The organism is Tritonibacter scottomollicae (assembly GCF_003003215.1).
GTDB classification, from domain to species: domain Bacteria; phylum Pseudomonadota; class Alphaproteobacteria; order Rhodobacterales; family Rhodobacteraceae; genus Epibacterium; species Epibacterium scottomollicae.
Map to the genome: position 1 here is coordinate 57,365 of NZ_PVUF01000011.1, position 102,983 is coordinate 160,347.

The window sequence follows — 102,983 nt, forward strand, 5'->3', positions numbered from 1 at the left end:
ACACCGCGTCGCCGGTCAGCGCGCCGGAATAGGCAAAGCCCTCACCGGCCACGCCAGAGCCGACAGCCAGCGTATGGCCCGCAAGCGCAACTGTTCCGCCGCCCGCAAGCGTCGCAATCGTCTCGTCGCCCGCAAGGGTGAAGGTCCCGTCCACGTCAAGCGCCGTCGCATCCGTCAGCGCACCGCCCGCAGTCGACAGGCTGGCCGCATTTGCAATTGTCACCGCCGCATCGCCCAGGGTCGCGCCAGATTGCAGATCCAACGCCACCGTGCCCGCGTCAATCGACAGGGTCGCGCCCGCGCCGCTTGTCACATTCCCCGACGCCAGCGTCAGAACACCGGAGCTTGCCGACAGCGACAGATCGCCGTCCAGCGCCAGATCGCCAGTCAGCTGTGTCGTGCCGTCGCTGCTGATCTGCGCACTCACGCCCGTCGCAACCGAGAGATCATTGCTCAGCACCGCAACATCCGCGAGGCTCAGCACAGGTGCCGCATTCGCCACGCCTGCATCCGCCACAAAGGCAATGCCGCCAGATGACAGCGTGGTCGTTTGCGTCAGCCCAAGCGTGCCATGGGCGATCTCCAACCTGCCGTCAAAGCCGCTGAGGTCGCCGCTCAGGATCAAGGCATCGCCCGAGGTTTCCGTGCGCAGCACCGACACCGCGTCGCCGGTCAGCGCGCCGGAATAGGCAAAGCCCTCACCGGCCACGCCAGAGCCGACAGCCAGCGTATGGCCCGCAAGCGCAACCGTCCCTTCGCCCGCAAGCGTCGCAATCGTCTCGTCGCCCGCAAGGGTGAAGGTCCCGTCCACATCAAGCGCCGTCGCATCCGTCAGCGCACCGCCCGCCGTCGACAGGCTGGCATTGCCACCAATTGCAATCTCCGTACTGGCCAGGCTTGCCCCCGCTTGCAGGTCAAGCACACCTGTCCCGGTCAGGTTTGTGGCACCGGTATAGCTCAGCTGATTGGCACCGGTCAGGCTGCCGTCTGCGATCACCAGCGCGCCATCACCTGAAATATCCCCAGTGAAGGCGGTTGTTGTCCCGGTCAGCGTCAGACTTGCATCAGACGCGTCCAGCGCGACGGTTCCGGCACCGCTCAATTGACCCGCAGACAGGCCCTGCCCGGTCAGGGACAATGTGCTGTTGGCCGCAAGGGAAACCGTTTCGGAAACCGTAGAATTGTCCGACGCGAGGGTCAGGGCTCCGGCATTTAGCGTCAGATTTGAGAGGGTTACATCCCCATTCAGCAGCTGGTCGCCCCCGGCAACGGCCAGAGTGCCTGCCGGCCCGTTGATGGTTCCGTCAAAACCGGCAAGTGGCGTGGTCGCCCCCGCAAGCAGCGTCAGTGTGGTGTCACCATCCAACACAACGGCGCCGGTCCCGCTCAGGGTGTCGAGAGAGACATCCTCGTCAAGGTGCAGCGTGCCGTTGTCGCGAATCGTCGCGCCAAAAGTCGGGTCGCTGGTTGCGGCAAATGTCGCGGTGACACTGCCAATGCCGCCGGTTTCGCCGATGTCGATGGCCCCACCAAAATCGCCCTCCACCAAGAGAGCCCCCGAGACAACCCGCAGCGCGCCCACACCGACATTGCCCAAAAGCGCGACATCGGCACCATTGATCGCCAGGGTGCCATTTGCACCTTCGATGGCGCCGCTTACGGTCTGCAGACCAAGCGCCGCAGCCGTCGTTCCCTGGGCAACGGTCAGGGTTTGCCCATCCGCGATGGTGAGAAGGGTTGACGCGTCAGCCAAGGCGAGCCCCCCCACGGTCTCGCTTGCACTGACCAGAACACCGGCGCCCGTCTCGACCGCCAACTGCCCGGCATCGGACAGCGCATCCCCGCCCGTCACCTCCAACGTGCCGCTCAGGACGCTTGTGTCCGCGCTGCGACTGTCGGTCCCAGAGAGCGTCAGCGTGTTTCCTGCGCCTGCATCAATTTCCAGGTCGCCGGTGCCAGTCAGATCCGCAGTGATTTCAGATCCGTCTATCTCATTAGTGACACGCAGAGTGGAGACAAGATCGAAGGTAAGATCGCCATCATCATTCTCACCGTCAAAATCGCTCGCGACAGACCCGGTCAGAGTCAACTCCGCAGGGAGACCGGGGTCAGTACTCTCGAAACGAAGTGTTGCACCGCCGTTTGGCGTGGAGAACACGAAAGCGTTACTCTCACTGTTGATGCTGAGAGAGTTCACAACATAAGTGTCGCCCTCAAGCGAGGACGCAAACTGCCCAGGCGACAGCGCGTCATCGAAGATCAGATCATAAGGCGTATCGCCGGGCGCCGTATTCCCCACAGGCAACGACACGTCCAAATCGTTGATATCAAGCCAGTTTTGGCTGCTCCAATCAGAACTTCCGACAGCATCACCCTGCCATGAGAACGTATCCGCAGTGCCGGAGTGCGGCAAAGACGCAAAGATCAGTGCCAGCGCGGTGCTTCGCAACGAAAGGCCAATGCTCGGCATGCGACGCGCCGGCTCACGCAAGAAAAATACAAGCTCGCGATAAATCAAAACAGTCTCCGGCAAAAATCAGAATAAAAGAAACACCGAAATTTCGGTCAGTCCTAAGGGCGGCATCAACACGCGGCAAAAATCAGAAATACATTCCAAATTATAGATGCGTGAACACCAATACCGCTAGCAGTCTAAATTTCGAGTGCAACCTAGAGGCGTGACGTTGGAGAGGCAAGCTTACTTTAACAAATGCTGAACGCTGCGATTGCACCGAGCGCCGTCCTCTAGCCGCCACAGGATCGACATCAAGAAGTCAGGCCGCTCTACCACGTGGGTTCTGTCGCTAAGGTCCAGACTTTCGCACTGGCTTGGCCGATCTTACACCTCGTCACCCGACACGCATGATCCGGCGGACGCTGTGATCGTCTTCAAGCTCACCCAGCTTCCAAATGACGTGATTTTGTCTGCCGCCTGATCTTACGTGCCTTTCGGGCATCCTATCGCGATCCCGAAGCAAACATGGATGATGAGAAAAAAGCCTGTGCCATGGTGCCGATCTGTTCGCGGGCCTATGAGGCATCCATGAAGAGCGAGACAGGTGCCCCGATGGCGGGCCGATCACCGGCGCACCGAGCCAATCGCCCGGAATGTGATCCGCCTTAGTGCTTGTTGCAGCGGCCACGAGGCCGCTGCAACAAGGCGAGGTCGTGAATAACGTTAAATCTCTCAGTTCGACAGGCACTCCACAAAGCGTGCGCCGGTGTCCGCCAGAAGGTCTGTGTAAAAGGACGCCCCCGCTTCAATCTTTGTTCCAAGCGGGTCGATGACCACAGACGCGACCTCTGCGCCTTCGGTAACAGTGCGCACCAAACCTGGGTTGAATTGAGGCTCGGAGAAAACGCAGGAGACTTCCGCCGCAAGAATTGCATCGCGGATTTCTGCGACACGCGCAACACTGGGGTCCGAAGCATCACCAAGAGAAATCGCGCCCAGAGACTTCAGTCCAAAGCTGGTTTCAAAATACTGATATGCGTCGTGAAATACCACGAACTGCCCATCTGTTTGCTCCAGCTCCGCCCCCAAGCTCTGGACCAATTCATCAATTTCCGTCTGACCAGCAAGCGCATTGCTCTGATAGATCTCGGCATTGGCCGGATCGATCTTTGCCAGCTCTGCGGCGATCAACGCGAGCCACTGTTTGCCATTCTGGGGCGAAAGCCAGGCATGCGGGTCCAGGCCTTCGTGACTGTGCCCACTATGATCATGGCCGTGATCTCCGTGATCGTGACCATCGTGGTCGTGGCCATGATCCTCGTGAGCATGCTCATCTTCGTCGTGATGCGCGTCGGCGTGATAGTGGTCATGACCGTCCTCGTGATCGTGGTCGTGGTCATCCTCATGGTCGTGGTCGTGGTCGTGGTCGCTTTGAGCGAACACGACGCCCTCGCGAAAGTCCAGCCGGGTTGTGCCCGGTGCGTCGAGCAACGAAACGATCGTTGCCTCTGCCGCCAATTCGCTGAGGGAATCAGCAAGCCAAGGCTCCAGCTCGTCACCAATCCAAAACACCGCATCAGACGAAGACAACGCGCGCGCATCCGACGGGCGCAGACTGTACCCATGCGGCGAGGCACCCGGCGGCACCAAAACGTCGGGTTCTCCAACACCCGCCATGACACGCGCCACCAGCCCCTGCACCGGAGCGATGTCAGTCACAACACGCGGCGCGTCGGCAAAGGTTGGCAATGCAGAAACGCCCAGCAGGACGGCGGGCAAGAGGGATCGAGTGAACATGTGAGCTCCAGAATGGGTTGTTATATCATAACGTTCATTTGGCTTGATAAACGTCATGTTGTAACATATCAATCCAAAATCACGCCAACCCCGAGGAGCTCTCATGGACAGTATTGGCTTTGCCTCTCACGACCATACCCGCTGCATTTCGGGAGGGCTGGAAACGGTTGAGACCTTCTGCAAGGCCAACCGCCTGCAGTTCACGCCGGTTCGCCGCCGGGTTCTGGAGATTTTGCTTCAGCAACATCGCGCACTCGGCGCATATGAAATCCTCGATTATCTTCGACGCGAAGGCCTTGGCTCACAGCCCCCAGTCGCCTATCGCGCATTGGATTTTCTGGTGAAACATGGGTTCGTCCACAAGATCGAACGCCTCAATGCGTTCATTGCATGTATGCATCCCGGCGAAACCCATACCCCGGTTTTCATGATCTGCCGCGAATGCGACAGCGTCGCCGAAGCACACCGCGAGCCGATGCAGGGGCAGTTGGGCGATGCTGCGCGGGCCGCCGGGTTCCTGATCGAACGCACCGTGGTCGAAGCGGAAGGGCTATGTCCCAAATGCCAGGGCTGAGCGATATGCGACTGGTCACTCTGAAGAACGCGACAATCCGACATAGCGGCACACCGGCGCTCGACAATATCGCCTTTCACATCGACAAGGGTGAGATCGTCACCATTCTGGGGCCCAATGGATCGGGGAAGTCGACCTTGCTGCGCGCCATCATTGGCGCTCTTCCCCTGAGCGACGGCACCCTTGAGCGGGCCGAGGGCCTCCGTATTGGCTACGTGCCGCAAAAGTTGCATATCGACCCCACCTTGCCGTTGACGGTAAAACGCTTTCTCAACCTGCCCGTGCGGATCAGCGATAGCGCCGCAAAGGCCGCCCTCACAGACGCCGGCGTTCCGGGGCTGATCAATCGCCAGATGACCGGGCTTTCGGGAGGTCAGATGCAACGCGTTCTGCTCGCGCGCGCATTGCTATCCAAACCAGACCTGCTCATCCTGGACGAGGCAACGCAGGGGCTGGACCAACCCGGCTCCGCTGCCTTCTACCAAAAGATCGAAACCGTACGCACAGAACTCGGGTGCGCGATATTGATGGTCAGCCACGAATTGCATGTGGTCATGGCGGCCTCGGATCGTGTGATCTGTCTGAATGGGCATATCTGCTGTGAAGGGGAGCCCGCACAGGTCGCCAGCGCGCCCGAATACCAGGCGCTGTTCGGGACCGGAACCCATGGCACTTTGGCGCTTTATCGACACGAGCATGACCATAGCCACGATTGCGCGCATGATCATGCTGAACCGGAACACAGGCACTGATATTCATGACTATTCTGGACGACTTCATGGTGCGTGCCGCGCTGGCCGGTATTGGTGTTGCACTTGCGGCCGCGCCTCTGGGCTGCTTCGTCGTCTGGCGGCGCATGGCCTATTTCGGCGACGCGACCGCGCATGCCTCCATTCTCGGCGTCGCTCTCGCCCTGAGCTTTGATGTTTCGATCTTCGGGGGCGTTCTGGTCACGGCCCTGCTGATGGCCGGAACGATCTCAGTTCTCAGCGGACGCGGCTATGCCATGGATACGTTGCTGGGTGTTCTCGCCCACAGCGCGCTGGCCTTTGGCCTGGTGGCCGTGTCTTTCTTGCAGGGCGTCCGCGTGGACCTGATGGGCTATCTGTTTGGAGACATCCTCGCCGTGTCGCGGGGGGATCTTGCCGTTGTGTGGTCGGGCGCCGTTTTGGTGCTGGTTTTGCTGTGGTGGCGTTGGTCATCGCTGCTGACTGCAACACTGAACCCCGAACTTGCACGCGCGTCAGGCATTTCACCGCAGCGGGAACAGCTGGTACTGACTCTTGCTCTTGCCATTGTAGTTGCCGTCGCCATCAAAGTTGTGGGCGTGCTGTTGATTGCGGCGATGTTGCTTATACCAGCGGCGACCGCACGCGCCTTTTCGACAACCCCGGAGCGCATGGCCTTCCTCGCGACGCTGATCGGATGCGCGTCAGTGATCGCAGGTATGTATCTTTCGTTCAACATGGACACCCCAACCGGTCCGACCATCGTCAGCACGGGCACGGGGTTTTTCATTGGTGCAAGCCTCCTCGCGCTCCTCGCCAAGGTGTGGCGTAGCTGACAGGCGTAGGAGGCCTCAGGCGTTCTTCTGTTTGGGCGACGTATCAGTCGCGACCAGATCCTCGTCCGCCCATTTATGCAACGCCTCCAGCAACGCATGCTTACGGATGGGTTTGCTCAGGAAGTCATCCATACCAACCTCCAGGCATGCCGTCTCATGGCTCTGCAGTGCATTTGCCGTCAAGGCAACAATGGGCACTCTTTTCAACTGGTTATCAGCTTCGTGGCGCCGGATTTCCAGGGTCGCCTCAAGTCCATCCTTCACTGGCATCATCATGTCCATAAGAACAAGGTCGGGCCCGGTTTCACGATATAGGTCTACCGCTTCTTGGCCATTCACAGCGATGATGATTTCAACATTCTCAGCTCTCAGCATCCGACTGACAACCACTTGATTGATACGGTTGTCCTCAGCCATCAGAAGCTTCAGTCTCCGCCGGAAGGCAACAGCATCATCCTTGCGCGGCGCGTGGATGCTGTCGGCCTCCTCCGCACCGAGCGCTCCGCTTACAACGGTCCGCAACTGATCCGCGCGTACAGGTTTCAGCACCTGCCAGCATGACCCGATATCCGCCAACATCGCTTGCGACAATGCCGGGTCGACCGAGGAAATGACGATAATCGGCACCTGACTGAAGTGAGGCAGGTCCCGAATGCGCAGGGCAAGCTCGTACCCATCGCTGTCCGGCATATTGAAATCGAGGAATATAAGATCGCAGGTTTCCGCCGCATCGCGCATGTCGTCGAGACGTAGCATCGTCTCCATAGCAGAAGCCGCTTCGGTCACCCGCATCCCCCAGGACCGTAGCCGTTCCCCCAGAATTCTGCGGTTCAATTCAAGGTCATCAACAACAAGGGCCTGCAGTCCGGACACCGGCTGTTCCGAAAGGAATGCAACCGGAGCGTCGTCACTGGTTGGCAGGCGAATATCGATGGCGAACACCGAGCCCCGGCCCTCGCTCGACGTGACATGGATACGCCCCTGCATGAGTTGTAGCAGGCGCGTGGAAATCGCAAGGCCCAGACCCGTGCCCTCGAAATTCCGCGTGGCGGCACCGTCAGCTTGCTCAAAGGCATGGAAAATCCGGTCAAGCTTTTCCGCAGGAATGCCAATTCCGGTGTCCACGACAGAAATACGCAGGTCCATGTCCTGCTCCCGCATCGTGCCCGTCACATCTATATGTACGGTTCCTTGGGATGTGAACTTTACGGCATTGCCAACCACATTTGTGATGATCTGACGAATGCGCCCTGCATCTCCTTCATAGAACTCAGCAAGATCGGGATCAAACCGCAGGGTAAGTTGAACCCATTTTTCCGCAGCTTTCGGCGCGAGCAACGTCACGACGTCTTCAATCACGGTTCGCAAGTTAAAGGTGGCTGTGTTCAGTTCCAGCTTGCCCGCCTCAATTTTAGAAAAATTGAGGATATCATTGATGATCGTCAGAAGCGCGTTGCCCGACTTCACGATCGTATCGGTATACATCTCCTGATCCGGCGTCAGATCCGTCTCTCGCAGGACCTCGGCCATGCCGATCACGCCATTCATCGGGGTCCGGATCTCATGGCTCATATTAGCAAGGAATTCTGACTTGGCCCGGCTGGCAATCTCGGCCTCTTCACGCGCCACTTCAAGTGCCTCTTCCCGTTCATCGCGTTCGGCAAAACTGTCTTCCAAGACCGCGACAGAGACATTCAACGCCTGAAATTCCCGGCTTGCGTACCACGGCAATAGCACATGCCCCGTCTTCGCCCCGGCAACCGCGTTCGACATCCGCGCATGCACCACATGCAAAGGATTAAGCGCAAGCCGGTACACCAAATAGAGCATCAGCATGGACATCGTGACAACGGCCAGAACGGTCCAGGTAATCGTCTGGCGCACCTTGTCCAACACGATTTCCTGCCCCTCTTCGGTCGACCACTGAACAATCATGGTGCCAAATACGAAGCCCTCGAACTCCACCGGGCGCCGATACATCACGTAGTCTTCGGCGCGGTCCACGACGCCATTCGAGGCCTCTGCAATGGTCTCCCCTTCGCCATTCTCGATCCGGATCGACATGATCTTGGGGTAGCGCGTGATCGCTTCGACCAGCCCGGTTTCCAACACCGGCACATCCTCGACGATGATCGCTTCGAGCATCAAACCACTCAGCAAAGACACGGTCAGATTGGCTTGATCGCCCAATTGCTCGCTGACGCGCTGCACCTCATAGCGACGGGCCACCCCGCCCACCGCCACCACAACAAGCAGCGCGGCGAGAGCCATGGACACGACGATCTGGGACAGAATTCCGGTCCGTTGCAGGAGTTTTCGAAGGGCTGCCTTCAAAAGTCACGACTCCGCTTCATGGCGCGCCGCACAAAATCGTAGTCCGCATCGACGCCCGCCAAAAATCCGTTCTTCGCCACACGCTTTACAATTTCCTCGTTGTCCGCCGAAAGCATGACACGCTGCATTGCCTCAAACACCCGCGGGTCCAGGTCAGACCGCGCGAGCCAAGGCTTGGTCACATTATCAAAAGACGCGAGCGCGCGAATGGGGACACCCTTGGCCACCAGCTCCTTGAAAGTGCTTTCCTTAAGAGCACCGGCACTGAACTTCCCGGCACCCACAGCTTCGCCGACCAAGTCATGACGGCCCAAATAGGCGTAGCCGTGCAGATCATTGGCCGAAATACCCGCGTCCAGCAGATAGGACTGAGACAGGTATCGACCAATCGTCGACAGCTCATCCCCGAACGCAAAAGACAGTCCAACCAAATCTTCGACGTTCTCGATTGCGCTATCCTTGTGGACCGCGATGACACCCTTGAAGCGTTTTTCGCCCTTCTTTGACTCCATTGCGATGATCGAGATGCCAGAGTTGCGATCCATCGCGTGGACATAAGAGGCGGGCCCGAACCGGGCAAAGTCCACGCGGCCGCTCGCCAGATCATCAATGCTGGCCTCGTAGTCCTTCGATATCCGCAGATTGATCGTCACCTCTTCGTCGAGCAAAGCCTCCATCCGCGTTTCCAGAAACGTCAGGAAGGGGCGGTATTTCCGCACCGTCGCAGAGGGTTTGTCCGCCGCATAGGTTCCGAACACCAGCTCAATTCCCGCGCGAGCAGGCACAGCGGTCATGATCCCGGTCACCAAGGCAACCATGATGACCAGCAGCAGCTTTACCAAACCGCAACGGGCAGGCGCACCAGTCGGGAACGGTCTGCCGATTGTGTCTACGGAAGGCATGCAATTCTCCTTTTTCAGCGCATTGAATCTCATCTCAAGCTCAATACGCCCGCTTCCCACCAACTCTATGACAAAGTTACGCCGAAAACTTATTGAAAATTAACCGTTAATTGCCCTCAGCGCGCAAAAATTAACCATCTGGAAAGGAATGCGACGTTTCTATGACGCATCTCAAAACCGCTAGAGGGTTCCCGTTCCGTTCAGAAGGATTACTCGTGACTACACCAAACTCGCAACCTTGTATCGCCCGGTCGCTTAAAATTTGTTTTTGTTTATCTGTAATCACGGTGATTTATATCATCAGCGCCCGTGCCGCCCATGCGATCCCCTCCCCCGAGCTTGTCTTGGGGTCCGTCTCTTCGCTGTCGCAAATTCTTGCCGTGGTTGTGGCCACAGTCTCGGGTTTCGGGGCGATTATCGCCTCTCGACTTGGTTTGAAATCGCGAAACGGCAACCGGAGATATCCCGCCAAAACGATCACGGCGCTCGTCCTGGTGGCCGCCGGGCTTGGATTTGCCAATCACTGGCAATGGCAACAGCACAAATCCGACGAGCTGCAGCGCTTGCAGGCGACACTTGTCCGCCCCGCGCAATTTGATGGCACGGAGATCAAGGACGCAACCCTCAAAGAAACCAGCTACACCGCGCAGGAAACCCATCCGCAGGGTATCACCACAACAGATGCGGCCAGACTTCTGGGTCAAGGGCGCGTAAAATTCTACGACATCCGCGAAACGGCTGAAAATGCCATGGGCACCCTGCCCGGGGCAACGCATGTGCGCTTTCCAGATTTCCGCCAATCACCACCAGTCGCGCCCGGAGATCAGGTGGTTTTGTTTTGCCACAATGGCAACCGAAGCTCAGAGACATGCGCTGAACTCGCCAAGCTGGGCATAGATTGCCGCTTCATTTCCGGTGGCATCGAAAAGTGGATCGTCGAGGGGCGCCCCTTCTCTGACAGTCGCGTCCAAAGCCTGTCGGATCTGCGTGCAATTCCGGAATACCCGAACAAATCGCGACTGCTCAGCACGGCTGACTTCACATCGCTCATCAACGCTGATGCGCTTCAGATCGTGGACACGCGCTATCCCGGTGACTTCGAAACGGGTCACTTGCCGGGGGCAATCAATATCCCCCTCCGCGCGCTGACAACCGAGGATCTGGAACACCGCATTGCCCAATTGCGCGACGTGCCGACGGTTGCGGCATGCTATGATCGACGCAGCTGCTTCATGAGCCAGGTTCTGGGGCTAGAGCTCACCCAGGCCGGGATCCCCTTTGAAGGTCGCTATACCGTGCCGTGGGAGTATTTCGTCGCCCCTGCCCCCAAACCCCATGTGGCAAACTGGCTATCCGAACAGCAAACCGGCCTCTGGGATCGGGCGGTTCAGGCCCTTAGCGATGCGCTTCTGTGGGGGCATAACAGGGCGCATTTCCTTGTGAGCCTTTTGGTTCTGGCACTGATGTCGCGGGTTCTGGTCCTTCCCATCGCGCTCAAATCCGAACGGGATCAAATCACGCTTCGCGCCCATAAGCCCGCGCTAGAAGACCTCAAATCGAGGCTTGCCCATGATCCAATGCGCAAGGCACGCGCCATTCGGGCGTTTTATGCAGACCTCGGCCTGACGCCTATGCGCAATATGGCGGCCCTGCTCTTCCTGCCGGTGATGATGCTGGGGCTGCAAGCGGCGGAACATGCATCCGGTGGCATCAAAGAAGGTTTCCTCTGGATCAGCGACCTTGGTGCGCCAGACCCGACATGGATCGCACCAGTGCTGACCTGTCTTCTGGCTGGTGTCTACCTGCTGCTTGCGATCGCAAAATCCCGCCGCAGCGGCATCTTGTGGGTTTGCCTTGGTGTTCCGGCGCTGTTTGTCCTGACCATGGGGCTGTCGGCGGCTGGCAACCTGTATCTCTGCATCAGTCTGCTCGGCCTTCTGGCGCAGTATCTTTATGTGTCTGGCACATGGGCGCGCAGTAAAAACACGTTAGGAGCACTGTCCCGCCTGCCCACTGGTGTTGTCAAACTGTCCAACACGCCAAAGCTCAGCACCGCCGGGAACAAGGCCTACCGCCTTTCGCAACTGGCGCAAGCCGGGTTTCCGGTCCCCAAGGCCGTTGTGCTGACAACCATGTTCCTAACCCGTTTTCAGAACGCCAATGCGCGTGGACGCGACGGGTTGGCACGCCGCATCTGGACGTACATCGAACCATCGCCCTGTGCCGTTCGCTCTTCGGCGAGCAATGAGGACGGCGCGGATCAGAGTTTTGCCGGGGTGTTCGACTCCGTTCTGGATGTCAGGCAGGACACACTGCGCGCCGCGATTGACACGGTGCTTGCGTCCTTCACCTCCGAGCGCGCGGGCAGCTATCAGGCCACAACTGCGGGTCATGCCAATATTCTGGTGCAGGAAATGATCAACGCCACATATGCCGGTGTCCTGTTCACACAGGACCCGCAGGCCCCCGGCATGATGCTGATAGAGTGGGTTGAAGGATGTGGTGAGGATCTGGTGTCAGGGCGCAAGACACCCGGGACGGCCCGGTTTGGCCGCATCAGCGGACATGCTGCGCCGGAGGTTCAGGAGCCGCCGTTTGATGTGCAGGCGCTGCTCAAGATGGGCCGATCCATCGAGGCGCTCTTTGAACAGCCACAGGACGTGGAATGGGCTTGGGCCGATGGCGAATTCTACATTCTGCAATCGCGCGACATCACAACCGTTTCCGTCGGCAGCTCGTCAGATCAAGCCAGCGCAGAAGAATGGCGGCGTCTGTTTGCCACTGAACCGACTACAGATCCGGAGGCCATAATCCTGGAACAGGATGAGATGAGCGAGGTATTGCCGCGTCCCACTCCCTTGTCGTTCTCGCTGATGGGGCGGCTCTGGGCTCCCGGCGGCAGCCTTGACCTTGCGTCCCGCGCGCTTGGGCTACCGTACCAGCTCCCGGAAGGCGAAAACGCGCATCTCGTGCGGCTCTTTGGCAAGACCTATGTCGACACGCGGCTGAAGAAAAAACTGGTGATGGATCTAGGCGGAAATCGTGCCACTCGCCTGCGCAAGCAGCTTCGCCCCACCCTGGACGGGTTTGAGCGACAGGTCCTGCCGGCCTTGCGCGACCGGGTCGAAAATTGGCAGGCCATCCGCTTCGATGCGCTTTCGCAGCCAAAATTGCTCGCCGCGATCACAGAGCTGCAGGCCTATTTCGTCACCGACATCTACGTCGAGGCGGAAAAGATCAACCTTCTGGCGGCCTTCGCCATGCAGGAAGCCACCGCAGCGGCCCAGGGCGACCCGGCGTTGCGCAGCCACCTGATGCAGGCAGATCTGACCTATTCACCGGCCAGCCTACTGGCCCAATGCACCGGCAGTGAAGACGAGGCGCAAGCCCGCGCCTTGGACCTGATGGGGCATCGCGCGATGTTCGACTACGAATTGTCCACCCCCCGCTATCTTGAGGCACCGGGGTTGCTGTTCTCACTACTCGACGCGTCTGCGGCGCCCCTCACGCCAGAGCAGCTGCCCGACAATGTGCCAACAGAGCTCAAACAGACCATTGAGATGGCCATTGCCTTTCAGGATCTGAAGGAACGGGCCAAGCATGAATCGCTTCGGGTGCTCGCTGAACTGCGGCGGGCATTGCTCGCACTGGGCGCAAAGAGCAAGCTGGGGGCATTGGTCTTCCACCTCACCCTTGATGAAGTGCTGCAGGGCGACTGGGACAGCCCGGAGGCGCTCCACGACATCGCCCAAGCCCGTAAGACCCACGACAAGCTGTGTCACGATCAGGCGCCGACGGCCGTTCAGCTAAGCCTGCTGGATTGCGAACAGCTGAGCGCCGGAGCACCACAAATCCTCGAGGACGGCGCATTGGGCGGGACCTGTGTGGCGGGGTCAGGCACCGTGACCGGGCAGGTGTTCCGAGTCACCGACGAGACCGCCTATGGCGACGCCGCGTTTGAAGGGTTTACACCCGGTGACATCCTGGTCTGTCACATGCTCAACCCCGCGTGGCTGCCACAGGTTCAACAAGCCGGTGCGGTGGTGAGCGTCGTCGGAGGCTGGCTCAGTCACATGGCCATCGTGGCGCGAGAGAAGAACATTCTCATGCTAGTGGGCGCGCAGGGCGTGGACGGGCTGTCACAGGGACAGACGATCACGGTCACGGATGCGGGCGTCATCTCGACTGAGGAAGATCAGGCGCGCGAACGGAGCGCCTGACCGCAGCTTCACGCAGACCATATGTTTTGGCTTTCCCATTTCCAGAACATATGGTCTGTTTGCCCCATGACAGCGCCCATTGATCCACGGCAGGCCAACCGCTTGCTCGACACCCTCAAATCCCGCATTGAAACGCTGCCGGCAAAGCTGAAGACCGCTGCCAAATACGTCATCGACGCGCCGGGGGACTTCGGTCTTGACCCAATCCGTGTCACCGCCGCCAAGGCGGGCGTCAGCCCCAACACGTTGACGCGCCTTGCAGAAGCCTTCGGCTATTCCGGCTTTGAGAGCTTTCGCGCCCCCTTCCGCGCCGCGCTTGTAACCGCACGGGAGGCCGACCTTGGTGCGGATTGGCTCGATCAATTGGCAGCAGGGTCACAAACCGGAGTGCTGCAGGCAAAAGCCGCACGCAACGCGCTCAATATCACGGCGCGCTCACTCCGGCTCATGACGGCAGAGCGCGTGGAAGCCATCATCGCTGCCATGACCTCCGCCCGGCACTGCTATGTCACGGCAAGCCGTTCCAGCCATGCGCTGGCGTATTACTTTCACTATGTTGGGCGCATGGCACTGCCATCACTGGAGCTCGTGCCCAGACACATGGGCGATGCGGCCGACGACCTGTTGGACATCGGACCAGAGGATTGCCTGTTCGTCATCACCTTCGCACCCTACTCGACCAGCACGATACGCGCCCTGCGAATGGCACGGGACGCCGGGGCAACCATCGTCCTGCTGTCCGACAGCGACACGATCGCGCCTGGCGTACACGCCGATCATCAAGTGCTGTTCTCTGCGCAGTCACCGCACAGTTTTGGCTGCCTGTCCGGCGCCATGGTGACGTTGGAGTGCCTGCTGTCGCATCTCATCGACGCGGGTGGCACCGCCGCCCAAGCCCGGATCGAACGCTATGAAGCGATGCGTCAGGACAGTGGCGCCTACTGGAGCGGTCGGCAGCTGCCACGCACCTCCAGCCGAACGTAAATAGGCCGCCCACTGACGGGCGGCCTATCGCATGTCATACCTTCAAAAGATCAGCGACGCTTCGGCCACGCTTTGGGATCAAGGTCGAGGTCGGCAAAATCCTCGATATGCAGGATCGGACGCTCCACCCCGGCTTTCAGCTGCTTGCGGAAATCCTGCAGGACGCGAAGCGCGATCGGGAACAGCATCATCAGCGCAAGCAGGTTGACCAGCGCCAGAACACCCATCATCGGATCAGAGAAGAAGAACACCGATGTGGCATTTGGTGCCACCGCGCCGACAAATACGATCGCAACCACCACGAGCTTTAGCACAATCGTTGCAACCGGCGCCTTCGTCAGGACCGTGATGGCGTTTTCACCCAGATAATAGTTGTAGATCACCGACGAGAAGGCGAACAGCAGGATTGCCAACGTCATGAAATACTGCGTCCATTCGCCCAGGTGAGACACCATAGCGGTCTGGGTGAGCTCAATCCCGTCAATCCCCGTCGCCCCGGGCACATAGACATCGCTGAGCAGGATCACAAACGCTGTACAGCTACAGATCAGGATGGTGTCGATGAACACTGAGAACGCTTGGGTGATGCCCTGGCTGATGGGGTGATTGACTTCTGCGGTCGCCGCCACGTTGGGTGCAGACCCCAAACCCGCCTCATTCGAGAACAGTCCACGCCGCAAACCCTGTGCGATCGCGGCACCCATGCCACCGCTGACGGCCTCTTCGAAGCCGAACGCGTTGGAGACGATGGTCGTCAGGACGCTGGGCACCTCACTCAAGTTGGTCAAAATCACGATCAGCGCCATCAGGATGTAGCCCACCGCCATGACAGGGACCACAACCTCAGAGGCCTTGGCAATGCGCCGAATACCGCCAAAAACAATGAAGCCGGTCACGATCGCCAGGAAAACACCGGACCACATACGATCAATCCCGAGAGAGGCTTCGGCTGCACCGGCAACCGTGTTGCCCTGGAACGCATTAAAGCCAAGCGCAAAGGCCGCGATCAGAGAGATTGCGTAAAGTACCGCCAGCCAACGATAGTTTTCACCCAGACCGTGCAAGATGGCCCGTGCCGGTCCACCGCGATACTGACCCGTCAGAGGGTCCGCGCGCTTGAACAGCTGTGCGAGAGAGCATTCGACGAGGCTGGTGGCCATGCCGATAAGCGCAATGGCCCACATCCAGAAGACGGCACCCGGCCCACCCAGAGTGATCGCAACCGCAACACCGGCAATATTGCCGCCGCCAACACGCCCGCCGACCGACACCAGAAGCGCCTCGCGGGCCGAGATTTTACCGGACTCGGTGCGACCACGGCCCAGAACGCGGAACATTCTTCCAAAAAACTGAAACTGCACAAAGCCGGTAGCGATCGTGATAAATGATCCGAATATCACCAAAATTGGGACCAAGGACCATCCCCAGGTCAGATCTCCGATCACACCGAAGACCTCTTGAAGCGCTTGCATGGCGTCTCTCTCCACTCACATTGAAAACCGCAGGTCGAATACGTGCGTGATCTTAGGGATGCAACGGCCCAATTGCTACGGCAGACATTGAATCGCCTGTGTCAGAGCGCCCACTCTCCGCAAATTCGGGTTTCCAGAAGTGTCCGACGCTCTGCCGGGTCGTCACTCACGGCCAAAACATGGAGGAGCTTGGCGTAGGCGGCCTCCACCGTCATGTCGCGCCCGTCGACCGCGCCTGTTTCCGCCAGCAATGACCCTGCGGAGTAGGTGCCGAGCGATATGCCACCTTCTGCGCATTGACTGACCGCAATCACGGCGATCCCGTTGTCTTGTGCCCTGCGCAGCGCTTTGCGCAGGCCGCGTCCTTCGGGAACCGTTCCAGACCCGTAGCATCGCAACACGATACCGTCCGCGTGATCTGCCGCAAGATCCACAAGCTCTGCATTCATACCGGGTGCGACAGCCGCGATCAGCGCCGTCGCATCGCCATAGCTTTGCACGGAGATCTCTGCCCCCGCGCGCTGTGGCGCGGCGTCCGTGTAGGAGGCGTTGAACGCATCAAACGCCACCGAATGCGACTTTCGCACCCGTGCCCCATGCAGCAACTTGCCGGCAAACTGCACCCAAACCCCGGCTGGCGTGGTCTCTGCGGCGGCAAAAGCATCCCGTAGATTTGCCCCGCCATCGCTGCCGGTCTCGCTGAGGGGCAACATCGCCCCGGTCAGGATCACGGGCTTGCGCAGCCCATGCAGGCCGAAACACAGCGCCGCCGCAGTGAAGGCCAGCGTATCCGTGCCATGGGTCACGACAAATCCGTCGCAATCCGCATGGTTTTCAGCGATTTGCGACATGATCCAGTTCCAATCCGCAGGCGCGGCGTTGGCACTGTCGATCAGCGGCGATGCGGTCACCACGCGAAAATCGGAGCGAATGTCACCGACAGCCCGCAACCGATCCAGCTCCGCCTCGACCACACCGTCTTGCGGTGCAAATCCAGTCGCCGTGGCGACCATTCCGATCGTTCCACCTGTGTGGATCACGCAAATTGTCATTCAAGCCTCTCCCGCTCCGGCTACACCGTCAGACCTGCATTTCTGCAGGACACGACACAGCACATGCCCCGCGCGAGACATGTCCGCACGGATCAGGAGGCTATAAGCCCCCTGCCCCGTTGCCGCAATCACTACAGGTTGCTTTGTATCTGCCAGATCGCAGGCCGGGCGTTACTCTGCCGCAGCGGAGCGTGTGCGGGCGAACTCCGAAATACGATCAACCGCTTGCGTCATTTCCGCGTCATCAATGGTCAGGGCCAGACGCACCCAGTCGCGCATACAGTCGCCGAAGGACGAGCCGGGCATGACCGCAACGCCGCCCTGTTCCAACAGCGCCCAGGCAAAGGTATCGCAATCCATGCCAAGCGGGCTGACATCCACAAGCGCGAACATGCCCGCCTCTGGGCGGTGAACACGCAGGGCAGTCTCCGCTTCGAGCCTGTCTGCAAGGTAGTGCGCCCGTCTGGCAAAGCGTTCGCGCATCCCCTGTGCCACGGGCGAGCCCTGCCGCACGGCCTGTTCCGTCATATCCGCGATGAACGGTTGGTTGCCGAAGAGCATGGTTTCCGACACCGGCAGCAGCGCCTCCATGAAGGCTTTCGGCCCAATTGCCCAACCGCTGCGCATACCCGGTGCCGCATGAGATTTCGAGATCGACGACACCGCAATGCTGCGATCGGCTATCTCCGGCAGCGACAGGGGCGACAAGAACGCGTGACCCTCAAAGACCAGATCTTCATAGACCTCATCCGAAATGATCCAGATGTCATGCTTCAGCGCCAATTCGGCAATCGCCTTCACATCCTGCGGCTGCAGGATGGCACCGGTGGGATTATGCGGCGTGTTGAGCAGGATCGCGCGGGTCTTGTCGGTAATCCGCGCGGCAATATCCTCCGCCTGAATGCGAAATCCATGCTTGGGCCGCAGCGGTACGGGCACCATCGTCGCACCAGTGGCGCGGATGACCCCCTCGTAGGTTGCGTAAAGCGGATCACCGACGAGCACCTCATCACCCGCTTCGGCCACCCCTTGCATGACCGCGTAGAGCGCCGTCTGAGTGCCCGGAAAACACAGGACGTGATCACCATTGAACTCACGCCCGCGTCTCGCGGTGTAGTGTTCGGCCAAGGCGCGACGCAAACCGTTTTCACCGCGACCGTCGGAATACTGCGTACGCCCGGCCTCCAGCGCGCGGGTTGCGGCCTCGGCCATCACGCCCGGCAAGGGCACATCCGGTTCTCCGATCGTCATCTCGATGATCTGTTCGCCGCGCTCCAGCCGTTCGCGGGCCGCCAGATGCAGATCCCATTTGGCGCCACCAAGGCCCGCCAGACGTTGGGTGATGGATGTGGTCCTCATGTGAACAACCTTTTCGTAATCCAGATTTCGCAGACCGGAGCACCGCTGCATGAAACCTTATTATACAACTGTGCGACAAAAGGGAAGCGGCCAGACGCCTTGCGCTCACTGCCCGGCGACCAAGGGCGCGCACAGTGAAAAGACTCAAATGCTGGCAACTCCGCGCCGATGCCTTCGACCTGCTCGCGCACCCCGGCTTGCACCGCTTGCAGCTTCGACGTAACTGCTGCGCATGACTTCAAAGATCCTTGTTCTGACCACGCGCGAAGATGGCAGCGGGCGGTTTTCACTGACGCATAAGGCGGATGGCACAACGGGCATCAGCCGGATGTCGTGCGATCTGTCAGCGGCGGATATGCGGCAATTGGTGCTGTTCTGCGAAGGGTGCGATCTTCGGCGGACCTACGGCGATCCCATCGCCGTTGAACTGCAGCTCGACGGGTTGCTGCTTACCGAGACTCCAGCCAAAGGCGAAATTCACGTCCTGCGCCAAATCGGCTATAGCGAGAAAGCCGCGCTGGTCGAGCGCGAGATCTTTTGCGCCGAAATGGCCGGCGTTGTGGAAACCGCCCTCAATCACGCGGAGCAGTCGAAACACGGTCCTCTCTTGAAATCCATGCTGGCTGAAACGCAGCTCCCGGCCTCGTTGGTTCAGGGCCTGACGGATGATGAAAGCGCGCAGGTGCTGCATCGCCTGCAAGAGATGGCGCTTCTGATCCTGAGCGATCTTTCACTGGAAAAAGGCGGCCGCTTTGCAAAGCTATTGCGCGGTAAAAAATCGCGACCAGAGGCGGAGGCCTACGCCCGTGACTTGGTGCACAGCCTCGCCGAAAGCCTCGTGGTGCCTAAGACATCCGAGCTTGGCTCTCAGATGGGCGCGTCCTGAAACCCGGCCACTGTGCCTCTCAGATGGCAGACCCGAAGCGGCGCAAAATGACAAAGGGCCCCGACATGATCGGAGCCCTCTTTCATAACTGCAGGCCGGCGCCCGTCAGAGGATCTTCTTGCGCAGATACGACGACACCACCTCGCCAAAAACAACCAACGCCAGAATGGTCAGCAAAACCATCGACACTTCGGGCCAGTTGAAGGTGTCGATCGCCCCCTGCAGGATCATCCCAATACCGCCCGCACCAACAAGGCCGAGAACGGTGGATTCCCGCAGGTTGATATCCCAGCGCAGGATCGCCACGGCAAAGAACGCGGGCATCACCTGAGGCACGATCCCATAGAGCACCACCTTGAAGCGCGACGCGCCGCAGGCCTCCAGCGCCTCTACCGGCTTGCGATCAATCTCTTCGATCGCCTCGCCCAGCAGTTTGCCCAGAAACCCGATCGACCGGAACATGATCGCGACGATACCGGCCACGATACCGGGGCCGAAAATCGCCACGAACAATAGCGCCCAGATGATGGTGTTCACGGACCGGGATGACACCAGGATGAAACGCCCCACCCACAGTGCTGCCTTGTTTGGCGTGGTGTTCTGCGCGGCGATATAGGCCACCGGCAAGGACACCACCACCGCGATCATCGTCGCCAGCGTGGCAATATTGACGGTCTGCCAGATCGCCTCGAGGATCGACGGCAGGTTCGAGGGATCCGGCGGCATCATGCGGCCAAACAGGTCGCCCATCTGCGACGGCGCATCCCAGACCCAGGCCCAGATCACGTCGATGCTGCTGAGCGCCCAGCTGACAACCAACAGGGTCAGGGCCAGGCCGCCATAGCGCATCAGGCGCTGACGCAAGGTGAATCGAGACCAGTGGTCAAGCGTGTTTTGCAAAGGTTGAGTGCTCATCATGCGATCCGCTTCCTGACAAATCCGCTCACTGCCTCGGACACGAGGATCACGCCCACGATGACCATGGTGATGGCGAGTGCAAAGTCATAGTCATAGCGACCAAAGGCATTCGCCAATGTCGCACCAATCCCGCCCGCGCCGACAATTCCGACCACGGCAGATGCGCGCAAGTTGCTGTCCAGCTGATAGATCCCAAGACCGACCAGACGGGGCATGATCTGCGGCATCACCGCGTAGGCCAGCGTCGGGATGAAACCGGCCCCCGCGGCACGCATCGCCTCGACCTGACCAAAATCGATCTCTTCAATCCGCTCGGCCAGAAGCTTGGCGACAAATCCGATGGAATAAACCACCAAGGTCAACGCCCCGGCAAACGGGCCAAAGCCAACGGCCTTCACAAAGATGATCGCCACGATCACCGGGTGAAAGCTGCGGGCAACGATGATGATGCCACGACCCAGAAAGTAGATCGGCTTTATCGAGATGTTGCTTGCAGCCATGAACGCCAGTGGCACCGACAGGGCAATGCCGCCAACGGTTGCCAGAATGGCGATCTTCAGGCTCTCCAGAAAGCCGTCAATCAGTAGGCCGGAGCGTTCAAAACTCGGCGGGAAGGCACCGCTGAAAATGCGCTGCGCCCGGGTCATGCCGTCGGCCACCCGGTCCCAGTCGATCGGCAGCGTGACCAACGTGAAGACGAAGTAGATCGCCACGGCAGCATAAAGCCCATACCGCAACAGCGGGCTGGCGATGAAGGGCGGTTTGCGCCAGGTATCTCTGACCTCGCTCATGCCGCCGCCCCGACCTGCGCGCGATCCTCTGCCGGAACCCCGGCGTAGATCTCGTCCATCTCCGCCTTGCCCAGCTGTGCCGGCAGATCGTCAAAGATGATCCGCCCGTAGCGCATGCCCACGATACGGTCGCTGTATTCCTTGGCCTCGGTCACGTTGTGGATGTTGATGATGACCGGCAGTTTCAGTTCGCTTGCCAGATCGCGCAGCAGCGACATGATCTGTTCCGAGGTTTTCGGGTCAAGCGACGCGGTCGGCTCATCCGCCAGCAGGATTTCGGGGCGCTGCATCAAGGCGCGCACCACGCCGACCCGCTGACGCTCACCGCCCGACAGTTCATCGGCGCGTTTGTTGGCATAATGTGCGATGCCAACCCGCTCCATCAGCTCGTAGGCGTGGCGGATGTCATCACGGGGATAGCGCCGCGTCAGCGCCGCCCAGGTCGAGATGTAGCCAAGCCGCCCGGACTGCACATTCTCCATCACCGTCAGACGGTCGATCAGGTTGAAGCTCTGAAACACCATGCCGATACGACGGCGGGCGGCGCGCAGCTCGCGACGGTTCAAAGTGGTGAACTCCGTGCCATTCAGATCAACGGAGCCGGAGGTGGGTTCGACCAGGCGGTTGATACAGCGCAACAGCGTGCTCTTGCCCGCACCGGATGACCCGATGACGGACGTCAGCTGATCGCCCTCGACGGTCAGGTCCAGCTCTTTCAACACCGGATCACCGGATCCGTAGCGTTTGGTCAATTTGGAGATTTTAAGCATAGCGGCCTCTCGGACAATGCGCGGCCCCGCCTCTGCCACGCGGTCCGACAGGCGAACACACGCGGGAAGCCGCGAAAAGCCCCGGTCGGCTGCTGCGCCGACCGGGACGGGATGTGTGGATCAGTTTCCGGCCAGGCCCTGCGGTGTGTATTCCACGCCGTTGGACTTCTGGATCTGACGGATGACCGCCCATTGATCCTTGTAGGTGATCGGAATGAACTTGCTGACGCCGTCGAACTCATCGCCCAGCTTGGTGCCGGCAAAGTCGAAGGAGAAGAAGGCGTCCTTGATCTTGTCAGCCAGTGCCGGATCAAGATCATGTGCCAACGTGAAGGAGGTGGTCGGGAACGGATCGCTCTCCCAGATCTTGCGCACGTCAGCGGTGTCATAAAGACCGCGTTCTGCCATACGGTCGACCACTTCGGACGCCACCGGCGCCGCGTCATAGTCGCCCGTGACCACACCCAGCATCGACTGGTCATGCGATCCGGAATAGACCACCTCGTAATCCTTGTCCGGCTCTACGCCCAGATCCGGGAACAGCGCGCGCGGCGCCTGGTTGCCCGAGTTCGAGGTCGGCGAGGTATGCGCAACACGACGGCCCGCCAGATCCTTCACTTCCTTGATGTCACTGTCGGCCTGCGTGAAGACCTGCAGCTTGTAGCCGAACTGGCCATCTGCCGCGCCCATGATCGCAAAGGGCACCGCACCGGCAAGGTTCACCGCAAACGGTGTCGGCCCGGTGGAGAAGCCTGCCACATGCAAACGACCGGAGCGCATCGCCTCAACCTCGGCAGAGTTCGACTGCACGGCAAAGAACTGCACGTCCTTGCCTGTCGCCTCTTCCAGATGGGTGATGAAGGGCTCCCAGATGTCGGCATAGACCGCGGGATCTTCGACCGGCGTATAGGCAAACACCAGCGTGTCGGGGTTGCTCAGTTCTGCCGGATCGGTGGGCGTATCGGCCACCAGGTCGCCGTTTGCATCGCAGTAGAGCACATCCAACGCGCCACGCTCAGCGCAATCTTCTGCCGCAGTTGCAGCCACGGCGCTCATCGACAGAACGCCCAGTGCCGTCGTGGCACGGGTCCAGAATTTTACCATGTTTTCCTCCCTTTAACGCCAGTGGTGGAACGGTCTCCCACCCGTCACGGCGCTGGTGAAGAAAGGATAGTGACCACCTGCCATCCGAAGCGAGGCAGGTTATGTTAATGAAACAGCCGGAACCCGGCTTTCATGTTAACAATGTTTCAAATGCCGTTGCAGGCCTTTTGAGCTGCTAGCGTTTTTTGACATCTGTGCCACAACAGCAGGCGCGCACCCCCGGTCAGAGCAGGAGGAGGAGGCAGGAATGCAGTCAGGCAAGTCAGAGCCACTCATCGCGATCGTGGACGATGATCCGAACGTGCGCGAGACCCTGTCCGCCCTGATGCGCGACAGCGGTTTCGCTCCGGTCTGCTGTCCTGATATCGCGGCCTTTCTTGCGCTTGGCGACCCGCCGCCGGTGGATTTGGCCTTGATTGACCTGCGGCTTCAGGGTGAATCCGGTCTGACCCTGGCGATCCACATCCGGGAGCGCTACGAGATTCCGATCGTCATGCTGACGGGCGTTGGTGATGAGATCGACAAGATCATCGGGCTGGAAACCGGCGCGGATGATTATCTGATCAAACCGTTCAACCCGCGTGAGCTGGTCGCCCGCATCCGTGCGGTGCTGCGGCGCTATGGCTTGGGCAGCCAGCGGGTGCCCGCCCCTGCCCCGGGTCAGGAAATCGCCTTTGGCAGCCTGCGCATCGACCTGCAATCGCGCCGGTTGCTGGATCAGTCGGGCGATGAAATACCGCTGACCAATGCGGAATACCGTCTGCTGGAGTATTTTGCACGCAACCCGGAACGCACCATTCCCCGCCCGGAGTTGCTGGAGGAGCTGGGGTCCGACATGCAGCGCTATGTGGATCGCACCATCGACGTGCTGATCCTGCGATTGCGTCGCAAGATCGAAGCGGTGCCATCAAAGCCGGTGCATTTGCTCACGCGCAGGTCACAGGGCTATGTGTTCCACCTGTCACCGAACTGAGCCCTGCATCCGATGTCCATCCTCTCTCGTCTCAGCATTCGCTTTCGCCTGTCCGCCGCCATCGCCGTGCTGTTTGGCTTGATCCTGCTGGTCAGCCTCATCGGGATGCGCGTGCTGAACCGGACCGAACTGTGGATGAACGTCCTGCATCAGGACACGCTGACCGAAGTCTCCGACGCGCTGGAACTGTCGCGGCGCTCCGCGGATCTCGCAACCTCCGCGCCCTTTCTCTACGCGCTGTTTCCGCCCTTCCAGCTGGAGCAAGAGGCACAGAGCGTCTTGCAGAACCTCCGCAGCATCGAGGAACAGGCGGCCAATGACCCCGCACTCGACCTGCCGCTGGCGCGGCTGCGGCTGGCAATTGACGATTTGACCTCAGCGCTGGTGCCGCAAACCGCACGCATCGCCGCCCTCACCGCCATAGACCGCGACATGTTGCGATTGAACCAGCGCGTACGGCGCCTGTCCGGAGATACCTCCCTGCCACTGCCGGAACGCGAGGTCTGGGCCGAACTTCAACAGCTGACCGCCAGTGCCATCGGTGCGGGTCGTGCAAACGCGCTGATCGAACTGGGGGAATTCACCCGCCGCTACACAACCACCCGAGACAGGATCGAACCCGCCTTGATGCCGGCTCACCAGGCGACTTTTGCGGAAATTCAGGCCGCCGTCCGCCGCAGCGAGGGGCTGTTTGCCCTTAAACATCGAAAAATCGCAGCCCAGCTTGATGCAGAGAACGCCCTGTTTCGCATTCGCCAGCAGGCAGGCCGCATCACCACCTATGCCGAGGAAAAAGTCGCCCAAGCCGAGGCCCGTCTGTCACAGGCCCGAACCGAGACGTCAAACAACCTCGGCATCGCAAAGAACTCTTTTCTCGCGCTGACATTGGTCAGCCTTCTGGTTGCCGTGACCTCAGCGCTTTATGTGTCGCGCTATGTCGCACGTAACCTGCGCCGCATCGCCGATGCGATGCGCACGCTGGCGGCAGGGGACCACCGCAGCGACCTGCCCCGTGCCCGCGTGTCGGATGATGAGATCGGCCAGCTCTATGCCGCGTTTCAGGTGTTTCGCGACAACGCCCGCAAACTGGACCGCCGCACCGGAGAAATCCGGCGTCAGAATGCGCTGTTTTCCCGTGTCTTTCGCAACATCAAGGACGGTGTCGCAATTTCCGCCGCCAGTGGGCAGATCGAGGCGGAAAACGACAATCTGCGCAGCCTTCTACGGCTGCCAACAGAGGACCAGCCCAACGCGCCAGCCGACATGCAGGACCTCATTGCGCGCTCTGCCTTTACCCGTCAGGCCAGCGCGGGCGAGCGGGGTGGCTTTGAAGAATACGTCGATGCCTCCGGCCATGTGCTGGAGCTGCGCCATTCCCCCCTGCCCGATGGCGGCGCGGTTTGGCTTCTGTCGGAAACCACTGAACGCAAGCGCATTGACGAACGGCTGGAAGAGATCCGCCGCGTGGAAACGCTCGGGAAAGTTACCGGTGAGGTTGCCCATGATTTCGGCAATATCCTGTCGAGCATCTCCGGCAACATGCATCTGATGTCCGCGGCCTCGAACGAGGACGCAGAGCGCATCCGCGATCGCATTGGCGCAGCGCTGGATCTGGGCGTATCGCTGACCGAACGCCTGTTGGCATTTGCCCGCAAACAACATCTGGAGCCACAGGTGACAGATGTCGGTCTATTGGTGGAGGGCATGGCAGATCTGCTCGAAATCGCGCTGCCCGAAACCGTCGAGCTGGCGTTCGATTTGGCGGCAGAACCGGTGCTGGCGCGGGTCGACCCCGGCCAGTTGGAAAGCGCGATCCTCAACCTGTGCGTCAACGCGGGTCAGGCCATTGATGGCGCCGGGCAGATCCATGTGACCGTGACGGAAAATCCCGATGGCGGCGCATGCTTGCGCATCCGCGACGATGGCTGCGGCATGTCGCCCGAGGTGCTGCAACATGCCACCGAACCGTTTTTCACCCATCGCAGCGATGGCAGCGGCACTGGTCTCGGCCTGTCGATGGTGGATGGTTTCGTCCATCAGTCCGGTGGGCGGCTGTCCTTGTCCTCCACCGTAGATGAAGGCACCGAGGTCCACCTCAGCTTTCCGCCCCTGGAGCAGCCCGTGGACCTCTCTGCCAGCACCTTGGTCAGTGGCACGGCGGTGGTGGTGGACGATGATCCGGCTTATCTCTCATCGGCGGCACAGGTCCTGGAAGGTTTGGGTTTTACCGTACTGCGCGCAGAAACCTTTGCCGAGGGGGCAGCTGCAATCACCCGCCTGAGCGCCGTTGATCTGGTGTTGAGCGACCTCAACCTCGACCATGGCGCCTCAGGCTGGGATCTCTTGCATCTTGCCCGCACGCAGCACCCGACCTGTCGGTTGATCGTCATGTCAACGCGCAGCATCGCCGGGATGCCTGCCGCCCTGCGCACGGCAACCGGGCCCGGACGATTGGAAAAACCAGTGACGGAATCCGCCCTACGCGATCTGTTGCGGCACGGCGCACCACCAAAACCCTAGACGTCAGCCGGGAATACCGCTCGCGGTGTCGAGCAAGGCTGGCAGCAACTCCTCCCTCACCCGCTCGATATCAAAACTGTGGCTGGAGACGGCAACTTGCAGTGCCGCATTGGCCCGACCGTCGATGCCGACAATCGGGACCGCCAGGCTGATTTCGTTCAGCATCATCTGACCCTGCGTGATCGAATAGCCGTCCTGCGACGCGCAGGCGATACCGTCGGCAATGGCCCCGCGGTCGGTGATGGTCTTTGGTGTCGCCGCCCGGATCGGCCAGGTTTCCAACGCATGTGCAACTTCATCGTCAGACCAGGTTGCCAGTATCACCCGCCCGGACGCTGTACCAAGCGCTGGCACGCGACGCCCGACGATACTGGCCGCGAACTGGGTCCTTTGGTTGGGCAGGCGCAGCGAGTAGATGATGTGATCGCCGGAAATCTGCGCCAGGTTCACGGTCTCGCCATGAACACGGCTGAACTCCACCAGCTTTGGAAGCACCCGGGAAATAAGCGGATCCGACCAGTAGTAGGCATAGGCCAGCTCCAGCCAGGCATGGCTGGGCCGATAGCGACGTGTGCCCGGATCCCGTTCCAGCATCCCCTCTTGATGAAGCGTATGCGCCATGCGCTGTACCGCACTTTTCTCCAGACCGGTGAGGGTGACCAATTCAGCCAGAGACAGGGAAACATGTGATTCGTCAAACGCTCGCAGCAGACGCAACCCTTTGGCCAAGGTGCCGACGAACAGCGGATTCTGCTTCTTTTCCAACATCTTTTTCCATTTCTGCCGGGTCCCGAAAACACGGATGTAACAAAGACTTGACGGATACCGTCAGCATCTGAGTATGATAGTTAAATAGCGATCATAAGTATCAAATAATGATACTGCAACTATTCCAACGTATAGTACAGGGAAATGAAATGACTGATCTCTCCTTTACCCGCTCCGCGCTCGTCGCGCTCACGCTGGCCTCCACCACCGCCATGCCCGCCCTTGCGGACAAGGCGTCTGGCACCCTGAACGTGGCGTTCACCAAAGAGCTGGAAAACGTCGACAGCTACTTCAACTCCTCCCGCGAAGGGGTCGTGATGCAGCGCGCCGTTTGGGACGGTCTGATCTACCGCGACCCGAAGACCAACGAATACATCGGCAACCTGGCCACCAGCTGGGAATGGATCGACGACACCACGCTGGAGCTGAAGCTGCGCGAGGGGGTCACGTTCCACAATGGCGAACCCTTCAACGCCGATGACGTGGTCTACACCGTCAACTACGTCGCCAAGGAAGAAAACGGCGTGAAGACGCAGCGCAACGTAAACTGGATGAAGTCGGCAGAGAAAGTCGACGACTATACCGTGCGCATCCTGCTGAAGGACAAATTCCCGGCGGCGATCGAATTCCTCTCCGGCCCCGTGTCCATGTACCCGAATGAATACTATGCCGAGGCTGGCCCCTCCGGCATGGGTCTGAAACCCGTTGGCACCGGCCCCTACAAAGTGACCGACGTGGTTCCGGGACAGCATTTCGTGCTGGAAAAGAATGAAAACTACCACGACAGCCCCAAGGGTCAGCCGGAAATCGACAAAATCGACATCCGCACCATTCCTGACGTCAACACCCAGATGGCAGAGCTGTTCTCCGGCTCACTGGATCTGATCTGGCAGGTGCCTGCGGATCAGGCCGAGAAGCTGGCCGAGATGGGTCAGTTCACCGTTGCCAATGAATCCACCATGCGCGTGGGCTATCTGCAAATGGACTCCGCGGGTCGCTCCGGCGAGGACAACCCTTTCACCAATGCCAAGGTGCGCGAGGCGGTCAACTACGCGATCAACCGCGAAGAACTGGTCGAAGCGCTGCTGCAAGGGTCGAGCCAAGTCATCAACACCCCCTGTTTCCCCAGCCAGTTCGGCTGCGTGCAGGATGTGACCACCTATGACTACAACCCTGAAAAGGCTAAGGAACTGCTGACCGAAGCTGGCTATCCGGATGGGTTCAGCACGCCGTTCTATGCGTATCGCGACCGTCAGTACGCCGAGGCGATCTCGTCCTACCTCAACGCGGTCGGCATCGACACCGACTTCAAGATGCTTCAGTACTCCGCCCTGCGCGAGCTGAACATGAAAGGCGAAGTGCCGCTGTCGTTCCAGACCTGGGGCAGCTATTCGATCAACGACGCCTCCGCCATGGTCAGCCAGTTCTTCAAGCACGGCTCGCTCGACAGCACCCGTGACGATGAAGTGCTGGAGTGGCTGGACGTGGCCGACAGCTCCACCAACCCGGACGAGCGGATCGAGAATTACACCAAGGCGCTGAAGAAGATCACCAAGGAAGCCTATTGGGCACCGATGTTCAGCTACAACACCAACTACGTCTTCACCGGCGGCGTGAGCTACACGCCGACTGCCGACGAGGTGCTGCGGTTCGTGGACATGTCCTGGAACTGATCTGCCTCTGGTGAGGGGCCCCGCGCCCCTCACCCTCCTCCCGACACGCTCCTCACACGACACATCCCCAGATGCGCGGGCCTATAGTGCCTGACGCCCGAGGTACCTCATGCTTCCATTCATCCTGAAGAGACTGGGCCTGGCTTTGCTAGTGGCTTTGACCGTCAGCTTCATCAGTTTTTCCTTGCTGTTCTTGTCCGGAGATCCTGCAGCCGCCCTGGCTGGCGAAACCGCCAGCGGCGAAGATGTCGAGGCCATCCGCCGCCTCTATGGTTTTGACCGCCCCATGTTGGTGCAATACGGCGAATGGCTGTTCTCGGCCGTGCAGGGCGATTTTGGCGAGAGCTATTATTTCAAACTGCCCGTCGCCAGCCTGATCGCAGAGCGTCTGCAAGTGACCATGCTGCTGGGGGTCTGTGGTATCCTGTTTGCCCTCCTCACCGCCGTTCCTCTTGGCGTGGCTGCTGCGATCCGTCCCAACTCCCTCATCGACCGCGTCGCGCTGTTCCTGTCCGTTGCCGGTCAGGCGATGCCGTCGTTCTGGTTTGGCCTCATTCTGATCGTTGTGTTTGCCATTCAGCTCGGCTGGCTGCCGCCTTCTGGCGCGGCGACCTGGCGGCATTTCATCATGCCGACCATCGTGCTTGGCTACTACGCGATGCCCGCCATCATGCGATTGACGCGGGCCGGCATGCTGGACGTGCTGAATTCGGACTTCATCCGCACCGCACGCGCAAAAGGCGCCGGCGAAGGCCGGGTGCTGTTCAAACACGCCCTGCGCAATGCGATCATCCCGGTGGTCAGCTTGGCTGCGGTCCAGATGGGCTTCATGCTCGGCGGCTCCATCGTGGTGGAATCGGTCTTTGCCCTGCATGGCGCAGGCTTCCTCGCCTGGGAGAGCATTGCCCGCAACGACCTGCCCACCGTGCAAGCGCTGATCCTCGTTTTCTCGATGTTCTACATCGTCTTCACCTTTCTCGCAGACGTTCTGAACGCCTGGCTTGACCCCAGAATGCGGAGTTCCTGACGTGACCGACTCCACTGATCCTCTCTACCAAGAAATCCAAGGCCCCTCTCCACGCCAGATGCTCAAGCTGCGCGCATTTGGGCACAAGGGGCTGCTCTTCGGCATGGGCGTTGTCGGCCTGCTGGTACTGATCGCCATTCTGGCACCGGTGCTCGCCCCGCATGACCCCTATGCGCAAAGCCTGATGAACCGCATGGTTCCGCCTGTCTTCATGGGCGGCACCTGGGAACATCCGCTGGGCACCGACCATCTGGGCCGGGACTACCTGTCGCGCCTGATCTACGGCGCCCGCGTGTCGCTGTTGATCGGTGCGGTGGCTGCGCTGATTTCCGGCGTGATCGGCACCGCGATGGGTGTCGCGGCCGGCTACTTCGGCGGCAAGGTCGACGCGGTTGTCACCTTCCTCATCAACGTGCGTCTCGCGATGCCGGTGGTGCTGGTGGCCCTTGCGGTGGTTGCCATCCTCGGCGGCTCGCTCACCGTGGTGGTCTGCGTGCTGGGCCTGTTGCTGTGGGACCGCTTTGCCGTGGTCATGCGCGCCTCCACCCTGCAGGTCAGCCGCCGCGATTATGTGGCCGCTGCGCAGGTGATCGGCGCTTCCACCCCGCGCATTCTGCTGACCGAGATCATGCCGAATATCTTCAACAACCTGATCGTCGTGATCACGCTGGAGATGGCGCACGCCATCCTGCTCGAAGCGGCGCTGAGCTTTCTCGGCCTTGGTGTGCAGCCCCCTACCCCCTCCTGGGGCCTGATGGTGAGCGAAGGCAAGAACATGATGCTGTTCGAGCCATGGCTCGTTCTCATTCCCGGTGCCGTGCTGTTTGTGCTGGTGCTGGCGATCAATCTGATGGGCGACGGTCTGCGTGACGTCACCGCCCCCGAAGGACGGAGCTGAGCCATGACTGATACGCTTCTTTCCGTAAAGAACCTGACCCTCAACATCCCCACCGGCAGCGGCACGCTGAAAGCGGTGCGCGGCATCGACTTTGACCTCAAACGCGGCGAGACCCTGTCGATCGTCGGTGAAAGCGGGTCGGGCAAATCCCTGACCTCGCTGGCGGTGATGGGGCTTCTGGGCAAGTCCATCAAACGCCAGGCCGACGAGATGCGGTTTGACGATATCGACCTGCAAAAGGCCAACCGCAGGGTGATGCGCGATCTGCGCGGCAACCGGATCGCGATGATCTTTCAGGAGCCTATGACCTCGCTCAACCCGGCCTATACCATCGGCGATCAGCTGACCGAGACGCTTTTGCTGCACCGCAAGGTCAGCAAGGCGGCGGCCCGCGCCCGCGCGGTGGAGCTGTTGGAAAAGGTCGGCATCACTGCCGCCGAAAGCCGCCTGTCGCAATACCCCCACCAGCTGTCCGGTGGTCTGCGTCAGCGGGTGATGATCGCGCTGGCGCTGATGTGCGAGCCGGATCTGTTGATCGCGGACGAGCCGACAACCGCCCTTGATGTAACCATTCAGGCGCAGATCCTGCGGCTCCTGGTGGATCTGACCCGCGAGATGAACATGGCGATGATCCTCATCACCCATGATCTGGGCGTCGTGGCCCGTGTCGCCGACAAGGTTGCGGTGATGTATGCGGGTGAGCTGGTCGAGACAGGCCCTGCATCAGAGGTCTTTGCCGCACCAAGCCACCCTTACACGCGCGGTCTGCTGCGCTGCATCCCGCAGCCGGGCAAAACCGAACGCGGCGCGCCCCTTGGCACCATTCCCGGCATTGTGCCGTCGCTGATCGGCGATGTCAGCGGCTGCGTGTTCCGCACCCGCTGTGCCCATGCCCGCCCCGAATGTCGCGAAGCAATCCCGCTCAGAGGCGACGCCAGCCATGAGTTCAAATGCGTCCACCCCGACGGCGCGTTGTCCGAAGAAGGAGAGGTCGCATGAGTGATGTTCTGACCCTGGACGGAGTAAAGAAAACCTACAGCGTCAAGCAAGGCATGTTTGGCCCGCGCAAGCCGCTGACAGCCGTCAACGATGTCACGCTCTCGCTCGGCAAGGGCGAGGTGCTGGGGCTGGTTGGGGAATCCGGATGTGGCAAGTCCACATTGGCCAAACTATTGCTGGGACTGGAAAAACCCACGTCCGGCGATGTGCTTGTTGAGGGGGAGTCGATGGCAACCCTTGATCGGCGCGGTCTGGCCGGACGCCTGCAGCCGATCTTTCAGGATCCCTATTCCTCACTCAATCCACGCAAGTCGATCTACGATATTATCTCCCTGCCGCTGCGGGTGCACAAGATCGGCAATACCGCCAGCCAGACCAAGGCGGTGAAGGACATCCTCGACATCGTCGGTCTGCCGCAGCGGGTGATGAACACCTACCCCAGCCAGATGTCCGGCGGTCAGCGTCAGCGGGTCGCCATTGCGCGCGCGCTGGTGATGAAGCCCGAGATCGTCATCTGCGATGAGCCAACCTCGGCGCTGGATGTGTCTGTCCAAAGCCAGATCCTCAACCTGCTGGGCGAGCTGCGCCGCGAGTTTGGCCTGACCTATCTGTTCATCAGCCACGACCTCGCGGTGGTGGAGCATCTGGCGACACGGGTGGCGGTCATGTATCTTGGCCGGATCGTCGAAGAGGCGCCTGTGGCAGAGCTGTTTGAGGCCCCCAAGCACCCCTACACCAAGGCTCTGCTGAGTTCGGTCCTGACCCCGGAGCCGGGGCTGGGCGTGCCGGAAACCGCCCTTGGCACCGCCTATCCGAACCCGATCAACCCGCCCTCGGGCTGCGCCTTTCACCCGCGCTGCCCACTGGCGACGGAGCACTGCAAAACAGTCGCCCCCCGTCCGATCCAGACCGAACATGGCCGGGTGGAATGCCACCTCCACGACCCGGAGAGCCCGATGACACGTCAGGATGCCGCATGAGCGCACTGTCGAGAACACAGCACACCCGCAAGCATGTCATCGAAACCGCGGGCGGCGTCGTCGCCTCCCAGCACCGTCAGGCTGCCGAAGCGGGTGCCGCAGTCTTGCGCGCTGGCGGGGATGCCGTTGATGCCGCCGTCGCGACCTCCTTTGTCGTCGGGGTTCTGGAACCCTGGATGAGCGGCCCAGCCGGTGGTGGCGCCGCGATCCACTGGCGCGCGGACACTGGCGAGGCGGTGGCGATCAACTTCGGCATGAGGTCGCCGAAGGGGTTGAATATAAACGACTATCCCCTGTCTGGCGATGGCAAGGCCGGGGATCTCTTCCCCTGGGAACGCGTGGTCGAGGATCGCAACGTCGAGGGCGCGACGGCAATCGCCGTGCCCGGCACCGTGGACGGTCTTGGCCAGGCGCACGCTCGCTGGGGCCGTATGCCATGGGCGGAGCTTCTGGCACCCGCTGTCAGTCATGCCCGCGAGGGAATGCTTGTCGACTGGTATGCAGCGCTGCTGATCGCCTCGACCGCGCGCAATCTGGCCAAGGATCCCGACGCGGCTGCGATGTTCCTTGACGATGGCACATGGCCCAAGGGCTCTGGCTGGACCGCGATCCCCGATAATCGGCTCGACCAGAGCCGCGTGGCCGCCTCGCTGGCGCATATGGCCGAGGCTGGCCCGCGTAGTTTCTACGAGGGCGATCTGGCGCAGGCGATGGCGCAGGATGTTCAGGACAAGGGCGGTTGCCTCGCCGCAGAAGATCTCGCCGGATACTCCGCCTGGATGGGCGCGGCCCGCCCTGTCGATTACCGCGACGCGCGCTTTCACGTGATGCCGGGCCTGACGGCGGGCCCGACCTTCGCCCGCGTGATGGAACAGCTTGAAACCGCGGATCTTTCGACGCCTGCCGCAACCTATGTGGCCTACGCCCGCGCTCTCGACCAAGCCTATGCAGAGCGGCTCGGCAAGATGGGCGATGACGGGGAAGTGCCAGAGGCCCCCGGCTGCACCACGCATTTCTCCGTCGTGGACCGGGACGGCAACATGGTCACTCACACCCAGACGTTGCTGTCGATCTTTGGCAGCCGGGTTGTGTCGCCCTCAACCGGGTTCCTGATGAACAACGGCATCATGTGGTTTGACCCCGAACAGGGCCGCCCGAACTCCCTCGCGCCGAACAAGGCCTGCCTGATGAACGTCTGCCCGGTGTTGGGTGAACGCGGCGACACGCGCTTTGCCTTTGGCGCGTCTGGCGGGCGCAAGATCGTCTCGGCCGTGTCGCAGCTGGCGTCTTTTGTCGTCGATGGCGAAATGGATGTGGAACAGGCCTTTCACACGCCGCGCATCGACATGTCAGGCGGCGCGCAGATCATCGCGGACGAAACGCTGCCGACAGAGGTGATTTCAGCCCTATCGGACGAAAAACCAACGCAGACCACCCGGCGGACCGTCTCCCCCTATGCCTTCGCCTGCCCCGCAGGCGTGATGCGCAAGGATGGCGCCAACAGCGGCTGCACCGAAATCATGTCACCCTGGGGTGACGCAATATCCGAGGACGACCTATGACCCGCGACGCCGCCATTTCCCGCGTGACTGACTATTACGAGGCCGGAACATTCCAATCTGACCTTGCGGATCTCGTGACCTATCGCAGCGAGAGCCAGAATGACGCGCCCGACGCCCGCAGCGAATGCCTGCGCTACCTGAAGGAAGCAATGCTGCCGCGCCTGATCGCCTTGGGCTTTGCCTGCGAGATCATCGACAATCCCGATCCGCGCGGCGGGCCGCTCCTGATCGGGGAGCGGGTCGAAGGGGATGACCTTCCGACCGTGCTCACCTATGGCCATGGCGACGCTGTATTGGGCCAGGAGGGCATGTGGCGCGAGGGGCTTTCGCCTTGGGAAATCGTCGAAGAAGGCGACCGGCTCTATGGACGCGGAACGGCGGACAACAAGGGCCAGCATCTGATCAATATCGCAGCTCTTGAGGCGGTGGTCGCAGAGCGGGGTCACCTCGGTTTCAACACGCGTATCGTGTTGGAGATGAGCGAAGAAGTTGGCTCTGTTGGCCTGCCGGAGGTGTTCAAGACCTACAAGGACCGGCTGACGGCGGACGTGTTGATCGCCTCAGACGGCCCCCGCCTGCAACCCGAGGTCCCCACCATGTTCATGGGCTCGCGCGGGGGGACGACGTTCGATTTGGTGGTGGAAACCCATGAGGGCGCGCATCACTCCGGCAACTGGGGCGGCCTGCTGTCCGACCCGGCGATGATCCTGGCCCATGCGCTGGCTTCGATCACCGATGTGCGTGGCCAGATCAAGGTTCCGGAATGGCGCCCCGACAGCCTGACAGACAGCGTGCGCGCCGCGTTGAAGGATCTGCCCGTTTCAGGCGGACAAGGCCCGGATGTGAACCCCGACTGGGGCGAAGAAGACCTGACCCCGGCGGAACGTGTGTTCGGCTGGAACAGCTTTACCGTGCTGGCGATGGTCTCCGGCGTGCCGGACGCCCCGGTCAACGCGATTTCCGGCTGGGCGCGCGCGACCTGTCAGCTGCGCTATGTGGTCGGCACTGAGCCTGAGGACGTGGTCCCTGCCCTCCGCCGTCATCTGGACGCGCATGGGTTCCAGAACGTGGAAATCCGCTGCCATGATCGCGGGTTCTTTGCCGCCACACGGCTCGACCCCGAGCATCCTTGGGCACAGTTCGTGGGCAATTCGATCCGCGAAACCTCGGGCGATCTGCATGTGCTGCCGAACCTTGCCGGGTCGCTGCCCAACGACAGTTTCACCGACATTCTTGAGGTTCCGACCATCTGGGTGCCGCACTCCTATCGCGGCTGCTCGCAGCATGCGCCGAACGAGCATGTTCTGAAGCCAGTCTGCCGCGATGCACTGCGGGTCATGGCGGGCGTGTTCTGGGATGTTGGCGAAAAGGGCGGACCCTCCGCCTAAGCAGAACCGCAGATCACAGTTGACAGAGGAAGGCCGCCCTTGTTTCAAAGGGCGGCCTTCTTGCATTGAGGTGCGATGACCTCAGCGCGACCGAGGCCCCTACCCCACAATCAACTGTTTCAGCTGCAGCGCCTCGTACTCCAGCGCAGTCAGACGGAAGTTCACGACGTCGCCGATGGTGATCATGCCAACAAGCTGCTCCTGCTCGAGCACCGGCATGTGGCGGAACCGGCCATCTGTCATGAGGCGCAGCACCTCAACCACCGATTGATCCGGTGTCGCCGTGATCACATCAGTGGACATCAGCTCCTCTACCGTCTGTGGCAGCGTCTTGCCCGGAGTATCCGCCAGACGACGCACAATATCCCGCTCTGACAGGATCCCGACCAGATCCCCTTGCGGGTTCTTGACCAGTAGCGCACCGATTCCCTTATCGCGCAGAACCTCCACGGCCTTGGCCACGGTATCCTGCGGGTTGATCCAGAACAGATCACCACGCTTGTTGGCGAGGACATCGCCAACCGTTGCCCGTGCGGCAGACATGTTGGTGTCCAGCGTCTGGCTGCTGGTCTTCTTGTCCAGCGTTTCGTCGCCCCGTGTTTTCGGAGTATATGAAGCAGGCATGGCGTTCCCTCTCTTTATCACCTTATACGGTATTACAAATCTCGCCCGAGTAAATGTGTTCCGACAAGGGAGACCAAATTGTCTGATCTTACGCTGACGCCAGCCGGCGCAACCGTGTTATTCGTGATCGCCTGCCTGGCCGGATATCGCTATCGCACGGTCTGGAAGATGGAAGGCCCACGCAGCCATCTTTGGCTGTTCGGCCTTGTCGCTGCGGGCTGTCTTCTGGTGCTGGGGTTTGTGCCGCTGCGGACCAGCTGATCGCGTCCCGACTGGCGCGGGCGGCCTCAGACCGCCCTGCCCCGTTCCGATCAGTCCTCCGCCTAGGTATCGGACTGCAAATGCGCCTCGATCAGCTGCAGCAAGGCATCCACGCTCTGCGTATCCAGTGAACGCCCTTTAAGGTCGATGCGGACCGCCGAGGGCGACACCTCTGCCGACAGATCGCCACCGCCCGCCAGAGTGCGGGCCTTCAGCCGGGTCACCTGTCGCGGACGTCCACCGCGCGCCTTGTCCTTGGGCGTTGCGTCCAGATCTGCCAAGGCCGCTTCGACCACCCGCCATTCGGCCCGGTCACTGTCCGGCTGCGCACTGCCAAGCGCCTTGCGCAGGGCGCCCTGCCCGCCAGCCCGCAACGCAGCGGCCAGTTTCAGCCCCGCCTTTTCCGACATGGCATTTGGGAACCGCAACAGATCCCCCAGCCCCTCGTGAACCGCGGCGAAACTGCGCACCTTTGAACGCTTGGCCTTCGAGGCGGCAGCAAAGAGCGTGTCCACGGCCTCCTCGATCGAGGCGAAGACCCCCTGCCCCGTCACCAGAACTGCAATCCGGCCCCGCTCATAGGGCGTCAGATTGGCGCGCAGCTCATTTTCCTCGATCATCGAGACATAGGCGTCGGCGCTGTCAGTACCCTGGCGCAGGAAGGCCGGGATCGCATCGAACCCGTCTTCGCTACGGTTCAGTCGCGCAAAAGCCTCCAGTCGCCGGAAGCCGGACACAAGACCATAGCGCCCCTCGTCAAGAGCCACCACTTCGACCGGGCTGCGCAATCCGTTGGTGCGGATGGAGGCGATCAGCTCTTGCAGCTCGTCCTCATCCAACTGCATCCGATCTCGCCGCAAATAGTCGCGGTCGATGTCCTCCAGCTGGATCTGATGCACGGCCTGCCCGGCCCCTTCGGCGTCACGCCATTTGTTGGCGTCGGCCTTGTCGCGGGCCATTTCAACCCGATCCGTAACAGCCGCCATTCCCCGCAGCTTTGCGGTTTCTGCCGAGACCTTGGCAATGGGTGGCGCGTTATTCTGGCTGTTGTCGAACGGATTCACGCTCGGTTTCGCGGCGAAACCCTCGTCCAACGCTTCGATTTCGGCAGCATCCGGTGCGGTCAGTCGTCTGCGTTTGGCCATCTTACTCTGCCCCTTCCATCTGGGCGTCGCGCCACCAGCTGCCGATGAGAAGCTCCTTGAACTCGGCATAGGTCCGGTCAAAGGTTTCCCGCCCACGTACATAGGTATCGCGGTTGAAGTCGCGATAATCCGCTTCATAGATCCCATTCACTTGCTCTCCCGCCTGGCCCACGAGGGCCGTGACATCCTGACGGTAGGCATTCATGAAATCGCCGAAGTAAGCTTGGATCACGTTTGCCATGTCCGTCTGCTGACTGGCGTCAAAGCGCGTGATCAGCGCCCTTACTACATCCCATTCGAACTTAATTTCAGGCAAACCGGCCGCACGTTGCGCAACGTTCTCTCCCTCCTCGATCGAGGCAAAGGTCGAATAGAGCATGTCAAAGAACCGACCCGTACTGTCAAACTCCAGAAAGGACGCACCAAGAGGCACCAGCAGAATATCAGCCGCGGCAAGGGCGTTGATGGTCAGATACCCAAGGGCCGGAGGCGTGTCGAGAAAGACGATATCGTAGTCGTCCAGAATGCCTTCGTCCTGCAAGAAGTTGTTCAGCGCATCCCACAGCGGCCAACTGCGCAACCCCATGCGCCAGACGGGGATTTGAAACTCCGCCCAGTAAAGGTTCAGCTGCGCACCGATCAGATCGATGTTTGGCCAATGGGTTTTTTGAATGACGTTTCGCGGCGAAACCGTCAGCGCTTCATTCAGCGTTTCATCCAATGGCAGTTCAGGCTCACCTGCCGCGGCACGCACGGCGTTTTCCTCGACCATGGATTTCGCATAATCCTTGGCAATGAGCGGGAACACAGTCGACCACTCATCCTCAATCTTGCCACCGAGGATGGACGTCATGGAGCCTTGGCTGTCCAGGTCGATCACCAGAACCTTGTAGCCATCGAGCGCGGCGGACATTGCCAGATGCGCGGCAGTAGAGGTTTTGCCCACGCCCCCTTTGAAGTTGGCAACAGCTGTCACTTTCGCCGGCAAGCCTTTGGGTCGGTAGGGCAGGTATTCCTTCGTGGAAATTCCCTCGCTGGCAAAATACTGACGAAGGGCAAGCACTTCTTCCAGCGTAAACCATTTTGAGCCACCTTCACCTTCGCCTTGCGGCAGGTCCGGATGCGCTTTCAAGACACGTCGCAAATGCTGCGGTGCCACCGGGATCAGATAGCGGGTGATTTCCCAGACCGAGAACTTTCGCAGCCGCTTCTCCCCGTCGGGCGCATATCCACGACGGGCCAGGTCCTCTCGGCCTTTGCCACAGAGTGCGGCGGCCTTGGCAAATCGGGCGGTCTGGATCGGATCAGGGAGCTTGCCTGCGGCTTTCTCCGGGTCCAAATTGAAATACGGCGGCAAAGATGGGGTACTCATGAGGTTGCTCGATCTCGATGAATGTATGTTGATTATGGTTATATGCCCAAGAATAGAGAACATCTTTGGCGGTGCATAGGCCTGAAGGGGCGTGTCGGCGGGTTTTTCTGGGTGCCTTTCACTGGTTTCGTGACGAAACGTTGCTGTTTTCTCTTGGGAACCATAAAAATACGGCCAACAAAGCGTTTAATTATTTAGAGTCTTTAGATTCTTTGCTGCTGAATAACGCAATGAATTCAGACTACTAAATCATCTTGGGGACCTGCTTTCAGGTCGAGTGGTACCTATGTACAGGATCAAAGGTACCCGTATACGGGCGGAAAGGGACCTCAAAGCAGGTCTAAGGGTTCCGATTCTCAGGGGCGGGACGCTGCCGCACAGCCGCTCTCGATGCGCGCCTCCGTCGCGCTTACGTGTGGCAGAGCGTTGATTTCGACACTGAACTCCCAAATTAGAGCCTAGCACAGAACGTGCGCTGTGGCGCCATACGGGCCATGGGGCAGGCGGGGCCGATTCGCTCTCTGACGGGATGCGCAGGTTCTGGTCCTGTGCATGGGTACCTTTGAAGTGCCGCTGTCTGAGTTTAGCGAGATCACCAAAGGAACCCGTGTCGGATTGTCTGGCAGGTTCCTTATGTGGCAGTCTGCGAAAAAACAAGAGGCAGATGATTCCATGGCAGAGCGGAGCTTTGACGACGACCGATTGACCGGCGCCCTGACGCGAGAAACGGTCAAGAAAAACGTCGCCGCGATTCACATCAGCGGCAAACTGACGCTGCTGCAGCGCAAACTGTCAAATGTCTTGCTGCTGAACGCGTATGACACATTGACCACGGCGCGCAGTCACACGATCGACGCGCGGACGCTTGCGATGATGGTGGGGTATAATTCCAACGACGTCGACAGTCTGCGGGCCAGTCTGCGCGCTCTGGCCGAAACTGTTGCGGAATGGGATATGCTCGATGAGCAGGGGCATCAGGAGTGGGGCGTCTCTGCGCTGCTGAGTTTCGCCAAGTTGAAGAACGGCGTCTGCGAATACGCCTACTCGCCAGCCTTGGCGCAAAAACTGCATGACCCAAAGATCTATGCACTGATCAACGTCAAGATCCAACGCAACTTCAGTTCGGGCCACGGGCTGGCTCTGTATGAGAACTGCTATCGGTTCGTGCGCACCGGCTCGACTGGATGGTGGAGCCTTGAGATCTTTCGCAAGCTGATGGGCGTGGACGGGTCCGCCTATTATGAGAGCTTCAAGCATCTGAACGCAAAGATCATCAAACCGGCAGTGGCTGAGGTCAACAAGAGCTCTGACATCATCATTGAACCGCAAACCCGCAAGAAGGGCAGGGCGGTCAGCGAGATCCGGTTCCTGATCCGCGAGAACCCGCAGATGGCAATGTTCCAGATTGATGATAGCGACGGTTTGCGCAATTTGCCCGTCTACAAAGCACTGCGGGGGCAGGGGGTTTCTGATCGGCTTGCGCGTCAATGGATCACGGAGCACGGCCCGGACTACGTGCAGGAAAAGCTCAACTATGTCGCGGGGCAGGGGGACGTGAAATCCAGCGTGGGCTATCTGCGTGCGGCAATCATGGGCGATTACAGCCCGTCTGAGGGCGGAGGCGGTGGTGCGCGCCAGGCTCCTGTCGATCCAGAAACCCAAGCACGTCTGGAGGAGAAACGTGCGGAGCAGGCCGCCGCACAAGCCGCCGAGGACGCCGCGTTTCAGGCCCGCGCAGCAGCGCGGCGCGATCGGGCCCGGCATCTTGATATCGTCGAAACTCTGGTTTCGCGGCGAAACCCCACGCAGCGAGATGCGGACAAGCGCTTGTTTCAGTCCCGCCTGGAGAGCGAACTCGACCGGGAACACTTTCGCCAGCATGGATGGAGATCGGCGCTGAATGCAGCGAGCATCATCGCCTTCTGGCAAGAGCTGGAGCCAGATGCATTCGCTGAGGATGAGGGGTGATTTGCGTGTCACACGGCGCGGACGGCCGGTGATCCGTTGGCAAGGTTTGCTCTCCCAATGACCGCTGCGGAGTGGTCACCGGAAGAGCGTGCAGCAGTGGCTGCCAAGGGTCTTTGTGTTGAGGGTTAGCGCCGCTGGAACAGTATCATGGCCAGCGCCAGCAGGGATGATCCCAGCATCAACAGCAGCGACACGGCATTGAGGAGCGGGGTCGAACCTTCCTTGAGCCTGTCGAACATGGCGATCGTGAGCGGCGCATCAGAGCCGACCAACATCAGCGTGGTGTTGAAGTTCTCAAAGCTCATCAGAAACGCCACGACCACCGCACCGATGATTGCGGGCATCAGAAACGGAATGGTGATGGTGCGCACTGCCGTGAGGCGGGTTGCACCGAGGTTGAGGGCGGCCTCTTCCAGCGTGCGGTCGAATTTTTGCAACCGGGCGCTGATGACCAGCGTTGCAATGGTGGTGATGAACGAGAACTGCCCCAGAACCACCAGCAGCAACCCAGGGCGCAGCGCCTGAATGTCCATTTGCGCCACGTCCCAGATGCCGTTGGCGAGCGTCGAGGAAAACACCAGAATGGAAATGCCAAGCACGATCCCCGGGATCACCAGTGGTAGCAACATCAGCACGTAAAGCACTGTCTTTCCACGGAAATCATAGCGGTTGAACAGGAAGGCATTGGTCGTTCCGACGCTGACCGACAACACCGCGACACAGGCCGCAACAAAGACCGAGGTGCCGACCGCGCGGAGAATGCCACGCTCATGAAATACGCCGATCTGGGGCGCCTCGGCGCCAAAGAACCAGTTCCAGGTGAACCCCTCCCATGGCAGGGACGGGAATTGGCTGTCGTTGAAGGCAAAGACCGCAACCACCGTAAGCGGGAGCGCGAGGTAGAGGAAGAACATCAGCACATAGCCGCCATAGATCAGGCGAAAGCTGCGGGATTGGGGAATGGTGGGAATCATGGTTTACCCCATTGTTTCTTGCAAGGTACGTCCCGTCAGGCGCAGCATGCCCCAGACGATCACCGAAGACAGGAGCAGCAGCATGAAGCCGAATGTGGCGCCAAGCTCCCAGTTCGAGCGCACGATGAACTGGTTATAGATCATCTCGGTGAACCACAGGCTGTCCTTGCCACCCAGCATCGTCGGGGTCAGGTAGTTGCCGAGGCTCAGCATGAAGACCACGATCGATCCGGACACAATGCCCGGCATGGCGTGGGGGATGATGATCTCGCGCAGGACCGACAGACCGTTGCCGCCCAGATCATAGCCCGCCTCGATCACGCTGTCGTCGAGGCTTTCAAGCGTGGTGACGAGTGGCACCACCATGAACAACATCGACGTATAGACCAGCCCGACCATCATGGCGGAGTCATTGTAGAGCATTTCGACAGGCTGATCCGCCAGACCCACCCATTGCAGGAGGTTCGAAATCAGGCCGGTTTCCCGCAACAGGATCATCCAGCCGAATGTGCGTACAAGCTCTGACACGTAAAACGGGATGAGGCAGAGCAGGAATAGCACCTGTTGCAGTCGCCCCTTGGCCATTTTGGCGATGTAATAGGCGACCGGAAAGGCGATCAGCAGTGTGATGCCGGTGGCAAGGATCGACATGATGGCGGTGCGCCAGAAGGTGCGCAGGTAAAGCGGTTCGGTCAGCGCCTTCTCATACTGCGCCAGGCTGGTGTCATAGACGCCAAAGCTGATGCGTTCGCGCAGCGAAATCAGCAGCATGTCGATATGAGGGATGATAATCAGCAGGCTGAGCCACAGAACAAGTGGCGTCAGCAGAAGGACAAATCCGATACGGGCATGGTTGCGCATCAGACACTCTCCCTGAAACAGGTGGCCTGTGCGGCACCCCAGCCGATATGGACCGTGTCGCCGCGTTTGAGCGCGGCGAATTCGCCGGATTGGGGCAGGGTGACCTCTAGCGTTTCGCCGACATTATCCTGGACCAGCACGCGCGAGGCGGCACCGTTGAACAGAATGCTGGTGACGGTGCAGCGCAGCTGGTTGTCAAACGTGGCCAGTGCCGTGGGGGCGGCGGCCAGGCGGATGGTTTCAGGGCGCACAAAGATCTCGGCCGTGTCGCCTGTGGACAGCTCATTCACGGCGGTGGCGCGCATGGCCAGTCCACTGTCGGTACGCAGCTGAAGCGCATCACCCTCGACCCGCTCGATCCGGCCTTTCCAGCGATTGGCCTCGCCAATGAAGCCAGCGACAAAGGGTGTGTCGGGTCTGTAATAGAGATCCTGCGCCGTGCCGACCTGTTCAAACCGCCCCTGGTTCATGACGGCGATCTGGTCGGACATCACCAGCGCCTCGGACTGGTCGTGGGTGATGTAGACAAACGTGGTGTCAAATGCGGCCTGAAGCGCCTTCAGCTCAACCTTCATATGTTCGCGCAGTTTGAGATCGAGCGCGCCCAACGGTTCATCCAGCAGCAGCACATCCGGTTCCAGCACCATGCAACGGGCGATCGCGACACGCTGTTTTTGTCCCCCGGACAGCTCATCGACCTTGCGGTGCCCAATGCCGGGCAGGCCGATGCGCTCCAAGGCCTCGTCGACTTTGTGGGCGATCTGATCCTTTGGCACCTTGTTGCGGCGCAGGCCGTAGCCGATGTTCTCGGCGATCGTCATCATCGGAAACAGCGCCAGATGCTGGAACACCATGTTCACCGGGCGTTTGTTCGGAGGGGTGTTCAGGACGGAGCCGCCCTTGATCCGGATGTCGCCTGAGGTGGGCTCGAGAAAACCGGCAATCATCCGCATGATTGTGGTTTTGCCGCAGCCGGAAGGGCCGAGGATTGAGAAGAAGCTGCCTGGCGGCACCGAAAAGGACACATTATCGACAGCGGTGGTGGTGCCGAAGCGTTTCGCAAGCTCAGCGCATTCAAGATCAGGGGTCATGCAGGGGTCCGTTGTAGACGGTTCGGGTCAACACTTGAAAAAGGAAAGATCGCGGCATGCGCCCCCCGACAGGGAGAGCGCATACCGCGTTTCAGGTCTTTTCCAAAACGAGTAGGGCGGCATCCGTAGATCAGATGCCGCCCATGTCAGAAGAAATCAGTTGGCTGCCTGAACGCGGTCCAGAACATCACCTTCGATGGATTCCAGACCGGCCGGAACCGGCGGGTACCACTTGATGTTGTCGATCGCCTCTTGCGGGAAGCTGGCCTGATACTTGGCTTTCAGGCTGTCTTCGGCAAATTGATCGGCACCTGCGGAGGCGGTGAAGTTCCCTGCAGACGCCGTGATCTTGGCGGCGACTTCCGGCTGCATCACAAAGTTGATCCAGTCATATGCCGCATCATCCGCCTGACCCTTGGCGGGCAGAACAAAGGTGTCGATCCAGCCCAAGGCGCCCGACGCAGGCGCAACAAAAGTGATATCTGCGTTGTCGTCGTTTAGCTTCCAGCCGCCGGTGTCCCATGCCATGGAGGCCGTGACCTCGCCGGAGCGCAGCAGGTTCATCAGCTCGTCGCCGCCGCCCCAGTAGGTTTTGACGTTGGATTTGCACTCGGTCAGTTTGGTTTCGACCTTCTGCATGATCTCGGCATATTTCTCTTCGTCGCCGTAGGCCGCAAACGGATCTTCACCCAACGCGAAGGCAAAGCCGATCAGGGTCGGGCGCTTGAGCCGGTAGGAGACGTTGCCCGCCACTTCCGGTGCGCAGAGGTCGGTGTAGTCCTTGACCACGTCTCCGGCTTCGGCAGTGTTGATCACCAGGCCCGAAGTGCCCCAGACATGCGGCACGCCATAGACGTCACCGCCGACGGTGGTGTTGCCCATGGTGGCCTTCAGCATCGAGGGAATGAATAGCGACTCGTCCAGTTTCGACACGTCGATGGGCTTGTAGATGCCAAATTCCATCTGCGGGCCCATGATCCGGTCCTGCGAGGGCTGTGCCAGGTCAAAACCGCCACCGCCGGTTGCGCGCAGCTTGGCGATCATTTCCTCATTGTTGGATTTTGTCACCTCAACGGTATGGCCGGTTTCTTCCTCGAACATTTCGATAACCTCGTCGGGCGCATATCCACCCCAGGTCAGCAGGCGCAGCGTGTCCGCCGAAGCTGTCTGGCTCAGGGCCAGCACGGTCAGGCAGGTTGTGGTCAGCAGTGTCTTGGTCATGGTCTTCCCCTCTAGGTGTCGGATCGAGTTCGGGCACAGGATGCGCGGGGTTGACCGAACGGTCAAACTTTTTAATGGGTTGGCGCCGCTTAGGATGCAAATTTTGCCGCATAATCATTATTTTCGCGACTTTTGCGATTGGATGAGAGGCTGAGTGGTGCCGCGGTAACGCAAGCGCACGGCGGACACCCACAGCAGGCGGCTGCTCTTTACAGAGGCCTTTCACAAGGGGGCCTTCACCGGCGATCAAGCGGCAAACATGTCCTTATACGCCTCGCGCAGAATGTTCTTCTGCACCTTGCCCATGGTGTTGCGCGGCAGCTCGTCGATGAGGATCAGCTGCCGGGGATGTTTGAACCGCGCCAGCTGGGACTGCACGGCCTCCATCATCGCTTCGGTGTCGGGTGTTTCACCCGGAGCGGCAACGAGAATGCCCAACACCGTTTCGCCGAAGTCCGGGTGCGGCACGCCGATGACCGCGCTTTCCAGCACGCCGGGCTGGTCATCAAGCACCAGTTCGATCTCCTTGGGGTAGATGTTGTAGCCGCCCGAGATGATCAGATCCTTGTTGCGGCCAACGATGTGGACATATGCGTCCGCATCCACCTTGCCGAGGTCGCCGGTGATAAAGAACCCGTCTTCGCGCAGTTCGGCGGCGGTTTTCTCGGGCATTTGCCAATAGCCTTTGAACACATTGGCACCGCGCACTTCGATCTGGCCGACCTCGCCCTGGGGCAGGCTGGCGCCGCTGGCGGGATCGGTCACTTTCAGTTCCACTCCGGGCAGGGGGAAGCCGACGGTGCCGGCGCGGCGCTCACCTTCGTAGGGGTTGGAGGTGTTCATGTTGGTCTCGGTCATGCCGTAACGTTCCAGGATCCGATGCCCTGTGCGGGTCTCGAATTGCACATGTGTCTCTGCCAACAGCGGCGCGGAGCCGGAGATGAACAACCGCATGTGCGAGGTCAGCGCGCCCGTAAAGCGATCATCACTCAGCAAGCGGGTGTAGAAGGTCGGAACCCCCATCAGCGTGGTGGCCTGCGGCAGTTTTCCAATCACGACGTCGAGATCGAACTTTGGCAGAAAGATCAGGCTGCCCCCCGCGAGAAGGGTCACGTTGCTGGCGACGAACAGACCATGGGTATGGAAGATCGGCAGCGCGTGCAGCAGTACGTCATCGGCCGTGAAGCGCCATTCCTTGACCAGCGTCTCGGCATTGGACAGCAGGTTGTTCTGCGTCAGCATTGCGCCTTTGGAACGGCCCGTCGTGCCGGAGGTGTACAGGAACGCGGCGAGATCCTCAGCGTCGCGCGCGACGGTGTCAAACGTTTCGGGCATCGCTGCTGCCTGGTCGGTCAGCGTGCCACTGCCATCCGCATTCAGCGTTTCCAGCCTGGCCCCAAGCTGCGTGGTGATCGGCGTTAGCGTGTCTTCCATCCGTGCGTCGCAGACCACGACGGAGGCGCCGCTGTTTTCAATGAAATAGGACAGCTCATCCGCTGTGTAGGCGGTGTTCAGCGGCAGGAAGATCAGCCCGGCCTGCGTGCAGGCCGCATAGAGCGCCAGTGCTTCGGGGGATTTCTCAACCTGTGCGGCCACGCGATCACCGGGCGTGAGACCGAGGTGCGTCAGCACATGGGCGATTTGGGCGGTGATGCCGAGAAAGTCCTGATGGCTCAGAACCTTGCCATCCGGCAGATGCAGAAACGGGGTCGATTTGCCAGCATGGGTGCCAAACAGGCGATCATACAATGGGTTTGCCATGGGCGGGGCCTTTCTTCTTAAGCTGGAACACTGCGCGCCGTGGCGGCGAGGCTCTTGACCTCGGGGGCGCAGGCCACCTCTTGCGTGGTCGCGAAACGTTCGTGGTTCTGTGCAATATTTTCGAGATCGTAAAGGTAGTTCACCATGGTTCCGGCAGACTGCGCGCGTCCCTTGTCGGAGGTGTCAGCCTCCGCGTGCACGGCATGGACAATCGCGCCATTGCCGAGGTGGAAGCGCGCGACCGGGTCCAGCGGCAAGCCTCCGGGCCGTTTGGCGTTCAACAGGTAATCCGCCGCCAGGGCACGCAGCCTTTCGGGATCCGAGTCTGTGGTCGCGATGTCCTCTGCCTCAAGCCAGCGGGTGAAGCCGGGAATGGGGGAGAGTGTGACAAAGGTGGACAGGCCGGACAGCTCCGTCGCCAGATCCGAAGCCACCTGTTTGATCAGCGAGTTGCCGAACGAAATGCTGGCCAGACCTGCCTGACAGTTGGAAATCGAATAGAAGGTGGCCGTGTCCGCTTCGGTGGCGGGGATTTCCGCGTGATCTTCGCTGAGCAGGGTTTGCACCGAGTCGGGAATGCCCTTGGTCAGCGCCACTTCGACGAAGATCAGCGGCTCGTCCGGCATCGAGGGGTGGAAAAACGCAAAACAGCGACGATCCGCAGGTGCCAGACGGCGGCGCAGATCGTCCCAGCTGTCAATCGCGTGCACCGCCTCGTAGGCGATGATCTTTTCAAGGATATGCGCTGGGCTTTCCCAATTGATCGGACGCAGCACCAGAAAGCCCCGGTTGAACCAGCTGAGGAACAGGTGGCGAAAATCTATGTCCAGCGCCTCCAGCTCCGGCTCGCCGCGCCCCAGCCGCAACAGATCCGCGCGCATCCGCACCAAGGCCCCGGTGGCGTTGGGCAGCCGGTTTAAGCGGCGGATCAACTCCTGACGTCGGGGTTCGGAGGCCGCCATAAATGCGCGATAGGATGCCTTGGAAGGATCTCTCTCGTAGGTCGCCAGCGTGGCGCGAACCGAATCTGGTGCGATGTTCATCGCCGAGGCCAGATGACGAAAGAAGACAAGCTTGCCGTCATCATCGAGGGGCTCGAACCGGGACAGGATCTCTTCGGCCAGGGCCAGGCCGGAGGTCTCCCCGGCGGAGCCAACCAAGGCATCGGCCAGCTCCTGCAGCGGTCGTCCGTCCGAAGGCACGGGTTGTACCGACCGCTGGCGGCGTTCAAAAACGGTCGACAGCAGCTCTGCAAGGATGCTCATGGCGCAGCTCCATCATCAGGTTTAGCCCTCAGGTCCGCAGCCCCGGTAACAGACAGGGCAGCAAGATCACGTTGGTCATGCCACAAGGGTAGTCGCTTTATGTTTTTTCAGTCAACCATATTGTATACAAGAATTAGATTCTTGAATTTGGTTGGAGCGTTGGTCATGATCTGCCTATGGAAAAACGCCGCGCAGATACGATTGCCGAACAGCTCGAAGCACTGATTTTCAACGGGACATATGCCGATGGGGATCGCCTGGACGAGGTGCGCCTTGCGGAGCAGTTCGGGGTGTCGCGCACGCCGCTGCGCGAAGCGTTTCAACGGCTTGCCTTGTCTGGCTTGCTCGAACTGATCCCGCGACGCGGTGCCTTCGTGCGCCAACCGGGCCCGGTGGAACTGTTGGAGATGTTCGAGGTGATGGCGGAGCTTGAAGCGGTGTGCGGTCGGCTTGCAGCGTTGCGGATCTCAGAGGCCGCGCTTGCCGAATTGCGCGAGGCGAACAGCAGCTGTCAGACAGCTGTCACCGCCGGTGACGTGGAGGCCTACTACTCTGAAAACGAGCGGTTCCACAGCATCATCTATCAGCAATCTGGCAACAGTTTTTTGGCGCAGGAGGCCGCGAAGCTGCACAAGCGGTTGCAACCCTTTCGCCGCCAACAGCTTCGGTTCCGGGGGCGGATGGGCCAGTCCATGTCCGAGCATGAGCAGATCGTGCGCGCGCTAGAGGCCAGCAAGGCCGAGGCCGCGGCGGATGCCCTGCGCAACCACGTTGCGGTGCAGGGCGAGAAATTCCACCAGTTGATGGCGACGTTGAAGAACACGGCTTAGCCCGCATACGGTTTGTGGCGCGATGTGATGCGCAACGTGCGACAGGGCAGGGGGCAGATACGAAAAAGGAGGCCACCGGCCCCCTTTTCCTTTCTCTGATGTTGAGATCTGCGGGTCAGCCGCCGAAATCGTCGAGCATGATGTCCTCGCGATCCACGCCCAGCTCCAGCAGCATGTTGATCACCGACTGGTTCATGATCGGCGGACCACACATGTAGAACTCACAGTCCTCCGGCGCCGGGTGGTTCTTGAGGTATTCCTCGAAGAGCACATTGTGGATGAAGCCGGTGTAGCCTTTCCAATCGTCCTCGGGCAGAGCGTCCGACAGGGCTACGTGCCATTCGAAGTTGTCGAACTCTTCGGCCAGCTGGTCAAAGTCCTCGACAAAGAACATCTCGCGCTTGGAGCGGGCACCATACCAGAAGGTGATCTTGCGGTCGCGGTTTTCCAGACGCTTGAGCTGGTCAAAGATGTGCGACCGCATCGGCGCCATGCCGGCACCCCCACCGATGAAGACCATTTCCTTTTGCGTGTCGCGGGCGAAGAATTCACCAAACGGCCCGGAAATGGTGACCTTGTCACCGGGTTTGAGGTTGAAGATATAGGACGACATCTGGCCCGGCGGAATACCGGCAGAGCCCGGCGGCGGCGAGGCAACGCGGACGTTGAGCATGATGAGGCCCTTTTCGTCCGGGTAGTTCGCCATCGAGTAGGCCCGCTCGATCGGTTCCGAGACTTTGGATTCATACTGCCACAGATTGAACTTGTCCCAATCCGGGCGGTACTCTTCTTCGATCTCGAAGTCCTTGTAGGACAGCGCGTGGCTGGGCGCTTCGATCTGGATATAGCCACCGGCGCGGAAGTTGACATCCTCGCCCTCGGGGAGTTCCAGCACCAGGTTCTTGATGAAGGTCGCGACGTTCTCATTGGAGCGCACGGTGCACTCCCACTTTTTCACGCCGAAGACCTCTTCTGGCACTTCGATATCCATGTCCTGCTTGACCGCCACCTGACAGGACAAACGGTCACCACAGGAGGCTTCGCGCTTGGTGATATGGCTTTCTTCGGTGGGCAGGATGGAGCCGCCACCGGAATGCACGCGCACGCGGCATTGCGCGCAGGTGCCACCGCCGCCACAGGCAGAGGGGACGAACATCTTTTCCGCCGCCAGCGTCTGCAAAAGCTTGCCGCCTGCGGGAACCGAGATGGTTTTCTCGCCGTTGATGGTGATGTTCACATCGCCCGAGCTGACGAGTTTCGAGCGGGCTGCCAGAATGATCGTCACCAAGGCGACAACGATCAGGGTGAACAGGAGAACGCCTAGTCCGAATGTAGTCACGTCTGGCCTCCGATCAAAGTTTCACGCCGCTGAAGGACATGAAGGCCATCGCCATCAGACCCGCGGTGATGAAGGTAATGCCAAGTCCCTGAAGACCATCCGGAATGTCGGAATACTTCAGTTTCTCGCGCACGCCGGCCATGGCGGTGATCGCCAGCGCCCAGCCAAAGCCGGAGGAAAGACCATAGGTGGTTGCCTCGGCAAAATTGTAGCTGCGTTCCACCATGAAGAGGGAGCCACCAAGGATGGCGCAGTTCACGGTGATGAGCGGCAGAAAGACCCCAAGCGCGTTGTAAAGCGGTGGGAAATACTTATCGAGTAGCATTTCGAGGATCTGCACCATGGCCGCGATCACGCCGATATAGGAAATGAGACCAAGGAAGGTCAGATCCACGTCCGGGAAACCGGCCCAGGCCAGCGCGCCGGGGGCCAGCAGGTAGGTCAGCAGCAGGTTGTTGGCGGGCACGGTGATGGCCTGCACCACCATGACCGAGATACCAAGACCGATCGCTGTCGAGATCTTTTTCGACACCGCGAGGAAGGTACACATGCCGAGGAAGAACGACAGCGCGAGGTTCTCAACGAATACGGCCTTGACCGCGAGGGAAAGCAATCCTTCCATCAGTGCGCCTCCACCGTCTGGATTTTATATTCACGTTCTTCGACCTGTGCCGGCTTCCAGGTGCGAATGCCCCAGATCAGCAGACCAATGACGAAGAAGGCGGAGGGCGGCAGGAGCAGCATGCCGTTTGGCACATACCAGCCGCCATTGTTCACGGTCTCAAGCACGGTGACGCCAAACAGCGAGCCTGCGCCAAAGAGTTCGCGGAAGAAGGCAACGATCATCAGCAAGAGCCCGTAGCCAAGGCCGTTACCAGCGCCGTCGATGAAGCTCGCGACGGGCGGGTTCTTCATTGCAAAGGCTTCGGCACGGCCCATCACGATACAGTTGGTGATGATCAGACCGACAAAGACCGAGAGCGTTTTTGAGATCTCATAGGCGAAGGCCTTGAGCACCTGATCCACGAGGATCACCAGAGAGGCGATGATCACCATCTGCACGATGATCCGGATCGAGGAGGGGATCTGGTTGCGCAGCATCGAGATGAACATCGACGAAAACGCTGTTACCAGTGTCACGGCGATGGACATCACGAAGGCCACCTGCATCGAGGAGGTCACCGCAAGTGCAGAGCAGATGCCCAGAACCTGCAGGGTGATCGGGTTGTTGTCGACCAGCGGATCGACGAGTTGCGAACGATAGGTTTGTGCCATCAGTCGATCTCTCCTGCTTGGAGCCGTTCAAGGAAGGTGCCGTAACCGGCCTGTCCCATCCAGAACTTCACCAGATTGTCCACGCCGACAGAGGTCAGCGTTGCACCGGCCAGCGCATCGACGTGGTAGTCCTGACCGGCGGGCGGAGCAGCTTTTGCCACGGTGATGGCCAGCTGACCCTCTTCGGTAAAGAGTTTCTTGCCGTTCCACAGCGATTTCCAGCGCGGGTTGTCCACCTCGGCGCCGAGGCCGGGGGTTTCGCCATGCTGATAGAACTGTAGGCCAAAGATGTCGTTGCCGTTCTCTTCCAGCGCGATGAAGCCATAGAGCGTCGACCACAGGCCGTAGCCTTCGATCGGCAGCACCACCTTGTCGAGGTCGCCCGCTTCATCACGCAGCAGGTAGATCATCCGGTAGGCCTGCATCTGGCCACCCAGACCTGCGGGATCCTCGTCCAGCGCCCGCACGATCGCCGGGTCATCAGAGGCCGCCAGCGCATCAAAGGTCTCGATCTCGAACTGGTCGCTGTACGCGCCGCTGGAGAGGTCCAGCACATGCGGTTCAAAGTCGGCAAAAGCCTCGGCCACGGGCACGTTTTCGTCATAGACGCCAGCGACCTGCAGCACGTTGATGCGCTTGTCGCGCAGCTTGTTCTCTTCCTGGATCGGGCGCAGGGCCACGGCGGCGGCGGACACGACCATCGAGGCCACGAGGCAGAGCGCCACGGCGACGAATACTGTCTTGCCGACGGAATCGGGCGGCGCGTCGAGGAAGCGACGGATCATGCCCTTTTGCTCGTTTGTGTCAGACATTGCGCTTCGCCCTCCGTTTGATGTTGGCCTGTACGACGAAGTGGTCGATCAGCGGGGCAAAGACGTTGCCGAACAGGATCGCCAGCATCATGCCTTCGGGGAAGGCCGGGTTGATGACACGGATCATGACGACCATGAAGCCGATCAAGGCACCATAGATGTAGCGGCCCATGTTGGTGTGCGAGGCCGAGACCGGCTCGGTCACCATGAAGGCCAGACCAAAGGCATAGCCGCCCACGACCAGATGCCAGTACCAGGGCATCGCGAACATCGGGTTGGTGTCGGAGCCGATCCAGTTCAGCAGCGTCGAGAAGGCGATCATGCCACCAAGGCAGCCGACGATCAGTCGCCAGTTGGCGATCTTGACGATCAGCAGGAAGGCCAGGCCGATCAGGATTGCCAGCGTCGAGGTTTCGCCAAACGATCCCTGAATGGTGCCGACAAAGGCGTCCATCCACTCGATGCCGCGCTCCGGGAAGGCGGCAACGCCATCAGACGCGCCGATCGCCAGTGCGGTGGCACCGGAGAACCCGTCCACCGGGGTCCAGATCGAGTCGCCGGACATATAGGCGGGATATGCGAAATAGAGGAAGGCACGACCCACCAGCGCCGGGTTCAGGAAGTTTTTGCCGGTGCCGCCAAAGACTTCCTTGCCGATCACCACGCCAAAGATGATGCCAAGCGCCACTTGCCACAGGGGCGTCGTGGCGGGCAGGATCAGCGTGTAGAGCATGGAGGTCACGAGGAAGCCTTCGTTGACCTCATGGCCGCGCACTACGGCAAAGATCACCTCGAAGATGCCGCCCGCAACCAGCGTCACGACGTAGATTGGCAGGAAATACAGCAACCCGTGCATGATGTTGGCAAAGGGGTTGTTGGGATCAAAGCCGATACCCAGCGTCTCGATAATGGCGGCGCGCCAGCCGGAGGCGCCATATTCGGCAATCGCCATATTGGTCTGCAGGCCGGTGTTGTACATGCCAAACAGGATGCAGGGGATGGTCGCCAGCACCACATAGGTCATGATCCGTTTCATATCGATATAGGAACGGGCATGGGGCGCGGCGGTGGTCACCGTCTTGGGCGTGTAGATGAAGCTCTCCACCATCTCGTAGACAGGGAAGAATTTTTCGTATCGGCCACCCTTCAGGAATTGCGGCTCGATCCGATCAAAGAAACTGCGAAGACCCAAAGTCTTATCCCTCTCTTTCGATCTTGCTGAGGCTGTCGCGCAGGGCGAGGCCATATTCATATTTGGCCGGGCAGGCAAAACCGCAGAGGCCCAGATCTTCTTCGTCCAGCTCCAGCGCGCCCAAGGCCTGTGCCTGGTCGGTGTCCATCACCAGCAGCGCCCGCAACAGCTGCGTTGGCAGGAAATCCTGCGGCATCAGCTGTTCAAATGTGCCGATCGGCACCATGGCGCGGCGGCCGCCGTTAAGGTTAGACGTCAGCGCGTGCAGCTTTTTCGAGAAGGCAGAGCCCAGCACCGGCTGCACCGCGTATTTCGACGCCATCGGGCGAATCCAGCCCAGCGGGATCTGCTCGCGGTCTTCCTTGATCAGCGTGATCTGGCGCGCATAGCGACCGAGATATGCGGTTGGACCCTCTCCGGCGCGCCCGGACAGGATGGAGCCGGAGATAACGCGGATTGGCGTGTCGCGGCCAAGATCCTCGGCGCAAAGATCGGTCATCGACGCGCCCACGCGGGTGCGGACCAGACGCGGACGGCTGCATTCGGGGCCCGAAAGGGCAATGGTGCGGAACGGATCCAGCCGCCCGGTCAGCAGCAACTGACCAATGGCGATGATGTCATGATAGCCGATGGTCCAGACGGTTTTCTCGCCGCTGGGGGGCTCCAGGAAATGCATGTGGGTGCCCGCCAGACCCGCCGGATGTGGGCCGGAAAACCCGACAGCAGTCACGCTGGCCAGATCGGCGCCGGGAATACTGGCGCCGCTGTCCTGACACAGGTAGGTCTTGCCGTCAGTGAGCACTGTCACGGCGGACAGGCCGCGCGCAAAGGCTTCGGCGTGTTCGTTGATGATGGTGGCCGCATCGCCCGACAGCGGTTCGCTGTCCATCGCCGTTACATAGATGGCCGCAGGGGCGGCATCCGATGCCGGCACCTTTGAATAGGGGCGCGTGCGGAAAGACGTCCATAGCCCCGAAGCGCAGAGCCGCTCACGCAGGCCTTCGGCGGTGCTCTCATCGCCAATGGCGGAGAAATCCACCGGCTCGGCGGCAGAATCATCCACTTCGATCTCGACGCTGACCAGCACACGGCGCGCGCCGCGGTTGATCGCTTTTACGCGTCCTGAAACCGGTGCGGTGACCCGAACCTCTGGCGTGTCCTTATGCGCAAACACCGGAGCGCCTGCCGCAATCACGTCGCCTTCCTGAACTGAAAGCCGAGGCTTCAGGCCAATATAGTCCTGCCCGAGGATGGCGACGGTCCGGACTTCTGCTGCGTCTTCGATTCTGGTGTCAGGTGCCCCCAGCACCGGAACATCGAGACCTTTTTTCAACGTATGTTGCTGCACGTCTTCATGTCCTGTCCATTTTCCGGCGCTCTTATGCGTTACTGCGACGCGGTTTGAAAGTTCTTTAGAGCGAAAAAATCCGATTTACTGTTGAACCCGCGTTCTTTCTGTCCCAGAAGCTCTGGGAACCTCGCGTCCCTTAACAGAAGCACTAGCGGAGTAGGCCCTTTGACGAACCCTCTTCTCCTTTCTCGCCGTAGTTTCATGGTCATGCCACTTGCACTGATGGCTTGCAAGAAAGGATGGTCCCTGCTGGAACTTAGTGGGCTGACGATGGGCACCAACTACTCGATCGTCGCCATTGACCACAGCAAGTCCATCGACCAGGCTGAACTTCAGTCCGCAGTCGACCAGGCACTGGGTCAGGTCAACGTGCAGATGTCCAACTGGGATGCGTCTTCCGAGATTTCGCGCTTCAACGCGGCCGCGGCAGGCGAGAGCCTGTCCGTGTCCGGCGAACTGCATCACGTGATGCAGACCGCGCAGGACGTGCATGTGGCAAGTGATGGCGCATTTGACGTCACCGTTGGTGCGTTGATCGACCTCTGGGGCTTTGGCGCCGGGCAAACCCGCAGCGACATGCCGTCCGACGCTGAGATTGCACAGGCCATGGCCTGCTGTGGTCAGGCTCAGTCGGTTGAGCTGGAGGCCGGTGGCCTCAAGAAGCTGAACAGCGGTGCCGAAGTCTATCTGTCGTCGATCGGCAAAGGCTTTGGTGTCGATCAGGTGGCTGCTGTGCTCAAGGGCTATGGTATCACCGACTATATGGTTGAAATCGGCGGTGACCTTTATACTGCAGGTCGCAACCCCGAGGGTCAGCCCTGGCAGATCGGCATCGAGACGCCGCAGGCATTTGATCGTGGCGTGACGCAGGTTGTTGGCCTGTCCGACATGGGGATGGCGACCTCCGGCGACTATCGCAACTTCTTTGACTACGACGGTACCCGGTACTCGCACATCATCGACGCCACCACTGGCCGTCCGGTGACGCATGACACCGCCTCTGTCACTGTTCTGACCGACAATGCGATGCTGGCGGATGCTTGGGCGACCGCAATGCTGGTCATGGGCCGCGAGCGCGGTCTTGAGATCGCAAATGATCGTGATATGGCGGTTCTGTTCATTGACCGTGCGGCTGCAAACGGCGAAACCGGGTTCAAATCCACGGCGTCTGATCGCTTTGCTGCGCTGACCGCCTGAACCGATTGTCCGGCGTTTCGCTGGAAAAGGGGAGCATGACATGTCGACGTTCATCCTGACCTTCGGACTGTTCCTGATCGTGATGCTGGGCATGGCCTTCGGCGTTCTGTTCAGTGGCCGCACCATCAAAGGCAGCTGCGGCGGATTGAACGCGATTTCAGATGCGGATCAATGCGTGGTCTGCAAAAAGGACATCGACCCCGACAGCCCCTTGCGCGAACGTCTGGCGTGCCCGCGTGCGCGTAAGATGCTCGAAGACATGGAGCGCGAGGAGGGCTGACGCCTCTATCGCATGACGTTGTTTTGACATGAACCTGCTGCCTCCGTGGTGGCAGGTTTTTTGTATTTTTCCATAGGGTTGTCGTCTCAGTCGGCCAAATTGGACCAAAGATATCCGGTGCCACGAGGCCGGCCTGGGTGGTGCTGAATCTGACGTGAACCATGCGTTCACGCGGGATCAGTTGCATCCGCTGATGCGAGGGTGTTGGGACGACGGTGCGGCACCCGGCAGCCTGCCTCCAAGAGGCCGTGCGGAGGCCGCGCACGCACGCGCACCACCCACCAATCCCTGCAAAAATCGGAACAACGCGCGGTCGTGATGGTTATCCAAGTGTCCCGCGTCGAAACGGCGCACTCTCAACCGGAGGCCCAATCATGGATCTTGTCCGCATCATTCTATCTATTCTTCTGCCCCCTCTGGGTGTCTTTTTGCAAGTTGGCCTGAAGGGGCACTTCTGGCTCAACATCCTGCTGACCTTGCTGGGCTACATCCCGGGCGTCGTGCATGCCGTCTGGATCATCGCGCGGAGATAATTCGATGGCGAGCCTGGATCATTCCCATCCGACCAAGCCCATGCGCCGCCGTCGCACCGATGCTGAAATCACCGCCGAAGTGGCGCGGCTCGAAAACTTGGCCAAGACGCTGGATGCGCGGTTTCGTATTCCCCTGACGGGGTTTCGGGTCGGGCTCGACGGCCTGATCGGGTTGATCCCGGGCGTTGGTGACACGCTGGCGGCTCTGCCGTCGGCCTATCTGATTACGCGAGGATGGCAGCTGGGGGCGAAGAAGCGCACACTTGCCCGGATGAGCGTAAACACCGGGCTGGACTGGATGCTCGGCAGCATTCCGATCGTCGGCGATCTGTTCGATATCGGTTTCAAGGGCAATCTGCGCAATGTGCGTCTCTTGCAGAGCGACTTGCGGAAGGGACAAACAGCCCACGCCGCGCAGGGCGGCATCGCAGCCGAAACGCATCGAGACTAGTTTTCGGTCCCAAATCGAAAAGAAATGAACCAACCTGAGTTTCGAGCGTTGCTGCTCCATGTTTGTTGATCTTTCCACTCCGCTCCTGCTTGTGCTTTTTGCTGCGGCGGCACTCTGCATCCTTGCGGGCGGTGTGAAAATGACAGGTCAGGCCGATGTCATTGCCGACCGCACCGGGCTGGGCGAAGCGCTTATCGGTGGCGTACTGCTGGGCGCGGCGACATCTTTATCCGGCACGATCGTGTCGCTGACCTCGGCGCTCGACGGGCGCGCGTCACTGGCGTTTTCCAATGGCATCGGGGGCATCGCCGCGCAAACCGCCTTTCTTGCGCTGGCCGACATTCTGCATCGCAAGGTCAACCTCGAGCACGCCGCCGCCGACCTCGTCAATGTGTTTCAGGGCGCGCTTTTGATGTTCATGCTGGCGATACCGCTTGCTGCGTGGCTGGGCCCCGATGTTGCAATTCTTGGCATCCACCCGGCCTCCTTCCTGCTTCTGGCGATCTACATCATGGGTATCTACGCCTCTGGTCAGGTGCGAAATGATCCAATGTGGACGGCGGTCGACACCGAAGAAACAGCGCCGGACGAGCCGGATGAGGAGGCGGATGAATTCCCTTCAACACCGAGACTCGCCGCAGCTTTCGGCGGGCTGATGCTGGTCATGGGGGGCGCTGGCTGGGTGATCGCGGGCACCGCGGGCGTGCTGACCGACAGGTTGGAGATGTCGGCCTCAGTCGTCGGTGCGCTGGTGACCGCTGTGGTGACCTCCTTGCCCGAACTCGTCACGACGCTCGCGGCTGTCCGGCGCGGTGCGCTGCAACTGGCGGTGGGCGGGATCATCGGCGGAAATATCTTCGACACGCTCTTTCTGGTGCTGGGCGACGCGGGCTATCGCGCCGGGTCCATCTACCATGCGATCGGCAAGGACGACGTCTTCTGGCTTGCTGTCGGGTTGATGATGACCGCCATTCTCACTCTGGGGCAGCTCTATCGCCAACGGCAGGGGCCGGCGAATATCGGTCTGGAAAGCATGGGTATTCTGGCGACATACGGCGCCGCGATTGCGATCCAGACCCTGCTCTGAGTGAGAGCCGCGCATTCGGAGTGCCGTCAGGCTGGCTTCACCAGGCACGCGCAATGGAACGTGATGCAGAGCAGGGCGTTGGATAGATAGCCAACAGCACAAGGAACCGTTCAATGTCCGACCCCGCGCAGACCACCAGTGTCAATCAGATCGTTGATCGTCTTGCCCGCCTTGCGGATCAGGATCGGGTTGCGGTGGCCAAGATCATCGAAGTGTTTGGCACGCAGTCCTTTCTGCCTGTCTTGATGGTGCCCGCGCTGTTGGTCGTGTCACCCCTAAGTGGTATTCCGCTTTTCTCGTCCCTCTGCGGGATCACCATCGCTGCGATCTCGTTGCAGATGGTGGCGGGTCGAGAACATCTCTGGCTGCCGCAGTTCGTGGTCAAACGGTCACTGGAAGGCAAGCGTGCCCGTGAAGCGATCGACAAGCTCCAGGGAGTTGCCAGTTGGCTCGACAATCACTCTCGTGACCGGTTCCAGCCCTTGCTGCGCTGGCCGGGGCGTAAGCTCATTCAAACGCTGTGTCTGTTTTGCGGTGCCGCGATGCCATTTCTGGAAATTGTGCCCTTCTCATCGTCGATCCTTGGCACTGCGGTCTTGCTGTTTGCGACGTCTTTGCTGCTGAAAGACGGTCTTTTTGCGGTGTTTGGATTGGTCGCGATGTCGTCCGCGGCAGCTGTCCTGCTGACGGTCGCTGGATCCATCCAAGGCGCCATATAGCGCGCTCGTCAGACTTCGCACCCTGCCTCCAGAGTATCAGCTGGAACCTATGCGCGCGCCACGCGTTCTCCTTCTGAACGATCTTTTGCAAACACAAAGGAGGGTGTCTGAATGAAATATGGTTGGAGATTTGTTTTTATACCGCTTTGGGTTCTTTGTATTTCAGGTGCCGCTTTGACGGCATTTCTGATTGCAGATTGGCTTGCATGGCAAGCGTTTGCGGTCGCCATTGCTATCGGCCTGATCGTTGGCGTGCCTGCGGGGCTATGGACCACTTTCAAGGTCCGACGTAATGATCCGGCTTGGTCGTGAGTGAGCGAAGCACCTGAGACAATAGCGCCCGTCGTTGAACAGCGACGGGCGCTTGTTGCATTGTAGGCTGCTTTGGCAGTGCGGCCATGTTTGGCCAGAACTAGACATGCCTCGTAGTCGAACTGGTGGCCGTTTTTCAGGGCTGCGCACGATCAGAACTTACTTCACATGGTCAGGTTTCTGCTCGCGATCACCGCTGGCAAACTCCTCCAGCTGTTCTTCCGACATCGATTCATACATGTCACGAGCGGCGCCCTTCAGATCGTTCTTAGCCGTTTCTCCACGTTTGGCAGAGAGCGCAGCGCCGGCTGCCTTTTGTTGTGCTTTGGATTTTGCAGGCATGTCTGATCCTCCGATTTTGGTATTGGGTTGAGATCCTAAGTTGGGTTTCAAGGCGCGATGGACACTCTGCGTGTCTTGCCTATGGCGTGGCCTGAGTGCGCGCGAGACCTGCATGTAGAGAGAGGGGGTGCGCCGTAGCGCACCCCCCTTCAGCATATTCTGAAATGATTCACCGGTCATGCCGGCGACTTAGCTCTCATCCCAGGCCGGCATTGCCTCCAGCTGTTCTTCTGTGGCCTGTACATGCGCGCGCAGGTCGTCGCCTCCGACGCGGGTGATCTCAACTTGATCCACTTCCAGCGCGACTGCCTTTTCGCCGATGCCAAGGAACCCGCCCACGTCGAGAATGATCGCGTCCAATTTCCCTTCATCCGTCAGGGTGAGCTCGCTGACCTCGCCGACCCATTCGTCATTGGAGCCGTAGGCTGCGGCGCCCAGAAGCTCATCCGTGGTCATCTGCGCCAACTCTACATCGCGGGTCTGGCTTTCACGCTCTTGCTCCCACATGCGGGCGTCTTCGGTTTCGCTCGCTCGGTACCAACCTTGGTCTTCGGCGCGGGTTTCGTCAAAGTCCTCAGTTTGGTCGAACGTGGATTTCCCACCGGAATAGACCATGAAGAACGCGCCCTCATCGTCAGCATCCTCGACAAACTGGATTTGGTTCAGCGAGATGTGCTTTTCTGTCTCGCCCACGCCCAGAAAGCCGCCTGCATCGACGATCAGACCCTGAACCTCGCCATCGCGGCGCATCAGAACGTCTTCTACTTCGCCAACCATCTGCCAGTTGTTTTGAACATCGGACACGGCCCTCATATGGCCCGCAAACGACGTGTCATGGCTCTTGGTCTGCATGGGTTGCTCACCGGTTGCGGTGTTTGTGGCAGTGTCACTGGGCATCTTGGCGCCCGTCTCGGCGTCGCCCGAGCCCGACACTGCGTCCCCTGTTTCATCAGTGGGCATATAGATTTGGTGATCCAGCAGGTTGCTTACCTTGATCTCCATGCTTTGCATCTGATCATAGCCGTTGGTCTCTGCTTTGGACATCGTGTCCTCAGCCGCCACGGGCAGTGCGATCATGGTGGCGAGAGCGGTGGTTGTGAAAAGATGTTTCATAATTGGCTCCTCGTATCGTGTTACTCGGATACAGGGTGTTAGCCTGTCGATCAGTCAACGCATCGCGGGGGCCAGTGTTTCATTGTCACAGAATTTTTTTGCAGTACCTTCAAATAGTATGTTCTAACAAAAGGATAGCGCGGTTCATCCGACCTGCTCTTCACCTCTGGCCTGAACCGTGCGGGTTGATCGTCATCGCCTGCGCTTCATCAGTGCGTCAGCCAGGCAGTGACCGACAAGCGCTGCGACGAAAACTCTCTCAAGATCGCGGGTTTGTTATGGAACGTTCAAAAGGGCACAGCGTTGGAACCTGTAAACAATTGCGCGGGTTTGAATGAACTAACCCCGTGTCAAAGGGCCCATCACCAAGAGGAGTAGACCCAAATGATGGCGCAAGACCAGCCGGGATTGTTCGCATGGCAGTCCCGCCATTGCTCTGTCGCAGAGTGTTTTGACTGCGCCATTCACCCGATTTTTCTCACCCCTAAGTCAGTCTGCGAGCTGCGCAAGAAAAAGGACCTGTCATGACGTGTTCCGAGGATGCAGCGCGAGTTCCGAGCGAAGGGGTGGAGATGCTGATGACCGCCGCCGAGGCCTTTCCGGAAATGGAGCGCGCCTTTCTCAACTCCCGGACCGAAGTATGGGCCAGTTTACGGGTGTTTGACCTGCAGACCCGCTTGCGCAGTGAGGTCGGTCAACGGATCGGCTCGACGTGGGAGGATCTGATCATCTATGTCCTGCGCCGGGGCGTCACACTCAATATTATTGTGTCCGATTTCGATGCGGTGATGGCAAATCCGCTTCATGTTGGCACATGGCAGACGATGCGCCACCTGCGCGCCGCAGCTCTCCGTGCAGGTCCGGACGCGAAACTGAACCTCACCGCGGCGGCGCATCCTGCGCGGGTTGGGGGAATGTGGTGCGCGTTGTTCTGGCCTGCGGTACGCAGTCGTCTGAACGGCGTGCTGGAGGACCTCAACCAGCTTGAACCTGCCGAGCAGGACCAGCGTCTGGCCGAAATGCCGGGTCTGGATGGCTATGTGCGACGCGACGGCAACGGGCGGCTTTGTGCGCGGCTCTTGCCGGTGCGTCCGCTCTTGCCTGCAACACACCACCAGAAAATCGCCGTTTTTGATCGCCAACGCCTATATATTGGCGGGTTGGATCTGGACGAGCGCCGGTTTGACGACACGGGACATCACCGGCGCCGTGATGAGACCTGGCAGGATGTGCAGCTGATGCTGGATGATCCCGAAATCGTGGCAGAGGGACAGGCGCATCTGGAGAGCTTCCTCGACATCTGCGCTGGCACCAAAGAGCCGCCAAAGCGCAAACACCTGCTGACCACCCTGTCGCGACCGCGCGACTGGCCGAACCATGTGCCGGGGCCGCGTCAGGTCGATGCGACCCTGAAGGAGACGCATCTGCGTCGAATCAGGGAGGCCAAGCATCTGATCTATCTTGAATCGCAGTTCTTTCGGGACACGGAGCTTGCTGACGCTCTGGCAGAGGCCGCACGGGAGAAGCCCGACCTTGGCTTGGTCATGGTGCTTCCTGCCGCTCCCGAGGATGTGGCTTTTGACGGCAACACCGGATCAGACGCGCGATACGGCGAATATCTTCAGGCGCAATGCATCGCCAAGGTTCAGGATGCCTTTGGCGCACGGGCGGTGATCATGTCGCCGGTTCAGCCCGTGGCAATGGCCGGTGATGGACGTGACACGCTTGCGGGATCGCCGATCATCTATGTTCATACCAAGTTTTCCGTCTTTGATGATTGCCGCGCAATCCTGTCTTCTGCCAACCTGAACGGCCGGTCGATGACCTGGGATACCGAGGTGGGGGTGGAGCTGCGCCAAGCGGATACGGTGGCCGCCATGCGCGAGCAGGTCTACGGACACTGGCTGCAGATGGCCCCTCCGTCGCGGTTCCTGGACCCTGAACGCGCAGTCGAGGCTTGGCGCGCGCAGGCCGATGCGAACCTGGCCGCCTCCCCGGAAGAGCGCACAGGGTTTCTAGTGCCCTACGATCCTGCCCCGGCTGCAGAATTCGGACGCCGGCTGCCTTTGGTGTCGCAAGCCATGGTGTGACGCTTCGGTAGGTGCCGGGGGCGGCGCCGCGTGGAACGGTTGCGTTGAGCGTCAGCGTGCATGACCCCACGCGGCAGCAGGTCAGGCCATGCCATTGGTCTCAGCCGTCCTGTCCTCCATCGCCAGACCCGGCCCCGTGGCGGACCTCATCATAGACCTGTCCCCAGGCAAGGATCGCAAAGATCGCGGTGCCGCCGATGATATTGCCCAGCAGGACAGGGAAGAAGTAGCCGAAGGCGGCAGCAGCGGGTGTCATCGTGCCTGCAAGAAGCATGATCCACATCTCTACGGAGCCGGCGATGACATGTGTGAAATCTCCCGCAGCAATCAGCCAGGTAAAGGTCAAGATGACGAAGAATGCATTGCCTTCAGCCGAAGGCATCATCCAGACGATCGCCGCGACCAGAACACCGGCGGGAATGGCGCGAATGAAACTGTCGCCCGCGCCCATGGTGACGGCGTGATCGGACAAGGCAATGACGGCCTCGGCCAGCTCCGCACTCAACATATTGGTTTTCGACATCATCAAGGCCGCCAGTAGGGCTCCGACAACATTCGCGGTCAACACAACCGCCCAGAGCCGCAGCATAGCAGACAGCGCCTTGCGGGACTGACGTGCGAGAACCGGAAGCACCGTGGTGATGGTGTTCTCTGTAAACAACTGCATCCGGCCAAAGATTACGACCAGAAAGCCGAATGAGTAGCCGAAATTCTCGATCAGGTAGCGGCCCGCCATATCCTGCGGCAGATGCTGACGCAAAATCCCTTCGCCAAGCACGGAGAGGCTGATCAATATTCCGGCTGCCAGCCCGGACCAGATCAGGGATGGCATCGGTCGTTCCAGCTCCTCCTCGCCGTCGCGGCGGATGACCTCGTAGATCAAGCGGGATGACAGGCGTGTCGCTTTTGTAACCGATTCCTCTTCCGCCTCATGCTGGATGGCGTCTTTTTCCAGGTTGTCGGTTTCGCGGTGGGCGCTCTTGTGACCGGCTTTTTGGTCTTTCATGATATCCGTCCGTTGCGGCCACAGAGGGCCAAGGCGCGCGCTTTTGGCCTGAGAGGAGATGCATGGTTTCTTGCGGATCGGGCCACCATGTGCGTCGCGCGCGGCGCTAGGGCCGTGTCGGGTTGGCGGGTATCCATCGGTTGCCCCATCTCACACGCATCCTTTCTCATCACTCGGCGCTACCGAAAGAACACGCAATGGCGTTGGTTTGTTCCGCGTGTCTGGCGTGGCTGTCGTGCAGCCGCACATTGGCTTCGGTCAGGAAAAGGCAATTTTTTCGGAACAGCCACGCGGTGCCGGGGGTTCTGTCATCAAAGTACAGCGCGCTTTCCGACTGATCCGCATCGAAACAGGGCGAACTGTCGGTTTGGGGCGGCGCTGTTGCTATCGCCACTTGAGGGACGGAACGCAGTGAGCCACGATGATGCAACATCGCCTTGATATATATCGCAGTCTTGCATTTGGTGCCTGCGCCATTGTGATCCTGTGCCTCGCCGCGGTTGCAGGGCGGGCGCAGGACACGCGCGGATTCTGGTACGAGACAGGCTCCATCAATCAAGGGCTGGCGGCGGTGGAAAACGACCTGTTGGAGCGGTCGACCCCAAGACAGACGATCCGCGCATTTCTGGCTCAGACAGAAGCGGGCGAATTCGAACGCGCCGCCCACTACCTCAATCTGGCGCGGACAGATCCGGCACAACAAACCACCTTGGGTGCGGAAAAAGCGCAAAAACTCAAGGCGATCATCGACCGTCAGGTGTGGATCGACTGGTCAGACCTCTCGGCCCGCCCGGACGCATTGAGGGACGTCGCCGCCAAGTCAGGGTCCAGCCCCCGTACCCCGCGCCGCGACCTCCACATTGCAACTCTGGAAACAAGGGATACGGCCTATGATATCCGGATTGCACGGTACAAGCCCGAAGGTGCCCCGGCGGTCTGGTTGTTTTCGCCGCAGACGGTCAGCAATATCGACCCGCTCTATCGGGCGTTCGGGCCCGGACGCTATGAAACCCTGATCCCCGCCGTACTCAAGGACAGCTTTCTCGGGTTATGGATCTGGGAATGGCTTGCGTTGCCCACCCTGGGCCTGGCGGTGTTGTTGCTGGGCTGGGGCGTTCATGCCGTCGTCTCATCCATGGCGGGCAGGGTGGAGCGGCCCTGGCTGAAACGCGGCCTTGAGCGCAGTCGTCTTCCGCTGTGCATCCTGTTCATGGCGGGTGCAGGACAGACCGTGCTGTTGCAGGTTTTTTCGTTTTCCGGTCCTGTTCAGACCCTGCTGAAGCCCACATTGATCATTTTGATGGTCTGGGGTGTGGGGATGACGATCCTGCGCCTGTTCGATGCGCTCTTGCAACGCCTCACGCTGCGTTTTGTGGGCGAGATCGATGACAAACGCGGACGGGACGAGCGAGAATTCTATACGTCGATTTATGCTTTGCGACGACTGATTGTGCTTGTGATGGTGGCGGTTGCGCTGATTGTCATCCTGTCCCAGCTCAACCTGTTTGAAAGTGTTGGGATGACGCTTCTGGCGTCTGCGGGGGTGTTGACTGTTGTCTTCGGCATCGCGGGGCAGGCGGTGTTGGGCAATATTCTCGCCTCGCTTCAGATCGCCTTTGCAAAGCCGGTGCGGATTGGCGATGCGATCCTGTTCGAAGGCGACTGGGCCTATGTTGAATCGATCTTCTACACCTTTCTGCGTCTGCGCACCTGGGATCAGCGCCGGATCGTCATCCCGGTCACCTATTTCGTTGCCCGCCCGTTCGAGAACTGGTCGGTCGCCGACGCCCGCATCATGCGGGTTGTCCATCTGTGCCTGGACCCGCGCGCCGATGTGGAATGCCTGCGCCAGACCTTTGCGGAGCTTTTGCGTGCCGACCCCGATATCGACGAGGTGGAGGGGGCCTGTACCTTCGCCACAGAACAGACCGCAGAGGGGCTAACGGTCAGTTTCTATGCCATGATGCCCGACCCATCGACCGGGTGGATCATACAAAGCCGGTTGCGGGAGCAGTTGCTGGCTCATGTGCGCGACACTCATCCCGATTGGCTGCCCCGTGAGCGGGTGATGGACGTGGGCCAAGATGCCGAGGGCGGTCGCACGCGGACTGCTGTCCGCACCGCCGGGTAAAGGGTGTTCGGAGACCCAACGGTTCAGGGGTGTCTATAGCCTCTGGACTCCTATGAGGCGGCAAACCTCCCCTGATGTGGGACCTGCGGCTTCATTTTCAGGTCTCATCCCGAATTTTGTAGAAAAAACAGAGCGGTCATTGCGACGCCGACCGTCACGATGAAGGCGCGCAGCAGTCCGACCCTGCGCATCCGCTTGGCACAGAGGGCGCCGACATATCCGCCGAGCGCGCAGGACAGGCCAACAATGAACAGCGATGGCCAGTCGATCAGTCCTGCGGCGGCATAGGTCAGAACCGAAACAACGGAGAGCACGGCCGAGACTAAATTCTTGAGCCCGTTCATCTGATGCAGGTCTGTCATGCCGATCAGGCCAAAGGCGGCAAGCAGCATGATGCCGAGGCCGCCGTTGAAATATCCGCCGTATATGCAGACCGCCAGTAGCAACCCCAGTGCGACGGGACCGGTCACGCTTTTACCGCTGCGCGACAGCTGGCGCACGACGATAGGGCCAAGGGCAAAGGCCAGCGTCGCCAGCAGCAGCAGCCATGGCACCACGCCTGAAAACAGATCCTGCGGGGTGATCAGCAGCAATACGGCGCCAAGAAACCCGCCGACCACAGTTACCGCAAGGATCCGGTTCAGGTCCGCGCGCGCGTTGCCGGATATGTGATCCCTATAGGCCCATGCACTGCCGATATAGCCGGGCATGGCCGCGAAGGTGGCGGTGGCATTTGCCATGATGGGCGGCACACCCGCCCAGACCAGCGCGGGGAAGGACAGGAAAGTGCCGCCTCCGGCGACCGCGTTTAGAACGCCAGCGCCAAAGCCTGACAAGGCAAGCACGAATAGTGTGAGCATGGTCAACCTCCCGAAACGACAGGTCTATTGCATGTGGGTCGAATGGTCTGCAAATTGGTCTGAAATGGGAGATGCGCGTGGCACGTGTGCAGCAGGTGTTGTTGGATCTGAGGGGGCTGCTTGGTCGCGGCGGCATCGGCGCGGGGGAGCGCCTTCCCTCGGAACGGGAGCTATCGCGACAGCTGGGATGCAGCCGTCAGACGCTGCGCGCGGCGCTTGATGTTATGGAACATGCCGGTGAGATCTGGCGACATGTGGGGCAGGGCACGTTTTACGGTCCCCGGCCTTTGGGTCATCCGATCCGGGAGAACATTCTGGTTCACGGGGCCTCGCCCGACCAGCTGATGCAAGCGCGACTGACGCTAGAGCCGTCGGTCGCAGCCGAGGCGGCGCGGATCGCCTCCCCGCAGGCGGTGGCCTATCTGTTGCAGTTGGTGCGCAAAGGACGCGCCGCCACCACCCGAGGGGCCTGTGAGCAGCTTGACGCGGCCTTCCATCGCGGCCTCGCAGAGGTGACAGGCAATCCGATCTTGTTGGGATTGCTGGATTACCTTGCGGGGGTGCGGCGGCACACGGCCTGGCAACGGGAGTGGGAGGCAACCTACCGCAGGCTCGGCGTTGCGGAGTTCACTGACCACCACAGTGCGCAACATCAGGCGGTTGTGACCTGTATCGGCGCGGGTGACGCCGCCGGGGCGGCACATGCAATGCGACGCCACCTCGACACCGTGGCGGATGCCATGCGCGCGACCGGGGCGCAGTCCTGACAGATCGTGCAGAGCGTTACATCGACAGGGCGACCTGACGCGACAACTCCGCAAGGGCGGTGGACAATGCGCGTGCGGCAGAGGCCGCACCGGGGTCCTCGACAGGCGTCTCAATCTCAAAGCGTTTGACGAATTCGCGAACGCGTCCCTCGGGAGAGGAGATCGCAAACTGGCCGGAGAGTTCGAACATGCCGTCGGCGCGGGCGTAGCTCTGGTCGACACGCACATCCAGGCGCACGTCGGCGGGGGTATTCAGCGGCCAGGGTTCCACCGCGACGGATGCACCTGTCCGATCACTCAGGCCGCGCGCCAGCGCGACCGACATGCCACGCGCCGGATCATCGGCCCATTGGGCTGCGTCCTCGGCAAACAGCGCGCCGCCTTCGCCTTCGGACACGATTTCGGAGGCCGAGGCATATGTGGGGAGCGACACGAGCCGCACCTCGATCGAGCGGGACTGCAGATTTGCGATGCGCTCGCCCGGCATCGCTGAAATCAGATATCGCGCATCATTCGACCCCGCACAGGCCGTGAGCGCAGACAATAGACATACGGCTGACAGAAACTTTTTCATCTTACCTACCAAATACCAGAGAGTTCGGGTCCCGTTCGATCTTGCGGGCCAGTTGTGACACGGCGCGCGCGGCTGATTTGACCTCACGCAGGGCGTCGAGGGTCTCGGAATTGAACGTGGAGCGCCCCCCATAGGACGCAATGAGATCTTCGGACTGGGCCACGAGCCGCTCCAGGCGTGATGCCAGTTGCGGTAGCCCTTCGGTGGCGCTGGCCACGGCGTCAGCCGCATCGCGCGCCGAAGCCATGGTGGCGTTGGCATTCTCTACCAGGCCGCCCTCGCGCAGCTCGGCCAATGTCCTGCGCATTTCCCCCAGGGCATCGGAAAGCGCGGCGGGCAGGGCGCGGGCCTCTTGCGTGCCAATCACCGCGTCCGCGCTATCCATCAGCTGACTGACTGAGCGGATCAGCTCCTCGGCTTCGAGCGAGTTCGCCTTGGCAGCAAGGGTGCGCAAATCGTCGACCAGTGCCGGGAGTTCGTTCGAGGCGGTGGCAAAATCGGTCGCGGCGGCGCTGCCCTGCTCCAGTGCTGTGGTCAGGTTTGCGACGGCTCTGCCCTGTTGCAGTTCGGTCAGAATGGCGCGCAGATCCACCACCGTGGCATGGAGTTCGCCGGGCAGGGCGCGGGTGCCGGGATCGCTGACCAAGGCGCGCGTGTCTTCCAGCAGCGCCACAGCTGCGGCGGGCGCCTGACGCGTGCTGTCCGCCGAGGCCAGTGCCTCGATACTGGACAGGGTGCTGATCGCCTGCGCCATCAGCTCCTCGACGGGAAGCTGGCTGATGCGCTCCATTGCGCCTTCTGCTGTGGCGGTGAAGTCGGGCAGATCCGACGCGGTGCTGGGCAGTTCCGGGTAGGGCTCTGCGGTGCGGTCAAATTGCGCGGCTTCTGGATTGTCGAGCCGGACAAGCTCTACCATCAGCTCCGGGCTGAGCAGACCCGCAGACGCAAGCCGCGCCCGCAGCCCTCCGTCCACGGCTTGTTCGAGAAAGTTCAGGACATCTTCTTCGCCGGCGCCGCGTGGCAGGCCGAGCAGCGAGGGTTGCAGAAGCAGTTTCGCCACCAGCCGCACATCCGCATCGGCGGTGTCGCTTTGGATACTTGCGGTCAGGCTGTCGACTTCGCCGACCTTGATGCCGCCCAGTTTGACGGCGGCACCGCTGCTCAGCCCGGCGACGGATTCGCCAAAGGCCACGGACACGGCCACGCCACCTGCCAAGGATCTGGAGAAAGCAGTTCGTCGCGCCGTGGACTCGTCGGGGTAAATGTCGAAAACGGCGCTTGAATTGACCGGGCGGCCACCTTCGAACACGGAGTCGAACTGGATGCCCCCCGACACCAGAGAGGCGAGGCTTTCGACATCAAGCGACAGGCCTTCCGCTCCGAATGAGACGGTGAAACCGGATGAATCCCAGAACCGGGTGGCAGAGGTGATCCGTCGGTCATGCGGCGCGTCGATAAAGGCATCCACGACGATGCTGTTGCCACTGACGGTCAGGCGTGGATGCTCCAGCCGTCCGACTTCGATGCCGCGAAACAAAACCGGCGCGCCTTCGGTGATCATTCGACCATCTTCCGTGCGCAGGGTGATCCGCCGCCCGTCCCGGCCGGGTTGCACCAACGGCGGGCGGTCAGTCCCGACAAAGAGTGTCTGTGCCACGCCGGGCGTCTGATCCCATGCGCCGGCGATATAGACCCCGGAGAGGACGGTGCTGAGGCCGGAAATCCCCTGTGCGCTGACCTCGGGGCGCACCACCCAGAAGGCGGCGTCTTCGTCCAGGAAGGGGGCAATATCCTTGTCGACCCGGACCGCAACGGAGACTTTGCTCAGATCCGGGGCAAAGCCGACCTCTTCGACCCGTCCGATCACCACATCGCGGTAGCGCAGCGTGGTTTCATTGGCGACAATCCCGGAGGCGTTCTCAAAGGTGATGTAGACCAGCTCGCCACGGTCAGAATAGCTCTTCCACGCGATCCCCAGTGACACCACCAGCGCCAGCAGCGGCACCAGCCAGACCAGCGACAGGTTGCGCCACATGGACGGGCGGTGATCGGAAACCTTTAGGCGGGCGGGTTCAGGGGTGCTCATGACTCATCTCGCTTTTCCGCGAGCCACATCAGCCGCGGATCGAAACTCTGGGCTGCCAGCATGGTGAAGGCAACCGACAATGCAAAACTCACCGCGGCAATACCGGGACTGATCGCGGCGGCAAAGTCCAGTTGCACCAATGCGGTCAAAATAGCGACAACAAAGACATCAATCATCGACCAGCGTCCGATGAATTCGACCACCTCATAAAGGAGCAGCCTGCCATGTGTGTCGAGCGTTGGGGGTTTGCGCACAGACAGCGCGAGAAACGCAATGGCCAGGAATTTCGCAATGGGGATCACGATGCTTGCAAAGAACACGATAAAGGCAACACCATAGGAGCCATGGTGCAACAGTTCCAGAATGCCGCCCATCAAGGTGTTCTCCGATGCACGGCCAAAGGTCACGGTGCGCAGCATCGGGTAGATGTTGGCTGGGATATAGGCAATCAGCCCGGCAATGAGCCAGGCCCAGACACGTTGCAATGAGGCAGTCTCGGAGAGCTCAAGGCGGCTTTGGCAACATGGACACACCCGCGTGCCGCGCGGTGCCACGGTCCCGCAGGCGCGGCAGCCGACCAGACCGGCCTCTGCGGCCGTCAGGTATTGCTGAGAGTTTTCAGGAGGTTCCAAGCGAAAATATGACCTTTGGCGGCTGTCGGCAGCGGAATAGCAGTCGATCTCCTGTCCGCATATAGCGCATCCGCGCGAATTATTAAATTTCGCTCTGGCCAGAGCTGCGTATTTTGAGTGTTTTCCGTACTGTAAGTCTGCAGATCGCACTGTCGGTAAGGATTGTCACCACCAGCAGCGCGGCGAACGCCCAGAACGCCGGGCCAAGTTCAACGCGGGCGAGGCCGGAGACTTTGACCAGAGCCACGGCCACGCCAATGATGAAGATCTCGGCCATTGCCCATGGTTTGAGCCGCTCTGCCCAAGTGTAGACCCTTGCCGCCTGCGGTGCTGGACGCCAGCCGATGGCCATCGGGGCAAGAGTGTATATCAGGGCGCAATACCGGGCAGCGGGGAGGAGGACGATCAGAAAACCGGTTGCCAACGACAAGGGCGCCATCGGGCCGCTGGAAAATGCCATTACCGTATCAAGGACGGAGGCCCGGTGGGAGAAGCCCTGAGCCTCCAACGCCAGAAAGGGAAAGCAAGCGGCGGCGATCAGCAGGATCAATGCTGTGAGCGATAGCATCGCGATCCGGGTCATTGCGCCCGATTTCGGAGCCGCGAGAACCGTGCCGCAGCGGGCACATTTGGCGGTTGAATGCTTTTTCACATCCTGATCGTGGTGCAGGGCGTCACAAACGGGGCACGCGATGATCTGGTCTAGGTTCATGGGATGAGATCCGGGACAAGGCCCTTGTGTGAGGTTGCATGCGCGCACGGCCTGTTACGGCGGCACCGGCATCAGAGGCATTAGTGGCAGTCGCTCCTGAGCGAATAGACACCTTAGGGAAGCACATAGAGAGTGGCAAATCCAATTCGGGTGTGAGGACCGTATCAGCGTCACTGTGATCCGTCACCTTTAAGGGTTTCGTGTCAGTCGCGAGTGCATTTTCATCGCTTCGCTTCGCTTCGCTTCGCTTCGCTGGGACTGGCATGGTGTTTTGAGATTCCGTTGCTGAGGCTTGGTCCTATCTTGGCAAGGAAGTGCGCCCAAGCGCTTGGGCGGGGTGATGTGTTGCGTCGAAATGCGGGAACTTTTCGCGATCTTGGCCGTTCTAAGCCTGAGAAACACAAATCAAGCCTGCTTCAAGATGATGGCAATACATCAGGGCGGACTTAGATTGATCGCATGATGCGCGGCGGCGGCCTCCGGAGCGGTATCAAGCGCAATGAGGATGTATTTTGTCGCCAACCGCCAACCGCTTGCCGAGGCCCCAACGCCAAAGACTGCCCGTCCCTTTGTGACACATGACGATATGTCGGGGCGCCCAAACCAAGGAACGGCTTATGTTCGACGCCAAATCCTCCGTTACTTTTACGGAGCGCCAGTCCTCCCTGTGTATCCTGCACAACTCTCGTTCAGGTAAAAAGGAAGCTGGCGATACGTCCCGAGACCTCACGAGCGCGTTTCAAGCATATGGGCTGTCGCCGCACATCGTGGAACTCGACCCCGCGAAAGATCTGTCTGAGACCGTGCGGCAGGTCGTGGCGGAGGGCTATGACACGATCATTGCAGCGGGCGGTGACGGCACCATCTGCGGTGTGGCGCAGGCGCTCAAGGGCACCGGATGTAACATGGGCATTCTGCCGCGCGGCACATTCAATTATTTCGCCCGCTCACTCGGGGTCCCGGAGGACCTCGATGGTGCTGTGGAGGTGATCGCCAAAGGCCACATTCGTGCCCTGCGCGTGGCCATGCTGAACGATCAGGTGTTTCTCAATAACGCAAATTTCGGTCTTTATCCGCAGATCCTGCGCTCGCGCGAGGAGATCTACGATTTCTGGGGCCGCAGTCGCGCTGCCGCCTATTGGTCGGCGCTGAAAGTTTTGTTCCAATGGCCCCGGCCGCTGGAGCTGGATATTCTTGCTGACGGGGAGCGCACCACCGTTCGCACGCCGCTGGTCTTTGTGTTCAACAACGCGTTTCAGCTGCATCAGATGGGAATGGATGGCGCGGAATGCATCCGTGACGGCCAGCTGGCGTTGATGATCGCACCGGATTGCGGGCGTTGGGGCATGATGCGCAGCGCGCTGGCGGTGCTGTTTGGCCGGGCCACGCGCGGGCGCGATTTTCAGCTGCTGTGCAGCGACAGTTTCGAACTGCACGGGCGGCGCAAGAAACTTCTGGTGGCCCGTGATGGCGAACGGGCGCGCATGAAGGGCCCTTTCCACCTGCACCTGAGTGACGATGCGCTGCAGGTGGTGGTGCCGCAGCATTTCGGGGATGCCACCCGATGAAACGCCTGCTGCATCTCTCCGATCTGCATTTTGGCCGCGACCGGCCCGAGCTCTTGGACCCGCTGATCGCGCAGATCAACGCGTTGGCACCGGATCTCGTGGCAATCTCCGGCGATCTTACCCAGCGGGCCCGTGATCGGCAGTTCATGCGCGCCCATGAGATGATCGACCGCATCGAAGCCCCTTGCCTGATCGTGCCGGGTAATCATGACACGCCGCTCGATAATCTGATCGAACGGGTGCTGATGCCCTGGCGTCGCTATCGCAAGTGGATCGCCTCGGATCTGGAACCGCAAACCCACGACCCCCACTGGTCCGTGGTCGGCATCAACTCGGTGAACCCACTGGGGTGGCAGCGCGGCCGCTTTAGTGCGCGCGATATCCGACGCGTCGAGGAAGGCTTTGCCGGTACCGCCCGTGACGCGTTTCGCATCGTTGTTGCCCATCACCCACTGGAGCATCAGCCGGGCGAACCCAAGCGGCTGACGCGGGGTGCGCGTCGGGCGCGGGCGGCGCTGGCGCGATTGCACACCGATATCATTCTGTCCGGCCATCTGCACAGCTGGCACGCGGATGTTTTTGCCGCGCCACGCCCCGATGCGCCAGCGATGCTGCAGGTTCATGCTGGCACCGGCCTGTCCGACCGACTGCGCGGAGAAGAAAACGACTTCAACCTGCTCACGCTGGATGGGCCGACGGTACATGTGCAACGCTACGCTTGCCGCGCTGACCGCTGCGGTTACGATCCCGCGCGCGAGGTCCGCTTTCGCCGCTCAGAAAACGGCTGGCGTCCGGCCTGAGTGCCCCTGCCAGATTTCGAAATAACCTACGGGACAAGGCGGCGCCGGAGCAGGCAGGCTGCACTCAGCCCGTGGTATCCTCTCCAAGCGCGGCCAGGCGGCGTGGAAGATCGCATCGCACATGCAGAAAGTCGATGACGATCAATTGGTCAGGCCTGTCGATGAAGACAACATAATGCTGCCCCGCACGGACATAGCGCAGATCGTCCGGAAGATCCGGAGCGACCAGTGCCCGGCAAGGGCGTGACGGAACATGTCCTTGTGCAAGACCAGTGCAGCGGTCAATCAGCTCTTCGCCGTAGACCTGTGCCTGTCGCGGACCAAACGTGGCAAAGGTCCAATCCGCAATGTCCTGTAAGCTGTCTTCGGCCTGGCGGGTCAGGACCCAGGGTTTGGACGTCACGACGCGGTATCACGCGGCCCGGCGAAGGTGCGACGGATCACATCAGCGCCTGACCCTTCGGCGAGATGTCCGCTTCGGGCCTGCTCGACGCCACGGGACACCCGCGATTTGAGATCGCGCATTTCGTCTTCTTCACGTTCGAGCAGACGCAGTCCGGCGCGCAGAGCTTCGGAGGCGTTCTGATACCGGCCCGAGGCGACGAGCTCATCTATGAATTGCGATTGCGGGTCTGTGAGAACGACGTTGCGCGTTGCCATGGGGGCCTCCGGCTTGACTATTGGCAATATATGCCACTCGATTGCCGCTGTCCACTAATCTGCACGCAGCAGCGCGGGGCAAATTTATTTTCTCTTGTCTGAAACTTTCTTCGCCGGGGGTTCGTGTCTTCTACAGATCACGCCCACACCGGGTGTGACAACAGGAGGAATTCGAATGAAAACCTACATGTCTCTGATCGCCGCACTCGCCATCTGTACTGCCGGTACTGTTTCGGCGGAAACTGACAACCCGATGGTGGGTGGCGCGCCAATGTATGCCGAGAAGAACATTGTGGAGAACGCGGTCAATTCCAAGGATCACACGACGCTGGTTGCTGCCGTGCAGGCCGCAGGTCTCGTGGATACGCTGAAATCCGATGGCCCTTTCACTGTCTTCGCTCCGGTGAACAGCGCTTTTGAAAAACTGCCAGATGGCACCGTTGACACGCTGCTGAAGCCTGAGAACAAGGATATGCTGACCAAGGTTCTGACCGCCCATGTGGTGGCCGGTGACTGGTCTGCTGCCGAAATCGCCCGCCAGGCAAAGGCCTCGAGTGATGGGTTCTATCACTTCAAGGCGGTTTCGGGCGACGCGCTGTCGGCGCAGGTAAAAGGCGATAACGTCTATATCTACGACGAGAACGGCACCGCAAGCCTGGTGACCATTCCCGATGTGAACCAGTCCAACGGCGTCATCCACGTTGTGAACACCGTGCTGGTGCCGAAGTAAGTTTCGCCACATTGCGTGGCCGCGCCTGACTGTTGCACTGGATGGAACAGAGGTGCGGCAGCGATCAGACCTCCGGGTGCTGTGACGCATCCGGAGGTCTCTCGGGCCGTGCGCGGGCAGGGAAACGTCGCAGTGCGAGAACTTTTCGCCGTGGAGGCGCATGGAAGAATTGACAGCCCGCCCTCGCATGCATCTGTTGGGCGCATGACATCAAGAGACGACATCGAGCATTTGATCGCCCGCATTGCGCTGCGGGATCAGTCTGCCTTCTCAGCGCTCTATGATGCCACCAGCAAAAAGCTGTTCGGGATCTGCCTTCACGTGCTCGACCATCGCGGCGAGGCGGAGGAAGTCCTGCAGGAGGTTTATATCCGCATCTGGCACAAGGCGGACAGCTATGCGGTGACCGGGCACAGTCCGATGACCTGGCTCATCACCATCTCGCGCAATTTGGCGATCGACAAGCTGCGCAGCCGCAGGGCCGCAATGACCACCCTTGATGCCGAAGCTGTCACGATTGCGGATGCACGTCCGGGGCCGGAGGCCAGCGCCATTTCCCGCTCCGAGCACAGCGCCATGTCTGCCTGCCTCGAAGAATTGGATACGAACCGGGCTGACGCCGTGCGGCGGGCCTATCTTGATGGCGATACATACAAGGATCTGGCGCATCGCTATGATGTGCCCTTGAACACCATCCGAACCTGGCTGCGGCGCAGCCTGATGACATTGAGGGACTGCCTGACCCGATGACCGGCCCGGACGACACATATGGTGACAAGGCCTTGGCGGCCGAATACGTCCTGCGTCTGCTGGATCAGGATGCACATCGTGCATTTGAGGCGCGCCTGCTGGAGGAGCCGGAGCTGCGTGCCCTGGTCCTTGACTGGGAACAGCAGCTGGCAACATTGGCAGAGGATATTGCCGAAGAAACCCCACCAGCGCATCTGCGCGGCGCCGTGTTGAAAACGGTTGCGACTGACCCGGCGGCTGCGTCCCGGCGGGGGTGGTTCACCGGGCTGTGGGCGCGCGTCCTTGGCGGAGGTCTGCTGGCAGCGGTCGCCATCACGCTCGCGGTTGTTGTGGTTGACAGGCGGGAGGAGCAGGGCCCGTCCTACCGTGCGGATCTGATCAGCGCCGATCAATCCATCTCTCTGATGGTGCGCAGTGGTGAAACCGCCGACGCATTGCAGGTGGAGGTCGCAGCGGGATCGCCGCCCGATGGTCGGGTGTTCGAACTGTGGCTGATTGCAGAGAATGCCGCGGGGCCGGTGTCTCTTGGGGTGCTGAACGCCTCGGCGCTCACCTCTATCCAGGTGCCAGAGGCACTGCTGGCGGGGCTGGCAACCGGCACACTGGCGATCTCGGACGAACCGCCCGGAGGCTCTCCCACCGGAAGCCCGACGGGCACGGTTCTGGCAGCCGGGCAGGTCCAGAAAATCTGACCTCACGGGCTTGTCAGTTGAGTGTTCAACACTGTTCGCGGCTTCACCTGCATTGGCCCCGTCAGATGGCGCCGCACATGATGTAGGCGCTATGACGGCTCAGGCTGTTCTGGCACAGGTCGAAACAGGGCCACGATGTCCGCAATAATCGCCAGCAATACGGGAACCAGGATCAGCATCAGCGCCGTGCCGAACATCTCTCCAAAGGCGAGCGAGACTGCAGCCGGGATCAGGTATTGCGCCTGTTCCGAGGTTTCGGTCATCAGGGGCAGCAGGCCGATGACGGTGGTCGCCGTCGTCAGAAAAATCGCCTTGAACCGGCCGAGCCCAGCATGGAGAAGCGCCTGTTCGACGCCGATGTCTTCTTCTCTCAGCTGATTGTAGCGCGTGATCAAAACAAGGCTGTCATTCACCACAACCCCCGTCAGGGCCAGCATCCCAAAGAACGAAAACAACGACAGTGTCGTGCCGGTCATCATATGCCCGACGGCGGCGGCGATAAAACCGAAGGGAACGATGGCGAGAACGACAAGCGGCTGCCAATAGCTCTTGAGCGGGACGGCCATCAGCACGTAGATCAGGACCGCGGCCAGCAGAAGTGCGCGTTGCAGGTCGCCACTGATGTCGGCCATATCTTCCAACTCTCCAGCCGGCAGGACGCTTACACCGGGGTATTTTGCGGTGAGCTGTGGCACCAGTTGCTCAAAGACGGCTTGTGCCACCTCTTCTGGGGCAACCACCGTACGATCAATTGACGCCGCGACAGCATTCATCCGTTTGCCATCCCGCCGGTTGATCGCCCCTGATACATAGCCACCTTCGATATCGGCCACCGCGTCCAGCGGCACCCACGCGCCAGTGGCGCTTCGCAGGGTTGTTTGCGTCAGGTCTGTGATCGTATCGCGGTGGGCCAGCGCATTCTGCGCGACAACCCGCACCTCTGATCCATCGCGACGCACCTTGGCAACCTCTGCACCGCCAAACCCATAGCCGATCTGAGTGGCAAGCGTTTCGGCATTGAAGCCGAGGTGCCGTGCATCGGGGCGCAGTCGCAGCCGCAGCTCCGGCTGGCCGCCCGCCATCTCATCGCGAATATTGGTCACCCCTTCGATGCTGCCGAGGAAATGCTTCATCTCGGTGCTGGCGCGGCGCAGCAGCTCTTCGTCCCCGGAGATCAGACGGATGCGGAACCCACCGGCCAGGGTTTCTGAACCGGTAAATTCCAGCTCCGTCGCGCCTTCGACCTGACCGACTTGAGCGCGCCATGCCTGTACCACCTTCAGGATCGGCACCTCGGGGCGTTCGGCCACGGGGAGCAGCTCTGCGAAGATCTGAGCGCTGCCTGCGTTGCTGATGATCGTAAAGACTGATCGTATCGGCAGAGTGTCCATACCGGCGCGATCCGCAAACTCTGCGTTGAGTTCATGCGCAATGCTCTCAATCCGGTCGATATTGGCGCGTGTCAGGGTGAAGGGCGCTCGCGCATCCATTTCCAGGTTCACCGTGATCACCTGTCCCGGAACATCGGGGAAGAAGACCGTCTTGACCTTGCCGTTCGCCATCAGGCCCAACCCGAGCATGGCGGCCGCGATGAAGAGGATGAGCACCGCGTAGCGATGCCGCAATGACGCGATGAGAACCGGCTGGTAAATGTGGTCGCGAAACCCATCCAGCCCGGCCTGTGCAATGTCCTGAACCCGCCCCCAGATACGTGTCAGCAGATAGCGACGGGTCTGCGTCATGGATGTCTGGGCCAGGTGAGCGGGCAGGATGAACTTGCTTTCGATCAGAGAAAAGATCAGTGCCAGAATAACGATGCCGGAAAAGCCCGCCAGCGCCTTACCCAGCGGGTTGTCGATCATCAGCATGGGAAAAAAGGCGGCGATCGTCGTCAGCACGCCAAACACGGTCGCCACTGCCACCCGCTCGACACCACGTTCGGTGCCGAGCACCGGATCCGGGGTGCTGCGGCGTTCTTCGAACACGCTTTCGCCGACCACGACAGCATCATCCACCAGAATGCCCAATGCGATGATCAGGCCAAAGGTCGTTACGTCATTGAGCGAGTAGTCGAGCCATTTCGACCCCGAGACCGCAATCGCCCCCATGACCGATATCGGAATGCCCATCGCAACCCAGAATGCCAACCGAACATTCAGAAACACCGACAGCATCAACGCGACCAAGAGCAGGCCCTGAACCCCGTTGGAGCGCAGCAGCGCAAGGCGATCCGCGATGTAGTTGGCGCTGTCCCCCCATGCCACCGCATGTATGTGCGGCGGCAGCTGGCGGCTGAATTCATCGAGCGTGCTGCGGACCACGCGGCTGACATCAAGCAGGTTTTCCTTTTGCCCAATCAGCACTTCCATCCCGACCGTCGGATCTCCGTTCAGCCGAAACAGGAAGTCGCCCTCGGCAAGCCCATCGTGAATCGTGGCAAGCTCTCGCAGTAGAACGACAGAGCCATCATCGCGTTCGATGATGGGCAAGGCGGCATATTCTGCGGCGTATTTGGCAGTGGTGTCAGCACGCAGGAAGATGGTCCCGGCGTCGGTGCGCAGCTCGCCCGCCTGAAAACTGAGCGAGTTTTCCTGGATCGTTCGGGTGACATCGGCCACGGTCAGCCCGTATTGGCGCAGCTGTTCGGGGTCGACCTCGATCCGCAACTCACGCGGGATCAGCCCCCAGATCGTCAGGCGAGAGAGCTCCGGCTGGGCCAGCAGTTCTTCCTTCAGCCGTTGCGCCAGCACCTGCAAGCTCGCGGGGTCGGCATCGCCATGCAGGTTCACATAGAGCGCCGGAAAATCAAAACCCGATGCCTCGATCACTGGACGGCGCGCCTTGTCCGGTAGGTCAGTCATCCCATCAATGCGGATGCGGACCCGGTCCAGAACCGCCTGCAAGTCCTGCCCTCCCGCCCGGCGTATGGTGAGCGAACTGAAGCCGTTCTCTGATCGCGATGTGATGCTTCGCACGCCATCAACGCCTTCCAGTGCCTGCTCGACCTTTTGCGTGATCAGTTGATCTACTTGCTCTGCGGTTGTGTCAGGATACTCGATGGTGATGGTGACGCTTTCCGGTGGAATGCGGGGGAACCCTTCGATGCGGATGTTCAGTACTGTCTGAACGCCAAGGAAAAGGATCAACGCCATCAATAGGTTGGCGGCGACGGGGTTGCGAATGAACCAGGACGTCAAGGCGTGCATTATCTGTCCGTCCCCTCAATCGGGGTGACACGCTGGCCCGGCAGAAAGGAAGAGAGCGGTGTTTTCGCCACGCGCCATTTCGTGCCACCCTCCGGTGCCCTGAGCGTGATCGCTCCGCCAGATCGAAACAGAATATCGGGCCGGGTGCGGTGGAGCAGATTGTCCGCATCGACCCACCACAGGAACCCTGCACGCGACACGGCGCTTTCCGGCACTGTCAACGTGTGCGCGATGCTTCGACCCGGAACGGTGACCCTTAGAAAGTCACCTGCGAGGAGCTTCTGCGATGCGTTCGGTCGCTCCAGAAAAAGGCGCATCTGGCGCGTGGTTGGGTCCAGAAAGCCGCCCCCGCTGCGAATGCGTGCCACGCCCAAGGGACGCCCATCGCGCTGGGACAATGTCGCCCGCTGGCCTGACACCGGATGCTTCAGCAGCGCCCACTCAGTCGGGGTGACGTCCACACTCAGCTCAAACGCGCTGTTGTCGGACAATCTGACAAGCGGATCGCCCGGGGTCACCGTTTGCCCAAGGCTGGCAATGCGCTGCGTGACCACGCCTGCAAAGGGGGCGGTCACGTTGGTATCCGCCAATGCACGCCGCGCCGTCTCCAGCTGCGCCTGTGCTGAGGCGGCCGCCTTCTCTGCGATCTTCAACTGCGGCAGACGCAGGGCCAGCGCCGCAGGTGGGGTGGTCCCATCGCGCGCGAACTGCTTGCGGGCCACGATGACATCGTTTTGCGCGCGGAGCAGCGCCAGCTTCGCCTCTTCCAGCTCCATCTCGGCCACGGCGACAGCGCTTTTATATTGGGTCTTCTCGATGGACATTAGCGCGGCATCGGCGTTGACCTGCGCCCCGGCGAGCGCCCCGTCATAGACCTCGGTGATGCGCCCGGACACGGCGGACCGAATGTCTGTCTCCCAGCGTGGGCGTACTTCGGCAAATCCCGAGACCTGCGCCACGACCGTTTCCGGAGCGACGGTAATGATGGACACGACGGGCGGCTCCGGCGGTGTATTTTTTGCCTGTATGTCTACGGTGTCTTCGGCTTCAGACACCACCAGCAACACACCGATCAAGGTCGCCGTGGCCAGAGCGAGCCAGAGCCATCTTGCCCGTTTTCGGCTTTGGGCATGCGTCGATTTGGGGGGCATTCTGCGTCCTTGGATTTTGGTCAAGGTTCAAGGGAGAGGTCTTCAGGCCGCGACACTGGAGCGGACGGCAACACATGCCCGCACGCTTTACTCTTGCGCTGCGATCCAACGGACGACCCGCCCCACAGCGTCATCGGCGAAGGCATCGGCCCCGAAAATATCTATCTTTATCAATCTCTTCATGAGGCCAAAGCCGGAGGTGACCAGCCGGTCTCTGGATGCAGGCAAAAGCGAGTGGTCGGCGTTTTTCAGGGTCACGACGCGCACCTCTCCCGGCGTTTGCCCGAGAATGTCGCGATAGGTTGCGGCGCCTTGCACGGCGTCGACGTTCAGATCTCTGTCACCAAAAAGTGCCAGGACAGGGATATCAACATGGCGCAGTGCTGCGGTGGCGTCGCTTCGGAAATTGGTTTTGGCAAAGATCCAGCGCGCCTGGCTCATCGCGCTTCGGCAGCAGCTGGGAGCACCCTCCACGAGCGATGTGTAGGTGTGGTAGGGCGCATCCTTCGACATCAGATCGACCAGAAGCCGGTCGAACTCTAGGGCTTGGCGAATTTCGGAATCGGTCGCGCCCTCCAGCCGCAGCCGGTTGCGGGTCATGAACTCCGATTGTTCTATCCAGTTTATGGCGCCTGAAATTGACACCATATAGGCGAAATCTGGCTGCGCGGCGATGGCCTTCGGCATCACCCACCCGGCTTGGCTGAACCCCAAGAGCCCGATGCTGTCTGGCTGTATGCGTCCATCGCTGCGCAGCGTGTCGGCTGCTGCGATGACCTCGTCTGCGCGGGCTTGCATGGATTGGTTCAGCCAGTTTCCGGTCGATGCGCCCACACCAGGTTTGTCCCAGGCGTAGACCGCAAAGCCAGCGTTTGTGAGCGCTTGCATGAAGGGCGTGTAGTATCCGTGGGCATCCCAGGGCATGGCGCCATCGCCATGCACGAAAATGACGGCGGGATGCGGGCCGGGATCTTCCGGCAAGAGCAGGCGCCCAGCGAGTTTGTGGTCTGCCCGGTGGACGTCCAGACGCAGGGGGTCCGGCATTACCGAAGTGGCCCAGAGCATGATGCATAGGCTCCCCAACACTGTCAGGCCGAATATGCGAAGGCGGCGATTTATCGTCACTGGGATCCTCGTTTGATGTCTCTGCGATGATGCGGATGCACCTGCGTGGTGCCCGAAGGGTCGCTGTATGGTCGCTGGTTCGAGATGCAAAACTGGAGGACCATCATCAAAGCCTATCGAAGATCATGTCCAGATTTGATGAAGGTTTTCGGCCTCTCCATCAAATCTCCATGGTCTTTGGTTCAACAACTCATGGAACTGGGCTATTTTCGCCGAAAAGAGGTGCTGCGCCGCGCATGAGTAACGACCTGATCCTTATCGTCGAAGATGAACGCGAAATCGCTGAGATCATCAGATCCTACCTGGAGCGAGGCGGCTTTCGCACTGTCACCGCGTCGGACGGGGCGTTGGCGCTGTCGCATTTTCATCACCTCAAGCCAGCGCTTGTTCTGCTGGATGTGAAAATTCCAAAGCTCGATGGCATCGATGTTCTGCGCCGGATTCGACAAACGTCCGACGTGCCGGTGATCATGATCACCGCAATGGCGGAAGATATCGAAAAGATTTCCGCGCTGCGACTGGGGGCGGACGACTACGTGGCGAAGCCGTTCAATGCGCTGGAAGTTGTCGAGCGCGTCAAGGCTGTGCTGCGTCGCGCAAATTCCGGGGGGCAGGCCAGCGAACGGCCGGTTACAATCGGGTCACTGATCATCGACCACAGCGTTCATTCCGCCTTTGTGACACGCGGGACAGAACGTCTCCCGATTCAACTGACCCACACCGAATACACGCTGGTTGCCCATATGGCGCGTCTGCCGCAGCGGGCCTTCACGCGGGCGGAGCTGGTCGATGCCTGTCTCTCGGAAACCGAGGTGCTGGAGCGTACGATCGACAGTCATATCTCGAACGCGCGGCGCAAGCTGGAACTTGCGGGTGTTTCCGGTTTTCTTGAGACGGTCCGCGGTGTTGGATATCGGTTGGAGCCACTGTGATGAGGTCTGGCCCATGGAGGTTGAGGACGCAGCTCTCGCTGTCGATGATCTGCGTCGCGCTGACCGCGCTGGGTGTTTTCATCATCGGGATGATTGCGTTCTACGTGACCCTTCAGGCGTCGTGGCTGGCCAGCCTGAGCCACGAAAACCGCGCCACGCTTCATGCTTTGATCGAGGATAAAACCGTCTCTTCGGAGGCGCTGACAACGCTGGTGAGCGCCTTCTCGCTCTCCTGGAGCGGCACTTATGAACAAGCCGAGCTCGCGGCCCTCAGCGCGCTGGTCATCCTGGCAACCTTGACGGCGATCTTTGGTGGCATCGTGGTCGCGCGAAAACTGAGCGCACCGATCGAGGGGGTCACACGCGCGGTGCTCAAGGTGGCAGATGGCAATATCCGGCAGGAGGTATCGCCAGTTGCGGGCGGAAGTTCCGAAACCGAAGACCTTGTCGCTGCGTTTCGATCCATGGTGCAAAGCTTGGAGCAAGCCGAACGGGACGCCACCGACTCCTCCGCCGCGATCGCGCACGAGCTGCGTACTCCGCTGACCATTCTGCGCGGTCGACTTCAGGGTCTGGGCGACGGAACATTCGCGCCGTCGGAGGAGATGATCGATGGGCTGATTGCACAGGTCGACACACTCTCCCGCATCGTTGACGAACTGAGCTTCCTGTCCCGGCTCAGTTCCGGCCATTTTACGTTGCAGTGCATCGAAATCAATCTGGCCGAAGAGGTGAACCGTGTCGTCACGACCGTGCGTCCGGACATGGATAGCGTCGGTATGATATTGGATGTTTCACTGGACCCGGTCGTTCTGCACGCAGATCCCGTGCGCGTGCGACAAGCGTTGTCCGCGCTGCTCGACAATGCCAGACGATATGCTGAAAGCGGTCGATACGTGAAGATCTCCACCTTCGCAGCGGGGTCATTCGGATATCTGCAGGTGCGCGACCATGGTCCCGGAATTGAGCAGGGCGATCATGACAGGGTGTTCGAACGCTGGTGGCGGGGCGACAAATCCCGCAATCGCACCGAAGGGGGCACGGGGCTTGGACTGGCTGTCGTGCGCGCGATCACCCGCGCTCATGGTGGCGAGGCCAGTGTCCGTGACCTCGACGACAGATCAGGCGCGGAATTTGTCCTTAAATTTCCGTTGCAGGCGACCGGAGAGGCCATGGATTAACCCCATGGCCTGCTGCTTTTCTGACTGTGGCTTTGGTGCCCGGACGCCTCAGCGATACAGCAGAGAGCGACCGTTGTGAAAGATATGGACCTTGTCTGGCTGCGCATACAGCCGGATTTGCTTGCCGCGTAGCCCGGCGTGGATGCCCGGCAGCTTTGCGATCAGCGGGTCGCGACCCGTCTCCGGTGTGAAATACAGCACGGTGACCTCGCCCAAAGCCTCGACGATATTGACCGTTGTGTCGATCACCGCACCGTCATCACCCTCCGTGTCTTCGGTCAGATCCTCCGGTCGCACACCGATATTGACAGACAGCCCCATGTCGCTGTCTCGGGTGGGCACGGTCGAGGTGACTTCCTCGCCGTTGTAGAGCCGAAGCCGGGTGAGCGTACCGGTGCCGATCACCTCGCCCGGCAGCAGGTTCATCGCCGGAGAGCCGATAAACTGCGCCACAAATTCGTTCTCGGGGCGTTCATAGAGGTCCAGCGGCGTGCCGACCTGAGCGATGCCCTTGTTGGCCAGCACCACGATGCGGGTGGCCAGGGTCATCGCCTCCACCTGATCGTGGGTCACGTAGATCATGGTGCTGTCGGGCATCGACTCCTTCAGCTGTGCGATCTCGATCCGTGTTGCCACCCGCAAGGCCGCATCGAGGTTCGAGAGCGGTTCGTCAAAGAGATAGACCTTCGGGTCACGCACGATGGAGCGGCCGATCGCCACCCGCTGCCGTTGCCCGCCCGACAGGGCCTTGGGCAGTCGGTCGAGATAGTCCTCCAGCTGCAGGATCTTGGCCGCACGGCTGATGGCGGCGTCGATCTCTTCCTTGCTCTTGCCAGCAATCTTGAGCGCAAAGGCCATGTTGTCGCGCACCGTCATATGCGGATAGAGCGCGTAGGACTGGAACACCATGGCGATGCCGCGCTGCGCGGGCGGGATGTCGTTCATCACCGCGCCGTCGATCTCCAGCGTGCCGCCGGTGATCCTCTCCAACCCCGCGATCATCCGCAACAGCGTGGACTTGCCGCAGCCCGAGGGCCCCACAAAGACGATCAACTCGCCCTGTTTGATGTCGAGGTCGATGTCGTTCAGGACATTGACCGCGCCGGCATAGGTCTTTTCCACTCCGGTCAGTTTCAGGTTCGCCATGGTGTCCTCCTCCCAGAGTGTTTTATGCGCGCCGTGCGAGGCAGGGTTGCCAGGGGGCCAGTGTCAATGTGCCCACCGTGGCCGTCACATCCGCGCTGCCGAGGTCACCGCCCAACTGTTCCCACGCGCCCGCGGGCAGGGTGATCTCTGCCGGTGTGTCGCTGAGGTTGAAGGCGCAGAAGATCTCCTCGCCCTCCGCCGCACGGGTGAACTGCACCACATTGCCGGTCGCCTGCACCCTGTCATGACTGCCCCGCGACAGGGCGGCATGGGCGCGGCGCAGAGCAATGGCGCGGCGATAGTGGTGGACCAGCGCGTCTGGATTGGCTTCCTGAGCGCTCACCGCCAGTTCGGCATGTTCCAGACTGACCGGCAGCCAGGGGCGTGCCTCCGTGAAGCCGCCATAGGTGTTGCCCTTGTCCCAGACCATCGGCGTGCGGCAGCCGTCGCGGCCCTTGAACTCGGGCCAGAACTCGATGCCATAGGGGTCCTGCAGGTCCTCAAAGGCGATATCGGCCTCGGGCAGGCCCAATTCCTCGCCCTGATAGATGCAGACCGACCCGCGCAGGCACATCATCATCGTCGTGTACAACCGCAGCGCCGCGTCCGACAGGTTCCAGCGGCTGACATGACGCACGACATCATGGTTGGAAAACGCCCAGCAGGCCCAGCCATCGGCTGCCACGTCGTCGACCTTGTCAAACACCTCTGCCACCCGTGCCGCGTTCAGCGGATCCTTGGCAAGGAACTCAAACGCGTAGCACATGTGCACGCCGGTATTGCCGGCGGTGTACTCGCCCAGGATCTCCAACCCGCGCTGCGCGTCGCCCACCTCGCCGACGGCGGTCTTTGCCGGGTATTCATCCAGCAGTGCGCGGAACCGGGCCAGGAATTCGAGGTTCTCCGGTTGGTTCTTGGAATAGAGGTGTTCCTGGTGGTTATAGGGGTTCACCGAGGGGGCGATGTTGGAATTGCGCTGATCCTTGGGCAGGGCCGGGTTCGAGCGCAGCTCCTTGTCGTGGATGTAGAAGTTGATGGTATCCAGACGGAAGCCATCCACGCCGCGTTCCAGCCAGAACCGGGTGGCGTCCAGCAGCGCGTCCTGCACCGCGTCGCAGTGGAAGTTCAGGTCCGGCTGCGAGACGAGGAAGTTGTGCAGGTAATATTGTTCGCGTCGTGCGTCCCAGTGCCAGGCAGGGCCGCCAAAGATCGACAGCCAGTTGTTCGGCGGCGTGCCATCGGGCTGCGGGTCGGCCCAGACGTACCAATCCGCCTTGGGGTTGTCGCGGCTGACGCGGCTTTCGATAAACCAGGGGTGCTGGTCGGAGCTGTGCGACAGCACCATGTCGATCATCACCCTGAGGCCGAGGTCATGTGCCCGTGCCACCAGTGCGTCGAAATCCCCCAGCGTGCCGAACATCGGATCGACATCGCAGTAGTCGCTGACGTCGTAGCCGTAGTCCTTCATCGGCGAGGTGAAGAAGGGTGAGATCCAGATCGCATCCACCCCAAGCGAGGCGATATGTTCCAGACGCGAGGTGATGCCCGGCAGATCGCCGATGCCGTCACCGTTGCTGTCCTGATAGCTGCGCGGATAGATCTGGTAGATCACCGCGCCGCGCCACCAGTCGGGATCGGCAGCCAGCACGGAAGCAGGATTGATGGAGGTCTGAGCGTTCATGTCGTGAGGTCCGTCATCGAAAGTTGTAGGAAGGGGCACAAGGGGTCACTTGACTGACCCGGCCAGAAGTCCGCGTACGAGATACTTCTGCATGGCAAAGAACACGGCGAGCGGCACTGCGATGGAGACAAAGGCGGAGGTCGCGAGGATCTCCCAATTGCCGCCGCGGGTGCCCAGAAGCTCGACGATCTGCTTGGTCATCACTGTAGTTTCGCCCGTCGCGTCGATCAGGAACACCATGGCCACCAGGAGATCGTTCCAGGTCCACAGGAACTGGAAGATCGCGAAAGAGGCCAGTGCCGGGAACGACAGCGGCAGGATGATACGGGTGAAGATCTGGAAATCGGTGGCGCCATCGACGCGGGCGTTCTCGATGATGTCGCGCGGGATGCCCACCATGTAGTTCCGGAGCAGGTAGATCGCCAGCGGCAGGCCGAACCCGGTATGCGCCATCCAGACGCCGAGGTAGCCCTTGCCGATGCCGATCTCGTTGTGGAACTTCAGCAGGGGGATCAGCGCCAGCTGCAACGGCACCACCAGCAGGCCGACGATGGCGGCGATCAGCAAGGCGCGGCCCGGGAACTCCATCCATGCCAGCGCATAGGCGGCAAAGGCCGCCACCAGAATGGGGATGATGGTCGCCGGGATCGTCACCGTCAGCGTGTTGAAAAAGGCGCGTGCCATATTGTCGGTGGCACCGCCCGAGATCAGGATGGTCTCGTAGTTCTGCAGGGTGAACTCCGGTGGTACCACGGCGGTGACAAAAACACGCGGGCCACGGCGTCCGCCCATCTCCTCTGTCGCTTCCATCCGGTAGCTGCCGTCGGCCTCGACCGTCAGTCGCTCGCCGCCGCGCAGCTCGGCCATGTCACCGGGCCCATAGGCAGAGATGTCACGGGCGTTGGTGCCCCAGGCGGAAATTTCAGCGTCGCTCTCACCTTCAAACAGGTTGCCCTCGATCACCCAGAGGTCCCCCTCCGGCACCTGCGTTTCCGGGGCGGCCGTGCGCAGGGTGAGGTTTTGTTCGGTCGGAAACAGCGCCTTCCACCAGCCCGAGGTGGCGATCTGGTCGCCGGTGCGGAAGGAGGAGATAAACAGGCCAACCGTCGGGAAGAGCCACAGCCCCACCAGCACGATGACCGAGATACGAAGCGCCCAGATCAGCCCAGGCTTCTGTCCAGCTATGGCATTCATGGCTCAGCCCTCCCTCAGCGCATTTCGCGGCGTGCGTTGTAGACGTTCCAGACCAGGATCGGCATCACCAGCAGCATGATGATCATTGCCGAGGCGGAGCCGACGCCCCAGTCATTGGCGCGGAACAGCTTGTCGTACATGTAATTGGCTAGAACCTGCGTCTCCCACTGGCCGTTGGTCAGGGCGAACACGATGTCGAAGATCTTCAGCACCACGATGGTGATGGTGGTCCAGACCACCACGATGGTGCCCATGATCTGCGGCACCTTGATCTTGAAGAAGATCTGAAACGGCCCGGCACCGTCCACGATGGCGGCCTCGATGGTTTCTTCCGGAATGCCACGCAGGGCGGCGGACAGAATTACCATGGCAAAGCCGGTTTGGATCCACACCAGAACCATCATCAAAAAGAAGTTGTTCCAGAACGGGATGGTCAGCCATTGCTGCGGCTCCACGCCGCCCAGCCAGACATAGATCGCGTTCAGGATGCCGATCTGCTCGGTGCCCGGCGGACGGGCGTCATAGACCAGTTTCCAGATCACCGCGGCGCCGACAAAAGAAATCGCCATCGGCATGAAGATCAGCGATTTGGCGATATTGCCCCAGGCCAGCCGGTCCGTCAGCTGGGCCGCCAGCAGGCCAAAGGCGGTCGAGACCGCAGGCACCACCAGAAGCCAGAGGAAGTTGTTCTGCAAGGCTTCCCAGAATTTGGCCTCGCCCAGCATCTGGCTGTAGTTGTCCAGTCCGACGAATTCCGAGCCACCACCGGGCAGGCGCTCGGTCAGCGACAGGCGCATGGTCTCCACAACCGGATAGGCAAGATACAGCCCCAGCGCCAACAGCGCCGGCAGCAGAAAGAGCCAGGGACGCACCATATTGGCACGGCGGATGTTGCGGGCGATGTGCGGGCCGCGGGCGGGAAAGATCAGCTTGTCGAGGATCACGTTGGAGAGATAGAAATAGCCGACACAGCCCCCGACGCCAAAGGCAATGGTCAGCAGCCCCTGAATGGCTGGATGCATGACTGGCTCCTGAAAAAGAGTTTGATGCCGGAAGGTGACGTGCAGCCTGTGCAGCACCGCTTAGCGGCAAAGGGGGCAGGGCCGCCCGGGGCGGCCCTGCGGTGGAGGCGACAGGTTACTTCAGCGCGTCCCAGGAGGATTGGATCTCTGCAGCCACGTCCGACGCGGCAGCGCCACCGGCATAGTCGACCATGCCGGTCCAGAAGGCCCCTGCGCCCACGCCACCTGGCATCAGGTCGGAGGCGTCAAAGCGGAAAGTGTCGGCGTTCAGAAGGATCTCGCCCATCTTCTTCAGCGTGTCGGTGGCGTAGAGTTCGGTGTTCACGCCCTTGTGGGGTGTCAGGAACCCCTGCTGGGCCATCCAGACCTCATGCGCGATGGGGGATTTCAGGAACTCCATCAGTGCCCGCGCGCCATCGCTGTCGTTGGTGATCGACCAGATGGTGCCCGCACCCAGAACCGGGTTGCCCAGCTCTTTGCCCTCATAGGCAGGGAAGTAGAAGAAATCCGCGTCCAGACCCATTTCGGTGCCTTCGGGGAAGAACGCCGGAATGAAAGAGGCCTGACGGTGCATCATGCACTGCGGCGGGCTGGCGAACAGACCCTTGGGGCTGTCGCGGAAATCGGTGGAGGCCACCGCTCCGGCGCCGCCGGAGACATAGTCCTCGTTGCGGGCGAAGTAGCCAAACTCCTCGATCGCCTCGACCACACGCGGATCGTCGAACGCGATCTCGTTGGCGACCCACTCGTCATAGACCGACGGCTCCTGCGTGCGCAGCATCATGTCCTCGACCCAATCGGTCGCCGGCCAGCCGGTTGCGCCGCCGGAGCCCAGGCCGATGCACCATGGCGTGTTGCCATCCTCGACCATCTGATCGGTGAGCGTCTTCAGCTCCTCCATCGAGGAGGGGATCTCATAGCCGAAATCCTCGAAGTTCTCCGGGTTGAACCAGACCAGCGATTTCACGTCGACCTTGTAGAACAAACCATACAGATCATCGTTGCCATCGGGGCCGGAGTAGGTGCCCAGATCGACCCAGGACTGACCTGCGGCGTAGTTGTCCGTGACCCAGGTTGCCGTGTCTTCGCCCAATGGCGCGATGAAGCCGCGCCCGGCCATGTCAGAGACCAGACCCGGCTGTGGGAAAACTGCGACATTGGGGGCGGAGCCGGCCTCGGCATCGACCACGATCTGCTGCTCGAAACTGTCAGAGCCAGCATAGCGAACATCAGCACCGGTTGCGGCGCCGAAATAGGCCAGAACGTTTTCAACCAGCGCCTGATCCGGACCCAGCCAGGGGCCAAACACGGTCACCTGTTCGCCGTCGAGGTTGATTTTTTCCAGTTCGGCGTAGCTCGCCCAATTGAAGTCACCTTCGCCGACCGGAAAGATCAGCTCCTGCGCGCTGGACGTTCCCGCCATCAGCGCCATGACGCCCGCGGCCGTCATCAATGTCCGTTTCATGTCATCTCCTCCCAAGATTTCGACACTCATCGCCGTGGTTCTGGTCTGGGCCATCAATCCCGATTTGCAGGATGCCTTCGACCGAATAACCAAAGCGCTTTGACTTTCTCCAAACTTCTAGATTCGAAGCGATCTGTCAATGAGTCTATGTTAGCGCCAAATATATAGGGTTGAATTCTCTTCTTTTCCTCGGCGATAAAGAAGGGCACTCTGGCCGTTCTGAAACCAGCCGCACAACAATTTAAAGCGCTTTGGAGATTTGCAGATGAACCTCAAGCAGCTGTCCACGCTTCTGGGCCTGTCCCAGACCACCGTGAGCCGGGCGCTGAACGGCTACCCCGAGGTCAGCGAGGCGACGCGCCAGCGTGTGATGCAGGTTGCCGATCAGCACAACTATCGCCCCAATACGCGGGCCAAGGCGCTGGCCACCGGGCGCGCCATGGCGATTGGCCATGTGATCCCGCTGTCGACCCAGCACGAGATGATGAATCCGATCTTTGGTGATTTCATCGCCGGGGCCGGGGAAAGCTACAGCACGGCCGGCTATGACATGGTGCTGTCGCTTGTGGCAGATGAGGACCAGTCCCGCGCGTATCATGACATGGCGGCAAAGCGGAATGTAGACGGTATCGTGCTGCACGCGCCCAAGATGCAGGATGCCCGCATCACCCTGCTGCAGCAGATCGGTCTGCCTTTTGCGGTACACGGGCGTGCGACCGATATCGCGGGCCCCTACAGCTGGCTCGACGTCAACAACACCAGCGCCTTTCAGCGAGCAACCGATTTCCTGCTTGACCTTGGCCATCGCCGCATCTGCCTGGTGAACGGTCAGGAGAGCATGGATTTCGCCTTCCGCCGCCGACGTGGGTACGAGGCCGCCCTGCAGGCCCGCGACATCGCCCCCGACCCGGCGCTGCTGTTCGCGGGCGAGATGACAGAGGTCTACGGCTACGACACCGTGCGGCGCACGCAACTGCTGGAGCAGCCGCCCACCGCCTATCTGGTGTCCTCGATCATCGCCGCCTTCGGGGTGCGCCGCGCGATCGAGGAGGCCGGCCTGACAATGGGGCGCGACATCTCCGTCATCACTCATGACGATGATCTGTCCTACCTGCGCAACGGCGCCGATGTGCCGGTCTTCACCGCCACGCGCTCTTCCGTGCGCCACGCAGGCAGCCGTCTGGCCAAGCTGCTGATCTCTCAGATCGAAAACCCGGGCGCGCCGCCGCTCACCGAACTGCTCGAAGCAGAGCTGACTGTCGGCCGTTCCACCGGCCCCGCTCCTAACAGGATCTAGCGATATGGACCATTTCACCTTCACCCGCAAAGACTTCCCGACGCACTTCCTCTTCGGCAGCGCCACCTCCTCTTATCAGATCGAAGGTCATGGTTTTGGTGGTGCCGGGCCGACCCATTGGGACAGTTTTGCCGTCACGCCGGGCAATGTGGTGCGCGCCGAGAATGGTGAGATCGCCTGCGATCACTATCATCACTTCGAGGCAGATCTGGATCTGGCCGCCGCAGCGGGGCTGGATTGCTATCGCTTTTCGACCAGCTGGGCACGTGTCCTGCCTGAGGGCACTGGCACGCCCAATCCCGAGGGGCTCGATTTCTACGACCGCCTGACAGATGCGATGCTGGAGCGCGGGCTGAAACCTTGCGCGACGCTCTATCACTGGGAGCTGCCGCAGCCGCTCGCGGACCTCGGCGGTTGGCGCAACCGCGACATCGGCAATTGGTTTGCCGAGTTCACCGAGGTCATCATGGGGCGGATCGGCGACCGGATGTATTCGGTGGCGCCAATCAATGAGCCCTGGTGCGTCGGCTGGCTGTCGCATTTCCTCGGCCACCACGCGCCCGGCCTGCGCGACATCCGCGCCACCGCCCGCGCCATGCACCATGTTCTGTTGGCCCATGGCCGTGCCATCGAGGTGATGCGCGGCCTCGGCATGGATAACCTTGGCGCTGTATTCAACTTTGAATGGGCCACTCCGGTGGACGACAGCGCCGCCGCGCAGGCCGCTGCCGAGACCTACGACGCCATTTACAACCGTTTCTTCCTTGGTGGCGTGTTCAAGGGCGCATACCCCGAACCGGCCCTGAAGGGTCTGGAGCCTCATTTGCCCAAGGGCTGGCAGGAAGATTTCAAAACGATAACACAGCCAGTCGACTGGTGCGGTCTGAATTACTACACCCGCAAGGTGATTGGCGCCGATGACGGTCCCTGGCCGCACTACGCGGAGCTAGATGGTCCGCTGCCCAAAACACAGATGGGTTGGGAGATCTATCCGGACGGGCTCTACCAGTTCCTGACCCGGACAGCCGCGGACTACACGGGCGATCTGCCCTTGATCGTGACCGAGAACGGCATGGCCAACCCGGATGTGATCACAGGGGGCCGTGTGCCTGACCCCGAGCGCATTGCCTATGTCGATGCCCATCTGGCTCGCGTCCGCCGCGCGATCGCCGACGGGGTTCCGGTGCAGGGCTATTTCCTGTGGTCACTCATGGACAATTACGAATGGGCGCTGGGGTACGAGAAACGCTTTGGCATGGTGCATGTGGACTTCGACACCCTGGTCCGCACCCCCAAGGCCTCGTACTACGCCTTGAAGGAGGCATTGACCGGGTGATGTTGCACAGACCGCTTAATGATTTTATGGATAACAGTCATCGATATTCATCGGCGAGGAAAATGTGAACCCATCCAAGTGGTTACATATTGCGCTAGCAGGTTGTGCGAAGCGCCTTATTCCGCGAGATGGCGACTGTCTGCAGCTTGTTGAAGGTTTTCTGTGTTCCAGAAAATATGATGACTGAGAGCAGGTTTAGCGCGGCCATTTGGCCCGACCGGTTTGCGTAGTCCCATCGCAAGCTCATGTTGTCTTGGAGAGGTGGGTGACGCTGGCTTCCAGCAGGGGTTTGTCAAGATTACGGATAATGGCATCAGTCGCTTCGGGGGCAATGGCAGGTAACCGGTCTGTTTTGAGGGTCCTGTTCTCGAAAAGTCACCCGGAAAGGCGGCCCCGGAAATTCGGGCCAATCATTGATGCGCCTCATCGCAAATCTACTAGAAGCCCAAACCCAGCAAGGCCACGAAAAACCACAAGATTTACCCTTAACTTTTGCGTCGCCTGCGCGTGGATCTGCCCAAGCATGTTGGGTGTGCGGATATCGGTCACGCTGGAAGCCGAGTTCTGGGTCGATGCGCTGACCAAACGACCCACAAGCTTGGCCCGGCTGAGATAATGAACGCGGATCAGGGCAGCCAGTTCACTTCTCTTGTCTCGAATGACCGGTTGTGACGACCCGGCATTCGTATGTCGATGGATGGAAAGGGGTGGTTTCTCGACAACATCTTAGTCGAACGATTGTGGGGAGCTCGAAAACCGAACGCGCCTATCTGCGCGCCGGGGAAACGGGATCGGAGGTCAAGGCTGGCGCCATATACTGGATCGAGTTCTACAATCTCAGGCGTCTGCATTCTGCCCTTGGCGGCAAAACACACGCCGTGGTCTATTGGCAGCGAAATGAAACAACAAACCCCGGTCAGCAGCTGCAAAGAGTAGCTTAAGTTGCGCCGGATCCTGTCCAACAATTCGGGAATAGCTAAGGACGCAGGCTGACTCTCGAGAAAGGACTGAATGTAAGCGAGGGTCCGATGCATCTAACATGCTTCGGACCCTCCGTGATCGTTGCGCGTAGGCAAGCTCAGAACAAAGTAACGTTGTCCGCCGCTGCAGGCTTGCGGACGGGAGCGGCTTGCGTCCGGGCCACTGCCGCGCGCTCCTCCTCGCCGAGGCGACGATCATCTGCCACATGTGTCTGTTGCGCAGCACCCGAACAAGCGTGAAACCGGACTCGTCGAGCAGATGTACCGCCAACCGAAGATGAGATCACTGGAATACCTTCATCACGAAGGAAGCGCTGCACAAAATCAGCGTTGTTCGCACCGATATCAGACAGGTTGGCGGACATCTTTGCACCACCAAAAACCTTGGCTTTCAGGTTAGAGCGCTGCGCGCCTTTTTTCATGATGCCGTTGATCAACAGCTCCATCGCGTGAACGCCGTAGCGGGCGCTGACACCACCACCCGAGGACGACGCGAGCAAGAAGTGATTCATCCCGCCGACCCCGACTTTTTCATCATAAATGCAGGCTGCGATGCAGGACCCTAGCACAGTTGAAAAAGCGACTTTGGGATCCGTTGTCACCTTGTAGTCACCTTGTAGCACGGTGACCGTACTCGTATTTTGAAAAACAGTCGACAAAGCGGCTTCCTTCCAGATCTCTAGGCTCAGGTCTTGCAGGCTTGCAAGAGTGCACCGGCCATTTGGGCCAGAGGTACTTGTTTTTGGGCGGCTCCGGTTTCCCAAGCCACCCTGGGCATGCCGTAGACGACGGCGGTTTTTTCATCTTGGGCAAAGGTTGTCGCGCCAGATTTGCGCAATTCCAACATGCCCTTGGCCCCATCTTGCCCCATACCGGTTAAGATTGCGGCAACAACATCCTGTGCAAACGGAATTGCAGACGAAAATAATGCGTCAACGGATGGCGTATGGCCTGAAATGTTTGGCCCTTCCTTCATCCGAAGGCGATACGGCTTGCGCGGTGTCACCCCCATGTGGCGAGGTTGGCCGGCCGCGATGTAGACATGCCCCGTTTGCAAAGTGATATTGTCGTCCGCTGCGACGACCTTCGCCGGGCAGATTCGGTCCAGCAACGAAACCAGTCCTGACCCAAAGCTCTTGCCCGTGTGTTGCACAATCAAGGTTGGCGGGCACTGTATCGGAAATCCGACGAGAACATTGCGCAACGCTTCAACACCCCCGGTTGACGATCCGATGAGGATGATTTTCTTAAAGTTCTCCCGAGACGCTACAGTCTTTCCGGTCGCGGCAGGGGGGGCGTTGCGACGCGGTGCTTTGATCATCATGTCAAAGTACTGGATGAACTGGCGCGGTGTGTCGGATTTTGTCAGCTCGAAAATGCCCGCTCCGACGTTCAACAATGGCGAGGAGCGCCGCGCGGGTGTCGAATTCGTGCTATCCATCACGGACACCCAGCGCACATCGAGTGCGGAGAACAGGGCGAGCATCATTTCGAACTCGGGCAATTTCGTGAACCCGTCTTCTACAAATGCAAAACTGGGCTGCCCCGCTTCTGCTTGGTTGTAGGCCATCATCAAATTGTTGGCCAACAAGACCTGCATGCCTGGGTAAGCCGCCTCCATCTGCTTCTGCAGAGTCCGAGCAAAGTTTCTATCAGTCGTTACAATCAAGACGCTTAAGGAAGACAATGGCTTACCCACTTGTTTACCCCGACGATCCGGGAGTTCCTATTCAACAAGACAACATCGGCCTCGTCAGTTCATTTTGTATTCGTGCCAAAGCTCATCCAAGGCGCCGCCATATCACATGCGCGCGCCCTCGGGCCTCAGCGTTCAATCACTCACCACCCGAAGACCGAACCTACCGCGGCGCCCATCATGAGGAGTCAGAGCGGGACGTCCTTTGCCACCTTCGCACTTGGGGTAGGTGCCATCTGTGCGCGAAAGGGTGGGACACGTCTCAGCAGCGGGTGTGAAACTACGCCGTTTCATCGCGAGCGGAGCGTCATAAGCCGCTGAAAACCGACTCAAATTACTGTCTGTCAGAGTGTGCTTTCCCGACTTTGCGCAGTCCTGCTTATAATGAGCGTCCTGCGCGACAATTGCGCGGCTGCTCTGCTCGCCCAAAGAATGCGAATTCCGACAGCGTGGTTCACCCGAGGGAACCGTGAGTCGTGTCCGAATCCTCAATCGCTGAGACGCGTTCATGTAATGCTCCGGAGATTCGCGCACGAGTGGGTGCGCATGGTACTTCCAGTTATAACTCCATCAGTAGGGGTTAATTTGCGCCTTACGTGGGCAAATTCTATCTGACTATATCTTATCAACTGGCGCTGATGCCCCTCGCAGCCTGAATGGATGACACCTTTATACGCATCCCACGGGTAGGCGTTGCGGCAGTTACCTTGGGGTGCTGACAAATTGTCTGAGCAGTTCCGAGTTTCTGCAGTTTGGCGGAAATCAAATGTTAAGGCCCTGCGGCTAACACTACTCTCATCGAACTGAAATTTGTCGCCGCAAACGGGGGTGCGAATCGCGAAAATGTCCACCGAAACGCAAAAGCATACATTGGACTTGCCCAATGCCTTCGCGGATCTAGACCCATTGATCGCATTTTTCAACGCGTCTCGTGATAAGGCCGTTGAAGTGGATTGCAGCAATGTCGGCGTGATCCCATCGCGCTGCCTGCAGCTGCTTCTGGGGGCAGAACAACAATGGCGCTCCGAGGGCCTGGGTTTCTCGGTCACTAATATCAACGAAGGGTGCAGAAAGTCCCTTACCCTTCTGGGCCTGGAACCCAATCGATTTGAAGACGAGGAAACAGTATGAAAACCAAAGTTTTGGCAATCGACGACTCCCGAACCATTCGCAACCTTCTGGCAGCGACGCTTGAAGAAGCAGGTTTCGAGTACCATTGCGCCGTTGACGGACGTGAAGGTGTCGACATGTATGACAATGTCGCACCAGATGTCGTCATCACCGACATCAACATGCCCAATCTTGATGGATTTGGTGTCATCGAGGAGCTACGCGGTGATGGGATCAACTCCAAGGTTCCGATCCTGGTTTTGACCACCGAAAGCGCGCCGGAAATGAAGGCACGTGCTCGTGACGCCGGTGCAACCGGGTGGATCACCAAGCCCTTTGACGATCAGTCGCTGATTTTTGCGCTGAAGCGTGTAACCGGGGCGGCCGCGTAAAATGTCGGGGTCGATTCAAGACACATTCTTCGAGGAGTGCGAAGAGCTTCTCGAAGCGATGGATGAGGGTCTGACCGCCATCGAAGGAGGCGATCACGATCCCGAGGTGGTCAATGCAGTATTCCGCGCAGTTCACTCTATCAAGGGTGGTGGCGGAGCATTTGGCCTGGACGAATTGGTGGCGTTTGCACACAAGTTCGAAACAGTCTTTGATGAGGTGCGGTCAAACAAAGTCCAACTGGACGTCAAACTTATCCAGCTTCTCCTGCGATGCAGCGACCATCTCGCTGACTTGGTCAGTGTCGCCCGCGATGGCGGCAGTGTCGATGAAGAGCATAACGACGTTCTGGTTGCCGGTCTTGAAGAGTACCTCGGCGAAGAAGAAGAAGAGTTGACCTTTGAGCCTATGGGCCTTGGTGGACCAGCGGTTCCTTTGCCTTTGGATCTCGAAGAAGAGAAAACCTATCAGATCCGCTTCCAGCCTCTCAAGGAGATGTTCGGGACCGGGAACGAGCCGTTCTTCCTTTTTCAGACGCTTTCCGAGCTGGGCACGCTGAAGGTCACGCTTGACGAAACTGAACTTCCCGGTTTCGACGCCATGGCGATGGATGACAGCTATCTTGCATGGGACCTGACACTGACGACGAAAGAGCCGAAGTCAGCGGTAGAATCCGTCTTCGAATTTGTCGAAGGCCTATGCGAGCTTTCGATCGTGTCTGACAAAGATTCTGAAGATGAAGCCGCTGCCCTGGCTGCACTCAACGCCGCATTTGGCGTGCCCGGGGAAAGTGCCGAACCCGAGCCGTCCGACCCTTTTGAAGAGCCGGCACCTGCAGAGGCAACTCCCATGGCGACACCAGAAGCGACAAAAGTCGAAGCCGTTAAGCCAGAGAGCAACAAGTCAGAACAACGCGGACCAAAGCCGACCTTGCGTGTTGAACTGGAGCGGGTGGACCGGCTGATCAACGCGGTTGGCGAACTTATCATCAACCACTCCATGCTGGCACAACAGATTGCCAATCTGGATGTGGCTGACCTTCGGGATGTGGAAACCGAACTCGAGGGCTTCAAGAATCTGGCTCGAGATATTCAAGAAGGCGTAATGTCCATTCGTGCGCAACCGGTCAAGCCGCTGTTTCAGCGCATGGCACGGATCGTTCGCGAAGCTTCGGCTGCGACAGAGAAAACAGCGAAGCTGGTCACCGAGGGTGAGAATACCGAGGTCGACAAAACTGTCATCGAACGCTTGTCAGATCCGTTGACCCATATCTTGCGCAACGCGGTGGATCATGGCGTCGAGAAACCGGCAGATCGCGAAGCCGCGGGAAAGAGCCGTGCGGGCGAAATACGCCTTTCCGCGTCACATCGCTCTGGCAGCGTCTGCATCGAGATTAAGGATGACGGCGCTGGTGTGAATCGGCCGCGTGTCAAGCAGATCGCCATCGACAAAGGGCTCATCCCTGAGAATGCCGATCTTACAGATGCCGAAATTGACAACCTTCTATTCTTGCCAGGCTTTTCCACAGCCAAAGAGATCTCAAATCTCTCCGGACGTGGTGTTGGCATGGACGTTGTCAAAAACGCGGTCACCGCTCTGGGCGGTAGAATTAACATCTCCTCGTCCCCGGGAAAGGGGTCGACATTCACCATTATCCTGCCTCTGACGCTGGCGGTGATGGACGGCATGGTCGTCTCCGTTGCTGATCAAACAATGGTGGTACCGATCACTTCGATCATCGAGACCATGCGTGGCAGCGATGATATGATCAACAGCTTGGGCGCTGATGGGACGCTGCTATCCATTCGCGGTAACTTTGTTCCCATCTGCGATGTCGCAGGTGCCTTGGGCCTGCGAAAGCCCGAAGGTGACAAGCCGCCCGGAGTGTATCTTCTGGTTGAGACGGAAACAGGCCAACGCAGTGCCCTGGCCGTCGACGATATTCACGACCAAAGGCAGGTCGTGATCAAGAGCCTCGACGGCGTCTGCGGCAATGTCCCCGGCGTTGCGGCTGCCACAATCCTTGGAGATGGCAAAATCGCCATGATTCTGGATTCGGAAAGCATCATCGCGGCCTCCCCTTCCTCGGCCACCTTTGATTCAGAGCGGAGAATGAGCAATGCAATCGCAAGCTGAAGTACAAATTGGCGATCAGGAGATCAAGCACGCTCAACAGAGTGAGTTTGTCAGCTTCACGGTCGCAGGGCAGGCCTTCTGCCTGCAAATCACCCAGATCCGAGAGATCCGTCGGTGGGCTCCGGTCACAATACTGCCGCACGCACCGATGGACGTCCTTGGCGTTATGAACCTACGCGGCGCAGTGATCCCCATCTATGATCTTGCGGCCCGTTTCGGCCTACAGCAGACCGAAGCAAGCGAACGCAATGTCGTGATCGTTGTCGCGGTTCACGGTAAGCCAGTCGGGCTACTAGCGGAGTCGGTTTCGGAAATTATTTCGATTAATCCTGAAGAGATCCAGGAAACCCCTCAGGTCGAGAGCCGCTATACCATGGAGTATATTCAAGGGATCATTTCCCATGACGAAACCATGGTGCGTATCATCAATCTTGACGCCGTTATCTCTGCACCGGAGCAAGGTTTGTCGTGAGTATCGCTGGTCCAGTAGAGTCCTTTGACGGTGGTGGTATCGTCCTGTCAGATCAGGACTTCGAGGCCGTCGCTCAGTTCGCGTATAAACACTTTGGCTTGGCGATGTCGCCAAGCAAAAAGCCACTGGTGTCGTCACGCTTATCACGCAAGCTTCGGAAGCAGAATATAACTGACTTCAAGGAGTATCTAAAGCGCTTAGACGGTCAAAATGCAGACCACGAACGTAGCGAGCTGTTGTCTCTTCTGACCACCAATGTGACTCAGTTTTTCCGTGAGCCGCATCATTTCGAGACGTTACGCCAAGATGTACTTCCGCCTCTGATTGAGCGCGCGAAGAAAGGCGGACGAGTTCGAATTTGGTCGGCGGGATGCTCGATCGGGCAGGAGCCCTACACGATTGCTGCAATCCTGCACGACCTCTGCCCGGATGCGGATCGATACGATATCAAGATCCTCGGAACCGATATCGACCCTGTTGTGGTGCGCACTGCAGAAGAGGCTCAATATCCGCTCGAGGATTTCGAAGGCATCCCGCAACAGTATAAGATGCAACTGGAACCGGGAAACAAATCAGAAACCGGTCGGGTTCCGCAGCATTTGCGAAAGCTAGTGACTTATGGCGTTCTAAACCTAATTCAGCCGTTTCCCTTTAAGGGGAAGTTCGACGCAATATTCTGCCGGAATGTCGCAATCTACTTCGACAACCAAACGCAACAGAAAGTCTGGCAAGCTTTCCAGCGCACACTCACCCCAGGAGGCTACCTTTTTATAGGTCACTCTGAACGCATGTCCGGCCCGGCAGCTCAATACATGAAGACGGTCGGCATCACCACATACGTCAATACCCCCGGCTAAACACGCACTCACGGTTAGCCAAGACGAGAACACGAGGAAAAAAACCATGAGCTTGAAAGACTCCCTGCGCGTGATGGTTGTCGACGACATGTCGACCAGCCGAGGCATTCTTACCCAGTGTCTTGATGAACTCGGCGTGAAGAACTATCTCGTTGAAAATAATGGACAGTCTGCGTTCCAGAAACTTGCGACCAACCCGGTTCATCTTGTCCTGTCGGATTATAACATGCCGGGAATGGATGGACTGGGACTATTGCAAGCCGTCCGCGGCAATGCAGCGACCCAACGTGTCGGCTTCATTTTGGTGACGGGGAAGCCGACTCCAGAAGTTATCGAGGTCGGTAAAAAACTTGGTCTGAATAACATCATCCGCAAACCGTTCACGGTTGCGTCGATGCGTCAGGCTATAGAACAGGTTGTGGGGCGTTTGTAAGATGAGCACGAAATCTTCTAAACCGCTAGATACGGTATATGCGAATTCGGCGCGCGAAATGCGTCAGCTGCAAAGCCAGATTCAGCAGCTGGAAGATACCGTGTTGACCATTGTTGAGCGCCGCACGCCCCCGACAAGCGCGGAAATACGAGAGTTGCAGGATTTTGATTTAATCTCTCAAACACTTGGTGGCTTGTCGACGTTCTTTGACTCGTTGAGGGAACAAGTGGGAACTCAAGATTGCACCGACATCAATCTCGCTACGCAAGACGTGACCCTTCAGCTGCTGCGGGATCGGTTGAGAGAAAGAAATGCACTCTTTGAACTTTAAGAGTTCCTCTTTCGACGCAATCTGCTTCGGCGGATAAATTAGAGAACCCGGTTGCTTTCACCGTAAGCAGCCGGGTTCATTTTATTTATGAAAAGGGCGTTGTTGCGCAAATCCCTGGGGACTCATCTCGTGAATCCAGCATGCTAGCTGTGCAGCATTAGTGACCTGCTCCCCTGAAAAGTCCGCGGTTTGAAGTTAGCCTGTTCTCCAAACGAGGAGACAGACGATGCGGAAGAGCCGTTTCAGCGAAGAGCAGATTATTGGGATCCTGAAGGAGCACCAAGCCGGGATGGGCGCCAAAGAGCTCTGCCGGAAGCACGGCATCAGCGATGGCACGTTTTACAAGTGGCGCTCGAAGTATGGCGGCATGGAAGTGTCGGAGGCCAAACGGCTGAAGGCGCTGGAGGTTGAGAATGCAAAGCTGAAAAAGATGCTGGC

General features: G+C 60.1%; 92 protein-coding genes. 45 read left to right on the forward strand and 47 right to left on the reverse strand.

All coding sequences use genetic code 11. The features are described from left to right. Both CLV89_RS22665 and CLV89_RS15890 read right to left on the reverse strand, forming a co-directional pair. Positions 1-2,470: beta strand repeat-containing protein (locus CLV89_RS22665; protein ID WP_207796953.1), on the reverse strand; the 2,470-nt coding region annotated here is incomplete at its 3' end. Positions 2,471-3,187: 717 nt separating this feature from the next. After that, complete coding sequence (locus CLV89_RS15890) at positions 3,188-4,252, reverse strand: zinc ABC transporter substrate-binding protein (protein WP_106164651.1); 1,065 nt, start codon at positions 4,250-4,252, stop codon at positions 3,188-3,190. 103 nt (positions 4,253-4,355) lie between these two features. Here CLV89_RS15890 and CLV89_RS15895 point away from each other — a divergent pair, with 103 nt between their 5' ends. Genes CLV89_RS15895 through CLV89_RS15905 form a run of 3 tightly spaced genes read left to right on the forward strand, consistent with a single transcriptional unit; the run spans position 4,356 to position 6,390 of the window. Beyond that, complete coding sequence (locus CLV89_RS15895) at positions 4,356-4,826, forward strand: transcriptional repressor (RefSeq protein WP_106164652.1); 471 nt, start codon at positions 4,356-4,358, stop codon at positions 4,824-4,826. Positions 4,827-4,831: 5 nt separating this feature from the next. Then, positions 4,832-5,578: an ATP-binding cassette domain-containing protein gene (locus CLV89_RS15900; protein WP_106164734.1), complete on the forward strand. Its 747-nt coding sequence runs from the start codon at positions 4,832-4,834 to the stop codon at positions 5,576-5,578. A 5-nt stretch (positions 5,579-5,583) separates the two neighbouring features. Further along, a complete protein-coding gene (locus tag CLV89_RS15905; RefSeq protein ID WP_106164653.1) occupies positions 5,584-6,390 on the forward strand; it encodes a metal ABC transporter permease in 807 nt (268 codons plus the stop codon). Positions 6,391-6,405: 15 nt separating this feature from the next. Here CLV89_RS15905 and CLV89_RS15910 read toward each other — a convergent pair whose 3' ends face one another. Together CLV89_RS15910 and CLV89_RS15915 are read right to left on the reverse strand one after the other, a co-directional pair. Then, the gene (locus CLV89_RS15910; RefSeq protein ID WP_106164654.1) at positions 6,406-8,724 is read right to left on the reverse strand and encodes a response regulator; all 2,319 of its coding nucleotides are present in this window, start codon (positions 8,722-8,724) and stop codon (positions 6,406-6,408) included. Further along, a complete protein-coding gene (locus tag CLV89_RS15915) occupies positions 8,721-9,542 on the reverse strand; it encodes a PhnD/SsuA/transferrin family substrate-binding protein (RefSeq protein ID WP_106164735.1) in 822 nt (273 codons plus the stop codon). The genes CLV89_RS15910 and CLV89_RS15915 overlap by 4 nt, the downstream gene beginning before the upstream one ends. Positions 9,543-9,787: 245 nt before the next feature. On the opposite strand from CLV89_RS15915, the gene CLV89_RS15920 reads away from it, so the two are divergent. Beyond that, positions 9,788-13,846 carry a PEP/pyruvate-binding domain-containing protein gene (locus tag CLV89_RS15920; protein ID WP_106164655.1) on the forward strand — a complete coding sequence of 1,353 codons (4,059 nt, stop codon included), beginning with the start codon at positions 9,788-9,790 and terminating at the stop codon, positions 13,844-13,846. A gap of 66 nt (positions 13,847-13,912) precedes the next feature. Then, on the forward strand, positions 13,913-14,830 hold the full coding sequence (locus CLV89_RS15925; protein ID WP_106164736.1) for a MurR/RpiR family transcriptional regulator: 918 nt from the start codon (positions 13,913-13,915) through the stop codon (positions 14,828-14,830). A gap of 50 nt (positions 14,831-14,880) precedes the next feature. Here CLV89_RS15925 and CLV89_RS15930 read toward each other — a convergent pair whose 3' ends face one another. The 3 genes from CLV89_RS15930 to CLV89_RS15940 form a co-directional block, all read right to left on the reverse strand. Then, positions 14,881-16,302 carry an alanine/glycine:cation symporter family protein gene (locus CLV89_RS15930; RefSeq protein WP_106164656.1) on the reverse strand — a complete coding sequence of 474 codons (1,422 nt, stop codon included), beginning with the start codon at positions 16,300-16,302 and terminating at the stop codon, positions 14,881-14,883. A gap of 101 nt (positions 16,303-16,403) precedes the next feature. After that, on the reverse strand, positions 16,404-17,354 hold the full coding sequence (locus CLV89_RS15935) for an asparaginase (RefSeq protein WP_106164657.1): 951 nt from the start codon (positions 17,352-17,354) through the stop codon (positions 16,404-16,406). Positions 17,355-17,525: 171 nt separating this feature from the next. Continuing rightward, on the reverse strand, positions 17,526-18,713 hold the full coding sequence (locus CLV89_RS15940) for a pyridoxal phosphate-dependent aminotransferase (RefSeq protein ID WP_106164737.1): 1,188 nt from the start codon (positions 18,711-18,713) through the stop codon (positions 17,526-17,528). A gap of 232 nt (positions 18,714-18,945) precedes the next feature. Here CLV89_RS15940 and CLV89_RS15945 point away from each other — a divergent pair, with 232 nt between their 5' ends. Beyond that, positions 18,946-19,599 carry a hypothetical protein gene (locus CLV89_RS15945; protein ID WP_106164658.1) on the forward strand — a complete coding sequence of 218 codons (654 nt, stop codon included), beginning with the start codon at positions 18,946-18,948 and terminating at the stop codon, positions 19,597-19,599. Between the two features lie 105 nt (positions 19,600-19,704). Here CLV89_RS15945 and phnE (CLV89_RS15950) read toward each other — a convergent pair whose 3' ends face one another. From phnE (CLV89_RS15950) to phnD, 4 genes are all read right to left on the reverse strand, one after another. Further along, positions 19,705-20,517 carry a phosphonate ABC transporter, permease protein PhnE gene (gene phnE, locus CLV89_RS15950; RefSeq protein WP_106164659.1) on the reverse strand — a complete coding sequence of 271 codons (813 nt, stop codon included), beginning with the start codon at positions 20,515-20,517 and terminating at the stop codon, positions 19,705-19,707. Further along, positions 20,514-21,308, reverse strand: coding sequence for a phosphonate ABC transporter, permease protein PhnE (gene phnE / locus CLV89_RS15955; RefSeq protein ID WP_106164660.1), 795 nt, complete (start codon positions 21,306-21,308; stop codon positions 20,514-20,516). Before phnE (CLV89_RS15955) ends, phnE (CLV89_RS15950) begins: the two co-directional genes overlap by 4 nt. Then, entirely contained in the window at positions 21,305-22,078 is a 774-nt protein-coding gene (gene phnC / locus CLV89_RS15960) for a phosphonate ABC transporter ATP-binding protein (protein ID WP_106164661.1), read from the reverse strand. The genes phnE (CLV89_RS15955) and phnC overlap by 4 nt, the downstream gene beginning before the upstream one ends. 120 nt (positions 22,079-22,198) lie before the next feature. Continuing rightward, a complete protein-coding gene (gene phnD, locus CLV89_RS15965; protein ID WP_106164662.1) occupies positions 22,199-23,182 on the reverse strand; it encodes a phosphate/phosphite/phosphonate ABC transporter substrate-binding protein in 984 nt (327 codons plus the stop codon). 247 nt (positions 23,183-23,429) lie between these two features. Between phnD and CLV89_RS15970 the strand changes: the two genes are divergently transcribed. Both CLV89_RS15970 and CLV89_RS15975 read left to right on the forward strand, forming a co-directional pair. After that, positions 23,430-24,155 carry a response regulator transcription factor gene (locus tag CLV89_RS15970; RefSeq protein WP_106164663.1) on the forward strand — a complete coding sequence of 242 codons (726 nt, stop codon included), beginning with the start codon at positions 23,430-23,432 and terminating at the stop codon, positions 24,153-24,155. A gap of 12 nt (positions 24,156-24,167) precedes the next feature. After that, positions 24,168-26,675, forward strand: coding sequence for an ATP-binding protein (locus CLV89_RS15975; RefSeq protein WP_106164664.1), 2,508 nt, complete (start codon positions 24,168-24,170; stop codon positions 26,673-26,675). 3 nt (positions 26,676-26,678) lie between these two features. On the opposite strand, the gene CLV89_RS15980 is transcribed toward CLV89_RS15975, so the two are convergent. Continuing rightward, positions 26,679-27,443: an IclR family transcriptional regulator gene (locus tag CLV89_RS15980; RefSeq protein WP_243395040.1), complete on the reverse strand. Its 765-nt coding sequence runs from the start codon at positions 27,441-27,443 to the stop codon at positions 26,679-26,681. Positions 27,444-27,592: 149 nt separating this feature from the next. On the opposite strand from CLV89_RS15980, the gene CLV89_RS15985 reads away from it, so the two are divergent. The 7 genes from CLV89_RS15985 (at position 27,593) to CLV89_RS16015 (ending at position 35,970) form a co-directional block, all read left to right on the forward strand. Further along, on the forward strand, positions 27,593-29,116 hold the full coding sequence (locus tag CLV89_RS15985) for an ABC transporter substrate-binding protein (RefSeq protein WP_106164665.1): 1,524 nt from the start codon (positions 27,593-27,595) through the stop codon (positions 29,114-29,116). A gap of 109 nt (positions 29,117-29,225) precedes the next feature. After that, the gene (locus tag CLV89_RS15990; RefSeq protein ID WP_106164666.1) at positions 29,226-30,143 is read left to right on the forward strand and encodes an ABC transporter permease; all 918 of its coding nucleotides are present in this window, start codon (positions 29,226-29,228) and stop codon (positions 30,141-30,143) included. 1 nt (position 30,144) lies between these two features. Continuing rightward, a complete protein-coding gene (locus CLV89_RS15995) occupies positions 30,145-31,041 on the forward strand; it encodes an ABC transporter permease (RefSeq protein ID WP_106164667.1) in 897 nt (298 codons plus the stop codon). Between the two features lie 3 nt (positions 31,042-31,044). After that, entirely contained in the window at positions 31,045-32,040 is a 996-nt protein-coding gene (locus CLV89_RS16000) for an ABC transporter ATP-binding protein (RefSeq protein ID WP_106164668.1), read from the forward strand. Further along, complete coding sequence (locus CLV89_RS16005; RefSeq protein WP_106164669.1) at positions 32,037-33,020, forward strand: ABC transporter ATP-binding protein; 984 nt, start codon at positions 32,037-32,039, stop codon at positions 33,018-33,020. The genes CLV89_RS16000 and CLV89_RS16005 overlap by 4 nt, the downstream gene beginning before the upstream one ends. Beyond that, positions 33,017-34,582 carry a gamma-glutamyltransferase gene (locus tag CLV89_RS16010; RefSeq protein WP_106164670.1) on the forward strand — a complete coding sequence of 522 codons (1,566 nt, stop codon included), beginning with the start codon at positions 33,017-33,019 and terminating at the stop codon, positions 34,580-34,582. Before CLV89_RS16005 ends, CLV89_RS16010 begins: the two co-directional genes overlap by 4 nt. Further along, positions 34,579-35,970, forward strand: a complete 1,392-nt coding sequence (locus CLV89_RS16015; protein ID WP_106164671.1) for a M20 family metallopeptidase — start codon at positions 34,579-34,581, stop codon at positions 35,968-35,970. The genes CLV89_RS16010 and CLV89_RS16015 overlap by 4 nt, the downstream gene beginning before the upstream one ends. A 99-nt stretch (positions 35,971-36,069) precedes the next feature. On the opposite strand, the gene CLV89_RS16020 is transcribed toward CLV89_RS16015, so the two are convergent. Further along, positions 36,070-36,594: a CBS domain-containing protein gene (locus tag CLV89_RS16020; protein WP_106164672.1), complete on the reverse strand. Its 525-nt coding sequence runs from the start codon at positions 36,592-36,594 to the stop codon at positions 36,070-36,072. A gap of 78 nt (positions 36,595-36,672) precedes the next feature. On the opposite strand from CLV89_RS16020, the gene CLV89_RS16025 reads away from it, so the two are divergent. Beyond that, positions 36,673-36,855 carry a hypothetical protein gene (locus CLV89_RS16025; RefSeq protein ID WP_106164673.1) on the forward strand — a complete coding sequence of 61 codons (183 nt, stop codon included), beginning with the start codon at positions 36,673-36,675 and terminating at the stop codon, positions 36,853-36,855. 62 nt (positions 36,856-36,917) lie between these two features. Here CLV89_RS16025 and CLV89_RS16030 read toward each other — a convergent pair whose 3' ends face one another. Together CLV89_RS16030 and CLV89_RS16035 are read right to left on the reverse strand one after the other, a co-directional pair. Beyond that, on the reverse strand, positions 36,918-38,000 hold the full coding sequence (locus tag CLV89_RS16030; protein ID WP_106164674.1) for a ParB/RepB/Spo0J family partition protein: 1,083 nt from the start codon (positions 37,998-38,000) through the stop codon (positions 36,918-36,920). Position 38,001: 1 nt separating this feature from the next. Then, the gene (locus CLV89_RS16035) at positions 38,002-39,372 is read right to left on the reverse strand and encodes an AAA family ATPase (protein ID WP_106164675.1); all 1,371 of its coding nucleotides are present in this window, start codon (positions 39,370-39,372) and stop codon (positions 38,002-38,004) included. Between the two features lie 672 nt (positions 39,373-40,044). Here CLV89_RS16035 and CLV89_RS16040 point away from each other — a divergent pair. Further along, a complete protein-coding gene (locus CLV89_RS16040) occupies positions 40,045-41,340 on the forward strand; it encodes a replication initiation protein (RefSeq protein WP_106164739.1) in 1,296 nt (431 codons plus the stop codon). Between the two features lie 125 nt (positions 41,341-41,465). Here the strand turns inward: CLV89_RS16040 and CLV89_RS16045 are convergent, their stop codons facing one another. From CLV89_RS16045 to CLV89_RS16070, 6 genes are all read right to left on the reverse strand, one after another. Continuing rightward, complete coding sequence (locus tag CLV89_RS16045) at positions 41,466-42,314, reverse strand: ABC transporter permease (RefSeq protein WP_106164676.1); 849 nt, start codon at positions 42,312-42,314, stop codon at positions 41,466-41,468. A 3-nt stretch (positions 42,315-42,317) separates the two neighbouring features. After that, complete coding sequence (locus CLV89_RS16050; protein ID WP_106164677.1) at positions 42,318-43,175, reverse strand: ABC transporter permease; 858 nt, start codon at positions 43,173-43,175, stop codon at positions 42,318-42,320. Continuing rightward, positions 43,175-44,266, reverse strand: a complete 1,092-nt coding sequence (locus CLV89_RS16055) for an ABC transporter ATP-binding protein (protein ID WP_106164678.1) — start codon at positions 44,264-44,266, stop codon at positions 43,175-43,177. The genes CLV89_RS16050 and CLV89_RS16055 overlap by 1 nt, the downstream gene beginning before the upstream one ends. A 156-nt stretch (positions 44,267-44,422) precedes the next feature. Next, on the reverse strand, positions 44,423-45,487 hold the full coding sequence (locus CLV89_RS16060; RefSeq protein WP_106164679.1) for an extracellular solute-binding protein: 1,065 nt from the start codon (positions 45,485-45,487) through the stop codon (positions 44,423-44,425). Between the two features lie 246 nt (positions 45,488-45,733). Next, positions 45,734-47,248 (reverse strand): malonate--CoA ligase, encoded by a 1,515-nt coding sequence (locus CLV89_RS16065; RefSeq protein WP_106164680.1) that lies wholly within the window; start codon positions 47,246-47,248, stop codon positions 45,734-45,736. 17 nt (positions 47,249-47,265) lie between these two features. Beyond that, complete coding sequence (locus CLV89_RS16070) at positions 47,266-48,513, reverse strand: malonyl-CoA decarboxylase (RefSeq protein WP_106164681.1); 1,248 nt, start codon at positions 48,511-48,513, stop codon at positions 47,266-47,268. Positions 48,514-48,689: 176 nt separating this feature from the next. Here CLV89_RS16070 and CLV89_RS16075 point away from each other — a divergent pair, with 176 nt between their 5' ends. Further along, positions 48,690-49,343, forward strand: coding sequence for a GntR family transcriptional regulator (locus CLV89_RS16075; RefSeq protein ID WP_106164682.1), 654 nt, complete (start codon positions 48,690-48,692; stop codon positions 49,341-49,343). A 115-nt stretch (positions 49,344-49,458) separates the two neighbouring features. Here CLV89_RS16075 and nqrF read toward each other — a convergent pair whose 3' ends face one another. Genes nqrF through CLV89_RS16105 form a run of 6 tightly spaced genes read right to left on the reverse strand, consistent with a single transcriptional unit; the run spans position 49,459 to position 55,309 of the window. After that, positions 49,459-50,682, reverse strand: a complete 1,224-nt coding sequence (nqrF, locus tag CLV89_RS16080; protein WP_106164683.1) for an NADH:ubiquinone reductase (Na(+)-transporting) subunit F — start codon at positions 50,680-50,682, stop codon at positions 49,459-49,461. Positions 50,683-50,695: 13 nt separating this feature from the next. Then, positions 50,696-51,304: an NADH:ubiquinone reductase (Na(+)-transporting) subunit E gene (nqrE, locus tag CLV89_RS16085; protein ID WP_106164684.1), complete on the reverse strand. Its 609-nt coding sequence runs from the start codon at positions 51,302-51,304 to the stop codon at positions 50,696-50,698. Further along, positions 51,304-51,957, reverse strand: a complete 654-nt coding sequence (locus CLV89_RS16090; RefSeq protein ID WP_106164685.1) for an NADH:ubiquinone reductase (Na(+)-transporting) subunit D — start codon at positions 51,955-51,957, stop codon at positions 51,304-51,306. The genes nqrE and CLV89_RS16090 overlap by 1 nt, the downstream gene beginning before the upstream one ends. Further along, complete coding sequence (locus tag CLV89_RS16095) at positions 51,957-52,769, reverse strand: Na(+)-translocating NADH-quinone reductase subunit C (RefSeq protein WP_106164686.1); 813 nt, start codon at positions 52,767-52,769, stop codon at positions 51,957-51,959. Before CLV89_RS16095 ends, CLV89_RS16090 begins: the two co-directional genes overlap by 1 nt. Then, a complete protein-coding gene (locus tag CLV89_RS16100) occupies positions 52,762-53,961 on the reverse strand; it encodes an NADH:ubiquinone reductase (Na(+)-transporting) subunit B (RefSeq protein ID WP_106164687.1) in 1,200 nt (399 codons plus the stop codon). The genes CLV89_RS16095 and CLV89_RS16100 overlap by 8 nt, the downstream gene beginning before the upstream one ends. 4 nt (positions 53,962-53,965) lie before the next feature. After that, a complete protein-coding gene (locus CLV89_RS16105) occupies positions 53,966-55,309 on the reverse strand; it encodes a Na(+)-translocating NADH-quinone reductase subunit A (protein ID WP_106164688.1) in 1,344 nt (447 codons plus the stop codon). Between the two features lie 210 nt (positions 55,310-55,519). Between CLV89_RS16105 and CLV89_RS16110 the strand changes: the two genes are divergently transcribed. The 7 genes from CLV89_RS16110 (at position 55,520) to CLV89_RS16140 (ending at position 59,891) form a co-directional block, all read left to right on the forward strand. Next, entirely contained in the window at positions 55,520-56,509 is a 990-nt protein-coding gene (locus CLV89_RS16110; protein ID WP_207796954.1) for an FAD:protein FMN transferase, read from the forward strand. 40 nt (positions 56,510-56,549) lie between these two features. Next, on the forward strand, positions 56,550-56,789 hold the full coding sequence (gene nqrM / locus CLV89_RS16115) for a (Na+)-NQR maturation NqrM (protein WP_106164690.1): 240 nt from the start codon (positions 56,550-56,552) through the stop codon (positions 56,787-56,789). A 374-nt stretch (positions 56,790-57,163) separates the two neighbouring features. After that, positions 57,164-57,322, forward strand: a complete 159-nt coding sequence (locus tag CLV89_RS16120) for a YqaE/Pmp3 family membrane protein (RefSeq protein ID WP_106164691.1) — start codon at positions 57,164-57,166, stop codon at positions 57,320-57,322. Positions 57,323-57,326: 4 nt separating this feature from the next. Then, positions 57,327-57,773 carry a DUF4112 domain-containing protein gene (locus CLV89_RS16125; RefSeq protein WP_243395041.1) on the forward strand — a complete coding sequence of 149 codons (447 nt, stop codon included), beginning with the start codon at positions 57,327-57,329 and terminating at the stop codon, positions 57,771-57,773. Between the two features lie 58 nt (positions 57,774-57,831). Then, a complete protein-coding gene (locus CLV89_RS16130) occupies positions 57,832-58,860 on the forward strand; it encodes a sodium:calcium antiporter (protein WP_106164692.1) in 1,029 nt (342 codons plus the stop codon). A 113-nt stretch (positions 58,861-58,973) separates the two neighbouring features. Next, a complete protein-coding gene (locus CLV89_RS16135) occupies positions 58,974-59,579 on the forward strand; it encodes an exopolysaccharide biosynthesis protein (RefSeq protein ID WP_106164693.1) in 606 nt (201 codons plus the stop codon). Positions 59,580-59,690: 111 nt separating this feature from the next. Then, positions 59,691-59,891, forward strand: coding sequence for a hypothetical protein (locus CLV89_RS16140; RefSeq protein ID WP_106164694.1), 201 nt, complete (start codon positions 59,691-59,693; stop codon positions 59,889-59,891). 159 nt (positions 59,892-60,050) lie between these two features. Here the strand turns inward: CLV89_RS16140 and CLV89_RS16145 are convergent, their stop codons facing one another. Together CLV89_RS16145 and CLV89_RS16150 are read right to left on the reverse strand one after the other, a co-directional pair. Next, entirely contained in the window at positions 60,051-60,233 is a 183-nt protein-coding gene (locus tag CLV89_RS16145; RefSeq protein ID WP_106164695.1) for a DUF3008 family protein, read from the reverse strand. A 189-nt stretch (positions 60,234-60,422) separates the two neighbouring features. Beyond that, positions 60,423-61,346 carry a PRC-barrel domain-containing protein gene (locus CLV89_RS16150; protein WP_106164696.1) on the reverse strand — a complete coding sequence of 308 codons (924 nt, stop codon included), beginning with the start codon at positions 61,344-61,346 and terminating at the stop codon, positions 60,423-60,425. Positions 61,347-61,870: 524 nt separating this feature from the next. On the opposite strand from CLV89_RS16150, the gene CLV89_RS16155 reads away from it, so the two are divergent. Then, on the forward strand, positions 61,871-63,436 hold the full coding sequence (locus CLV89_RS16155) for a phospholipase D-like domain-containing protein (protein ID WP_106164697.1): 1,566 nt from the start codon (positions 61,871-61,873) through the stop codon (positions 63,434-63,436). Between the two features lie 100 nt (positions 63,437-63,536). Here CLV89_RS16155 and CLV89_RS16160 read toward each other — a convergent pair whose 3' ends face one another. Continuing rightward, complete coding sequence (locus CLV89_RS16160; RefSeq protein WP_106164698.1) at positions 63,537-64,442, reverse strand: formate/nitrite transporter family protein; 906 nt, start codon at positions 64,440-64,442, stop codon at positions 63,537-63,539. Positions 64,443-64,863: 421 nt separating this feature from the next. Between CLV89_RS16160 and CLV89_RS16165 the strand changes: the two genes are divergently transcribed. After that, positions 64,864-66,573 carry a mechanosensitive ion channel family protein gene (locus CLV89_RS16165; protein ID WP_106164699.1) on the forward strand — a complete coding sequence of 570 codons (1,710 nt, stop codon included), beginning with the start codon at positions 64,864-64,866 and terminating at the stop codon, positions 66,571-66,573. A 104-nt stretch (positions 66,574-66,677) separates the two neighbouring features. Here CLV89_RS16165 and CLV89_RS16170 read toward each other — a convergent pair whose 3' ends face one another. Further along, on the reverse strand, positions 66,678-67,433 hold the full coding sequence (locus CLV89_RS16170; protein ID WP_106164700.1) for a sulfite exporter TauE/SafE family protein: 756 nt from the start codon (positions 67,431-67,433) through the stop codon (positions 66,678-66,680). Positions 67,434-67,510: 77 nt separating this feature from the next. Between CLV89_RS16170 and CLV89_RS16175 the strand changes: the two genes are divergently transcribed. Next, positions 67,511-68,200, forward strand: a complete 690-nt coding sequence (locus CLV89_RS16175) for a FadR/GntR family transcriptional regulator (protein ID WP_243395043.1) — start codon at positions 67,511-67,513, stop codon at positions 68,198-68,200. Positions 68,201-68,216: 16 nt separating this feature from the next. Here the strand turns inward: CLV89_RS16175 and CLV89_RS16180 are convergent, their stop codons facing one another. From CLV89_RS16180 to CLV89_RS16195, 4 genes are all read right to left on the reverse strand, one after another. Beyond that, on the reverse strand, positions 68,217-68,774 hold the full coding sequence (locus CLV89_RS16180) for a PqiC family protein (RefSeq protein WP_106164702.1): 558 nt from the start codon (positions 68,772-68,774) through the stop codon (positions 68,217-68,219). A 1-nt stretch (position 68,775) separates the two neighbouring features. Further along, a complete protein-coding gene (locus CLV89_RS16185) occupies positions 68,776-70,860 on the reverse strand; it encodes an MlaD family protein (RefSeq protein ID WP_243395044.1) in 2,085 nt (694 codons plus the stop codon). Then, positions 70,857-71,492, reverse strand: coding sequence for a paraquat-inducible protein A (locus CLV89_RS16190; protein ID WP_165798143.1), 636 nt, complete (start codon positions 71,490-71,492; stop codon positions 70,857-70,859). Before CLV89_RS16190 ends, CLV89_RS16185 begins: the two co-directional genes overlap by 4 nt. 82 nt (positions 71,493-71,574) lie before the next feature. Further along, positions 71,575-72,204: a paraquat-inducible protein A gene (locus CLV89_RS16195; protein ID WP_106164703.1), complete on the reverse strand. Its 630-nt coding sequence runs from the start codon at positions 72,202-72,204 to the stop codon at positions 71,575-71,577. A gap of 617 nt (positions 72,205-72,821) precedes the next feature. Here CLV89_RS16195 and CLV89_RS16200 point away from each other — a divergent pair. After that, positions 72,822-73,772, forward strand: a complete 951-nt coding sequence (locus CLV89_RS16200; protein ID WP_106164704.1) for a diacylglycerol/lipid kinase family protein — start codon at positions 72,822-72,824, stop codon at positions 73,770-73,772. Next, positions 73,769-74,572: a metallophosphoesterase family protein gene (locus CLV89_RS16205; protein ID WP_106164705.1), complete on the forward strand. Its 804-nt coding sequence runs from the start codon at positions 73,769-73,771 to the stop codon at positions 74,570-74,572. Before CLV89_RS16200 ends, CLV89_RS16205 begins: the two co-directional genes overlap by 4 nt. 64 nt (positions 74,573-74,636) lie before the next feature. On the opposite strand, the gene CLV89_RS16210 is transcribed toward CLV89_RS16205, so the two are convergent. Beyond that, positions 74,637-74,975: a type II toxin-antitoxin system RelE/ParE family toxin gene (locus CLV89_RS16210; protein WP_106164706.1), complete on the reverse strand. Its 339-nt coding sequence runs from the start codon at positions 74,973-74,975 to the stop codon at positions 74,637-74,639. Next, positions 74,972-75,232 (reverse strand): type II toxin-antitoxin system ParD family antitoxin, encoded by a 261-nt coding sequence (locus CLV89_RS16215; protein ID WP_106164707.1) that lies wholly within the window; start codon positions 75,230-75,232, stop codon positions 74,972-74,974. Before CLV89_RS16215 ends, CLV89_RS16210 begins: the two co-directional genes overlap by 4 nt. Before the next feature lie 175 nt (positions 75,233-75,407). Between CLV89_RS16215 and CLV89_RS16220 the strand changes: the two genes are divergently transcribed. The 3 genes from CLV89_RS16220 to CLV89_RS16230 all read left to right on the forward strand — a co-directional run bounded on the left by CLV89_RS16220 (position 75,408) and on the right by CLV89_RS16230 (position 77,404). After that, complete coding sequence (locus CLV89_RS16220; protein WP_106164708.1) at positions 75,408-75,962, forward strand: fasciclin domain-containing protein; 555 nt, start codon at positions 75,408-75,410, stop codon at positions 75,960-75,962. A gap of 204 nt (positions 75,963-76,166) precedes the next feature. Next, positions 76,167-76,712, forward strand: a complete 546-nt coding sequence (locus CLV89_RS16225) for a sigma-70 family RNA polymerase sigma factor (protein WP_106164709.1) — start codon at positions 76,167-76,169, stop codon at positions 76,710-76,712. Continuing rightward, positions 76,709-77,404: an anti-sigma factor gene (locus tag CLV89_RS16230; RefSeq protein WP_106164710.1), complete on the forward strand. Its 696-nt coding sequence runs from the start codon at positions 76,709-76,711 to the stop codon at positions 77,402-77,404. Before CLV89_RS16225 ends, CLV89_RS16230 begins: the two co-directional genes overlap by 4 nt. 89 nt (positions 77,405-77,493) lie before the next feature. Here the strand turns inward: CLV89_RS16230 and CLV89_RS16235 are convergent, their stop codons facing one another. The 3 genes from CLV89_RS16235 to CLV89_RS16245 all read right to left on the reverse strand — a co-directional run bounded on the left by CLV89_RS16235 (position 77,494) and on the right by CLV89_RS16245 (position 82,826). Continuing rightward, complete coding sequence (locus CLV89_RS16235) at positions 77,494-80,610, reverse strand: efflux RND transporter permease subunit (protein ID WP_106164711.1); 3,117 nt, start codon at positions 80,608-80,610, stop codon at positions 77,494-77,496. Next, positions 80,610-81,761 carry an efflux RND transporter periplasmic adaptor subunit gene (locus tag CLV89_RS16240; RefSeq protein WP_106164712.1) on the reverse strand — a complete coding sequence of 384 codons (1,152 nt, stop codon included), beginning with the start codon at positions 81,759-81,761 and terminating at the stop codon, positions 80,610-80,612. The genes CLV89_RS16235 and CLV89_RS16240 overlap by 1 nt, the downstream gene beginning before the upstream one ends. An 87-nt stretch (positions 81,762-81,848) precedes the next feature. Continuing rightward, on the reverse strand, positions 81,849-82,826 hold the full coding sequence (locus CLV89_RS16245) for an alpha/beta hydrolase family protein (protein ID WP_106164713.1): 978 nt from the start codon (positions 82,824-82,826) through the stop codon (positions 81,849-81,851). 296 nt (positions 82,827-83,122) lie between these two features. On the opposite strand from CLV89_RS16245, the gene CLV89_RS16250 reads away from it, so the two are divergent. Together CLV89_RS16250 and CLV89_RS16255 are read left to right on the forward strand one after the other, a co-directional pair. Further along, positions 83,123-83,818, forward strand: a complete 696-nt coding sequence (locus tag CLV89_RS16250) for a response regulator (protein ID WP_106164714.1) — start codon at positions 83,123-83,125, stop codon at positions 83,816-83,818. Beyond that, entirely contained in the window at positions 83,818-84,999 is a 1,182-nt protein-coding gene (locus CLV89_RS16255; RefSeq protein ID WP_106164715.1) for a sensor histidine kinase, read from the forward strand. Before CLV89_RS16250 ends, CLV89_RS16255 begins: the two co-directional genes overlap by 1 nt. Before the next feature lie 48 nt (positions 85,000-85,047). Here the strand turns inward: CLV89_RS16255 and CLV89_RS16260 are convergent, their stop codons facing one another. The 5 genes from CLV89_RS16260 to CLV89_RS16280 all read right to left on the reverse strand — a co-directional run bounded on the left by CLV89_RS16260 (position 85,048) and on the right by CLV89_RS16280 (position 91,507). Further along, the gene (locus CLV89_RS16260; protein WP_106164716.1) at positions 85,048-86,145 is read right to left on the reverse strand and encodes an ABC transporter ATP-binding protein; all 1,098 of its coding nucleotides are present in this window, start codon (positions 86,143-86,145) and stop codon (positions 85,048-85,050) included. 22 nt (positions 86,146-86,167) lie between these two features. Continuing rightward, a complete protein-coding gene (bglA, locus tag CLV89_RS16265; protein ID WP_106164717.1) occupies positions 86,168-87,826 on the reverse strand; it encodes a beta-galactosidase BglA in 1,659 nt (552 codons plus the stop codon). 45 nt (positions 87,827-87,871) lie between these two features. Beyond that, positions 87,872-89,020 carry a carbohydrate ABC transporter permease gene (locus CLV89_RS16270; RefSeq protein WP_106164718.1) on the reverse strand — a complete coding sequence of 383 codons (1,149 nt, stop codon included), beginning with the start codon at positions 89,018-89,020 and terminating at the stop codon, positions 87,872-87,874. A gap of 14 nt (positions 89,021-89,034) precedes the next feature. Next, a complete protein-coding gene (locus CLV89_RS16275) occupies positions 89,035-90,042 on the reverse strand; it encodes a carbohydrate ABC transporter permease (protein ID WP_106164719.1) in 1,008 nt (335 codons plus the stop codon). Between the two features lie 115 nt (positions 90,043-90,157). Continuing rightward, complete coding sequence (locus CLV89_RS16280) at positions 90,158-91,507, reverse strand: ABC transporter substrate-binding protein (protein WP_106164720.1); 1,350 nt, start codon at positions 91,505-91,507, stop codon at positions 90,158-90,160. A 265-nt stretch (positions 91,508-91,772) separates the two neighbouring features. Between CLV89_RS16280 and CLV89_RS16285 the strand changes: the two genes are divergently transcribed. Next, positions 91,773-92,804 (forward strand): substrate-binding domain-containing protein, encoded by a 1,032-nt coding sequence (locus CLV89_RS16285; RefSeq protein ID WP_106164721.1) that lies wholly within the window; start codon positions 91,773-91,775, stop codon positions 92,802-92,804. A gap of 4 nt (positions 92,805-92,808) precedes the next feature. Then, on the forward strand, positions 92,809-94,140 hold the full coding sequence (locus CLV89_RS16290; protein ID WP_106164722.1) for a GH1 family beta-glucosidase: 1,332 nt from the start codon (positions 92,809-92,811) through the stop codon (positions 94,138-94,140). Positions 94,141-95,218: 1,078 nt separating this feature from the next. Here the strand turns inward: CLV89_RS16290 and CLV89_RS16300 are convergent. Together CLV89_RS16300 and CLV89_RS16305 are read right to left on the reverse strand one after the other, a co-directional pair. Beyond that, positions 95,219-95,779: a chemotaxis protein CheD gene (locus tag CLV89_RS16300; RefSeq protein WP_106164724.1), complete on the reverse strand. Its 561-nt coding sequence runs from the start codon at positions 95,777-95,779 to the stop codon at positions 95,219-95,221. Between the two features lie 26 nt (positions 95,780-95,805). Then, on the reverse strand, positions 95,806-96,741 hold the full coding sequence (locus CLV89_RS16305) for a CheB methylesterase domain-containing protein (protein ID WP_106164725.1): 936 nt from the start codon (positions 96,739-96,741) through the stop codon (positions 95,806-95,808). 918 nt (positions 96,742-97,659) lie between these two features. Here CLV89_RS16305 and CLV89_RS16310 point away from each other — a divergent pair. The 8 genes from CLV89_RS16310 to CLV89_RS16345 all read left to right on the forward strand — a co-directional run. After that, positions 97,660-97,947: an STAS domain-containing protein gene (locus tag CLV89_RS16310; protein ID WP_106164726.1), complete on the forward strand. Its 288-nt coding sequence runs from the start codon at positions 97,660-97,662 to the stop codon at positions 97,945-97,947. Next, positions 97,944-98,318: a response regulator gene (locus CLV89_RS16315; RefSeq protein ID WP_106164727.1), complete on the forward strand. Its 375-nt coding sequence runs from the start codon at positions 97,944-97,946 to the stop codon at positions 98,316-98,318. Before CLV89_RS16310 ends, CLV89_RS16315 begins: the two co-directional genes overlap by 4 nt. A gap of 1 nt (position 98,319) precedes the next feature. After that, entirely contained in the window at positions 98,320-100,452 is a 2,133-nt protein-coding gene (locus CLV89_RS16320; protein ID WP_106164728.1) for a chemotaxis protein CheA, read from the forward strand. Next, positions 100,436-100,924 carry a chemotaxis protein CheW gene (locus CLV89_RS16325; protein ID WP_106164729.1) on the forward strand — a complete coding sequence of 163 codons (489 nt, stop codon included), beginning with the start codon at positions 100,436-100,438 and terminating at the stop codon, positions 100,922-100,924. Before CLV89_RS16320 ends, CLV89_RS16325 begins: the two co-directional genes overlap by 17 nt. Further along, positions 100,921-101,781 carry a CheR family methyltransferase gene (locus CLV89_RS16330; RefSeq protein WP_106164730.1) on the forward strand — a complete coding sequence of 287 codons (861 nt, stop codon included), beginning with the start codon at positions 100,921-100,923 and terminating at the stop codon, positions 101,779-101,781. Before CLV89_RS16325 ends, CLV89_RS16330 begins: the two co-directional genes overlap by 4 nt. A 46-nt stretch (positions 101,782-101,827) precedes the next feature. Further along, positions 101,828-102,214, forward strand: a complete 387-nt coding sequence (locus tag CLV89_RS16335; protein WP_011536823.1) for a response regulator — start codon at positions 101,828-101,830, stop codon at positions 102,212-102,214. A 1-nt stretch (position 102,215) separates the two neighbouring features. After that, positions 102,216-102,545 (forward strand): hypothetical protein, encoded by a 330-nt coding sequence (locus tag CLV89_RS16340; RefSeq protein ID WP_106164731.1) that lies wholly within the window; start codon positions 102,216-102,218, stop codon positions 102,543-102,545. Positions 102,546-102,771: 226 nt separating this feature from the next. Beyond that, positions 102,772-102,983: transposase (locus CLV89_RS16345; RefSeq protein WP_133166735.1), on the forward strand; the 212-nt coding region annotated here is incomplete at its 3' end.

What these genes read in the sequence shown, in the direction of transcription:
- CLV89_RS15890 (WP_106164651.1), bottom strand. Translation starts at nt 4,252, where the DNA reads ATGTTCACTCGATCCCTCTTGCCCGCCGTCCTGCTGGGCGTTTCTGCA.
- CLV89_RS15895 (WP_106164652.1), top strand. Translation starts at nt 4,356, where the DNA reads ATGGACAGTATTGGCTTTGCCTCTCACGACCATACCCGCTGCATTTCG.
- CLV89_RS15900 (WP_106164734.1), top strand. Translation starts at nt 4,832, where the DNA reads ATGCGACTGGTCACTCTGAAGAACGCGACAATCCGACATAGCGGCACA.
- CLV89_RS15905 (WP_106164653.1), top strand. Translation starts at nt 5,584, where the DNA reads ATGACTATTCTGGACGACTTCATGGTGCGTGCCGCGCTGGCCGGTATT.
- CLV89_RS15915 (WP_106164735.1), bottom strand. Translation starts at nt 9,542, where the DNA reads ATGGTTGCCTTGGTGACCGGGATCATGACCGCTGTGCCTGCTCGCGCG.
- CLV89_RS15920 (WP_106164655.1), top strand. Translation starts at nt 9,788, where the DNA reads ATGACGCATCTCAAAACCGCTAGAGGGTTCCCGTTCCGTTCAGAAGGA.
- CLV89_RS15925 (WP_106164736.1), top strand. Translation starts at nt 13,913, where the DNA reads ATGACAGCGCCCATTGATCCACGGCAGGCCAACCGCTTGCTCGACACC.
- CLV89_RS15930 (WP_106164656.1), bottom strand. Translation starts at nt 16,302, where the DNA reads ATGCAAGCGCTTCAAGAGGTCTTCGGTGTGATCGGAGATCTGACCTGG.
- CLV89_RS15935 (WP_106164657.1), bottom strand. Translation starts at nt 17,354, where the DNA reads ATGACAATTTGCGTGATCCACACAGGTGGAACGATCGGAATGGTCGCC.
- CLV89_RS15940 (WP_106164737.1), bottom strand. Translation starts at nt 18,713, where the DNA reads ATGAGGACCACATCCATCACCCAACGTCTGGCGGGCCTTGGTGGCGCC.
- CLV89_RS15945 (WP_106164658.1), top strand. Translation starts at nt 18,946, where the DNA reads ATGACTTCAAAGATCCTTGTTCTGACCACGCGCGAAGATGGCAGCGGG.
- phnE (WP_106164659.1), bottom strand. Translation starts at nt 20,517, where the DNA reads ATGATGAGCACTCAACCTTTGCAAAACACGCTTGACCACTGGTCTCGA.
- phnE (WP_106164660.1), bottom strand. Translation starts at nt 21,308, where the DNA reads ATGAGCGAGGTCAGAGATACCTGGCGCAAACCGCCCTTCATCGCCAGC.
- phnC (WP_106164661.1), bottom strand. Translation starts at nt 22,078, where the DNA reads ATGCTTAAAATCTCCAAATTGACCAAACGCTACGGATCCGGTGATCCG.
- phnD (WP_106164662.1), bottom strand. Translation starts at nt 23,182, where the DNA reads ATGGTAAAATTCTGGACCCGTGCCACGACGGCACTGGGCGTTCTGTCG.
- CLV89_RS15970 (WP_106164663.1), top strand. Translation starts at nt 23,430, where the DNA reads ATGCAGTCAGGCAAGTCAGAGCCACTCATCGCGATCGTGGACGATGAT.
- CLV89_RS15975 (WP_106164664.1), top strand. Translation starts at nt 24,168, where the DNA reads ATGTCCATCCTCTCTCGTCTCAGCATTCGCTTTCGCCTGTCCGCCGCC.
- CLV89_RS15980 (WP_243395040.1), bottom strand. Translation starts at nt 27,443, where the DNA reads ATGTTGGAAAAGAAGCAGAATCCGCTGTTCGTCGGCACCTTGGCCAAA.
- CLV89_RS15985 (WP_106164665.1), top strand. Translation starts at nt 27,593, where the DNA reads ATGACTGATCTCTCCTTTACCCGCTCCGCGCTCGTCGCGCTCACGCTG.
- CLV89_RS15990 (WP_106164666.1), top strand. Translation starts at nt 29,226, where the DNA reads ATGCTTCCATTCATCCTGAAGAGACTGGGCCTGGCTTTGCTAGTGGCT.
- CLV89_RS16000 (WP_106164668.1), top strand. Translation starts at nt 31,045, where the DNA reads ATGACTGATACGCTTCTTTCCGTAAAGAACCTGACCCTCAACATCCCC.
- CLV89_RS16005 (WP_106164669.1), top strand. Translation starts at nt 32,037, where the DNA reads ATGAGTGATGTTCTGACCCTGGACGGAGTAAAGAAAACCTACAGCGTC.
- CLV89_RS16010 (WP_106164670.1), top strand. Translation starts at nt 33,017, where the DNA reads ATGAGCGCACTGTCGAGAACACAGCACACCCGCAAGCATGTCATCGAA.
- CLV89_RS16015 (WP_106164671.1), top strand. Translation starts at nt 34,579, where the DNA reads ATGACCCGCGACGCCGCCATTTCCCGCGTGACTGACTATTACGAGGCC.
- CLV89_RS16020 (WP_106164672.1), bottom strand. Translation starts at nt 36,594, where the DNA reads ATGCCTGCTTCATATACTCCGAAAACACGGGGCGACGAAACGCTGGAC.
- CLV89_RS16030 (WP_106164674.1), bottom strand. Translation starts at nt 38,000, where the DNA reads ATGGCCAAACGCAGACGACTGACCGCACCGGATGCTGCCGAAATCGAA.
- CLV89_RS16035 (WP_106164675.1), bottom strand. Translation starts at nt 39,372, where the DNA reads ATGAGTACCCCATCTTTGCCGCCGTATTTCAATTTGGACCCGGAGAAA.
- CLV89_RS16040 (WP_106164739.1), top strand. Translation starts at nt 40,045, where the DNA reads ATGGCAGAGCGGAGCTTTGACGACGACCGATTGACCGGCGCCCTGACG.
- CLV89_RS16045 (WP_106164676.1), bottom strand. Translation starts at nt 42,314, where the DNA reads ATGATTCCCACCATTCCCCAATCCCGCAGCTTTCGCCTGATCTATGGC.
- CLV89_RS16050 (WP_106164677.1), bottom strand. Translation starts at nt 43,175, where the DNA reads ATGCGCAACCATGCCCGTATCGGATTTGTCCTTCTGCTGACGCCACTT.
- CLV89_RS16055 (WP_106164678.1), bottom strand. Translation starts at nt 44,266, where the DNA reads ATGACCCCTGATCTTGAATGCGCTGAGCTTGCGAAACGCTTCGGCACC.
- CLV89_RS16060 (WP_106164679.1), bottom strand. Translation starts at nt 45,487, where the DNA reads ATGACCAAGACACTGCTGACCACAACCTGCCTGACCGTGCTGGCCCTG.
- CLV89_RS16065 (WP_106164680.1), bottom strand. Translation starts at nt 47,248, where the DNA reads ATGGCAAACCCATTGTATGATCGCCTGTTTGGCACCCATGCTGGCAAA.
- CLV89_RS16070 (WP_106164681.1), bottom strand. Translation starts at nt 48,513, where the DNA reads ATGAGCATCCTTGCAGAGCTGCTGTCGACCGTTTTTGAACGCCGCCAG.
- CLV89_RS16075 (WP_106164682.1), top strand. Translation starts at nt 48,690, where the DNA reads ATGGAAAAACGCCGCGCAGATACGATTGCCGAACAGCTCGAAGCACTG.
- nqrE (WP_106164684.1), bottom strand. Translation starts at nt 51,304, where the DNA reads ATGGAAGGATTGCTTTCCCTCGCGGTCAAGGCCGTATTCGTTGAGAAC.
- CLV89_RS16090 (WP_106164685.1), bottom strand. Translation starts at nt 51,957, where the DNA reads ATGGCACAAACCTATCGTTCGCAACTCGTCGATCCGCTGGTCGACAAC.
- CLV89_RS16095 (WP_106164686.1), bottom strand. Translation starts at nt 52,769, where the DNA reads ATGTCTGACACAAACGAGCAAAAGGGCATGATCCGTCGCTTCCTCGAC.
- CLV89_RS16110 (WP_207796954.1), top strand. Translation starts at nt 55,520, where the DNA reads ATGCCACTTGCACTGATGGCTTGCAAGAAAGGATGGTCCCTGCTGGAA.
- nqrM (WP_106164690.1), top strand. Translation starts at nt 56,550, where the DNA reads ATGTCGACGTTCATCCTGACCTTCGGACTGTTCCTGATCGTGATGCTG.
- CLV89_RS16120 (WP_106164691.1), top strand. Translation starts at nt 57,164, where the DNA reads ATGGATCTTGTCCGCATCATTCTATCTATTCTTCTGCCCCCTCTGGGT.
- CLV89_RS16125 (WP_243395041.1), top strand. Translation starts at nt 57,327, where the DNA reads ATGGCGAGCCTGGATCATTCCCATCCGACCAAGCCCATGCGCCGCCGT.
- CLV89_RS16130 (WP_106164692.1), top strand. Translation starts at nt 57,832, where the DNA reads ATGTTTGTTGATCTTTCCACTCCGCTCCTGCTTGTGCTTTTTGCTGCG.
- CLV89_RS16135 (WP_106164693.1), top strand. Translation starts at nt 58,974, where the DNA reads ATGTCCGACCCCGCGCAGACCACCAGTGTCAATCAGATCGTTGATCGT.
- CLV89_RS16140 (WP_106164694.1), top strand. Translation starts at nt 59,691, where the DNA reads ATGAAATATGGTTGGAGATTTGTTTTTATACCGCTTTGGGTTCTTTGT.
- CLV89_RS16145 (WP_106164695.1), bottom strand. Translation starts at nt 60,233, where the DNA reads ATGCCTGCAAAATCCAAAGCACAACAAAAGGCAGCCGGCGCTGCGCTC.
- CLV89_RS16150 (WP_106164696.1), bottom strand. Translation starts at nt 61,346, where the DNA reads ATGAAACATCTTTTCACAACCACCGCTCTCGCCACCATGATCGCACTG.
- CLV89_RS16155 (WP_106164697.1), top strand. Translation starts at nt 61,871, where the DNA reads ATGACGTGTTCCGAGGATGCAGCGCGAGTTCCGAGCGAAGGGGTGGAG.
- CLV89_RS16160 (WP_106164698.1), bottom strand. Translation starts at nt 64,442, where the DNA reads ATGAAAGACCAAAAAGCCGGTCACAAGAGCGCCCACCGCGAAACCGAC.
- CLV89_RS16165 (WP_106164699.1), top strand. Translation starts at nt 64,864, where the DNA reads ATGATGCAACATCGCCTTGATATATATCGCAGTCTTGCATTTGGTGCC.
- CLV89_RS16170 (WP_106164700.1), bottom strand. Translation starts at nt 67,433, where the DNA reads ATGCTCACACTATTCGTGCTTGCCTTGTCAGGCTTTGGCGCTGGCGTT.
- CLV89_RS16180 (WP_106164702.1), bottom strand. Translation starts at nt 68,774, where the DNA reads ATGAAAAAGTTTCTGTCAGCCGTATGTCTATTGTCTGCGCTCACGGCC.
- CLV89_RS16185 (WP_243395044.1), bottom strand. Translation starts at nt 70,860, where the DNA reads ATGAGCACCCCTGAACCCGCCCGCCTAAAGGTTTCCGATCACCGCCCG.
- CLV89_RS16195 (WP_106164703.1), bottom strand. Translation starts at nt 72,204, where the DNA reads ATGAACCTAGACCAGATCATCGCGTGCCCCGTTTGTGACGCCCTGCAC.
- CLV89_RS16200 (WP_106164704.1), top strand. Translation starts at nt 72,822, where the DNA reads ATGTTCGACGCCAAATCCTCCGTTACTTTTACGGAGCGCCAGTCCTCC.
- CLV89_RS16205 (WP_106164705.1), top strand. Translation starts at nt 73,769, where the DNA reads ATGAAACGCCTGCTGCATCTCTCCGATCTGCATTTTGGCCGCGACCGG.
- CLV89_RS16215 (WP_106164707.1), bottom strand. Translation starts at nt 75,232, where the DNA reads ATGGCAACGCGCAACGTCGTTCTCACAGACCCGCAATCGCAATTCATA.
- CLV89_RS16220 (WP_106164708.1), top strand. Translation starts at nt 75,408, where the DNA reads ATGAAAACCTACATGTCTCTGATCGCCGCACTCGCCATCTGTACTGCC.
- CLV89_RS16225 (WP_106164709.1), top strand. Translation starts at nt 76,167, where the DNA reads ATGACATCAAGAGACGACATCGAGCATTTGATCGCCCGCATTGCGCTG.
- CLV89_RS16230 (WP_106164710.1), top strand. Translation starts at nt 76,709, where the DNA reads ATGACCGGCCCGGACGACACATATGGTGACAAGGCCTTGGCGGCCGAA.
- CLV89_RS16235 (WP_106164711.1), bottom strand. Translation starts at nt 80,610, where the DNA reads ATGCACGCCTTGACGTCCTGGTTCATTCGCAACCCCGTCGCCGCCAAC.
- CLV89_RS16240 (WP_106164712.1), bottom strand. Translation starts at nt 81,761, where the DNA reads ATGCCCCCCAAATCGACGCATGCCCAAAGCCGAAAACGGGCAAGATGG.
- CLV89_RS16245 (WP_106164713.1), bottom strand. Translation starts at nt 82,826, where the DNA reads ATGCTCTGGGCCACTTCGGTAATGCCGGACCCCCTGCGTCTGGACGTC.
- CLV89_RS16250 (WP_106164714.1), top strand. Translation starts at nt 83,123, where the DNA reads ATGAGTAACGACCTGATCCTTATCGTCGAAGATGAACGCGAAATCGCT.
- CLV89_RS16255 (WP_106164715.1), top strand. Translation starts at nt 83,818, where the DNA reads ATGAGGTCTGGCCCATGGAGGTTGAGGACGCAGCTCTCGCTGTCGATG.
- CLV89_RS16260 (WP_106164716.1), bottom strand. Translation starts at nt 86,145, where the DNA reads ATGGCGAACCTGAAACTGACCGGAGTGGAAAAGACCTATGCCGGCGCG.
- bglA (WP_106164717.1), bottom strand. Translation starts at nt 87,826, where the DNA reads ATGAACGCTCAGACCTCCATCAATCCTGCTTCCGTGCTGGCTGCCGAT.
- CLV89_RS16270 (WP_106164718.1), bottom strand. Translation starts at nt 89,020, where the DNA reads ATGAATGCCATAGCTGGACAGAAGCCTGGGCTGATCTGGGCGCTTCGT.
- CLV89_RS16275 (WP_106164719.1), bottom strand. Translation starts at nt 90,042, where the DNA reads ATGCATCCAGCCATTCAGGGGCTGCTGACCATTGCCTTTGGCGTCGGG.
- CLV89_RS16280 (WP_106164720.1), bottom strand. Translation starts at nt 91,507, where the DNA reads ATGAAACGGACATTGATGACGGCCGCGGGCGTCATGGCGCTGATGGCG.
- CLV89_RS16285 (WP_106164721.1), top strand. Translation starts at nt 91,773, where the DNA reads ATGAACCTCAAGCAGCTGTCCACGCTTCTGGGCCTGTCCCAGACCACC.
- CLV89_RS16290 (WP_106164722.1), top strand. Translation starts at nt 92,809, where the DNA reads ATGGACCATTTCACCTTCACCCGCAAAGACTTCCCGACGCACTTCCTC.
- CLV89_RS16305 (WP_106164725.1), bottom strand. Translation starts at nt 96,741, where the DNA reads ATGGAGGCGGCTTACCCAGGCATGCAGGTCTTGTTGGCCAACAATTTG.
- CLV89_RS16310 (WP_106164726.1), top strand. Translation starts at nt 97,660, where the DNA reads ATGTCCACCGAAACGCAAAAGCATACATTGGACTTGCCCAATGCCTTC.
- CLV89_RS16315 (WP_106164727.1), top strand. Translation starts at nt 97,944, where the DNA reads ATGAAAACCAAAGTTTTGGCAATCGACGACTCCCGAACCATTCGCAAC.
- CLV89_RS16320 (WP_106164728.1), top strand. Translation starts at nt 98,320, where the DNA reads ATGTCGGGGTCGATTCAAGACACATTCTTCGAGGAGTGCGAAGAGCTT.
- CLV89_RS16325 (WP_106164729.1), top strand. Translation starts at nt 100,436, where the DNA reads ATGCAATCGCAAGCTGAAGTACAAATTGGCGATCAGGAGATCAAGCAC.
- CLV89_RS16335 (WP_011536823.1), top strand. Translation starts at nt 101,828, where the DNA reads ATGAGCTTGAAAGACTCCCTGCGCGTGATGGTTGTCGACGACATGTCG.
- CLV89_RS16340 (WP_106164731.1), top strand. Translation starts at nt 102,216, where the DNA reads ATGAGCACGAAATCTTCTAAACCGCTAGATACGGTATATGCGAATTCG.